The sequence below is a fragment of the Photobacterium sp. 270122K genome (genome assembly GCF_059941365.1).
Genome location: NZ_JBPOEN010000001.1, coordinates 461,371 through 576,713 on the forward strand (window position 1 = coordinate 461,371; position 115,343 = coordinate 576,713).

A 115,343-nucleotide genomic window follows, 5' to 3' on the forward strand; every position below is an offset into this window, starting at 1 on the left:
GCAGCCTGACTATTCGCATCAGCGAATACCAGCCGTACATTGCAACAGCGATCCATCATGGTCACCGCCTCCGCGGCGACCTGATGCCAAACTGTTTGCTCAATGAAGATGAGCGTTACTTCGAAGAAGATCCGTTTACCGGTGATTTCATCTCCTCGCTGCCTATCGTGCTGCAAGGGGAAGACTCGCGCTATGAGTATGATCTCAACCGCGGGCCGGATAACTGCATCTACGAAGAAGCATGGGGCAAGCCAGTATGGTCAACCCCACTGACTGACGCTGAACGCGCCGTTTCACTGGAAAAGCACAACACCTATTACCGCATTCTTGCGTGTCTTGTCGACACACTGGAAAGCCACTTTGGTCTGTGCCTGTTATACGATCTGCATTCGTACAACTACCAGCGTATTGAGCGTGACGTGCCGGTCTTCAACTTGGGCACCAAGCAGGTCAATCGCCGTCGCTGGCGCAAAGAAATCGATAGTTTGATGGATAAACTCAACCAGATTGAGCTGCCAAATATCGATGTCACTGCGCGCGTGAACGATGTATTCCAAGGTATGGGGTACCAAGCGACCTTCATCAAGGAACGCTTCAACAATACCTTGATCATGCCGCTGGAAGTCAAAAAAGTCTTTATGGACGAAGCCCGTGGGGAAAGCTACCCACTGGTTATCGAGAAAATGAAGGCGGAAATGAAGAACGTCTTGACTGAACACGCCGCAGAAACCATTTTGCGCCGTACCAAAGTCAAGAAGTTAACCAGCAGCCACATCTTGGCGTCTAAGTTGCCACGTGAAGTGATCAAGCTTGACCGTCAACTGCATGCCATTGCACGCGGTGTGAATACGCTAAGCTACATCAACCCGCTGAACATCAAGCAGGAAAAACGCCGTTTCTTGCAGCGCCCGCACGATTATCAGCCGAACTTTACGTATCGTCAGCTTGATCTGGATCCGTACAAGTTCCGTGAGCAGCTTTACCGTTTGCCGGTTGAAGACATTCGCGATGCCGACATCCAAAAGATGTACCGCAAAGTGATTGATCAGCTTGCTGTACGTATCGATTTGCTGACCAGTATTGGTACCGATGAATTCTTGTATAACTCGCTGCGCTACTACGGCCAGCCGGATCAACAAGACATCGCCAATGCGAACTTCATTTTGCATGCGTGCGAATATGATGAGCCTGAAGCGGAAACCATTACCGCACAACAAGCGATTCAAGCGTTTAAAGACGCTGCGGACGATTACGGCATTAAGTGCAAAATCGCCGGCTCTAAACAACTGATCGCGCGTGCTATGGTGAGCGGCCGCAATATCAAGGTGAACATGGGGGCAAAATTCAATCCTAAAGATTTGAATGCCCTTATCCACCATGAGTTGGGTGTACACTTGGTGACCAGTGCCAATGCTGAAATGCAGCCACTAAAAGTACTGCAGCTTGGCTTGCCGGGTAACACCCACACCCAAGAAGGCTTGGCAATTCTTTGTGAGCACCTGTCTGGCAGTTTCCCACTGCACCGCCTGAAAACATTGGCGTTGCGTGTAATTGCGGTTGATATGATGGTACGTGGTGAGACTTTTAACGAGACTTACCATGTACTGAATCATGACTACAAGCTCAGCAAAGATGATGCATTCACGATTACAGCCCGTGCGTACCGTGGTGGTGGTTTCACGAAAGACTACCTCTACCTAAAAGGGCTGAAGGATGCGTTGCATGCCTATGCAAACGAAGATCTGACATCGCTGTTTGTCGGTAAAACCGGTTTTGAGTTCAAGCCATTATTGGATGAACTGATCACCCGTGAAATTCTGAACAAGCCTGCTTTCATGCCGAAAGCGCTTGAACTGAAAGACAACCACGATCCAATCATCGATTACATGTTGCGCTGCATCAAGTAACACGGTCTTGATTGCAAAAACGCCGGTGAGGTTCTCCTCTCCGGCGTTTTTTTATCCCCAAAGAAAACATCAGAGACCCCTGCGTGTAAACATCCCATGATTAGTGGCACCCTACATTGCGTGTTTCTTGGGAATCAGGCATGCTGCACACAGGCTCAGCAATGGAATCGCCACGCCATGGAATCCCTCTTTTTACAACAAGCCCTTGCGGCTTATACCAGCCCGTGCCGTACCCATTACCGCATATACGGCCAATCCATGACAAACTTGGATGCGGTCACGTTTTACCTCAAGCAAGCACTCGCCTTGGCGTCTTCGGTACAGCGCACAGAGATACTCATCACGCTGGCCAATATGGCCACGTTTAACGGTAAGTTATCGGCCGCCTTGCGTTTGTATGAACAAGCCAGTCACAGTGCCTCTGCATCGCAGCAGCAGGCTATTCTGTGTTACCAGGCGGTTTGGCATCACATCGCCGCAATGCCATCTTTGGGCACCGTGGAGGCTGACAGCCTCACCTCTGCTGAACGACAACCAAAAGCACAACAAAAAGCACAACAAAAAGCGCAACAAGCACATGCTCAGCAAAGCCGCATCGCACTGACAGCACTGCGCGCGCTATCCCCTCAACAGGCAGAGGCGGTGATAACGATGATGGACACGTTAGTCACGGTACTTCAGACAGTGATACCGGCAGGATCCGAAGAGGAGCAGGCACAAGCCGAAACTGACGACATGCACAGTAAGCATCGCGCATGGGTGATCTTAGGGCATAAACTGGAAGCCGATGGGGCGTTATCGGCAATATTGACAGAGCGGTTACAGGCCGCCTTACCGTTAGTGCAACGCTGGCCAAATAGCAGGATCATCGTGACTGGGGGCGTACAGCAAGCGGGCTACACCGAAGCCCAACGAATGACAGAGTGGCTGATTAACGCAGGGATTGATCGGGCGAGGATCATTGAAGATAACGCCGCAACAAATACGCTAGATAATACCCACAATAGCTTGGCCATTGCTCATCACTGCGGAATAAAGCGGCTGACATTAATCACGCATGCCAACCACCTGCACCGCGCGTGGATCTTATTTCTTACGATGCAGCAGCGAAGCAAGAATTCGCCATTGACGATCAATGCGATGGCCGTTGAGAAGCAACACATCGCCGCACCGACCGGTCAAACAGCATTGAATGGCGTGATTGATGCATTGCGGGGCATGGGCCTACCCGCCTTTCGGGTTGGCCCATACACACATCCATAACCCAGTGGCTGTCACCGGAATTCAAACAGGATCACTGTTGGTCTATCCAATGCGTCACCGCCGTAATCACCTTGCTCATTTCACGCAATAAATGCTGTTTAGCATGCTCAGCTTGCTGGCCACTGACCCCTTCGCAGTCCTTTGCGGCCTGTGCCAACACCGCAATATTCAGGGCATGGGCTGAGCCTTTAATGCGGTGTGCCAATGCCGAAAGATCACAATGTTCTGTCGACAACAACGCATGATCCGCCATCAGTGCGGCTTTCACTACCTGTGACATTTCAACTTGCTCTTCTTGCGCATAGTCACTCAACCAATCAAGTTGCGCACTTGCGCTTTCAGCGATTGTTGGCAAACAGTATTTACCCAATATGACCGACAGCGTATTAAGGGTATAGGGTTTATAGATTATGTCATCCATCCCGACCTGCTTCGCTTTTTCCGTGACTAAACGCGAGTCTTCTGCCGTACAGCCGATCACCGGCACATGCGCTAGTCGTTCATCAGTCTTGATTTTTACCGTCAGTTCATAACCATCCACGTTGGGCATATGGCAGTCAGTAATCACCACATCGATATGCGCATCGCATGTTTGTAACATTTGAATGGCTTCCAAGCCGTCATTCACAATCACCGTGGTTAAACCGAGTTTCGACAATTGCTTCTGAAACAGCAGCCGGTTGATTGGGTCATCATCAGCCACCAACACAGTACCGCTATACTGGGCCAATGTGGTACTAGCAGGGCGAAGTGGCATATACGCTGATAACTGCTTCAACAATACATCTGGATAAATATTGTGGTTTTCTGCCATCATCACGATGGTGTCTGTGTGTGGCGCAAACGTATCCAGAACGACCACACTCCACACGTCTAACCAGTTTGCAATACAGGGATCATCGGTATAAACCGGTTTTGCATCCCGATTATCATCACGGTAAAAGCCTGCAGGCAGCGTCACTGCCACTGTCGTCCCTTGTACAGCCTGACTGTCTACCTCTATAGTCCCACCCATCAGCACCACCAAACGCTGCACGATGGACATGCCTAATCCTGAGCCACCATAGCGACGAGTAATGGTGCGATCCCCTTGGGCAAACGGCTGAAATAAATTGGCCAATTGTTCTGAGGTCATGCCACAACCAGAGTCCTTCACCACCAGCTGTAAATTGGACTCTGTGATAACAATCGACACGGTAATATAACCATGATCGGTAAACTTAATCGCGTTATTCAATAGATTATTGATTATTTGAATCACGCGGTGCCAATCCAATTCAGCCATGCACCGTGCTGTAGGCTGCCAATCCACCACAAAATCCAGCTTTTTCAATTGCGCATGACTTTCAAACGTACGGAGCACTGGGCACAGCTCATCAAACGCATTGCTGCGGTACATATCCAGCTGTAACTGCTCGGCTTCAATTTTTGAAAAGTCGAGGATATCGTTGACCAGTAACTTAAGGCGCTCAGCAGACAGCTGAGCATTTTGCATCAGCTCTTGATTGTCTTTTTGCTTGAGTTTTGAGCTCAACAGTTCCATCAGCCCGATCATCGCCGCAAGCGGTGTTCGCAATTCATGGCTCGTCATCGCCAAAAACGCGTCACGGGCTTTCAGCGCATTAATCGCTTCCAGTTTCGATTCTTTTAGCTGTTTCTGCTGCAATTTTAACTCAGTGAAATCATCATAAACCGTGATGTTGTATTCTTCCTCATCCCGAGGGTTAATCACGGTTTCCCGTAAAATTCGGAAATAGCGATCTTCCACCGCACACCCATTTTTGGTCAGATGGAGTTCAGTTTGCTCGTTATTGGACATCGCGCCGCCTAACGAGTCGAGGAAGAAACACGGCTGCTGCATGTTGCCACACTGATTCATCTCACAGGTCTGCAAGCAGGTTTTAAACGCCTTATTAGACAAAATCGGCCTACCGGTCGCGTCGGTGATCACCACCATACCCGGAATGTTATCCAGCAATTTCATCAGCCATTCGACTTGCTGATAAGAGCGCTTCTGCGTGGCTTGCGCCGAGGTTAACGAGAGCTTCAGGCGCTTAGCATGAATCAATCCCATGATCAGGATGATGGCAACGACACCCATTCCCCACAGCGCAATATGGGTCGCTGTATCTTTATCAAACCCATACTGCGCAATAATATGATGGTGATTCAATCGCGCTAAATTGATTTCATTTTCGGTCGTCACATCAATGGCGGCATTCAGCACACTGCGCAAAAGTTGTGAGTCATCTCGGAGAATGATCCCAAGATCAGTATCGATCAATAACGGGTTTTTCGGGATAACAACATCAAACCTATCAGCTTGATTAAAATAGCGTTGTATATCAACCACACTTTGCGGCACATACGCATGCGTCACGACACCCCGTGCGACATCGGCCAACAATGGCGTAATGTGCTTATAAACTTGATGCTTTTCTTTAAGCTGAAGTTTGGTATAACCACAGCTGAACCCATTGGAGCGATCCAGCACGGCCCAGACTTTCTTATCAATATTTTTCTTGGTTTTAATCAGTGCCCATTCCACGGCATAAAATGGACGGGAATGAATAAACATCCCCTCGTCGATATCATCGAAGAATTCACCTGGCAACAATTCCACCTCCCCTCGTGCCAGCATTGCATTCGGTGTCCGCCCCGTAGGAGGAACGTACTCAAACACCAATCCGGTTTTACGGGCCAAAATTGCCATGATATCATGCACATACCCCACGACCTCACCCGACTCAGGATGTCGGTATGACAACGGGTGTACTTCATCACTGATGGTGTAACGCAGCACCTCTCGCTGATATTGGTTCTTTATTGCCGTCAAAATCAAATCATTATGTAAAAGCTGCAAATCCGCTTTATATGGTGTTAACAGACCATCCTCTTGTGCGTGGGCAATATAGCGATCGATAATCGCCATTAACTGGGAATGGCGAGGGGACATAATCATGGATGCCATGCTTGAGTTAAGTGGATCAAGCATTTGAATATCGCCCATCCACTCCCCTGGCAGTAGCGTATTGTAATAATCGTACGCTAATGCAAAATTGACGATGGCCCCGTCTGCCAAACCTAATGCCAACCGATGGATCACTTTTTCAGCAGTATCAGCACGGAGCAGTGTTCGATACCCCCCTTGTGCGATGTAATCGCACGATACCGTGCCCCGCAAGCAAACCCAATCCATTTCACTGGCTGGTTTATTTTTCAATGCCGCGTGAGATAACCACTTCACATTGTAATTTTGAAAAACCGGCACAGAAAAGAGTAGGTGCTTTTGACGTTCTTCCGTTGAAACAAATCCCAGCGACAGATCAGCACCACCTTCTTCCACAGCTTGCATTACAGCCGCGTAATTATCATAAGACCTAAAACGCAAAGGCAATCCAATCGCATCACCCATTCCCTTTAAAAAGTGATAATAGACACCACCGCCCTCTTCAGAAGAAGACATATTCCAAAATGTTGGACGTCCATGTGCAGGCTTCGCAATCACTAACTCATTGTGAAGTGCCACAACGCGCTTCTCATCAGGGGTTAATTCAAACGGTGCGCCAACAACCGCGCTGCTAAACAAGAAAAAGTAAGCAATAATAAAAACGGGATTGATCATAGACAGGGCTAAAGGGGGAAAGAAAGCGCCGCATACTAATGCAGCCCCCAGAGGCTGTAAATCGCTATCAATATTTACTTACAAATAATCTGGTTAATTGGATTTTCCAGCCCAAAACCCGCATCAAAACGAGGATAAACCCCATAAAAAAACCTCCAGTAGGAGGTTTTTTGTTAGACGTTTGTATTTTATTACCCGCGCGTATCCGCCGCTTTAAATTTTAAAGCGGCCCACTTGGGTTTGTAACTGCTCACAACGCGTTGCCAGCATCATGAATGCCTGCTCCGTGTTATGGATTTGCTCCGCCATGGCTTGGCTCTTATCCGCAATACGTTGTACGTTTTGATTAATGTCTTCACTCACCTGATTTTGCTGCGTCGCTGCCGTGGCTATCTGCAAGTTCATCTCATTGATCACCGAAATCGACTGACTGATCGCATCCAATGACGCATTGGCACTGTTCGCCTGCCCCACGGTATTAATGCCGCTTTCTCGGCTGCTCGCCATTGCGGTTACGGCTTCTTTCGCGCCATGCTGTAAACGCTCGATCATGGCTTGAATTTCACCAGTACTGAGCTGCGTTTTACTGGCCAGAGAGCGAACTTCGTCGGCAACCACCGCAAAACCTCGGCCTTGTTCACCCGCACGCGCCGCTTCAATCGCTGCATTCAATGCCAGTAAGTTAGTTTGATCGGCAATGCCACGGATCACATCCAGTATCGAGGCAATATTGCCGACATCCCGTTCCAATTCACTGATCACTTGGCTGGAGGCATCAATGTCATCGGCTAACTGATGGATTGAACTCACCGCATTGCCAAGTACGTTCCGCGCGGTATCTGAATCATCACTCGCTCGCTGACTCGCTTGCGCAGCCTCATTGGCATGCTGGCTCACGTTGTCGCTGGTCGCACTCATTTCATTCACCGCCGTCGCCACTTGTGCGCTTTCTTCATGCTGCGAAACAGCATGCATCGCCACACCTTGTGTTTCTTGCTGGATCTGGTCGGTGGCGGTTTGTACAGCGGCCAAGGTCGATGCCACTTCGCCCATGGTTTGATGAATCGTCCCGACGAACGCATTAAACGCTTCGCCCAATTGCCCGACTTCATCACGGCTGGTAATGTCGACACGCTGCGTTAGGTCACCATCCCCTTGTGCGATATCGTTCATGCTGTCAGACAAGCGGCGCAACGGCGTGACAACGACACCGGAAATGAACCACGTGGCGGCAATCGACAGTAAAATCGCCACCACGACGCCAATTTCTAACGCGCGTGTCACCCATGCAATTTCTTTATCAATGGCCACTTGTAGATCGGCTTCATTCTGTTCAATACTGCTACGTACCTGCATGAACAAATCAATCAGGGCAACAAATTCGCGCTCTATCTCTTGTCGATGAGTTTGGTAATACGTATCGGCCCCATCGGGATCTGCGACGATGTGTGCATAATAGTCAACCCACCGGACATATTGCTGTTCTAATTGATTCACGGTCATTTGCAATGACCCCGTTAATAGCCCTCCATCAATCAAACGTTGCGCCGCCAATAAGCGCCCCAATGCTTTCGACTCATCATCGGCATACAGCGCTTGATAATGTGCAACCTGCTCAGGATCGTTATTCGCCAATACGATGCCCTTGCCCGCCGTCGTCACTTGGTACAGGTCACGGTACCCGTCATCCATATCCACCAGCACAGGCTCAATATAGTCATTAAGGGTGGCATTGGTGTTGACCTGATCATTGAAGACCACCATGACCAAGGCAAACAAGCTCGAAAAAATCGTCACGACGATCAAGACAGGGACAGCAAACTTACTGCGAAAACTGAGGTTATGAAACCACGACATATACTTCCTTATAAATCATAGAGCTAGTGGTTAATTGTTATGAATGCGTGGTGATTCTTCCCTATATAGCGTTTTCTATCAAAAACCGAATTAAAAAGGGTTACCGTACACCCATTGGCACAGTGTTTTTAATTACTTTTGATGCATAAGCGACACATATACAGCCTTTTATCCTTAAATTTATCTATCAATCTCCAGTATTTACCCCTTTACTCTGTGTTATAGATCCCAACATTATTATTTGGATAATGGCACCGGTTTTGAACCGTTTTCATTCGGGCATAGGTGATCGTGACAATTTTCGCTATCATCCTTTCTTACTGGCTTCTTAACGCGACGTGTCTATGTATCTACAGAACCTGCAACACTACTTTGGCTTTGATTCTCTGCGACCAGGGCAAGATGATGTGATCCAACATGTCATCAATGGTCACTCTAGCGCGGCTATTTTCCCGACCGGCTCGGGCAAATCTCTGTGCTACCAGTTACCGGCGCTGCAATTGCCGCATTTAACCTTGGTGATTTCGCCACTGCTGGCCTTGATGAAAGATCAGTTAGATTTTCTGCACAGTAAGGGAATTGCTGCCGCCTCTATCGATTCCAGCCAAACGTGGGAAGAAAGCCAGCAGGTGATGCAAGGGGTCAGAAGTGGGCAAATCAAAATCTTGATGATTTCCGTTGAACGCCTGAACAACGAACGATTTCGTCATTTTATCGGGCAAGTGCCGATTTCCCTGCTCGTGGTGGATGAAGCCCACTGTATTTCAGAATGGGGACACAACTTCCGTCCGGATTACCTTAAACTGCCTCAATACCGCGCGATGCTGAACATTCCGCAAGTGTTGCTGCTGACCGCCACCGCGACACCGGCGGTTATCGAAGACATGCGCAATAAATTTGCCATTGCGCCAGAACATGTCGTGATCACCGGATTTTATCGCCACAATTTGGATCTCGCCATTGTGCCCACGCCGCTGGCGGAGAAACAGCAAACACTGCTTCAGCAGTTAACCCAATCCGCATCACCGAAGCCCACGATTGTGTATGTCACACTACAGAAAACCGCAGAAGACTTGGCACAATGGCTCAGCCAGCAGGGTTATGCGGCACAAGCGTATCATGCGGGAATGGACAGCGAGCAACGTCAACGCATTCAGCGCGATTTCATGGCAGGTCAGCATCATTGCATTATCGCGACCATCGCCTTTGGTATGGGGATCGACAAATCAGACATTCGCCAGGTGATCCATTTTGATCTGCCAAAATCGATCGAAAATTACAGCCAGGAAATTGGACGTGCCGGCCGTGATGGTCAACCCGCTGACTGTATTTTGTTAGGCAATAAATCCGGCCTGAATGTACTGGAAAACTTTGTCTATGGCGACACACCAGATCAATCTGCGATTGAGCACCTACTCACGCAAATCTTACAACAGGCGCACGCCCAACAAGGAGAGCAAGGCACACCACAATGGGAGGTGATCCTGCTACGCTTGTCTAAAGACACGAATATTCGCATGCTGCCGCTAAAAACCCTGCTGGTGTATCTGGAAATGGCAAACATCATCGAGCCACAGTACACCTATTTTGCTGACTACCGCTTCAAGTTAGAGCAAGATCAGGCCTTTATTCTTGGGCACTTCCAAGGTGAACGTCGCGACTTCATTCAGCATGTTTTTAACTGCTCAGCCAAAGCCCGAACCTGGTATACGGTTGATTTTGATGCGTTATGGCAAGTGGCGCATGCCGAGCGTAAACGCGTGGTAGCCGCGCTCGACTATTTCGCAGAGAAAGGCTGGATCACGCTTGAAAGTAAGCAAATGACGGATGTTTACCGTATTAGCCGTACCGACTTTGATGCCAATGTAGAAGCACAACGCCTGTACCACCTTTTTGCGACAAAAGAACAGAGTGAAGTCCACCGTTTAAACGAGATGCTGGCCTTCTTTGAAAGTGAACAATGCCTCAGCCATCGTCTGGCGCACTATTTTGCCGATCACAATGCGCCCGCGCAATGTGGGCACTGTTCAGTCTGTCGTGGTCATGTCGCGGTATTGCCCCAAGATACAGCGCCGGCCGCCATTTCCGATAACATGCTAAAAGCATGGGTAGATCCGTTCATTAGCGCCTGCCCATCATCGCCTTCTGCAGCGGCGATCACCCGCTTCTTGTGTGGCATGAACAGTCCGCTGCATACGCAAATCAAAGCCCGTCAGCTTTCTGGGTTTGGAAAAATGGAACTGTACCCTTTCCAAGCCACCCTGACACAAATTACCCAACTTTACGCGATGTAAGCACGAGCGATATTCATCACAACGCGGGGGATTTCCCCGCGTTCAGCTTTTCCCTTTTATTCCCTATCTGCTTTCTTCCTTCCCTGCCTTCCCTCCTTCCTCGTCAGACTTTTTAGCAATAAAAACCACAAAACCGTGAAAGATCTCACATAAGCACAGGTCTACTATAGCGAGATTGATAAGACTATCAGTAACCACACTATTAAACACGAGGAAGCCATAATGAAAACGCTACTTCTTTCGGTGATAATATTGAGCTGCAGTACGGCATCGTATGCCTTTACCCGTGAAAATACTCAAGCCAGTCAGTACATTAATGCCGGTGTCAGTGATTCACGCGAAGCGGCGTACCGTCAAGGGCAGACGCTGGTTAACAACCTCAACAATGAATCCCCACGTAAACTCAAACGTACACTCGGGATCTATGAGTATGGCCTCAAAACCAACTCGCTCACCGTCGACAATTCGCATATTCAAGTGGATGAATTTTCCAACGCAAAAGGGGAAGTAAAATACCGTGCCATTGTGAATGTGAACTATAGCTACGACACCTTTGAATCGGACAATCGCTAAGAAAGAGCCGTTAAACACGGCAGGTTTGAAGCGGGATGAGGTGGCATGATGAAAAGTTGCGCATTTATATCGGCTTTGCGCACTTTTCTCGATTTGTCATATGAAATCTTTATTCAACCGTAGCGATCTTGGTCACAACGTTTTAGAATGGCGCTATATCCCCAAGTAACCTCAATCATCGTGTTGATATAACTTGGCATAAACATAATGAAGATAGAGTGAAGCCATGACTACTAACAACGAGCAAGAATTCCAACCCTGCGAAGCCTGTGGCGTATCAGCTGAAATGGGCTTTATCATCAAAGAAGGTGATGATGTTGCGGAAGTACAAGTATTTGCCAACAATAAAGCAGCCCTAGAAGGTGAACTGGCGAATTACTTGGCATTGGCGAAAGAAGTCAATGCAAACTTCAAGTATGACGTAACGCCGCTAACTGACGATAGCACAGAGCTGACTGCTCGCATCCAGTTTGAGTGCAGCGCTGAAAAACTTATCTATGAGCTAAAAACACGCTCACTGATTCGCTAATCGATTCAGCCTATTGCTTGGGGCACCATGCTCCATCATTGTGCCCGTCGCGAAGCCAATACATGCTCTGTATTGGCTTTTCTTTTTTCTGCACACTTTCCTGCACTCAGCCTTGGCTTTCGCTGCCGTCATTCTTCTGCCCTCTTCCTCTGACACTCTGACACTCTGACACTCTGACACTGCATTTTTTAACAAAATAAATTAATTCAGCGCATTTTTTATGCCCATTACGCATTTACAGGTGGTAATTTCATTCTTTTTGTATAAAAATAAAGCGTAAATATGAATCACTAAGCACATGATGCCTGATTGCATCATGCATGAATAAGGATGAGTTCGATGAAGAGTAACAAAGCAAGAGTGATTTCCAACTGGAAGCCGAGCAACGAACGTGAATCGGCGGCATTACGCGAGTTTTTGATGCAAGAAATGGGCGCGACGACACCCCATCATCAAGGGGGCACAGGCAAGTTGGCACCCGATTCAGGTCGACTCATTCGCTAACGATGGCAGGTTTGCCGCACTCTGTGCAGCCACACACTGCGGTCCTTAATGTCACCTAGCACCCTCGCGTTCCACCTTCTGATGTAAGCAGCCAATCTTGTTCCCCATGATTGGCTGTTTTGTTTCCCCTTTCTTTTCTGTAACGGTTTTATCTCCCACCAGCATTTTCTCGCGTCACGCAATATGCTTTAAGGCTTCCCGTCGACTTAACGGCGATAGTACCGCGTGATGCGCCTCAACAAACCCACGCACATACGTTGGATCCGTCTTCGCGTATTCACGTAATACCCAGCCTATCGCTTTCTGAATGAAAAATTCGGACTCATGCGCCAGCATCAAAATGGTCTCTTCTAACAGCGGTACATTGGTCTGCGATTTGTGCTTTAAATGCGCCAATAACGATGCGCGGCGTAACCACATATTGTCATCTTCACGCCATGCCACCAGCACAGAGGCCAGATCGGGATGGGCTAAAACAAGTGGGCCAATCAGGCTTGAGGCCAGCTTATCCACCGTGTCCCAATGGGATGCCGTGCTGAGCATTTCTTCATAGATCACAAAGGCTTCACGGGTTCGAAACGCTTTATAGTATTCCGCTACATCCATCGCTAAATACTGTTCTTCACGGTTTTCACCTGACCACAGCCAAAGCACTAAGCGTTGATATTCAATGAATGACGTGATCTTGGTATGCGCCCTCGCCTGACGAAAAATGGTTTTTCGCTGCGGCATTTTTACCCCATAAAACGGTTGATCCGTTTTCATGTAGGCTTGCATGGTTTTTGCGGTATCGGCATCTCCGGCTTCTGCCATGCGTTGCTGCATGAATATCACCATAGGAATAACAAGTGACATCAATAACTTCCTTTTACTTATATTTTTGAGCATTGGAGCACAGTTTTATAGGCAATGCTATCGAAGAAACCGCGCACCGTCACACAACGACAGTGTCGTAATGCAGTTGACGAATACCGCCACGCTTCCTACGTTTATTGTTAATAATAAAAAATCCTATTGGTTTACGTGAGTTAGTTTACGGCGAGTCGAGCATTGGCTTTCCCTTCTCACAAGCAAGGATAGCAAGGTATGGATCCAAGAAACGTAACCACCATTGATGACGCCAAGCGCATTGTTGATGCCCGCCAACTGAGCCACGTTAAAGTCGGACTGTTTGATAACGACGGTGTAATGCGCGGAAAATACATGTCCAAAGCCAAGTTCTTCTCGTCACTCGATAAGGGTTTTTCCTTTTGTGACGTGGTCTTAGGCTGGGATGTAAAAGATCAGCTCTATGACAACGCCCGCTATACCGGCTGGCACACAGGGTATCCTGATGCCCCAGTGCGCATTGTGCCATCCAGCTGCCGTGATGTGCTCGACGAAGAAGGCATGCTGTTGTTCATCGCAGAGTTTGCTGGCGAAGCAGAAACCGTGTGCCCTCGCGGGGTATTACGGCGGGTGATCGCTAAAGCGCATCAAATGGGATTCTTGCCCCACGCCGCTTTCGAGTATGAATTTTTCCTTTTCAATGAAACCCCGCACTCGGTGCGAGAGAAAGGTTTTCGCGATCTAGAAACCGTCACGCCTGACTGGTTCGGCTATTCCATGATCCGCAATTCCACCCATGCTGCATTATACCAACGCATACTCGCCATGACCGAATCCATGGATTTCCCACTTGAGGGGATTCATTCCGAAACCGGCCCGGGCGTCATCGAAGCAGCATTGACTGTGGATAGCGCCGCGCACGCCGCCGACAAAGCGGCCTTATTTAAAACCTACATGAAAGTGCTGGCACAAAAACACGATTTAATGGCGACCTTCATGGCCAAGTGGAGCAACGCCTACCCCGGCCAAAGTGGACACATTCACTTATCCCTGCAACACAACGACGGTTCCAGTGCGTTTTTCGACCCTGACGGCCCACACGGCATGAGTGCACAGCAGCGGCACTTTCTGGCAGGTCAGCAGCGATTAATGCCGGAGTTACTGGCCATGGTCGCGCCGTCAATCAACAGTTATCGCCGCATGATACCAGGGTATTGGGCCCCTACCGATGCCACATGGGGCATTGAAAATCGCACCACCGCTTTACGCGTGATCCCCGGCAGCGCCAGCAGTCAACGGGTTGAATACCGTATCGGCGCAGCAGATGCCAACCCCTACCTCGCGCTGGCTGCCGCATTAGGATCCGGGTTGATCGGTATCGAACAAGGCTGGGAGCCCCATGCCCCTGTCGAAGGCAATGCCTACAGCCAACCGCATGCCCAAGAGATCGCCTTGCCCCGCACCCTATGGGATGCCACACAGTGCTTCAAACACTCTGAAGCCGCACACCAACTTTTCGGCACGGCCTTTGTCGAGCATTTTGCCGCGTCCCGTGAATGGGAAGAGCAAGAGTGGCGCAAACACGTCTCCGATTGGGAATTGAGTCGCTATTTTGAAATCATCTAGGGGGTCACCATGCGCAGTTCCGCCGCCTTTCATCAAAGTGCCAGTAAAACGATTCAGAATACCGTCTCACCCGTTGATGGCCGCGTTGTCGCCTCCGTCACGTTAGCCGACTTTCGGGACATGGACCGCACCTTAGACATCGCCAACCAAGCGCAACGTACATGGAAACAAATACCATTAGCCGACCGAAAACGTTATTGTTTACATGCCATTGAATCCTTACTCAGCCATACCCCCAGTATTGCGAAAGAACTGTCTTGGATGATGGGGCGCCCCATCCGCCACGCCAGCAGTGAATTGCGTGGTGTCGAAGAGCGCGCACTGGCAATGATTGAGATGAGTGAACACGCCCTCGCTTCTTACCATTTACCGGACAAGCCCGGTTTTACCCGTTTCATTACACGCGAGGCACTGGGCACCGTCTTGGTGGTCGCCCCGTGGAACTACCCGTATCTCACCGCCATCAATTCCGTGATCCCCGCGCTATTGGCCGGCAATAGCGTGATCCTTAAACCGTCATCACAGACCCCATTAACCGCCCTGCGCTTACAACACGCCTTTAATGACGCCCGTTTGCCGGCGGGCGTCTTTCAGCATTTGTATCTGAACCATAAAAACACCGCTACCTTGATTGCCAGTGAACGTCTGAATCACGTTGTTTTTACCGGTTCTGAATCCGGCGGGGTCGCCGTTGAAAAAGCCGCCGCTGGGCATTTCCACACCTTGGGGCTCGAACTCGGCGGTAAAGATCCGGCGTATGTCTGCGCCGATGCCAACCTCGATCACGCCGTCAAAACGGTGGTGGATGGTGCCCTGTATAACGCGGGACAATCTTGTTGTGGGATCGAACGGGTGTACGTCGATGCCGCCATTCATGATCAATTCGTGGATAAGGTGACCGCGATGGTCAACCGCTATCGCCTGAATAACCCATTGGACGAATACACCACCCTCGGCCCCATGGTCAGCACCCCAGCCGCCGATAAAGTCCGCCAGCAACTGCGAGAAGCCATCGCGATGGGAGCGACGGCACACATTGTTGAGTCAAACTTCCCGTTAAGCCGCGATGGCACCCCGTATTTAGCCCCGCAGGTACTGACACAGGTAAACCACAAAATGCGCATCATGCGGGAAGAAACGTTTGGCCCAGTGATCCCCATCCACAAAGTGGACTATTGCGATGAAGCCATTGCTTTAATGAACGACAGCCCTTATGGCTTAACCGCCAGCGTGTTCACCCGTGACGCCGCATTAGCCATGAAAATTGGCAACCTCATGGACTGCGGCACCTTTTTCGTCAATCGGTGTGATTATCTTGACCCCGGTTTAGCGTGGGTCGGCACCAAACGCTCAGGTAAGGGCTATGCTTTGTCACATATGGGGTTTGAAACTTTAACCCGCCCCAAATCTTTCCATATTAAACACGCATAAGGGACGGTATGAGCACTATGCATTGGCACTTCCCCACGGAGATCACCGTGGGCGAGCACATTAGCCAGCAACTGCCGGATTACTGCCAACTGGCAGGTATCCAAGCCCCTTTTTTTGTTGTTGATCCTCAGCTCTTAACGACGCCTTCGGTGCAAGCCCTGCTTGCCCCCTTTCAGCCGCCGATACACAGCGTTTTCAGTCACTTTCGCGGAGAACCCACGGACAGCCATATCACGGACGCGGTAACGGCTTGCCGTGCCCATCACCATGATGGGCTGATCGCCATCGGGGGCGGTTCCGCCATCGATATAGCCAAAACCCTTGCGCTGATCGCTCCGCAACCTTGCGCGCTACCCACCGGTTTGTGGGACTTTGAAGACGGTGCTTACGATCCCGCGCACAGTCAACTGCTCCCCCTATTGCCGACCATTGCGTTACCGACTACCGCAGGGACTGGCTCAGAGGTGGGGCGCTCGGCGGTAATCACCGATAGCCGTAACCAACAAAAACGGATCATTTTTCATCCCGATATGTTGCCCCGCTACGTTTTATTGGATCCAACCCTAACGTGTACGTTACCGCCCCACCTGACCGCCGCAACCGGCATGGATGCACTCTCGCATAACCTTGAAGCCTATTGCAGCAGTGCGTACCACCCCATGGCAGAGGCCATCGCATTAGAAGGGATCCGGCTTATCCAGCACAACTTGCCTGTCGCCTATCATGATGGTGAAGATAGGCAAGCCAGAGCACAGATGTTAATTGCCGCCAGCATGGGCGCCACTGCCTTTCAAAAAGGCTTAGGGGCCATGCACGCCTTAGCCCACGCGTTGGGCGCGACGCATCATCTGCATCATGGTCTACTCAATGCGGTACTCATGCCGTATGTGCTGTGCGCCAACCACCGCTATTTACATGAAAAGATGCAGCGCCTTGCCCGTTATCTGGATTTGCCGGAGCAAGACTTCAACGGGGTGCTGGCTTGGGTTTTGGATTTGCGGGCACAACTGGGGATCCCGCATACACTGGCAGACATCTGGCTCAGTGAGTTAGACACGGCAGCATTAGGCGAGATGGCTCACCACGATCCCGCCGCGATGGGGAACCCTCGGCATTTCACGCCCGAGCAATACCGTGACATCCTTGAACATGCCCAACGGGGCACGCTCGATCTATAGTCGCGATCTGAAAAACAAGCAGGCAAAACAGGCTGGAACAATAAGCAGATAACCGAAAGAGGCAGTATGAAACTCGGTATATTATTGTGTGATGATGTGCGAGAGGCGTTACAAGCGCGCCATGGCAATTACCCTGACATGTTCACTCGCTTGTTTGAACACGTCGACACCCGTGTTTACTTACAATTTTATCGGGTGATTGACGGGCAGTATCCCCAATCACTTGATGAATGTGATGCCTATTTGATCAGCGGCAGCCGTTACAGCGTGTATGACACGTCACGTTGGATCATAACGTTCACTGCGTTTATCCAGCGTTTGTACCAACAACACATCCCACTGGTTGGCATCTGCTTTGGCCATCAAATGCTGGCTTGGGCACTCGGCGGCGAGGTTGTCCGCGCCGACAAAGGCTGGGGCATCGGCGTCCATCAAGCCACCTTCGATCCCCAAGCACTCACCCAACATAGTTGGCTGCCTGACACGCTAGACAAGTACGCCCTGATCGTCAGCCATCAGGATCAAATTGTCTCCCTGCCGCCACACAGTACGGTATTGGCGGGCAGTCCCTTTTGTCCCACGGCTATGATGTTAGTCGGCGAGCATGGCCTCGGCCTGCAAGGACATCCTGAATACACCCCGCACTACAGCCAAGACCTGATTACCCTGCGCCACGCCCTTTTTCCTGAGAAAACCGCCAACAATGCGCTCAATTCCTTATTGGCACATACGCATCATCTGGAAATAACGGAAATAATAGTCAGCTTTATTAAATCGCGATTGATGGTGACTAAGGGCACCCCATCATGTCATCCGTGATATAGAACCACCACTTGCTGCGTTTTTTAACCACGTTGTCGATACGAGATCGGTCTAATACCGTTGTGCATCCATCAGGGTGAGACAGTGTGACATCCTTGAGGTCGCCATCCAAAGTCTCTGGCAACCATTCATGGCGGTCAAAAAACCAACCTGCACTTTTCCCCGGCGCCAAATGGAATACCCGGTGGGGGCTGTCTTCTATGTCGTAACTAAACGTCCCCGTAAACGTGACGTCTTTATTGGTTTTATTCATGACCACGACCGAATGCGTCGTGACACAGCCTGTTAGCATAAACCCAGCAATCACAAGAAACAGCCGCTTCGTCATCGCGTGTGTTTTCTTTCTCAGAGCCATGTTGTCCCTTCCTTGGCCATTACCGTTACGGGCTATCCGATAGCGTCTATATACGTAATCTATTTACAGCGCATAACATCACTGTACACGAAGTAAAGCATGAAAAAATCACCCTCATGTCATCGCCCCCCATTACAGAAAAGCCTTTGAATCGAGTTCAAAAAAAGCGCGATATCTCTATCGCGCTTTTTCGACTTTATCTCTATCACTGGGTAATCGACTTACACTGTCACCGTCACTTTTTTCGCCAATGACATCGCAAGGTTATTGTCGTAATACGCCGCTTCATTGATGAAATGCGGATAGGCCTCATAATCGCCGTCCCAAGTGATCACCGATCCATCAAACAAGGTGAAAATAGGGTCACCATGACGTAACACTGTAAAGTCAGCGTCTTGCACATTGCGGTGCACCATACCGATACGCTCACCGTTTTCATCTTCCGGTAACTTCAAAGTTTCATGGTATTTGTACGCATCAAACGTGGCGGGTAATTCAGGGACATCATTACGGTTGTGTAAATCAACAAAATCAAGAATATGGCCGGTCATTGCATCCATCCAGTCCAAGACATCCTGACGAATGACCGACTGCGGCTGTGGCCCCACTTCCACGATGACACCTTGCTCGGCAATAGAGCATAAGAAATGGTGCTCCGTCACTGACACTTCATCTTCCAATACAATCACGGCTTCCGGCATCTTGGCTTTTACGTACGCGCCTAATTGGCGGTTAAAGCGGTCTTGCTGAAGCAAGATCAATGATGGCCCCATGTTACTGGTGGTGTTGTGCAGATCGATAATGAAATCGGTTTTCGCCTCGCCTTTTGGACCAAGCTGGGCATTAATGGCTTTCGCACGGCTTTGCTCATAATTCGCCAACTCAGGATTGGCGAGATCCGCCACACCGAACTGGCGGTTCATATCGCAATCTAAATAACGCTTGTTTGCATCAAAGGCTTGCGGGTTGGCGAAAACGGTTTGGGTGGTAAAACTGCCACGTGTAATATCAGCGGTTTGCTGCTGCCATTTACGCAACAGGTAAATACCGCTGAATTCATTGCCGTGGGTGCCGCCAACAATGGCGACCTTGTCTATGCTCTTCGTCCCTGTAGTCACAGTTTAGGCTCACTCTGTCTGAAAATGAAAAAGGTGATACCCAACGAATACCAGTTTCGCACCCATTTTTCCAGCAAAAGCTACAGCGGACGCGTTTGTGCCAACTTCAGGTAAGCATGCAACTCACCATTTTTGTATTCAATCGCCGAATGAATACTGCTGTCCTGATTGGCCACAACTGCGCAATAGTACGCGTTGTCGCCTTTTTCGATGTGTAATTCAAGCATGCCATCCACCAGCTGCCACTCACCCACGGTTTTTTCACGCTTAAACAAGGTGAACTCTTCCAACGTGCCATTGGGGTAAAGCACCAGCTCTGTGATGTAACCGGCACTGCAGCTTTTGATCCAGCGTTGACTGGCAATTTCATCATGATGAAAGTTACGCTTGGTGGCTAACCAAAGGTTCAGCGCCTGCTGCTCTTCCGCTTCCGGTTGTGGTAGGGCATCCAATGCCAGCAACCTGACACGGGCAGATTCACGATAAAACAATTGCAACAGTTGCTGCGTTTTTTTTGCCATTTTTCGCTCCAAACAATCAGACAACACAGGCGAACAAACCTGCTGATAAGTGACCTGAGCGACCTCAGGTTTGTGGGTACAATGTAGAGCCAGCCTGATGACAAATCTAGTGATTGTACGATGGAGTCACGATAATGTTACACCGGTCAAAAATTCACTTTTCCGCGCATCACTTTCGTCTGGCCACGCTGTGATTTTTGATCCATACGACGACGCTGAGATGAGCGGGTCGGTTTGGTGGCATGGCGGGTACGCTGCTGTACCATCGCGGCACGAATAAATTCGGCTAAACGATTCAAAGCATCTTCACGGTTTTGCTCTTGCGTGCGGAATTGCTGCGCCTTAATAATAATGACGCCTTCTTTGGTGATGCGGCTGTCAGACAATGCCAGCAGTCGCTCTTTATAATGCGGGGGTAACGTCGAGCGATGGATATCAAAACGCAGATGTATGGCACTCGAGACTTTATTTACGTTTTGTCCGCCCGCACCTTGTGCGCGGATAGCGGTTAACTCAATTTCCCAATCGGCCAGTTGAACAGTATTTGAAATGGTAAGCATGGTGTCTCAATATAAACAAGAATATATCAAGTATACCCGCAAGCCGTGCCTAATAGCGAGTCTGAGACCGCTCTCGGCATCGCGCAGGACGACCACACCGCTAACACGGTTCATGCCTTTCTATCAGTCAAAGGTACTCGCTGTTTATGGCGACGACAACGTTCAGAGCAGTATTTCACCTGCTCCCAGCATGCCTGCCATTTCTTGCGCCAACGAAATGGCCGCTGGCACACAACGCAGTTTTTTTGCGCAAGCTGTGATTTTTTCATAACGCCACACATCACCCGCAGTGACACCGCGAAATGCCTTGTCCGTGATTCGTGTCCGTTAATACGTTAGACAAACTGCATCGGTTCAGTGACGTCACAGGGGGCATAGCGAACAACGCTCACACACCCAATTTAAAGATCTGTGCCATCAGCAAGAGCCACAGCCCTACCCCAATCATCGCATAAGCACTAAAAATCAGGCATACCTTCAGTTTGTAGAGAAAGCACGATAACAACATACGACCCCCTATTGCCTATTAGCCGTCGCCAACATGGCTCCGTCCAGGCGCAACACCACCTTAACATTGCTGACTATAGGCTGAATAAGAGGCGGATCACTGTCTGATCAAATAGGAGAAGAGAGTCGAGAATATTTGAGAATAAGGCAGCAGTTTTACCGCATATTAACGTCGGAGCAGGGATGATTCTTAGACTTACCCAACGCTTTATGCGGGAGCGCCTTCCAACGCGTCAATGTCCCTTTCTGCCGAAACCGGTGGTATTTGCAGGTTATTTTCATCCCTGGATTTCACACGAAACTGCAGCGGGGTGACGCCATATTTTCGTTTAAATACATCACAGAAATACGCGGAACTGCCAAAGCCGGCACGATGGCTGACTTGCAAAACAGAATAGTTTGAAAACGTCAAGTAATTAAGCGCAACGCCCATTCGCACATCCAGCACTAACTGACTAAACGACATGCCTTCTTTAGCGAGGTGACGTCTTAACGTAGATGGCGTGGTAAACAGACGATTAGCGACTTCTGCCATCGTCCATTTGCACTGCGGATCCTGCATGATAATGCGGGCAATGGTGCGCTCTTTGGGTTCATCGTAGTCATAACGCAGCGTGTTATACAAGTCGACACCTTGCTCTGCGATGGCTTTCAGAATGAAATACAGGCTTTGATTTAAAAAAACCTGCTCCATTGTTTTTTCTTGCAAATGGGGTAGAAGTTGTTGAATCAACAAAAATTGTTGGCACACACTGGCTGGCGTATTCAGCGCATAAATACGTTCACACTGGGACTGCGTACCGTTTTTCGCGATATACTGGATGCCGCGCAACAGTTCAGCCAACACGCCTTCGTTAATCGTAATTTTCTGCACCTTCACCGAGGCATAAGTCGATGAGACATTACACGACACATAACTGCAGTTAGGCACAATGATCAGCATATCATCACTGAGATCGATATCCATCCCGTTAATACTGACGAGACCTTCACCATTTTCCACGTGCACAAGCACGCTTTCATCAATGTAAAATTCTTTTAAAATGATGTGTTTATCTGATATCAGTTGATCATACTTCATGGGGAATCACTCAGTGAGCAATGACGCGACTTATCTATTTGACAATGTCAGGAAGCGTATTCACCCCACACTCAAATAAACCGCCATTGCATACGAAACCCCTCAAGTATATGAATATCTGGCCATAAAAGCCCTTCAAAAATGCGCATTTATGGCATTATCCGCCTATATCTGAACGTCTTGAGCAAATATCTATATCGTGATTACTCATTTGCTGACTGTATACCAAAAAAAACACCTCGCCAAAGCGAGGTGTTTTCATTATGGGCTTGCTGAGTATCGTATTAGAACGCGTACTCGGCTTCTAAGCCCCAGTTACGACCCGGCTGCGTACGGCGATCAAGGCCACTTTTGTCCTTCGCAAAGCCCGCGACATCGTTGTAGTCCCAGTACTTCACATCAAAGGCATTGAACAAGCCGGCACGCACAGTTAAATCCTTCATCGGGCGATAGTATGCTGTCATATCCGTTACGGCATAGCCCGGTGCTTTCACGTTATCAACACCGTTTGCGTTGCTCCAGTCATCGCCAGATTTACCCGCTACCGCTTTCATCGACACTTTGCCGCCGTAGGTGTCATCCTCATTGGCATAGCCCACAGCCATGTAAGCGGTTAACGGTGCAACGGTATCAATCGCATCACCGGTATCTTTGTCTTTGCCTTTGGCGTACGCCAGACTCATATCAGAGTACATGCCGACGGGTGCGCCTGCGAGCGTTGCCAGATCCACCTGTGCAGACACTTCTGCCCCGTAGATTTCGGCACGGTTGACGTTCTGTGTTGTCCACACTTCTTTGCTGGATGGGTCGTTAGGATCTTCGCCTTCAATCATGCGATCTTCAATGAAGTTTTTGTAATCGTTGTAGAAAACCGACATCGCCACACGGCCGTAAGCATTGTTAATACGAAGACCGGCTTCATAAGACGTGCTTTCTTCTGCTTCCAGATCCGGGTTAGGGATAAACGTCACACCCTGATCGTAGAAGTAGTACAAGTCTTGCAGTGTCGGCGCTTTGAAGCCCTGGCTCACCTGTGCAAACGTACTGTAGGTCTCGTTCCAGTGGTACACGGCACCCAAGCGACCGGTCAGCGCATCATTCTTGCCTTCTTCGTAATCACTGTCACCCTTAGGCTTCGAGCGGAACGAATCGTAACGCAAACCCGCATTCAGCACTAACGCTTCATCCATCAAAAACATTTGATCCTGAACGAAAATACCCCATTTTTCCGATTCCGCATTCGGTACTTCCGGTGAGGCATCCGTCGCCACACCCGTATCACGATTGATGTTGCGGTAATCCAGTGTGAATTCATTGCTGACGTAATTCACGCCATACACCACTTCGTGGTAGCTGCTTTCCAGTTCAAAGGCTTTGTTGAACTGGACATCTGCCTGCCAAGACTCATCCTCACCATTACGCTGGCGGTTACGATTTTGCGAGCTGAAAACCGAGCCATTTTTCTTGATGGTCAGATTATCCAAGTTGTCGTGATTTGATTCGGTTTTCAGATAAGCGACACGCCAATCCAATTTATCGAACGCGGCGTTATTAGCCTGCCACTCATGCTCGAAACTGTAACGTTGGCGTTTATCCGCATCTTTCGCACGTGTATCAGAATATTCATACACCGTCGGCCCCATATTGATGGTGTCGCCTTCATCCGACAAACGCGTCACGTCTTGATCTCGGCTAAAGGATTCAACAGAAATGCCGACGCGGTGTGCATCGTTGATTTGATAAAAAGCTTTCGCAAGAATGTTATTGGAATCAAAATCTAACGGATCTGCCGCACCACGATCTTCGCCGGTAATATCCGGACCACCGTAGGTTTCCGTTTCATGCCCTTGGCGGTAGGTATACATCAACAAGGTTTCCAGATCGCCAGTGCGGTTTGCCACCGTTGCTGTGCTCTTGAAGCTGTCATCGACGCTGTAGTAACCCGTCTTGATACTCGCGTGGGTATCATCCCCTTCTTTTGCCAGCAAATCAGACGGATTCTTGGTACGCATGATCACCGCACCCGCCAATGCATCACTGCCGTACAAGCTAGAAATAGGCCCTTTGTTGATTTCAATACGCTGCAGGGTATCGGTTTCAAAGGTATTGTTATATTTACGCATTACGTCGGCACCTGGGTTATAAGTGCCCGGCATTTCAACGCCATCAACGATGGTTTTTACATAGTTTTCATCACGGCCACGAATATTGAATCCGCTCAGGCCAAAACGGCCATTGCCTGACATCGACACACCGGGTTCCGCTTCCACCGCTTGTTTCAGGTTCTGGGCCAAATCATTATCAATATCTTGACTAGTGACCACATCCACAGAAGCCGCTACGTCACGTACACTTTGTTCACTTCGGGTCGCAGAAACAACTACTTCATCAAAGGTATAAACATCTTGAGCCACTGCACTGCCTGAGCACAGTAAGCCAACCAACAACGCTAGTTTATTTTTTTTGATTGTCATCATGAATTCACTCTTGTGTTTAGGCATAGACATGCCATCACGCTGAAACAGCGCTAACTTTCCTGTTATTAATTGTGTAAATGTTTTTACGAAAAATCGTTCTTACTAAAGTATCTCTTACGCACATTAGAATAATGACTAACAGCAAAAATAAGAGAACGGTAAAAATAGCTTTTGGTAAAAACGCGTTTAAAACCCTTTCGGGGAAATAAAGTTAGTCAGTAAATGTCAACTGACTTAAATAAGTATGACTCTTTGAACTGAATAATCTCTTATATCCCTCTCCTCATTTTTATTTTTATGTTCTTATTAGCAATGTTATTTTTAATCGATACCGCGCAGTATCATGCACTCACCAAGAGGTTGGCGAGTGCATATCATTTATCAAGTGACACAATACTAACGAATGTCGATTATCCGTTTTGATGGGCTTTCATATTTTGTACGTGACCTTCATCTAAGTGCACGACAGAAAGCAGATCTTCACCAGTTACATCAAAGGCTTGACCAAAGCCTTTCACATAACGGCCAATCACCGGGTTTAAGCGATACAAGTGGAAATCGCCAAGTTGGCTCAGGTTGCCAATCATCTCTCCTAGGCGAGTTTCCATCACGTCGATAGCGGTTTTCCAATGGTCAGAATCACGGTCTACAAGTTCCGCTTGCGTATCAAAAGACAAACGACGACGAGCGAAAATAGTACGCGCTTCGCTTTCATCTTCAATCATCATAATAGAAACCGCTTTACACGCTTTTAAATTACGACCGTGCTGTGCCAAGTCACTCACCAAAATATAATATTCCTGCTCAGAGAAAGCGAAAGGGGCATAACTGGTGTGAGGTTTACCGTCTTTATCAACGGTTCCTAATTGCAATGTTTTTCGTGCATCACGAAATGCTTGAATTTCTGGCCCTAAACGGTTTTGTAGACGCTCTGCCTTCTCCATCATTGTGCCTGTTCCTTTTTCATGTCGTTAAACAGTGCAATTTGCTCTGGAAACAGTTGGCGCTTTTTATCGCGGCCCAGATAAATCTTAAATACACAGTGACCGGTGTGATCATAAAAACCGATATAATGACTTTCTGTCCCACGGAATGGCTTGCTGACAAACGCAATATCCGAGACCAAATCTAAACGCAGGTGACCGTTTAATTGGCCGTCACGCCCCATCAGGTTGTAGTAACCGTGTGCCACTTTACCTTTCGGAAAGTCCGCTTTAAATTCAAATACTGAACCGCCGGAATGGACAATAGTCGTTACCTTGCCCCAAGTCGGCATGGCTTCCAAAATGGTTTGAGCCAATGCGCCTACGGCGTGAGTGACCATGGTTTCAGGCAGTGCCAGTGTGATCTCGCCTTCTGTGAGCGATAATGCCTCGGCCATGTTTGACACAGGGGTATGTTCATCTTCCGCCAGGTACGCGGCAACACGTGCCTTCGTTTCTGCGGTAACAGTAATGGTGGGTTGCATGCTCTTGCTTCTCCTAAACGGCCTTACTTTCTTCATTATTCATGAACAACGCGGGCTCACCTTATGCGGCCATCGTTGTTGTGTTGTTCTGTAATACTTCAATCAAGTTTTGTGCCAACGTGACGGCCCAAAATTGCCCCGCCAATGTCAGCGACAGGTATCCGTGCTGACCCTCCTGTTCGAGAGTCACTAACCCGTTTTTCTGCCAGACCGCAAATAACGGTGTCAGGGCCTGAAACATGCCCGCTCCTGCTACTCGGTCCAATTGACGCTGCGCTAACACACCCGCATCAAACCCAGACTTAATAACCGCTGACACAGCTTTGTTTGCCGGTGCCATCATCAACATGGTGACAGGGTGCTGCTTGGCTTTAATCGCTGCAATGTAACTGTCCATATCACGGTTTTGCATCATCTGACAGCCATTGATATTGCCGCCTGCGCCTGCGCCCAAAGGCATGATCTCTGCAGTGGTCTTTGCTAATGAATTATAGATACTGCGTTCGCGGTTATCTGATGCCCAGTGGTTCACACTCAAACGACGTTGGTGGTGTTTCGCCATAAAGGCCACACCCATTTCAAACATGCTTGCTTTCATTTGGGTGTCAGCAGGATGCGGTAACTTACCTTGCTCAACCATGCGCGCCATCGGCAAGCCCTGCATTTCAATTAATTGATACAGGTCGACACCGTGAGCGCCGGAATCTAGATAGTCATGCAAGTCTTGTTGCCAAATCTCTAATGTTTGATGCGGCAAGCCGTACAGTAAATCCAGCACAATCGGCGCAGCGTTGTATGAGGCCAAACGGTTGATGGTTTCCAATACCGTGTCACGATCATCAAAACGTTTAGCACTTTTACGCACGTCGGTATTAAAGCTTTGCACACCAAACGAAAAACGGTTTACACCCGCCTCTAATGCTGCTTCAAACTTATCCAAACCAAAGCGATTAACTCGACCTTCAAGGGTGATTTCGCAATCTGGCGTGAGAGGGAAATAACGGCGCACATCCGACACTAAATCGTGGATATGGCCAGCAGAGAGATCGGTAGGTGTACCGCCACCAATGTAGACCGCTTGAAACGGCGCGGCTTGTGTCCAGGCTTCGGCCGCTTTCCAGCGAATTTCTTCGCGCAGCGCCTCCATATAGGTATCAATCAGCGATTTACTGGATGCGTATTGGAAGAAGTTGCAGTACGTACAACGCACACGACAGAAAGGGATATGAATATACAAACAGCGTGGGGCATGTGTATCGCTCGGCACTAACGCATGCGCTGCTTGCAACGAAGATTGAATAGCTTCGCCCATGATAGGACGTGTCATCCCGCCGGCATGGGCACTTTTCTTACGCTGGAATGCGAAACGAAGCGGATCGGGCGTATCTCGTCCCACCAGTTCTACATCATGTAAATCAAACTTCATCGCCTGAACAACCTCTACGATCTCTACTACAGATAAACAGCCGCCGCGTTTTCCGGCCTGTTTTCAATTCGTTGCTATAATATCGATCACAAAAGAGAATGCAACTGATAATTGATCTCATTACCATTCGCGTGCATAATGCTCACACTTTTGATTACTTCACAACGCAGGAGAGAGTGTGAACACTCGGCGGTACGTAGTTTGTGGTGTCGTTTCTATTGCACTACATAGTTTGGCCATTTCAGCCCAACAACCTGTTCAAGAAATCTTTGCCGTTGAGGATACTCAAACTGGGCAACGCGTGGCTATTCAGTTAGTCGCCAGAGCGACGCAGGCTGAAGTACCAGCCCCTGAGCAGAAGCCTGAACCTAAACCAAAGGTCGTTGAACCGACGCCTCAGCCACCCGTACCGAAACCGGTTAAACCCGACATAAAACAACCAACACCCAAGAAGGTGGTGAAAGCCGTACCTAAGCCTAAGCCGACACCTAAACCAGTGCCAAGACCGGAACCAAAGCCGAAAAAGGTAAAGCCTCCGGTCACTCAAGCCGTTAAAAAAACGGAAAAAAAAGTGGTTGAACCGATCAAGAAGCCGCGCCCTCAGCGTCCTGTCAGTGAAAACCCGAATCCGGTGACACCGCAAACTACGGCTAATGCAGATATGAATCAGGCAAAGGACAGTGCACCAAAACTGATTGATCGCCCCACGTTTAAGGTGCACCCCACACAACCGACTTACCCGCGTATAGCAAGACGAAAAGGACTGGAAGGCAATGTATTGCTGGAAGTCTGGCTTGATGAAAAAGGCGAGCAAACCCGACTTGAAATCGCAAAAAGCTCCGGCCATGCCGTGCTTGATGAGGCGGCCATGAAGGCCGTGAAGAAGTGGCGTTTCAATGGTTACCAGGAAAACGGTACCCGTTTGGCGCATCGCGTGAAAATCCCTGTTCGTTTTAATTTGGACTGATCATGTTAAACCTAGAATTTTTCTCCTCTATCCACGCTCAGCTTGGCCTGATGACCTGGCCACTGACACTGCTTTCTGTACTGATGATGATGCTGATCATTGAGCGTTTGATCTTTGCTGCCCTTAACAGCAAGACGAACAGTAAAAACTTGCAACGTGAATTGGATCAACTCTCTCTCAAAGATGACAGTCAATTAGAACAGTACGTTGCGGCCCACCAGCATGACAAAAATACCCTCTCGCAAGGGTTGTGCATGTTGATCGGTCACCGTGAATTCACCAAATCCCTGCGTGAAGAAGCGGTCAGCATTTGGCTACAGAAAAAGCGCCGCCAATTCACCTCTGGCTTAAAGCTACTCAACATTATCGGTGTACTCAGCCCGTTGATCGGCTTGTTGGGTACCGTGCTAGGCCTGATTGAAATGTTTAAAGGCTTGTCTTCCACCCAAGGGGCGATTTCTCCGGCGGAATTGGCCGATGGGTTGGGTCTGGCCATGGCAACAACGGCTGCAGGCTTGCTCATTGCCCTGCCCGCCATTGCCTCTTCACAGCTCTTTTCTCTGTGGGCAGATAAAACACTGGCGAAAATCGAATACATCCTGAATCACTTCAATCTGCATTTGGCGGGCGTGTCCTTCAATGATAACGGCATTTGCCCGGTGCAAACCTGTACTACGCCATGTGCCAGCCAGCACACGACTGAAACAAAACACTGCCAAACGCATAGCGCCAATGATGCACCCCGTTTTAACCCAACGGAAAACGTCGCATGATTCAGTCTCGCCCTGCGAACGATGAATCTTCATTCGTTCCCGATTTAACCCCGTTACTCGATATTATTTTTATCGTGATGGTGTTTTTGTTGCTGACGGCCAACATCCAGATCCAAACCATGGAAGTGGCTATCCCACAAACAGAAGAAAGTAAAGTCTTGAGCCCAGCCGATGAAGATATGCTTGCCATCACCGTTCTGGCCGGCGAGGCGTCATGGGCACTGCAAGGAACGCCTTATCCCGACTGGGCAGCGTTTACCGCCGCTTTTATGAAAGATCGCCAAAGCCACCCGAATAAACCGGTTGTCATTGCGGCAGACAAACAAGCCAGTGTTGAGAACATGCTGAAGGTTTTAGCCTTCTTGCAGAGTAACAACATCAATGCCACCAATATCGTTATGGAAGAAGAATAATCATGTCACACCGTCACTCACACAAAGCCTATAAAAAAGCGTTTAAAAACACATTCACCACGGCTGCCCTGCTGGTAGCCACCTTATGCAGCCCACTATCCATGGCAGAAACACCACGCATTATCAGTGCGGGATCCACCGTGACAGAACTCTTGTTCGCTTTAGGGGCCGACAAAGAAGTGGTGGCGGTTGATCTCACCAGTCGCCATGCATTAGCCGGTCGTGAGATTCCGGTCGTTGGCTATCACCGCCAATTAACCCCTGAAGGGTTGCTCGCCCTGAACCCGACGCATTTGATCGGTTCGCCGGACATGGGACCGGATACCACGCTAAAATTACTGCAATCTAGCGGCGTGACCATCACAACCCTACCGACAGGCAATACCTTGACGGACTTCAACCAACGCGTCGATACGCTGGCGGATCTCACCGATACCGAAGCCAAAGGGGAAGCCATCAAAACCGACATCGCTCAGAAAGTCACCAAACTGAAACAAGCGGCACCAGCGCACAAACCCAAAGTCATGTTCATGATGATTTCAGATGGCCGTCCACTCACCGTTGCCGGTGATGAAACGACAGTCAATACCGTGATTGAACTGGCCGGCGGCGTAAACCCAGCGGCAGCCACTACCACCAGCTATAAGCCCCTTTCCTCCGAAGCCATTGTGGAAATGCAACCTGATTACATTTTGATTTCTCAACGCACGCTGGACCAAATTAATGGTATTGAAGGGGTACTAAAACAACAACCTTTGCTGGCGGCAACGCCTGCCATGCAGAACGGCAACATCGTACCCATTCAAGGGGCTGCGATTTTAGGGGGATTTGGACTGGCAAGCTTAGATTTAGCGACCTCACTCAATGCCGAATTTAACCATACGCACGCTGTTGCTAGCTCGAAGTAGAAATCACACCGAACATGATGAACGATATTATGACCCGCCGAGTACCAGTGCGCTTATTACTGGTCATGATGGCGATTTTGCTTTACGTCGCGGTAGTCAGTTCCATTGCCCTTGGCCCGATGGATATTGGCTTTATGGCCAGCATGAAAGCTTTAATGCCACTGGACCTTCTATCACACGTTGAACTGCCAAATTACGCGACGGTGATCATCCAGCAAGTACGCTTGCCGCGTACCCTGCTGGCCATTGCCATTGGTGGCATTCTGGCAATTTGTGGCACCGTGATGCAGGGGTTGTTCCGCAACCCACTGGCCGATCCCGGTATCATCGGTGTGTCTGCTGGTGCCTCATTAGGCGCGGCAATTGCCATCGTGGTATTTGGCGGCATGATCGAAAACACCGTTCTGTTAACACTGGGGACGGTGCCGGTATTTGCCTTTATCGGCGGTGCGTTAGCGACCTTTGCGATTTATTACTTGGGCACGAGCCAGCAAGGTACCTCTGTCACTATCATGCTGTTAGCAGGGGTGGCATTAGGCGCGATGGCGGGGGCCGCATTGGGATTGCTCAACTACTTTGCTGACGATCAAGCACTGCGTGATTTGTCCCTGTGGACAATGGGTTCACTGGCCGGCGCGTCTTGGGATGCGATTGTACTGGCGTATGTCTCACTGGCCATTTTAGCGATTTGCTACCAGCGTCAGGCAAAAGCGTTAAACGCCTTATTACTCGGTGAAGCCGAAGCGCGCCATTTGGGGATCGATGTACAACGCCTCAAACGCAACCTGATCTTACTGACTGCGGCGGGCGTGGGTATTACGGTTGCCCTGTCCGGCATGATTGGTTTTATCGGCTTGGTGATCCCACACATCGGTCGCATGCTGATTGGCCCCGATCACCGCTCGCTACTGCCCGTTTCCCTTGTATTAGGTGGGTTTGTCCTACTGGTGGCCGACATGATCGCCCGTACCGTTGTCGCGCCGCTTGAAATCCCGGTTGGGATAATCACTGCCGCCATTGGTGCGCCGTTCTTCCTCAGCTTACTACTGAAACAACGAGGTCGCTTAGCCTGATGTCTATTGAAATCAATCATGTTTCCCTCAAGCTGGGCAATAAAGTCTTACTGGATAACGTATCGACCACGTTCCATGCCGGTCAGCTGACAATTATTCTGGGGCCGAACGGCACAGGGAAAAGCAGCTTGCTAAAAATCATTACGCAGGAATGGGAAACCGATGGGAACCTGCGCTTTTTCGGCAAGACCGCCCAAGAATGGAAACCGGCTGAACTGGCAGCATCGCTAGGAGTACTGCCTCAATCCAGCTCACTGACGTTTGCGTTTACCGTAACAGAAGTGGTCGAACTCGGTGGGTTAACCTTGAGTCTGCCACAGCGACAGATCGCCGCCATTGCACAAGAGAACATGCAAAAGACCGATGTCGCGCATCTGGCGCAGCGCCTGTACCCAAGTTTATCGGGAGGCGAGAAACAGCGTGTTCATTTGGCCCGTATCCTGACTCAGCTTTCTGGTTCCCCTCGTCCACCGATTTTACTGTTGGATGAACCGACCTCTGCGTTGGATATTGGCCACCAACACAAAACGCTGCAATTGGCCAAAGCACAGGCTCAGGCAGGGGCAACCGTGGTGGCGGTGATCCATGATTTGAATCTGGCTGCGCAGTATGCCGATCGTATTCTGATCTTAAATCACGGCCATATCGTGGCAGATGGCACGCCGGCAGACGTTTTAGTAGCAGAGACCATTGAGCACGTCTATGGCTGGCCGGTACAAGTCATCCCTCATCCAACTGAAGCGTATCCGGTTGTGATGAGCTAACGCAAAAGACCCTCCCTATAAGCATAGAGAGCGGGTCTTTTTCTTCGGATGGGCTACCGGGTTTATTGGCCTTTGAAAAAGGCGACAGCAGATTGAGAAGTGGTTATGACCGCAACTTAACGCTCGCCTTGTACTTCAAACTCATCACTGACCAAGCGGGCTTTACCATCAGCCTGTACCACCCAATGTTCACGGTGTACCACACCAAACGCTTTATTCATGGTCCAAGCAGCAGACAGGAGGAAGCCATCATCTCCCTCAGGTGTCCACGTCACGTCGGTGTAATCCACCTCTGCGAACCCTTGATCCATAATATTTTGCCAAAAGCCTTCAATCTCTTCACGACCGGTAAAGGTCCCAAAAGGGCGCGCCGTCATCACACAGGCTTCGTCATACTGTGCTGCACAGCCTTTGGCATCTTGTTGGTTGAACGCCTGCTGCCACGCAGCAATAGCGGCCTGACACGCGGTAAGAATAGATGCACTCATGGTGTTGTCCTTATTCATTTTATTCAGTGGAAACAAAAACGGTATGCCATGAGTCTAGCCATTTCATTAAAAGGGAAAAACAGGCATATTAGAACGTACTGTTAAGTTTTATAGAACAATCAAATGCACCGATTACGCCAGATGTCCGTTTTTGCCCATATCGTCGAAGCCGGCTCCCTTACCGCCGCCGCCGAGCAACTCAATGTGTCCAAATCGGTGATCAGCCAGCACCTGAAAGCGCTGGAAACCGAACTGGGGGTGGCATTGCTTAAACGCACGACCCGCCGCCAATCCCTCACCAGTGCCGGTCAGGCCTTTTATCAAGAGTGCACAAAACTCAACCAACTGGCTGAATCCGCCTGGCAACACGCATTGGACAGCCAACAACAACCGCAAGGTGAGATCACCATTACCGCCTCAGATGCCATGATGGCGACCTTGGTTGTCCCCGCTATTGCCTCACTGATGCAGCAGTATCCTGCTATTCGTCCGACCTTGATCAGTGATGATCAACCGCTGAATCTCATGGCCAATCATATCGATCTGGCGATTCGCGTCGGGCCATCGACAGAAGACGCACTGAAACAACGTCGTATCGGCGCGTTTCGGGACGTGTTGTGCGGCACCGCAGCGCTGCTCACAGACACCCAACCGGAAAAACTCGGTTATATTGCCAACCAATGGCAACCCCAACACATTGCACACACATTAATGTGTCCCAATCACACCGAGCAGCACTTCATCCCCTCGGTAATCTGCCGAGCGGATTCCTTTCATACCTGTATGAGTTTAATTGATGCGGGGGTGGGCATAGGCTTAGTACCTGACTATATTTTTGCGCAGAAACAGCCCTTGCTCTCAGCGGTCTTTCCTGAGCACCAACTGCCGCTAAACCCCATTTATGCTTTGCACCCGTTTATGCAGCATACACCGCTGTCGGTACACGCTTGTATCGGGGCTATTGAACGACAATTGCAGCATATCCAAGCGTTTTCTCACCCAGACACCCGTTCATTATAGAGAGAGAAAATGAATAACGGCTAGTTGAATTTAATGCAGGTTTGCAGGAGAGGATTATAAACTTCATGCTGACGCATACAGTCTTCGAGGTGTTTGTAGTCCAAATACTGGAAAACGCACAGCATGAAAACGGCGACGATCATGCCGACAAGAGATAGCTTCATCAGCCCTCTTTTTTTGCGATTGAGGGCGTACAGCATCAACGCCACAGACGCTGGCGCAATACTCATAAAGAATGGTTGTAGATCAAAAACAGACAAGAACACAGGCAATCCATCACGCCAAAAAACACCAATGGCTCGCCATCATACGCCCAAGGCATACCCCCTGACAAAGCAAACTTCGTCTTCAGTGCAACTTTCCTTTTTTCCCACCAACATCACTACAACATTGCACCTACACGGTGAAAACATGGCACAAACAGAGTAAAAACCTGCTGAAAATACACACAACATGTTGCGCATTTTCCATTCACAAAAAGCATATTATTTCTGATGCGAATCACATTTTCCCGTGTTTTAACGTGCATGAGGAAACGTTTGCTTTTACATTTAGCGCCATCGAAACGTTTGCGTAATCGTTTCGATGGCAAAAAAGACACATTGTTAGGCATTTCCAATACACGGCAATCCTTCTTACGCATTACATAACGTGAATAGCAAAGGTTCAGGCATGAAAAAAAGCGCACTTATCAATTCAGAGCTGTCTTACTTAGTCGCCACACTTGGCCACACGGATGAAGTGACCATCTGCGACGCAGGGCTACCGATCCCTGACAATACACAGCGTATTGATCTGGCGTTGACCGCAGGCGTCCCGACCTTTATCCAAACCGTGGCGGCGGTACTGGGTGAAATGCAAATCGAAGGCGTGGTGATGGCAGAAGAGTTCAAACTCGTCAGCCCACAGCACCATGACGCGCTACTGAGCCTGATCCACCAAGAAGAAACACTATGCGGCAAAACCATTACGGTTTCTTATGTCTCGCATGAAGACTTCAAAGCACAGACCCAAAACAGTAAGGCGGTGATCCGCACTGGCGAATGTACCCCCTATGCCAATGTCATTTTTCAAGCTGGCGTCGTTTTTTAATCGCGACCAATACTAAACACTGCAAGGAAATGAGATGAAAGAGCCCATTTTAGCGCTTAAAAACATCGAAAAAGCATTCCCCGGCGTAAAAGCGTTAGACAAAGCCAGTTTGAATGTCTACCCCGGCAAGGTCATGGCCTTAATGGGCGAAAACGGGGCGGGTAAGTCTACCCTGATGAAAACCCTGACCGGCATTTATGCCATGGATGCGGGTGAGATCCATTATGAAGGCCAACCGGTGAATTTTCAGGGGCCACGCCACTCGCAAGAGGCAGGCATCGCCATTATTCACCAAGAACTGAACCTGATCCCTGAACTCACGATTGCGGAAAACATCTTCCTAGGTCGCGAGTTAACCAATGCATTTGGCGCGATCAAGTGGACGCACATGTACCGAGAAGCCGATGCTCTATTGCAGCGTCTTAACGTCAAACACAGTTCTCGCACCCTGCTTGGCGATCTGAGCTTGGGCGAACAGCAAATGGTAGAGATTGCCAAAGCGCTGTCGTTCAAATCGAAAGTCATCATCATGGATGAACCGACCGATGCACTGACAGACACCGAAACCGAATCCCTGTTCTGCGTGATCAATGAACTGCGCGACGAAGGCACGGGCATTGTTTACATTTCTCACCGCTTGAAAGAAATCTTCACCATTTGTGATGACATCACCGTGCTGCGTGATGGCAAGTTCATTGGCCAGCGTGCCGTGGCAGACATTGATGAAGATAGCATGATCGAAATGATGGTCGGCCGTCGTCTTGATGAGCAATACCCACGCATTGAAGCGAAACACGGCACCACCTGCCTTGAGGTCAAAAACCTTTCAGGTGCTGGCGTGAACAACGTGAGTTTCACGTTAGATCGCGGCGAAATATTGGGTATTTCTGGCTTGATGGGCGCAGGTCGTACGGAATTGATGAAAATCATTTTCGGCGCACTGATCCGTGACTCTGGCGACATCGTGTTAGATGGCAAAACCATCAATCCGATTAACCCACAAGATGGCTTGGCCAACGGCATCGCTTACATCTCTGAAGACCGTAAAGGCGATGGCCTGATCCTCGGTTTGTCCGTGAAAGAAAACATGTCCATCTGTGCGCTTGAGCAACTGTCTAAAGGCATTCAGCTTAACCACGCTGACGAAGTCATGGCCGTGGACGACTTCATTCGTTTGTTCAATATCAAAACCCCAAGCCGTAACCAAATCATCGGTAACTTGTCCGGCGGTAATCAACAGAAAGTGGCGATTGCCAAAGGCCTGATGACCAAGCCAAAGGTCTTGATTCTGGACGAACCTACGCGCGGCGTTGACGTAGGCGCGAAGAAAGAAATTTATCAGCTGATCAACAAATTTAAAGCCGAAGGCATGAGCATCATCTTGGTTTCTTCTGAAATGCCAGAAGTACTGGGCATGAGCGACCGCATTCTGGTGATGCATGAAGGCAAGATCAGTGGCGAATTCATGGCAGCTGATGCCGATCAAGAAAAACTCCTTGCCTGCGCGGTAGGTAAACACATCAATGAGGTAGCAGCATGAGCAATGCTATGACGAAACAACAACCGACAGGTAGCACACCGCGCTTTAGCAAAGCGTGGCTGATTGAACAAAAATCACTGATCGCATTGATTTTCCTGATTGTCGTGGTGTCTTTTTTAAACCCAAACTTCTTCACCGTTGACAACATTCTGAACATTCTGCGCCAAACCTCGATCAACGCCATTATTGCCGTGGGTATGACCCTGGTTATCCTGACGGCCGGGATTGATTTGAGTGTCGGTTCGGTACTGGCGCTATGTGGTGCCTTTGCCGCCACCCTGATTGGCATGGAAGTACCGGTCTTGGTCGCAGTACCGACAGCCCTGCTTGCGGGTGCGGTACTGGGTGCAATCAGCGGCATCATCATCGCCAAAGGAAAAGTGCAGGCTTTCATTGCCACACTGGTAACCATGACGCTATTGCGTGGTGTGACCATGGTGTACACCGAAGGGCGTCCTATTTCGACCGGTTTTACTGATGTGGCTGACAACTTTGCGTGGTTCGGTACAGGCTACGCACTGGGCATTCCAGTTCCGATCTGGTTGATGGTGATTGTCTTTGCATCGGTGTGGTACCTACTGAACCACACACGCTTCGGCCGCTATGTGTATGCCGTGGGCGGCAATGAATCAGCTGCGCGTCTGTCAGGTATCAATGTTGACCGCGTCAAAATCGGTGTCTACGCCCTGTGTGGTCTACTGGCTGCATTGGCAGGCCTTATCGTAACATCGCGCTTGTCATCAGCACAGCCAACCGCCGGTATGGGTTATGAGCTGGATGCTATCGCCGCGGTCGTTCTGGGTGGTACCAGCCTGGCTGGGGGTAAAGGTCGCATCATGGGTACGCTGATCGGTGCCTTGATCATCGGCTTCCTGAACAACGCCCTGAACCTGCTCGACGTCTCGTCTTACTACCAGATGATTGCGAAAGCCGTCGTGATTTTGCTGGCAGTCTTGGTCGACAACAAAAACAAATAAGCAGTAATACATCGCGTTCAACGCACACGTATCACGCGTTAACCCATTAATGATTTTTCATCACTCAATGAGCGCGTCGCTTATTGATGGACACAAACACGGTTGTGCGGGCAGCCTCCCCTCTGCCCGCCGCCACCGACACATGTAGAAAGGAATACAGAATGAAAAAGCTAGCCACCCTGATCTCTGCGGCAGTACTGTCTGCATCATTCAGTTCAACTGCGGCGGCGCAAGATACGCTTGCCATGGTTGTCTCTACCTTAAATAACCCCTTCTTTGTCACCATGAAAGAAGGCGCAGAAGCAAAAGCAAAAGAGTTGGGCTACGAACTGATCGTACTGGACTCGCAAAATGACCCAAGCAAAGAGCTGTCAAACATTGAAGATTTGACCGTACGTGGCGTGAAAGCCATTTTGATTAACCCAACCGATTCCGATGCGGTTTCTAATGCGATCCGCATGGCGAACCGCTCTAAGATCCCAGTCCTGACACTTGACCGTGGTGCAAGCCGTGGTGACGTGGTGAGCCACATTGCTTCAGACAACGTGGCGGGTGGCGAAATGGCCGGTAAATACATCATGGAAAAAGTGGGCGAGAAAGCGCGCGTTATCCAACTGGAAGGCATCGCGGGTACTTCTGCGGCGCGTGAACGTGGCCAAGGCTTCATGAATGCCGTGAAGACCAACGAGATGGATCTGCTTGCCAGCCAACCCGCTGACTTTGACCGCACCAAAGGCCTGAACGTCATGGAAAACATGATGGCAGCCAACCCTGATGTGCAAGCGGTTTTCGCTCAAAATGATGAAATGGCGCTGGGCGCAATGCGTGCCGTACAAGCCTCAGGCAAAGACGTCATGATCGTGGGCTTTGATGGTACCGAAGACGGTATTGCGGCAGTTAAACGTGGCAAACTGGCCGCGACTATCGCGCAGCAGCCAGAGTTGATCGGCGCATTAGGTGTAACAACGGCTGACACAATGCTAAAAGGTGGCAAGGTTGAAGCCTTCATTCCTGTCCCGCTGAAAGTGATCACGCAGTAATACTCTTCCTCCCCCCTTTTTATACTGGGAGCAAGGCATAATGGAATAATGGGCGGCGTCTGCATGCAGACGCCGCCCATGCTTTAGGAAAAACAGCACCATTTCCTGCCCCTTAACGGGTGCAGCTCAGGGAGAACCCATGGCGACAATTAAAGATGTAGCAAAAGAAGCGGGGGTATCCACTTCCACCGTCAGCCACGTCCTCAATAAAACCCGCTTTGTCAGTGACGACATTTCCGTCCGTGTATTAGCCGCAGTTGATGCCCTTAACTATGCCCCATCTGCGCTGGCACGCAGTCTGAAGGTTAACCATACCCGCACGTTTGGCATGCTGGTTACCACCTCCACCAATCCGTTTTTTGGCGAAGTCGTCAAAGGCGTGGAGCGACGTTGCTATCAGCAGGGTTACAATTTGATCCTGTGTAATACCGAGGGGGATTTAGCGCGTATGCATGCCAATCTCGATACTCTGTTACAAAAACGGGTCGACGGTTTATTGCTGATGTGCAGCGAAGTTGAAGATAACTCGCTGGATGTATTTGCCCGCCACCAGCCCGTACCGACGGTGGTAATGGACTGGGGACCGGTAGATTTTCCGTGTGATATTATCCAAGACAATTCTCACCACGGCGGCTATCTTGCCACCCGCCATCTGATTGAACTCGGCCATACCCAGATTGGATGTATCACCGGGCCACAAGATAAACTCACCGCTCAACAACGCTTGTCGGGGTTCCTTCAGGCGATGGAAGAAGCCAACCTCCCTACCCATAAACCGTGGATAGCCTCTGGCAACTTTGAATGTGAAGGGGGCGAAGAAGCGTTTACAACCCTGTATGAACGCGGGCCGTTGCCCACTGCACTGTTTGTGTGTAACGACATGATGGCGATGGGTGCCATCAATACCGCCCACAAAAAAGGCATCGTTGTGCCGGATGATCTGTCTATTGTCGGGTACGACGATGTGAAATTGGCCAAATACATCACCCCGTCGTTAACGACCATCCACCAGCCGAAATACCGTCTGGGTCAACAAGCCGTGGACATGCTGTTGGATAAAATCCACAGCAAGCGAGACACCAATTCCATTGTTCAGCTTGAGCCAACACTGATGCGACGTGACAGTGTAAAACGCCTCTACCGCTAACAATATGCTCTCCCGAGATGTTAACGCCCCCTCTCGGGAGCGCCTTTATCCCTTTCAACGCACACGCAGCAATACACACTAAATGCGCGTTCCCATCATAATGAACAATGTGGTCGCGGGTACCCCTGCATAGGCGACTTGCGTGGCATGCAAGTCAAAATATACGCCATTGGCGGTCTGGTAACCCATACCGAGCAGTGGCGCAGTCTGCTTTTCATTGAATGCGACCCCATCAGCAGTATACGCCGTGTCCGTTTGAGCAGCCCCGGCTAACACACGCCAGCCATTATCAAACTGATACCCCGTATACACCGTCATCACCGATGCTTTTAATCGTTGTTGCTTCATCACAATATGCTGATCACTGACCGTAAATTGCGCCTGATGCGTATTGATCGCGGCAGGCGAATAACTTCCACCTACAATCACACCACGTGCCATCGTATATTGAACGGCAAACGCAGCAGAAAATGTCGAGCCTGAATATTCATCCTTAATCATTCCGCCCATATCTCCACCTAAAAATGCAGTTCCAGCAGCAATCGAAAAACCACTTTTATCGATTGCCGATGCATTTACCATTGCAGGGCTACATAAAACGGCCAGCACAATAGGTGAATAACACGGCTTCATCATAAATATTGACCTAATCGTCATTATATCCAAACGCCTCTCAAAACAGCGGGGATATAGTCAGAGAAATAAGAAGCGCGGAGTTTAGGGATTCATATTTACATCACCATGTAATAATTTTTATCGCGATCATCTAAAATGCTTATCGTAAGGTGATATAAAACAAGTAAAACCACTGTAATTGTCTGTTTTAATAACAATTGTAAGCAATGTAAAGGCAGGGGGGTATCTAAATTTCTGACGTCAATCAGGATGTAAAAACGGCGATGCCCGCAGTGAAAAGTTAAAAATAAATCTTATTAATCATAACTTTGAATGATAAACGGAATGTAAGTGTATTTTTTTACTGCCTTCCATGAGAATCAATAACAAATAAGTGCTATCTCTTGCTTTTTTATATTTTAACAACATTATCAGCCATTGGTTAATGATGCTTTTCCCAATAAAGAACCATGAAATAAAAACCCATTAAAACCATAGATATCAAACAGCCAAACGATGCCATAGAAAATGAGAGAAAAAGAGCATAAAAAAACCGCCCCTCTAAGCTATGCGTGAGGCGCGGTTGGAAGAATGCACACTGTCAACTCATCAGGCACGTGTCTGGGATTCCTGTGCCTAAGAGCCTAAATCAGTATGTGACGAGTGGGAATTAAATCACCAACCCGCCGTCAATTTTCAAAATCTGCCCTGTGATAAAGGCGGAATTGTCACTGGCAAGGAACAGTGCACCGTTAGCAATGTCTTCCGGTTTCCCCATTCGTCCCAGTGGCGTTTTCTTTTTCATATGGTCGAGCACTTTCTCCGGTAAATCGACCGTCATTGGCGTTTCAATAAAACCAGGGGCAATACAGTTTGCCCGCACTTGCGCCCCTTTACGTGAGAACTCTTTCGCCCACCCTTTGGTCATGGCGATCACACCGCCTTTGGTGGCAGCATAGTTACTTTGACCAATGTTACCGTCCGTCCCGACAACCGATGACATGGTGATAATAGAGCCCATGTTGCCTTCCATCATGACAGGGGCGATGGCTTGAGTCATATTAAAGACCCCTTTCAGATTCACGTCAGAAACGAAATCCCACTCTTCTTCCGTCATTTTATCGATCAGGTTGTCACGGGTAACCCCTGCATTATTAACAAGCACATCAATATGGCCGTGCACCTCTCTAATTTTATCAATGAAGAGGCCAATCGCATCGCGATCACACACATTCAATTCCACTGCGGACACATTGGGGTATTTGGTTTCCAAATCCAACATGGCTGAGGCATTCATGTCACAGGCATACACATGTGTAGCATCCTGCTTAGCAAATGTTTCAACGATGCAGCGTCCAATACCTTGTGCACCACCAGTAACAATACAGACTTTATTATTAAGCATTTTATTTTCCCTTTTATTCAATACCAAAAATGAAAACTGTGTGAAAGTAGAAATGTGGTATTAGCGAGAGCGCCAACAGTTGTGTCGGGTATCACAACTCACTGTATATTCCTATTCTAGAAGAGTCAGCCGTATTGATTACTCACATAGATGCAAATCACTTTTGCATAAAGAGAAACGACACCGGCTATCCAAAGCCCTCATTGCCCTCAATAATCCGACGCTACCATTAACCATAGTTTAAAAGTGGTTATTGGTGATCGGTATTTTTCTTTGCTATAAATGAAAGAGATAGGTTTTTATAAATAGGTTTTTACAAGGTCGCCCATGTTAGACAAGGTAGTCTTTTTCCTCCATGTTGTGCGTACGGGTTCCATTAGTGAAGCCGCGAAGCTTAATCACATCTCCGCATCAGCGGCCAGCCGGTGGTTAAATGAGCTGGAAGCCTCAATGGGGGTGAGCCTGCTAAAGCGCACCACACGAAAAATCACATTAACCCAAGCGGGTCAGCGCTTGTTTGATCGCTTCAGCCTGATCCACACACAAATTGATGATGTGTTTAATGAAGTGCAAAACCTCAGCAGCGAAGACAAAGGCACCATCAAGATCGCTTGTACCCCTCTCTTTGCCAAACACTATTTAAGCCAAATCATCGGTGAATATCTGCAGTTTCACCCGTCGATTAACTTTGTGGTGCTTGAAACCGCCTTTGAAGTGGATCATGTGCATGACGTTGATTTTGCCATTCGTGCCAATGCCACTTACCGTGGTTTTCAGGATAAAGACAGCTTGCTGGTTAAACGGGCCTTGCTCAGAGAACCCTTGATGGCCTGTTGCTCACCCCACTATATCAAGAAGCAAGGAAAACCGGTGGTGCCTGATGATTTGAAAAACCATCAATGCCTGTATGCCACCACGCTGGTCGGCGGAAACCGATGGATTTTTGAATTAAACGGGGAATACAGCTCAGTCGAAATTGCCCAAACGGTAGAGGCTGATGACAGTGAAATTCTGAAGAACATTGCCCTAGCAGGTGGGGGGATTGCGTATTTACCCCTGAGCTTAATCAAACAGGAACTGGCACAAAAAACCTTGGTCCCCATACTGGAAAATTACGTCAGTAGCCAATTTGAGCTGAACTTGTATTTTAAACCGCGCAAATACATGCCTGCGCGCTGTGCCAATTTCAAAGATTATTTGATCAGCCGGATTCCGGAGATCAAACAACAGCAAGGACAACCTCATGCCAGCAATTCCTCTCGCACTGCAGACGTGGCTCGCTCAATTTAATTTAACCGTGGCACAATCACTGGCCATGGGTGTCGTACCGACTCCAGCCTTAGCGCGTCTCGCCCTGCAAACGATCACCCAGCAATTCGCCATGCCCGGCGACCCAATAGATACGGTTGTCGATACCTCTCTGCTGCACACATCCGTTCCATGTCGGATATACCATCCCGATCCGCACCATGCGCTGCCCGTAATTGTATTTTTCCATGGCGGTGGGCACATGTGTGGCAGCAGTCAGGTTTATCATCCTATTTGTCAGAAAATCGCAGCCACCAGCCAACACATCGTCGTCAGTGTGGATTACCGCTTAGCGCCTGAACACCCCTACCCACTCGGCCTCAATGATTGCATGGCCAGCCTGACCGCATTGCATGATACCTTAACCGCGCTGTCGTTCGCCTTTCTCCCGTCAGTCACCTTGATGGGGGACTCTGCCGGCGGCGCGCTGGCAACCACACTGGCTCAGCAATCCCATCTGCTGAACAATATCGCCCAACAAGGCATGACGGTAGATCATCTTGTGCTGATCTACCCCAGTTTGGATTACACGCTATCAAGCCCCTCCATCACCCAGTTGCAGCAAGGCTACTTACTCGAAAGCAGCAAAGTACATTGGTATTTCGACCACTATTTTCAGCACGGCGAAAATCGCCAGCAAGCCTCTCCCCTGTTTCGGCCGCTGAACGCGGATCATCCTCCGACAATGGTCATCACCGCCGGCTTTGACCCACTACGCGATGAAGGACGTCGCTACTTCGATCGGTTAACCCATCACCAGATTGCCTGTGAATACCTGCATCTGGATAACATGATCCATGCTTACTTGAATTTGGCCGCCTTAGCCCCGGAGGCCTGTGAGCAGACCTACCAAGCAATCGCTGACTATTTAGCCCCGAAAAGGGATGGGACGAAGTCAGCAGCAGAACAGACGAAAGCGGTGAAAGCGGTGAAAGCGGCAGTAAAAGCAAAAAGGGGGATAAATAAAGAAAGCGTATAAGCGTTTGGAAAGTATCAACGGGATTTAGGACGGGTCACAGCCATAAAAAAAGCCCACGTCGATGACGTTGGGCTTTTCTACACTATTGATGATCACTGGTTGTGATGAGTTTTACCACATAAGATCATCTGGGATCTGGAACGCGGCGTATGGATCATCTTCATCCATCACGTCTTCCGATACCACGTTGTTCACGATCACGCTGGTTTCATCGCGCTGGCTGATTTTATCTGCCACAACACCTGGGATAATCATGTAGCTCTCGCCATGACGGGCAATGGCTAAGCGACCATTTACCAACTGGTCTTGGGTTTGCTTGTTCACATACAGCTTTTTCACCAATGAGCCATCGGTAAAGTTATAACCGATATCGCCGTCTGTTTTCTCGACTTTGTTCATCTCAATCAGCTGCTTAACCTGAGAGGCAATCGCTTTCTTATCCGCTTCTGCCTGCTTCTGACGGTTCAGTTCCTGATCTTGCGCCAGTTGCGTTGCTTTGTTTTCCTCAACTGCAGCTTTCGCTTCTTTACGCAAAGTACGGGATTTTTTCGAGGATTTACCCGCTTTTTTTAATTTTTTCTTATCAATAAGACCAGCTTGTAATAGCTGCTCTTGAAGGGATAGCTTGGCCATGGAGACTCCGTCACGGGCACAGATTAATATCAATATGCCCCATTATACCAAAAGCTTCCCCCTCTCGGGAACTAGCGCTGAAACGGATATATCGCCCCCAGTCCCATAATCTGGGTTAAGGTATCCAATGCCGTCCGGGATTCTTCCCATAATTGCGGATCCGCCAAATCGTGTTCTGTTAAGTGATCCCGATAGTGTTTATCCACCCACGTGTTGAGCTGATGAAATAATCCCTCATTCATGATCGTCTTCGGGTTCACGGCGGCCAACTCGTCATCGGTCAAGACTACGCGCAGCCGCAAGCAAGCCGGGCCACCCCCATTGGCCATGCTCTGTTTTAAATCGAAGAACTGCACACGATCAATACCGCGTTCTTCCGCCAATAAGTACGTGACATAGTCCCACACTGTCGCGTTATCTCGGCACTCTTGCGGCAGCACCAACACCGTGTCGCCATTGGGCAACGTAAGCAACTGGGAGTTAAACAGGTAGCTAGACACTGCATCCTGCACGGGAACAACATCGACCGGTACTTCGATGATCGTAAACTCATCCCCCATGCGTTCAGTCAGCGTGGCATACACCGCTTGTGGATCTAAAAAAGCCAGTTCATGGCAAAACAACAGGTTTCTGTTGCCGACAGCAATCACATCATTATGGAATACTCCGTGATCTATGATCGCAGGATTTTGCTGCGCAAACACCACCTGATCGGCCTTTAGCTGATGTAAGCGTGCCACCGCATCACTGGCTTCAAACGTTTGGCGCGCGGGGTACACTGCAGGTGCGGGAAACCGGCTGTCAAAGGCATGTCGCCCATAGACAAAGAACTCCACCCCTTGCTCACCGTATTCATGGCAAAAACGGGTGTGATTGGCCGCCCCTTCATCACCAAAATGTTCCGACATCGGCAGTGCAGCATGATGAACAAAGTGTGCATCGTCAGCAAACGTGGCCTGCAAGATTCGGCCTGTCACGTCATGTTCAATCGAGCGGTGGAATTTATTCACCAGATTGGCCGGCGTAAAATGCACCTTGCTGTCAGCGGTATCCGCAGACGGCGACACCGTGGCCGCATTGGCCGTCCACATGCTCGATGCCGAGCAGCAGGCGGCAAAGATCTGCGGCGCGTGTTGAGCGGCTAGGGTGATCACCCGTTGATCACTCCCCGTGAAACCCAAGCGACGCAACGTCGCTATATCCGGGCGAGCCTGAGGGGCGAGCACCCCCTGCACTAGCCCCCAGTCCGACAGGGTTTTCATTTTGGCTAATCCCTGCTTTGCCGCCAATTTGGGGTTCGAAGGCTGGGCTTGATGTTTGGCAGATGCCACATTACCAAACGATAATCCGCCGTAGTTATGTGTCGGCCCCACCAACCCATCAAAATTTGCTTCACGCGCTGTCATACATCGACTCCCTGCTGCATCCGCCATAACAATTCACAACAAAATAGTTACATTTCGCGTTTGTGTCGTAAATTGTTTTTCTTTTCATTTTCACTGCGCCTTCTGCCTCACTGAGGCATACTTAGTCACAAATCGTGGTTAATGGTGATCATTTCACCATATCTATGCATAAAAAAAGCCAACCGCATCACGGTTGGCTTTTACTGATTTTGTGGTCTGGATCGCGACGACGGCACTTTGACTCTGATTCCCCCCCCCATCATGGAGGTAAACCATTACCACTCAACGATATGCCCTTCGTCGAACACACCGTCGCTGTACGCAGGAGAATAATTAATAAAGACATTGCGTTTATCAACAGGTACCTGCTCAGCCAACGTGCTGGCGATCAATTCCAGCATCGCCGCAATCTCATCCTCTGAATTGAAATTAGGGGCGAAAAAATGCACCAAAATCGGGTGAGTAAATTCTGGCTGATTTTCGACATGTTTACCGCCATGGGCATAATGATGCGGCGTGAGGTAGTCCCACGTCGCCATTACATGATGCAACTCAATCTCACTGGCTTCTGACAACGCATGTGACAGTAAATTCAGCACCCGGGGAATGTTCACTTCTTGCGCGAAAGGCAACGACTTAATTTTCACTAATGGCATCTTTCCCTCCTTGCACGTACCCATGATGGTCGCCGAGAATATTGACCGTCGGCTTATGGGGTAAAGATAGCGGGATCACTGTGCCGTTGCGTATCTCACTATTGAGAGAACAAAAAAATACCTGATTCAGCGCATGATAATCACTTTACGGCAGTCGCACGAACCGCTGAACGTTTACCCAAGCAATAACCCAATCCCAATGGAGCAAAGAAAATCACCACAATGAACAGCACAAAATAAAGGATGGTACTTTTGATCACCTCAATCAGCTTGGTGAGCGCAAGATCCACCACTTCTTGTGACGCATGATTAATATCTTGCGTAAACTGCGCGCGTTCATGACTGATTATGTGCGCAATTTCCTGTCGCTCTCGTGCCACCATGGTTTCGAGTGCCTGACGCTCAACACTCAATTGCACTAAACGCTGCGCGGTTTTGGCATCAATATCATTCACTAACGGCTGAAGTTCAATCGCCATTTGCGCCGCCAGATCACGCATGTATTCAGGATTATTATCAATAAAATCTTTAAACGCATCGGAAGAGACTTTCAAGCTGTTCAAGGCCGTATTCACCTGCTCAATGCTGGCGGTACTGTTTAAGGCCAGCAACTGCGCTTTCCACGTCATGATCTTCGGGGTTTGCTCAGAGGCCAAGCTCAGACGATCCGACACGTCACCGATCGCTTCTGGCATGGTACCTAACGTCGTCACCGCATCTTCAGCACTGATCTGATTGGCGCGTAACCACGCGCGGTATGCCGGTGTACGGATCATGCTGACATCAGCAAACGGGTACTGCGCAACAAAATCAGCCACAAACTGCTGCGTTTGGGTGAACACGCTTTTCTTCAGTATCGTTTGTGCCAGTTGTTCCACTTCTTTCGCCAAATGCGCCGACACGGTTTGCGCCTCCGTGGTCACAAACAGATCATGACCGGGCCCTGTCGCATAAAACTGAGCCATCTGCTGAGCAAAGACCCACGTATCGATCAATGACGCCATCGGTGACACTTGGTAGGCGGCAGACTGCAACCCTTCTTCCGCATTGATTTTCCACAGTAACACCGCAGATTGATTCGCGCTGTCACGCGAAGGATAACGGCTATGCAGCACATCGGCCGCTTGTTCCACTTGGGAAAAAAATTGCTGAGCATATTCGCGCGTCATGATGCGCATCGCGAGTTCTTGCTGGGTGAGTGGTACGGTCTGACTGTCAATTTTGACCTCAAGTAAGGAACAGCCGGACAGGATGGCGACAAACAATGCCGTCACGAGAAAACGAAAATGTCGAATGGACATGAAGGGACCTACAACTACAACAGAAGGGAGAAAACGAAGTGTCAATCATACGATAATGACAGGATTATCTATATCAAAAAAGTGACACAAAAAAAGCACGCCATTTTGAAACGGCGTGCTTAATCGGACCAAATCACAACGCTATCGCGTTACACGGTATTATTTACAGTGCTTGTCTTCACAGCACGGGTTAATAACACGCTCCGCGCACGTGTAGGGCTCAATGTGGATGATCACATCCACCACTTCATCCAGTTGATCCAAAATATAGCTTTTAAAATTTTCGCTAATGGTATGGGCTTTATCCACACTCATCTCAGGCTCCACCAGCAAATGGAAATCGAGCAAAATGGTGCTGCCGGTGCGACGATTACGAATGGCATGTACTTCTTTGATCTGTGGATCCTGATCCGCATAGTGCTGGATCTTCGCTTCAATATCCGTGTCCGCTTCTGCATCCGTCAGTTCTTGAATCGCAGGCCACAGAATGTCGAACGCGGCTTTCAAAATCATCGCCGTGACCAACAGTGCCGCAATTTGATCCAAATAATGCAAGCCCGGCGCCAACCAATTGGCCACAACGGCCACGGCCACAGGTAACGAACTCAATGCATCCGAGCGGTGGTGCCACGCATTAGCATGCAGTGAACGGCTATTAATGCGTTTTGCTTGTACCACCGTCCAGCGGTACAAAATTTCTTTTGCCACAATCGATGCCACTGCCGCTACAAAGGCCAGCATACCCGGCGAGTTTGTCGCTTCATGGCCAATCGCACTCAGTGAATCCCAGCCGATCCCAATCCCGACAATCGCCAACAGCACACCAATAAAGATATTGGTCAGGGTTTCAAACCGGCCATGGCCGTAAGGGTGCTCTTTGTCAGCCGGCGCCGTCCAATATCGGGAGCCAATCAAAATCGCGGTATCGGTCACCAAGTCAGACAAACTGTGAATACCATCGGCCACCAAAGCTTGGCTACCTGTGATTTTACCCACCGTGATTTTCACTGCGGCGAGTACAATGTTAATGATTGACCCGACCCACGTGGCTCGACGTATCGTTTTTATCGCTGTATCAGACATGAATGACCAACTTTATCCTTTAAAATCGTGCAAGACGTTGAGGCGCCTATCATACCCATGAATATGTGTCACCACCACTTCAACACACGCTCACTATCCACGTTTCATATGTATCGCGGCTTGCTGAATGCGCTGATGACAAGGACAGGATACTAGGTGGTCATTCACCATCCCGACGGCTTGCATAAATGCATAACAAATCGTTTCACCGACAAAACGAAAGCCTTTTTTCTTTAAAAAACGGCTCATCGCTTTTGATGCCGGTGTCGAGGTGGGTACCGACTCTCTGTCTGTCCAATAATTGGTCACAGGCTGATGATCAACAAATTGCCATAATGCCGCTGACAAACTGCCATATTCTTCGATAAGTTTATTTGCCGCTCTCGCATTACTAAATACAGATTGAATTTTACCGCGATGTTTTATGACATCAAAATTTTCTATTATTTCTTCAACTTTTTCTGCATCGTATTGCGCTAATCGTGTTAAACAATACCCCTCAAAGGCTAATTTGTACGCTTCTCGCCGTTTTAATACGGTGTACCAACTTAACCCTGCTTGCGCACCTTCTAGCGTCAAAAACTCAAATAAATACGCATCAGTATTATTAATGCGTCCCCATTCCTCATCATGGTAGATACGTTCAATGGGGTTTTTCATCGCCCATGCGCACACTGTATTTTCCATACTGACCTCACTCATTACGCTGTGTTTAATTATACTCATGATAGGGGTTACCTCGCCATAACAGGAAAACTGTAAAGCAATAGACGACTCGATCGTTCATCATTGAGTTGTGATGCAACACCAAAAAAAACTAATGGTAATGAATAAAAGTTTCAATACATAACCTTTATTTTTGGGTCACATTTCGCCGCAATCTGTCGAGTAAACGGGTTGATTACTTACGTTTGTTGCGGTTATATTACACCTATCACCCAGCTTTGCAGTTTTATGCAAAGCACTTCACACAAACAGAAGGCGGGTGTGTAAATGGAATTGAAAAATACTACCTTCCTTCCATAATAGGACGGTCAATACAGAGATATTGATTTATAAAAGGACTTTTATGAGACATATCACCGATTTTATCGAGCAGCTTGAGAATGGTAATGACTCATTTAATATTTGGGTTTACGCCAGTCAGGGTCAATATAGTCAGTTCGGTAAGCAAGGGAAAAAAATTCGCACTCCCGCTCTACAGCGTGCATTGAATCAACACCTTCAGATCGTCGTAGAAATGAATACTGATTCAAGCAATGATGCATATTTATTACTCCCAGAAGTGCATGCCGTTGTACCCGTTTTATTCCAAAACGGTCAGGTACAATCAATGACAAGACCCACTCAGTAAGGCCGTGTGACACAACGAACAATGATCAAGTATAAAACCAGGCTAGGTTTATCGTTTTCATCGTTGTCAGCACAGCACAAAAAACAGACCTGTTAAGGTCTGTTTTTTTATGCCTGTTCATCACCATACCGTCATCTGCACTCTGCCAGTCACATGCCCTCTCAGAACATGCCGTGTTGATGACGTTAGTATGTCGTTGTCGGACCATCAGCCCCAGAGTATGACGGTGCTGATGGCGCACCCGATGCGACACTGTCGGATGTTACGGTACTGGGGACAATCGGCCCGGGCACAATCCGTGATGTTGGCATCACGTTTCTGATCCCCTGCTCGCAGGCTTGCTTGCCGTCTTCCCAGCCTTGGTCATAATCGGTGTCACTGTTTTCCAGTGCGGCATCTTTCTTGTATTCCGTGTCCGTCACTCCCAATACACTCAATGCCGTTTCACAGCCCTGATTGTATCCATAGTGATAAATACTATCGAAAGGGACATTATAGGTGTAGTCATCAGGCAGCAGTTGATACCGATCCCACTCGTTTTCCCACTCAGCACTTGAGCAACCTAACAGCCCGAATACCAACCCGCCCACGCCAGCTAAATACACTGTCTTTTTCATTGTATCCCCTTTAGTATGCGTTTACTAAAGCGTAGACAACGGACGCCTTTTTGAGCGCATTACTATGAAAACACACCCGCCTGTTCCTTGCCTCACCACGCTGGAAGCGCAGTGCGCTGCTTTCCTGCAATCTTGTCCTGCCACGGATGCCGCCCATGATATTGACCATATCAAGCGGGTTGTGGCCGCCGCCAAACAGTTCGCTCAACAAGAACAGGCCGATCTGGCGGTCGTGATCCCTGCCGCATGGCTGCACGATTGTGTGACGTTAGCGAAAAATGCCCCAAACCGACATCAAGCCTCGGCACTGGCGGCACAAGCGGCCATACGTTTTCTTCGCAGCGTCGCCTATCCTGAGTACTATTTCCCCGCGATATCCCATGCCATTGAAGCGCACAGTTTCAGTGCCAATATTCCGGTCACCAGCCGTGAAGCGGCCATTGTACAAGATGCCGATCGCATTGATGCCTTAGGTGCTATTGGCATTGCCCGCTGCATTCAAGTCAGTACTGGCTTTAATTCCGCGTTGTATGCGACAAACGATCCGTTTGGGCACTCCCGCTCACGCGATGACAAAGCCTACTGTATTGACCACTTTTACACCAAGCTGTTTACCTTGGCCGACACCATGAACACCGTGGCCGCCCGTGAAGAAGCACAACGACGCACCGCGTACATGAAAGGCTTCTTACGCCAGTTAGGCCATGAGATTGGCGAGACGTTTCCTGAATAACGCATTAAATTTTTGAAAAAAAAGGCGAACACCGTGTTGCGGTGTTCGCCTTTTTTTATCGTGTGACGCTTACACCGATGTCGCCAGTGCGGCGTTTAAACGCTCAAAACCCCGTTCAAGATCGGCAATCAAATCATCCGCATTTTCTAACCCAATGTGCAGACGTAATAACGGGCCCGCATAGGATTTCTTCGTTGCTGTTCGCAGGCTGTTGATGTTCTCATTGGCAAGGATCAAGCTCTCAAACCCGCCCCATGAAAAACCCATGCTGAAATGCGACATACCGTCGAGCATCGCCGTCAATGCATCACTGCTGCCACGGTTTAACACCACCGAAAACAGGCCATTACAGCCGGTGAAATCGCGCTTGAAAAATTCATGGCCGTCACAGCTTTCAAAGGCCGGATGCAGCACACGATCCACTTCCGGACGTTGTGCGAGCCAAGCGGCCACTTTCAGGCTGTTTTCTTGGTGTTGCTTCATACGGACACCCAGCGTGCGCACACCGCGCATGGCCAAGTACACATCATCTGGCGAGGTACATTGCCCCATCAAATAACTGCTTTCACGCAACTGCGCCCAGCATTTTTCGTTCGCTACTGCGGTACCGAGCATCACATCGGAATGGCCCACAATGTATTTAGTTGCTGCCTGAATGGAGATATCGACACCGTGTTCAAACGGTTGGAAGTTAATGGGAGAGGCCCAGGTGTTATCCAGCATCACCGTGATATCATGCTCGTGCGCAATGGCCGCTAAGGTCGGTACATCCTGCACTTCCATCGTGATCGAACACGGTGATTCAAGGAATAAAATGCTGGTGTTCGGCCGGATCAGTTCGCGGATCCCTTCCCCGATCATCGGATCATAATAGGTGGTTTCAACCCCCATTTTATCGAGGATGCTGTCACAGAAGTTACGCGTCGGCTCGTAAACCCCATCCACCATCAAGATATGATCTCCCGCTTTCACGAACGCCAAAATCGCATTGGTGATGGCCGCGGTACCACACGGGTACAACGCACACCCCACGCCACCTTCCAGCTCTACCATGGCATCCTGAAACGCAAAATGCGTATTCGTGCCTCGGCGACCATAAAAGAGCGCCTTATTGGCGCGATTCGCCGTGGCATGTTTCATTTCTGCCACGGAATCAAACACGATGGTCGAGGCGCGACTCACTGGCGGATTAACCAGCGATTGCGTCCACTTCGACGAACGGCCAGCCGTCACAATTTTGGTTTCTAATGCTTTCTTACCCATGCTTACCCCAATTCCTTTTGTTTTTTATCGTCTCACGATGGAGTTCTTCCCCTGACGTTAACACAGTTACAGAAAGAATGAATACCGGCACGCAGAAAAAGCGCACATAAAAAAAGGGCCGCAATGCGGCCCTTCTCAATGGTTGAATACCGAGCTTACGGCTCGTCGGTGATCGGTTTTGGCATATAGTGCGAACTGTTCAAGCCAAACAACTCCGGTAACGATGTCCCGACGGATACGGATGACCAAGTACCCGTCATAATGCCGATAAACATCGCAATAGAGAACCCTTCCAGCGGTCCCCCGCCTAACAACCACAATGCCCCGACGGTGATCAACGTTGTACCCGATGTCACCATGGTACGAGAGAACGTGGCCGCGATAGCTTCGTTGTTCACCTCTTCAATCGACATGTTGGGTTTAGCAATCAACACTTCACGGATGCGGTCTGCAATGATAATTGAGTCATTGAGTGAGTAACCCATGATGGCCAATACCGCCGCCAACACCGTCAGGTTGAACTCCATTTGAGTCGCGGCAAAGAAACCAAGAATGAAGATCACATCGTGCGCTAGAGCAAAGACGGAGCCAGAAGCCAAACGCCATTCAAAGCGGTAGCTCAGGTATCCCAAGATACACAAGACAGAAACCAACAGTGCCAAGCCACCTTGGTCCGCAAGCTCCTGACCCACTTGTGGCCCGACAATGCTGGTGTTAAGCACTTGTAGCTGACCGTCTAAAGGTTGCAAAATATGCCCAACGTTCGGCGCTTCACCTTGCGTTGGAATCGCATAACGTAGCACCCAACGGCCGGGTTCGCCGGCAGCAATCACGCTCACATCTTGATGCAGTTCATTGTCCATCAAGCGATCAATGTCGTGGCTGGAAACACTGGCTTTCATCTGCACTTCGGTCACGATGCCGCCGGTGAAGTCCAAGCCCCAGTTCAAGCCTTTTACCGCAACCAAACCAATGGATATCACCATCAATGCAACAGACACATAACTGGTGAAGTGGCGCCACTTAGTGGCATTTTTCATCGTAATAAACATATTAAATTCGCACCTCATGACGTGCATCGCGGCCCCACACCACATTGATAATGGCGCGAGAAGCAAAAATACCGGTAAACATACTGGTCAACAGACCCAATCCCAACGTCAACGCAAAGCCCTGAATCGGACCATTACCAATCGCGTATAACACCACGGCTGTAATCATGGTGGTGAAGTTCGCATCGAAGATAGAACTAAAGGCACTGCTAAAACCACGATCGATGGCTTGCGCAAGGCTACGGCCTTCTTTTAGTTTGTCGCGAATACGTTCAAAGATCAGCACGTTGGTGTCCACCGCCATACCGACGGTCAATACCAAACCGGCGATACCCGGCAGGGTCAATACTGCACCAGGGATCATCGCCAACAAACCGAACAGCATGATCATGTTGAAAATCAACGCCACGTTAGCCACCCAACCCAAACGACGGTACCACACCGCCATAAACAGTAAGGTTAGGCCCATACCCAATGCTAACGCTGCAAATCCGTTTGTGATATTTTCCGCACCCAGTGTTGGGCCAATCGTACGTTCTTCAACAATGGTCACAGGTGCTGTTAACGAGCCGGCACGCAGTAGCAAGGCCAACTCTTGAGCATCTTCCATTGAACCCGCACCGGTAATACGGAAGCGGTTACCCAACTGGCTTTGAATGGTTGCAACACTGATGATCTTGCTTTCTTTAACCGTTTTACCTTCTGCGTTTCGGCTGTATTCACTGAACGCGGTCGCCATCGGCTTACCAATATTACGGCCAGAGAAATCAGACATGATCTTGCCGCCTGTGGTGTCCAAATTAATGTTCACCTCTGCCTGCCCCATTTCACCGAAGCTCGCACGGGCATCAATAATATGGTCACCGCCTAAAATAGGTTTACGCGCAACACGGACTGGCTGACCATTTTCATCCGGCAACACCATGGTCAGACCGATATCTTTCACCGGATAGAACGCCAGACTTGCCGTTGCACCGATCACGTTTTTCGCGGCGGCAGGATCTTGTACCCCCGGCAATTCAATACGGATACGGTTTGCGCCTTGGCGTTGCACTAAGGCTTCGGTGATACCCAATTCTTCAATACGACTACGCATGGTCTGCAAGTTTTGCTGCACCGTCATATTACGAATTTCGGTTTTCTCGGCTTCTTTCAGCACAATATTCAGACCACTGCCAGCGCCATTCGTCGCCTGCCACTGGGGATATTGTGTTTGAATGTAGTGACGGATCTGGCCGTTCGCTTCATCATTCGGCAAACGTACGTAGAGTGCATCATCCCCTTTCATTTCCACACGACCGCCACGGATCCCTTCTTTACGAAGGGCTTGGCGCAACTCGTCTTGCAACTGTGCGGTTTGTGCTTCGAAGACTTGATCCACATCGACATCAAGCAAGAACTGCACACCACCTCGTAAATCCAAACCCAGTTTGATCGGGGCAAAACCCATGTCTTGCAACCAAATCGGAGCGGCTGGCTCCATGGCTAAGGTCAGTTGCGGCTCACTTTTTGAGCCCATCAGTTTAATCAACACTGAGCGCGCTTTGGTTTGTTGCGCTTCGTCAGTAAGGATCACGACGGTTTTATGGGGCTGTTGTTCGATACGTTTCACGCCGATACCCTGATCGATCAGGGCTTTTTGCAGTGTGACTACATCCGGTGTCGCCACGCCTTTTGCTGCAATTTGTACCGCAGCATCTTCGCCGTACCAGGTTGGAATCGCGCTGAGCATCATCACAACCAGTGTGATCGCTAAGACTACGTACTTCCATGCTGAATAATGATTAAGCAGCCGATGAGGTTGTTTTTTTCTCATGATTTAACACCAAATTATGCCGGTGAGCGCAGCAAATACGACTCACGAGCGATCGAGAAACACGGTTTCCCGATATCAGAATCACACCGTCACAGCCACGATGGGCAGGGCGGTCAATGGGGTTAAAGGATCACTGGCGTACACGCACATTTTGCTGAGGCTTCAAGATAGACACAGGCATAAATACGTAGCCGCTTTGCAGCGTCACATTAACCGATAAAAATGCGATTGATACTGGAGTTAAACGCGAGAGAAGCGCGGGAGGTGCCGCTTATAGAGGAGGTTACTGTCCTTCCAACCGGCAAGGCGGTTGCTGGCAGGTTCGACATTGAGCATCCAGTCCACATTCGGATGGAAATCAATACGGAAATCTTTTTCAAAACTGGGCGCAGGGGCAATCGGCAGCTCGATGGCCAGCAAGTACAGTGGCTCACCCTCATCCGAATCATGACGGAATAAGGTCGCCATGCGCGATGCGCCAGTTAACAGCGGATCTAAACTGCGCGTTTCGGTAGAATGCTGGTTGCTTTGAGATTGTTCCTGCGAGGCATAACGCATCGATACCTGATCGCCAAAATCCCACTCTAATTCGGCGTAGTCAGATCCCTCCCACACTTGGGCGGTATCACGGTGTGCCTGAGCATAAAAACGATCAAAAGAAGCGGATTCTGCGAGGTGTAACGACACCGAGGCCGGTGACGGTAATACTGTGGCTAATGTCGCGCTGTAGGGTGCATTGGACGTCACGCCAGACACAGGTGTATTCAGGTTTGCTTGGCTAGTGCCAGCGACCCCTATACACAGTATCAGCAGAAAAACGCGTAAAAATGCAGCGAACATATCAAAACCACTTATTATGACTTCACGCAAAATAGGGCTAAGCCCCTTGAGAGTCAAGTGATTCTTTACACTCCTCCCCCCGCTCATCACTGCTTTCTGGGATGCATTTTCCCTTCCCGCCTACATATTTCGCAGGCTTGGGTATATAGTGTCCCTTTTCATAACAACAATATGCTTGTTATCTCAACGTATTACAGAGAAAAACACGCTCAACAACCGACAAGGAAGCAAACATGACAACCTACCGTATAGCATTTATTGGTCTTGGCACAATGGGCTTTCCCATGGCCGGGCATTTAGCCGCTGCTGGTCATAATGTCACCGTTTATAACCGTACCACGACTAAAACAGAGCTGTGGACGCAAACCTACTCCGGTCAATTCGCACTCACCCCTGCTGACGCCGCAAAAGACGCGGACTTTGTGTTTACGTGTGTCGGTAATGATGACGATCTTCGTCATGTGTACTGCGGTGAAAACGGGATTTTATCAAGCGTCAACGCAGGTACTGTCTTGGTGGATAACACCACAGCCTCTGCAGAAATCGCCCGTGAGCTGGCGGCATTAGCGGCCGAGCAAGGCGTGCATTTCTTGGATGCGCCAGTTTCGGGCGGTGAAGCGGGCGCGGTTAACGGCTGCCTGACCGTGATGGTGGGCGGCGATGCAACAACCTTTGAGCGCGCCAAGCCGGTAATGGATTGCTTTGCCAAAGCCACAACCCTGATGGGTGATACCGGCTTTGGTCAGATCACCAAAATGGCCAATCAACTGTGTATTGCCGGTGTGCTGCAAGGGCTGTCAGAGGCTATCTCGCTGGCGAAAGCCTCTGGCCTCGACATCGAAAAGATGACCGACGTGCTTAAACACGGTGCGGCGGGGTCTTGGCAGTTGGAAAACCGTGCTGCAACCATGGCAAATAATAGCTTTGACTTTGGTTTTGCCATTGATTGGATGCGTAAAGATCTCGGCATCTGCTTTGATGCGGCAGAGAAGCGCAATGTCGACCTGCCACTGGCAACACAAGTGGATGCGAAATACGCCGAACTTCAGCAGCGAGGCTACAGCCGTGCGGATACATCCGTGCTGATCAAACAGTTTGATGAGGAGTCTCGCTAAACCGCACCGATTTAGGGCGAGATAGCAGACACAAAAAAACCGCCGATTCGGCGGTTTTTTTTATGCTTTACGTTATCACTCACGTGATAGGTAACGTTTCAGCTTATAGGCTGATGAAGATACCCGCTAGTGCTGCACTCATCAGGTTCGCAAGGGTAGCGGCAATCACGGCTTTAAAGCCAAGAGTTGCTACGTCACCGCGACGCTCTGGTGCCATCACACCGATAGAGCCGATTTGAATCGCGATAGAACCGATGTTAGCAAAACCACACAGTGCAAACGTAATGATCACTTGGCTGTGTGCCGATAGGGTTTCTTTCACGCTAACGAAGTCTAGGAAAGCCACGAATTCGTTTAGGATCACTTTCTGACCGATGAATGCGCCCGCTTGTAGCATTTCGTTTGCTGGTACACCAATGATGAATGCCAATGGTGAGAACAAGTAACCCAGCATGCCTTGTAGGGTCAGGTTCTGGAAACCAACCAATTCACCCAACGATTCTAGGCCTGCGTTTGCCATCGCAATCACACTCACGAAGGCAATCAGCATGGTACCGATAGCAACAGCCACTTTCATGCCATTCATCGCACCTGCAGCCAACGCATCAATCGCGTTACTGTGGTCGCTCTTCGACATTTCGATGTCTGTTTGCTCAACCGCAACACTCTGCTCAGGAACCAGCAGTTTCGCCATCAACAGGCTACCCGGTGCCGCCATGAAGCTCGCTGCGATCAGGTACTTAAGATCCACACCCAGGCCAGCATAACCACCCAGCACGCTACCAGCGACCGATGCCATACCACCCACCATAACGGCGAACAGTTCAGAGCGGGTCATTTGCGCAAGGAAAGGCTTAACAAGCAATGGTGACTCACCCTGAGACAGGAAGATGTTACCGGTTGCGACCAAAGATTCCGCACGGCTTGTACCCAACGCTTTTTGGATGCCACCACCGATCACTTTGATGATCCATTGCATCACGCCAAGGTAATAAAGAAGGGAAATAAGTGCACTGATGAAGATAACGAGAGGAAGAACACGAACAGCGAAGATGAAACCTGTCGTCGCCAGATCGCCAAACAGGAATTTGATCCCTTCATCAGCAAAACCGAGAACGCTAGCAACGCCACTACTCATTGCGCCTAGCATCTTCTGTCCCAATGGGAAATAAAGCACCAAAGCAGCAAAACCGGCTTGCAATAACAACGCCCCACCCACCGTACGCCAGTTAATGGCTTTACGATTTTCAGATAGCGCGTACGCGCACAATACCAGTACCAAAATACCGGCCAAACTAATTAACAACTGCATTATTTCGTCCTGTTGCTTTGTCTATGTGTTGGGGTGTCGAAAAATGAAGGTGTTACTGCGTGCCATACAACGGGGAACATCGCTTTTGGGGAAAAAGCAAAATAGGTAGGTTCCAAACAAAGACGTTTGGAAAGTGTGGATTTGTCCGCCCAACTGTACAACATACAAGTCACCTAATTAACAAGCTAAAGTAATGCCGGTCCAACTCCGTGGGTCGTTCACATCTCCGTGGTGACAGCTTGTAACTCAGGTGGCTGAACTCTATGGTTCTGGCCGGATGCGGAGTATATAGAGACATAGGTCACATTAACAACCCCAAAATCTATTTTTTTTGTGAGGCGTCTTCAAGTGAACAAATAATCATCAAATGTAAGCAGATATTTCCAACTGTCAACTTCGTCACATTCCACCGTCCTCGCCCGAATTATTAGGGGCTTCCCTTGTGTTCAGTTTCTCATTCAGCTAGGCATAAAAAACGCAGCCCGTAGGCTGCGTGCATGTCGGTAGTATTGAGATAACTCGGCGAACGCACTGAATTATTGATTCTCTTTCCATTATTCTTTTTGCAGATCTTCAATCACATCCGCATACCCTTTCGGTGGCGGTGTCCAGCCACGCTCCGAGGAGGCTTGCTTGCTGTGCCGTTCCGCTTTCATCTCTTCACTCAAGGCTTCTTCAAGTTGAATAAACAGATCCCGGTAAGTCGCATTAAACTTGCTGTCTTCGGTATTGTCTTTCCATGCTTGGTACAGCATTTCTTTGCTGCGCGTTTCGGTTTCCACGAAGGTTTCGCGCAATTGCTCCGCACGGAAGGGATGAATACCCAAATCTTTCAACGCTTGCGTCCCTAATGTCAGCGCTGAATGGTACGTTTCGCTGATCATATAATCCGCGCCTGCGTGGCGTAGCGCATAGTGATGACCGCGATCATACGCGCGCGCCAATATACGCACCTTGGGATAGGTGTGTTTCACGTAATGCACCAACTCCACGGCCCGCTCCGGATCATCAATCGCCACCACCAACAATTTGGCGTCTTCAATACCGGCGGTATGCAGCAGATCAGGCCGCGTTGCATCGCCGAAATAGCTCTTGATACGTATCGCACGCATGTTATCGATTTGACCCGCTTCATGGTCAAGCACCACCGTTTTTACCCCATTTGCCACCAGCAAGCGGTTAACGATCTGGCCGAAACGGCCAATACCCGCGATGATCACCGAGCCGGTTTCATCAATGGTATCTGCTTCACGATCATTGGCTTGATCTTCAAAACGCGGCAACACCACTTTATCGAAGAAAATAAACAAACCAGGAGTTAAGAACATGGAGATCGCCACCACCAAGGCCAAGACTTGAGCGATATCAGCCGGTAATACATGGTTCTGAGACGAGTAACTGAGTAGCACAAAGCCAAATTCACCGGCTTGCGCCAAACTCAGAGTCAGCAAATACCGATCCGATCCTTTCACGCGGAAAATCAGGGCCAGTACGAATAACACGGTCGCTTTTACCAGCATGACACCCAGCGTCAGTCCGAGCACCAAAAACAACTGGCTGAACAGCACGGAAAAGTCGATGCCGGCACCAACCGTGATGAAAAACAACCCCAATAGTAAGCCTTTAAACGGTTCGATATTGGATTCTAGCTCATGGCGGAACTCACTGTTAGCGAGCACGACACCGGCCAAAAACGTCCCCAACGCCGGGGACAGCCCCACCAAGCTCATTAACGCAGCAATGCCGATCACTAACATTAACGCGGTCGCGGTAAAGATTTCTCGCACCCCCGATTCCGCCACAAACCGAAACAACGGCCGACTGAGGTAATGCCCGCCCACCACCACACTGGCAATGGCAGCTATCACCACAAGGGCATAGCCCCACCCCGGCAATCCTGCGACAAGGCTTAATTCATCATGGTGCTCCGCCGCTTGCTGTGCCAATTGTTGTGCTTGCTGCACCAATTCCGGCAACGCCAGTAAGGGGATCAACGCCAGCATGGGGATCACGGCGATATCTTGAAACAACAGCACGGAGAACGCATTGCGTCCCCCTTCTGTTTTCGCCAGCCCTTTTTCATTGAAGGTTTGCAAAACAATCGCGGTGGAAGACAGGGAAAAAATCAGACCGACCGCCAAGGCAATGGTCCACCCCACGCCAAAAGCAATGGCAATCCCCATCACTATCGCAGTGGTCAACCCGACCTGCAAGCCGCCCAACCCTAACAGGCGGTGGCGCATATCCCATAACATGCGCGGTTCCAGTTCGAGCCCGACCAGAAACAGCATCATGACCACACCGAATTCAGCGAAATGCTGAATAGCCAACGTTTCCGCTCCCACTAACCCCACCACAGGGCCAATCACCACACCCGCAATCAAGTAACCCAGCACAGAGCCGAGCCCTAAGCGTTTAGCAATCGGCACCGCAATCACGGCAGCACATAGATAGATAAAGGCCTGAATAAAGTAACTGGTCATTGCGCCTCCCTGATCACCGCATCGAGATCCTTGTTTAAAATAGGCATACGGCGGGCCGCTTCACGATCAATCCGGTCAGTCTTAATTGCCCGCAACAAACGCAGCCAGTCGGCCACATGCGGGGCAACCCGCTGCTCTTCTTGCGCCATGCGCGCATTAAACAAGGCAAACGGGGCCCAAAATTCCATCCCTGTCAAAATAGCCGTTTGCTCCAGCGGTTGTAACAATTCTTTCAAGGTGTAATGGTTATACCCCTCGGCACAATAGGCCGATTCTGGCCCGCCAGCGGTTAAGGCACAAAAGAAGGCTTTACCGTGCAATGCGGTCCCTTCAGAGCCATACGCAAAACCGTATTCCAGCACCAAATCTTGCCACTCTTTTAAAATAGAGGGCGTGGAATACCAATAAAGGGGAAACATAAAGATAATCACATCGTGATCACGCAGCCGTTGCTGCTCACGGTCGATATTGATCCTGAACGTGGGGTATTCATGGTACAGATCAACCACCGTGATCCCTTCAAGCTGTTGAGAGGCTTGGAGCAGTGGAAAATTAACTTCTGAGCGAGCGGGTGACGGGTGGGCAAATAGGATCAGTATTTTATTTTTTATCCCTGACATAATCTTCCTTTAGCGCAACATTGCTATCTAATTGAGGAAACAAGACGTTAGATTAAAGATTTTTATGCTGTTGTTCAAATTCACTCATGGTATTTATCGGCCTTACTCTAGGCCTGATGTATCCCAATACACATAAACAGACTCTTCTTTGAGCTTAAAGATTATGCCATCGTTCCCCAATCCGGACTGGCGATACACTGGCTGACCGTGGCTATCTCGGTAATTACCGGGGGTATTCCCGATGGGCATGAAGTCATAGTACACCCCATCAGAACGATCTAACGTGACATGCCCCTGCCGTTGAGAAAACACACAAAAATACTGACCAGCAGGCTTACTGGCACCATGAGGATAAATATCGCAGCGCACATCCATGGTATCGGCATATACCGACCACACACTACTGCATACCCCGCCGATCAAGAGATACAAACAGATTCGCAGATACTTCAAGCGACGCATGCCGCCGTGCAGACACGTTGACATTCAGCTTCTCTCCGATCACTTCAATTACATCAAGTGTAGTTGAGAAAAGCCTGAATTATTGCTCGCGCATCGGGACACATTGAGGTAGGTTGACAGCGAACTATTGATACCATTAACACTAATGATTATGTCGCATCGCTCAGCCCTCATTAAATCTCATTCTGTCATACAGCCTGTCACCTCACGGCTTTCTTTAACCGCTTCACGCATCACTGTGGGGGGGTTATCACTGTTAACGCTAGCGTTACTGTTTACCAGTCACGTATCCTACGCCGCCTGGCAACTGACAGAACATAAGCTCCTTAACTTCACGGACAGTTACGGTAACATCACGCTACGTAATATGGGAGAAATCCGCTTGCCCGATCCCCTAACGGTGACGGGTAACCTCAATCTTGAAAACAGCCGCATTACGCAACTCCCGCAATCCCTCACGGTCAAAGGGAATTTGAATTTAGCATACAGTGATATCACCGCGTTGCCCTTGATGATCCATGTTGAAGGTTACATCAATGTCGCAAACTCAAAAATTACGGCACTGAATAACGGGTTACAAGTGAAAGGGGATTTAAGTTTGATGGGAACAAAAATAACGACATTGCCGCCGTATCTTTATGTTGGGGGGAATCTCTATCTTGCCAATACCGGCATCACTGCCCTGCCCACTTATTTAGTGGTCGATGGCCATGTTTTCCTCGGCGGTGCACCGGTAACGTCCATTCCTGACAGCGTAGAAGTTCGTGGAAATATATACCGCTGACTCCGTCAAATAAAATAAACATGTAAAGTATCAAATAAAACAGGGAAACGTTTGCGTAAAGACAAAATAAAAAGAAACAACGTCATTTACGAATAAGAAAAACAGCCAGAAGATAAAACGGGATGAAAATTAAGGCGGGAAAAAGAAATATTGCCAGAAACATAGGATCACTGCATGTTTCTGGCCGACTTTGTTACAATTCACATTTTACAGCTTACAAATCATAAAGATAGCGTCATCGCTTCTTAGAAGTAAGATTACTTCGATTTGTTTTTTAGACTAGTAGTCTGCGACTGATGATAAAACCACTGTCGACGGTTACGATTAGCCATAATACACCTCTCATTTTTCCAAAACGAGTAAGGTTGATATTTCAATAATTAATACCGTTCTTACTCTTCCATACCATTCTACTTTACCCGATATGTTGTGACGTCCGTATGACAAACAGGTAAATATAAAATGTCATTACTCACTGGATAAAAACAACGACACGACGCTTTCAGAGCGATTGGGTTCGATGAACATTCAGGAGTTAAAGAACTGTGATAAGCATTGAGGGAGAAATTGAAATGACCTTAAGTTGCGAGTTAAGGGTTCCAGCAGGAAAAATTTCACCTCTATTTTTTGCAATCAACAAACTTTAATATAAAAGTCCACTGCATATATTGCAATACTCTTTTTGCCTTTTTTTTGTGATTGTCATCATTTATTTCACTCAAATACCTCATAAATTCCGGCTATCACATTGAAAGTATACCTATTTACGATAGCGGGATTTTGGTTGAAATAAACATAAAAAAATCACGCCATCACCGTTTTCACCCGGTGATAACAGGCAAAAAACACGAAAAACACGGCTTTCCGCCTCACATTGACACCCTGCCATCACCTGTTAGCCTTACAAATGAACCCATAAAAGGCCACTGTCATGGGCATGTATTCGATCACGTTAGAACAAACCGCCAATGTCCCTAAAACGGTCTTGTTCCAACTGCTCGCCGATCACGACAATTTGGATCGCTTTTTTGGCGGGCACTATACTCTGATCCGCGCGGGCAAACCGGACACCAACGGCATTGGTGCGATTCGCCAAGTCTCTGATGGCTGGTTTTCCACTCAAGAACAAGTGATCGCTTACAAAGAAAATGAACACCTGCAATACAAGATCATCCAAGGGGGGCCCGTTAAAGAACACGGCGGCTGGATCAAACTCCAGAGCCTCAGCGCAGAACACAGTCTGATCCACTACCGTATTATTTTCAGTCCCAAAGTATGCGGTACCGGCTGGCTGGTTGGTTACTTTTTTAAACGCAGAATCAAAAAAGCCCTGCTCAACCTTGCTGCCTACAGTGAGTTAACCTGGCAATCGCCTTCTCCATAGCTCTCTTGGGGCCAATCTGCCTCATCCGTCTGTTAGCCACACTGTAACGTGAATATAAAATTCGGCATGTAATTTGATCCAGTCGATAGCCAACAGGGGCTATCGCTCTTTACTATGAATCTCTATTCATTGTTTAAGGATTTACTATGATGCAACATCAGCCGTTATTGACCACCTCGCGCTTAATACTTCGCCCTTTTCAGCTTTCCGATGCGCACAAGGTGCAACAATTAGCGGGCGAAGAACAAATCGCCAATGGCACCATCAATATCCCCCACCCCTACACTGACGGTGTGGCCGGTCAATGGATTGGAAAACTGCTTGCCGATTGGCACCGTGGCCACTCTGCGATTTACGCGATTACCCTCAAATCCTCCTATCAACTCATTGGTTGCATCGGCCTGCATAACATTGCCGATGGTAAAGCTCAGCTCGGTTATTGGATTGGAGTGCCGTTTTGGGGACAAGGCTACTGCACCGAAGCGGCTGAACGTATTACTGAATTTGGCTTCAAGCGCCTTCAACTCGATACCATTTACGGTCAACACTACAGCCAAGAAACACAGCCTGGGAAAGTGATGCAAAAAATCGGCATGCGACATGTCATGACCAAAACCGATGCCCTGCGCGTTGATCGCCTGTCGGTCGATCTCGAATATTACGAAATGACGCGTCCGGAAGACATCAAACAACCCGAACCTATCCCTGCTCTGTCATGAGCAGGGGAAACCCTTTATTTTGCAATCCATTAGTCACACAGTGAGTCGCGTAGTCGCGCCATATGATACACATCGACATACGTGACACTCTTGAAGGCATACTGTTTTGCAGCCCTATTTGTCCATCGCATCGATACATTCTCAGCATCGCAAAACAAGATACCCTATTATATAACAATGCATTACATCACATCGCCTCCTGTATCAACACATTTCATCCCCCCCTTAATCAGCCAATAGCTATACTAACAATGATCACTTTAAGGGAACCTGACGTATCTTTCAGGCGCGTCGATAAAAGCGCATGACACAATGCCCATAATGACAGGGGGTAACAAGCTGCTCTTCATGACGTGTGATTGGTAAGCGCTTGAATGGAAAGCATTCAGTAAAAAAAACGTCATAACGTGAAAGATACGCATTCAAGGCTGGTCTTATGTTGTGAATATGACAGTAAGCCTTTACAACGGAAAACGATAGAAACGCTAATTAAAGCGACAAATAACAAGCAATGAGGTGTAGATTATGTTGAACTTAAAAGTATTAACAACAGCAGCCGTTATCCTGATGTCCTCTTCTGCTTTTGCAGACATCCGTGTGGCAGACACCCACAACGGGGCATGGGTAACCGTGACCAATAACGGTCAACCTGCTGCTAATGCATCTGTAAGCGTGGCCAACGTGCCACAACAACGCCAAACCTACCAAACTGACGAAAATGGCCGTGTGTTTATTCCACTTACCTTAGAGAATTCACGTTCAATCAAATACAAAGCCACCACGGAAGACGGTAAAACGTCATCTCGCTTTGCGTTCCACTCTACGAACAAATAATAAATCTAACGACGTCCATTTTTAACCGCTTGTTTAATATTGATAGATTGTTTATCACCAACAAGGCATCCAACGGGGTGCCTTGTTGATTACACCCGCGTTGATTACACATGAGACGTATAATCACGCCGATTCAAATCCCGCGCCAATACCAATGCCAATCCGATCATCTGTAAGAACAACGCCAAATTACGCATGCGGGAAATGTCTTCCATCTTCTGGGCGTGTTCAGCAATCAACTGTAAATTATCCAAATACAGCCGATCAACCTTATCCCGCAACGCACGTTGTGCCTCATCCAATTGCGCCGTTATGGTCGGTAACGTCGCCACACTGATCGTTTCTGGTGCTTGAGGGAGCCAGTCGCCTAGCGCTTTCGCCATTTCAATCTCAATCGCTGCGGGTATCTGCTGGCCTGACACCTCACTCACGGTTAAAACGGTCATGATGTGCTCTCTCTTTCGTGACAAGGTTTCGACCTGTTGCCATACCAGACGGATCAGTTTGTCGTTGCTTTGTTGCTCTTGCACCAACACATTGGCCTGTTGGGTTGCATCATCAATGTAAAAATTGGTCATCAAGGCCGAGACGATATTCAGCAATAATCCCAGCCCTACCACGACCCATGTGGGCAACCACCGACAAATCGTCCACGAACGCTGACCGGTTGGTTTTGTTTGATCATCATCCATCGCCTCCCTGCTACTCCTTCCACGTTACGCTGTACATACCCTTCAGTATGGCAAAAGCGGCCTAATATGGGTGAATAGCCTTATTTCGACACCGCAACGGGGACATTGTTTTTTGGTAGGTTGGCCCCCTTCTGTCTACCTTTATAAGTACGTTTTAAAAAGGTTATGACTTTAAAAAGGAATGCTTTTCAATGGATAACGCGATGCTTCATGCAACACGTACCGTGCTCTTGTCGGGCGATGATCCAGAACAAAAACGCCAACAACTGAAACAGGCTTTCTCCCAAACATGGGGCTTATATGAATCCCTGTTTGACGTCATCCAGTCAGATGACGGGTTTTACCTCAAAGCAGAACCGCTTCGTCACCCTCTCATCTTTTATTTCGGCCACACGGCGACCTTTTACATCAACAAACTCAAACTCGGTAAATACCTCGATCATCGTATAAACCCCCACCTGGAATCCATGTTTGCCATTGGGGTGGATGAAATGTCGTGGGATGATCTGGATGAGAACCACTATGACTGGCCAAGCGTCGAGGCCGTGAAACAATACCGCGATGCCGTACACACCTGCGTGATGACATTGATTGATACCCTACCGTTGTCACTGCCTATCACGCAAGACTCCGCAGCATGGGTGATTTTAATGGGGATCGAACATGAGCGGATCCACCTTGAAACTTCATCGGTGATCATTCGTCAACTCCCGCTGTCGTTGGTCACCCCCCATCCTCTCTGGTCTGCGTGTCACGACACCGGCACGGCACCAGACAACGCGTTACTGTCCGTTTCCGGAGGGCACATTACGCTCGGGAAAAGCACGGATTCCGAGACTTATGGCTGGGACAATGAATACGGCGAACAGCCCTGTCAGGTGGAGGATTTTCAAGCCAGCCAGTATTTGGTTTCCAATGAAGAGTTTCTCGCCTTTGTGCAGGCCGACGGTTACCGTCATCCGCGCTTTTGGAATGATGAAGGCAAAGCGTGGTTGGCCTTTACCCAAGCCACCATGCCCCGTTTTTGGCGCTATCGGGATCAACAATGGTTTCAGCGCAACCTCACGGAAGAGATCCCACTGCCACGTAACTGGCCCGTGGAAGTCAATCAACTGGAAGCCAAAGCCTTTTGTCACTGGAAAGCCGAACAACTGCAACGGCCAATACGCTTACCCACCGAAGCAGAATGGTACCTGTTACGGCAGAATATCGACCAAGACTCGCCCCACTGGGATGAACCACCAGGCAACATAGAGTTGCACTATTATGCGTCGTCCTGTCCGGTTGACCGTTTTGTGCATGAAGGATTTGGTGACATCGTCGGTAACGTCTGGCAATGGACAGAAACCGCCATGGATGGCTTTCAGGGCTTTGCCGTGCACCCGTTATATGACGACTTCTCTACCCCCACGTTTGACGGCAAACACACCCTGATCAAAGGCGGATCTTGGATTTCGACGGGCAACGAAGCAACACAGTCCTCACGCTATGCATTTCGCCGTCACTTTTATCAGCATGCGGGGTTTCGTTATGTTGAATCCCAGCAAGATCCTGAATCCATGACGCGCCTGAATATCTATGAAACCGATGAAGTGATTTCACAATATCTGGAGTTTCATTACGGGGCGGAATATTTCTCGGTACCGAATTTCAGCCTCAACGGGGTCAAACAATGTTTGCAAGAGGTGCAACTGCCTCATCACCGCAAAGCGTTAGACATCGGCTGCTCCGTCGGTCGTGCTTCGCTGGAACTGGCCAACACTTTTGATCATGTCGATGGCATCGACTTTTCCGCCCGCTTTATTCAGCAAGCCTATTCATTGATCGAACAAGGCGAAAAACGCTACACAATAAAAACGGAAGGCGATCTCGTGGAGTTCAAAAGCGTAACACTGACCGAATTGGGCTACCAAACCGTCGCCGACAAGGTGCACTTTTCGCAAGGGGATGCCTGCAACCTCAAACCGCAGTTTACCGGTTATGACTTGGTGTATGCCTCAAACCTGATTGATCGCTTGGGCGATCCGAAACGCTTCCTAACCACCATCCACCAGCGTATCCAACCCGGAGGCTATTTGGTGATCGCCTCGCCGTATACGTGGCTGGAGGAGTACACGCCCAAACAACACTGGCTGGGCGGCGTTAAAGTCAATGGGGAGAACTTCACCACGTTAGACGGGTTAACAGAAACCTTGATCCCGCAATTTGAACTGGTGGCAGTAAAAGCCATCCCATTTGTGATCCGCGAAACAAAACGTAAGTTTCAGCACACCTTGTCAGAAATGACCATTTGGCGGAAACGCTAACGGCAAAAAAAGAAGGCCACGCAATGTCATGCGTGGCCTTCTTCTTTCCTTCATCCTTTCTTCATTTCTTCATCTCACCGTCAGCCTTGAACTGCCGTGAGTTGACCGTCGGGCGCTTATTCCGTTCTGAGTACGTCATGATTGCTCGCGATTATTGATAGCTGTCATCCATCATGCCCGCATCTTCCGGCTGCCCACCCGCATTGTCATTATCATAAGACGCACTGTCATCCATCACATCCACGCCTTGGTTAGTGTTATCACCTTGCGTCCAATCCCCTTGTGCGGTGTCATCTTGCAAGCCTTGTGGTGATTCTGCCGGACGCCCGCCCGATTGCATCGCATACGCATCATCCACCTCAATCGTGATACTGCCTTGTGCGTCGTCAACCGGTGTGCCGATCTCTGTTTGCCCTTCGAGGTGAAGGGTTGTGGTGCCTTCTCCCTCTTCAGGCAAGGCCATCGTGATCGGTTGCGATAAATCCCCGCTGATGGTGTAGTTCCCTTCGCCATCCGCAATACCGGTATTTAAACTGGCCCCATCCGGTAAATTTGAAATCTCGACTTGCTGTACGTCGGCATTGTCCGTGATCTCATCCGGCAATGACAAACGCACCTCACTCCCCGGTGCCGCGGTAATATCCGCCTCAGTGGATTCCTCTTGAACACCGTCTTCAACGACGGTTTGACTATCCACATCCACTGGCGCATTGTCTGCGCCGTCTGGCTCTTCGGCACGGTTAGCGCTAAAGGCTTGCTGCTGCGCCCCCGGCTCTTGATATTCATCCACGGTCAGGCTCAGATCATGCACTGAGGATGTATCACCGTCTTGTGTCGTTACTTCCACATCCAGTTGACCGGCAAAGTCATCATCACTCCAAAATACCCACTGGTCATCGCTCTCTTCAAGCAAGGTACCGGCTTCACCGTGATAATCCACCTGCGTGATCGCCGCCGTGTCGTCTAAGCCCAACGACTCACGCATATCATCGGCGGTCAGTATCAACGCCCCCATCTCATCAAGCATAAAATCCGCACTCGGTTCGGCGTCGGCGACATCGACATTAAAGTGACTGCGAACACTCTCGTCGCCGTCTGTTGCTACAAAGGCGATTTGCGCTTCACCGCTGTATCCCTCGGCAGGCGTAAAGCTGTAACTGCCGTCCGCTTGCGTTTCAAGCACCCCTTGGCCACTGATTAGCTGTACCGATTCAATACTGAGTGTACCGCCCTCACTCTCTGAAAGCTGATTCAGCATGTCTTGCGGCGTAAACGTTAAGGTATTGCCCGCCCCAAGATCCGTCGTCACAATCTGATCCACCGTGGGTGCCTGCTTGGCATCAGGATCCGGCGCGTCATCCACTGAAATGCTGCTTTGCACATCCAGCAACGTCTCACCTTGCTGCACTTGGTAGGCAAAATCCACATCGCCAGTGAACCCTTCACTCGGCACAAATGACCAGGTACCATCGCCATTATCCGTCAGCTCACCTTGGCTGCGGTCAATCAAGTGCACACCCTGAACGCCATCCGTGTCTTGGGTATCAATACCATCAGCCATGTCGAGTAAATCATCCACGGTCAGCAACAGCGCTTCATCTTGCGCGGTACTGAAATCGGTATACCCGTCGGTCGGCTCAGTGAGTTGACTCGATGACTCTTCGCCATAATCTGCGGTGGTTGCAGACACCGTGACAAAGAAATTCCCGCTGAAATCCTCCGGCGGCGTCAGGGCTAAATCATTAAAGCTCCACTCGGTAATATCCACCACTTGGCCCGGCTCGGTGATCACCATACTGTTCACCCCATCAGAGACTTCAAAGCCCACCGGGAAGCCGGTGATCACTAAGTGGCTCAGTTGCTCTGACGCGTCAACCATATCAACGTTCAAGCCCAACAAGCCTGTGGTATCTTCATCAAACACCAAAGGGCCGTCATGATCGGTCGTGATCACCGCGCCATCCGCAACGGGACGAATAAAGACAGGCATTTCAAGCAAGGTGGTCGCCCCGCTCGGATCACTAACCTCAACGTGTAACTCCGCGGTGCCCGCATAGTTTTCAGCCGGTGTGAACGTCCAACTCCCGTCTTCATTTTGGGTGACTTCACCGCCTTCTTCGCCATCCGCGGTGATCACTTTCGATACCACGAGATCATCACCGTCAATATCGCCGAACAAATCCAGCATATCGTCGGCTTTAAAAGTAAAAGCGCCATCTTCATGGGTCGTTAAGTGTGCGTTACCACCATGGAAAGGCGCATCATTGACAGGCATCACATCCACTTTCATGCTGCCATCAACCATGTTATCGCCATCCGAGACTTGATAATCCAGTTCAATCAAGCCATTAAAGTCCGGCGGTGTGATCAGGTGATACATACCATCTTGTTGCAGTTGTAACTGGCCCGTCGCGGGCTGTTTCAGTGATAAACTTTCAAGGCTGAGTTGATCGCCGTCGGCATCAGAGGCTTGCTTGAGGATATAAGCGGGATCAATAACCAGTACTTGATCTTCATCACCGCTCATCATCACGGTTGGCGCCACCGGTTCATCATCCACGGGGGTCACATCGACCGTCACGGTCGCGGTATCCGTAGAGCCATTGCCATCAGATACCGTGTAAGTAAACGATGCCGGCCCGTTGTAATCGGCATCTGGCGTGAAGACAACATTCCCGTCATCGTCCAGTGACACCTCGCCATGGGTATCTTCCGTCGCCTCAACACCGACAATCGTTAGCAGATCGCCGTCTGCATCCGTATCATTTTTCAGTAAGTCTGCGGGGTTAATGATCAGCTGTCCGTCTTCTTCCACCTCAATCGGGCGAGAGGTAATGCTGTCATTCACATCCACCAGTTGCTCTGTCACATCAATCGGATCATTGGCACCGCTGTGGTTCAAATCCAACGACACGGCATTCAGCACTTCGCTACCATCCGGTTGAATGGTTGTCATCTGAATCTCATCAGACATCGTCCGTGACACTGTCATGTTTTGCACGACATAGGTGCCATTGCTGCCCGTGGTACCCAGCGTAAAGTGGTGTACCGGTACATCCGTTGTGAACACATAGCTATCTTGATATTCACCGGACTCGCGATACCCGCCCTGCGCATCAATCAAGTTGCCATCTTCGTCATAGGCCGTGATCAACACTTCCGTCGCATTGCGGCTGGTTTCATCAAAATACCCACCCAAGCCATCTAATTGGAAGGTGATCTGATTAACGTCTTCCCCTTCGACCGTCACCGTGAGCATTTCATTGGTATCTAAACCGTGACGGCTTTCATTACCGATCCCCGCCCCTACATGGCTGCCCGCGCCATTCCATGCCGCCAACTCACCGGTATTGACTTCGGTGGTGATCGTCACGCCATCTTCTTTATACACGGCGGTATTGCCATCTACCTCGCCCCAGTCTTCGACCTTGGCGGTACCATCAAATATTTGGGTTGAGGTATCACTGTCAAAACTGCCTACGCGAATATCGCGCGTTCCCGCTTGCACGTCTTCCGCATCCGGGACAAATTGCACTTGAGTATCCGCAGGATATTCAACACCGACCTGCATATCGGTCCATTCCCCGTCCTGATCGAGGCATTGTACTGAGCCGTGCGTTGGTACCGCCTCCAAACGGATCATCGGGTCATTACCGTCAAGGCGACTATCATCTGCGGCAACGACTTCATCATTCACAGAAGCAAGATCAAGGTTGCCAGACGCTGGCGTGATCGCCCCATCGTTGTCGTTCACATCAAACGTGAATGGCACATCACCGTTGTAATCTGCCGTTGGCGTGAAGGTGAACGTGCCGTCGCCGTTATCCACTACATCACCGTATTCCGGCGCGATAGTGAGGTTTTCAGCGGTCAGGTTGTCGCTGTCGATGTCCGTAGCGTGCTCAAGCAGCATGTCCTGCGTGAAAATGACATCGGTATCTTCGCTGCCAGTAACGTCGGTATCTTGGGCTACGACCGCCGCATCGTTTACTGCCGCCAGTTCCAAGTTGCCAGACGCTGGCGTGATCGCCCCATCGTTATCGTTCACATCAAACGTGAACGGCACATCGCCGTTGAAGTCTTGAGCAGGCGTGAAGGTGAACGTACCGTCACCGTTATCCACTACATCACCGTATTCCGGCGCGATAGTGAGGTTTTCAGCGGTCAAGTTATCGCTGTCGATATCCGTGGCGTGCTCAAGCAGCATGTCCTGCGTGAAGACCACATCGGCGTCTTCGCTGCCAGTAACGTCGGTATCTTGGGCTACGACCGCCGCATCGTTTACCGCCGCCAGTTCCAAGTTGCCAGACGCTGGCGTGATCGCCCCATCGTTATCGTTCACATCAAACGTGAACGGCACATCGCCGTTATAATCTGCCGCTGGCGTGAAGGTGAACGTACCGTCACCGTTATCCACCACCTCGCCGTATTCTGGCGCGATAGTGAGGTTTTCAGCGGTCAGGTTGTCACTGTCGATATCCGTGGCGTGCTCAAGCAGCATGTCCTGCGTGAAAATGACATCGGTGTCTTCGCTGCCAGTAACGTCAGTGTCTTGCGCGACCACGGCGGCATCATTCGCAGCCCCCAGTTCCAAGTTGCCAGACGCTGGTGTGATTGCCCCATCGTTGTCGTTCACATCAAACGTGAACGGCACATCGCCGTTGAAGTCTTGAGCGGGCGTGAAGGTGAACGTGCCGTCGCCGTTATCCACCACCTCGCCGTATTCTGGCGCGATAGTGAGGTTTTCCGCGGTCAGGTTGTCGCTGTCGATGTCCGTAGCGTGCTCAAGCAGCATGTCCTGTGTGAAAATGACATCAGTATCTTCGCTGCCAGTAACGTCGGTATCTTGCGCGACCACTGCGGCATCGTTTACCGCCGCCAGTTCCAAATTGCCAGACGCTGGCGTAATAGCCCCATTGTTATCGTTCACATCGAAGGTGAACGGCACATCGCCGTTATAATCTGCCGTTGGCGTGAAGGTAAACGTACCGTCGCCGTTATCCACTACATCACCGTATTCTGGCGCGATAGTGAGGTTTTCAGCGGTCAGGTTGTCACTGTCGATATCCGTAGCGTGTTCAAGCAGCATGTCCTGCGTGAAAATGACATCAGTATCTTCGCTGCCGGCAACGTCGGTGTCTTGGGCTACGACCGCCGCATCGTTTACCGCCGCCAGTTCCAAATTGCCAGACGCTGGGGTGATCGCTCCATCGTTGTCGTTCACATCGAAGGTGAACGGCACATCGCCGTTGAAGTCTTGAGCGGGCGTGAAGGTGAACGTACCGTCACCGTTATCCACTACATCACCGTATTCCGGCGCGATAGTGAGGTTTTCAGCGGTCAGGTTGTCACTGTCAATATCCGTAGCGTGCTCAAGCAGCATGTCCTGCGTGAAAATGACATCGGTATCTTCGCTGCCAGTAACGTCGGTATCTTGGGCTACGACCGCCGCATCGTTTACCACCGCCAGTTCCAAGTTGCCAGACGCGGGGGTGATCGCCCCATCGTTGTCGTTCACATCAAACGTGAACGGCACATCGCCGTTGAAGTCTTGAGCGGGCGTGAAGGTGAACGTGCCGTCGCCGTTATCCACCACCTCGCCGTATTCTGGCGCGATAGTGAGGTTTTCCGCGGTCAGGTTGTCGCTGTCGATGTCCGTAGCGTGCTCAAGCAGCATGTCCTGCGTGAAAATGACATCAGTATCTTCGCTGCCAGTAACGTCGGTATCTTGCGCGACCACTGCGGCATCGTTTACCGCCGCCAGTTCCAAATTGCCAGACGCTGGCGTAATAGCCCCATTGTTATCGTTCACATCGAAGGTGAACGGCACATCGCCGTTGTAATCTGCCGTTGGCGTGAAGGTAAACGTACCGTCGCCGTTATCCACTACATCACCGTATTCTGGCGCGATAGTGAGGTTTTCGGCGGTCAAGTTATCGCTGTCGATATCCGTGGCGTGTTCAAGCAGCATGTCCTGCGTGAAAATGACATCGGTGTCTTCGCTGCCAGTAACGTCAGTGTCTTGCGCGACCACGGCGGCATCATTCTCTGGCGAAACAGCCAGTTGTGCGTTTGACGCAACCACGCTGCCATTGCCGTCCGACACATCAAAATGCAAGGTAAAATCACCATGCACATCCTGATTCGGCGTGATAACAAAAGACCGCTCACCGCTGTCCGGATCCACCACTAACTGGACACTGCCATTGTCCATCGTCACGTTCGAGGCCATCAAACTGTCACCGTCGGCATCACTGGCATTAGCCAGTAATTCGGCTTCGGCGATCACCATCGCAGTGTCTTCTTGGGTGGCAAAATCGAGACTTTCATCGTCATCAATCACCACGTCATCATTCACGGGAACGATGTCAAAATCGATGGTAGTGGTCGTTGAAGCGACCTCGGGAGAGTCATCGGATAGGGTGCTGTCTTCTTGTGACGTCGCTGTTAGCGACAGTGACACTGAACCGTGGAAATTTTCCGCGCCCTGGAAGGTAAGCTGTGCTACATCCCAATCGGTAATATCTACGCTATTACTGCCCTCTTCAGCGGTAAACGTGTGCGTACCATCGGTTAACGTCGCGCCATCCGGCAGATCATCAAGCACCAATGACTGCATGGACTCCGACCCATCGGTATCCGTAACCGCGGCGGTAATATTGAGCGGTACTGGCGTATCTTCATCAAAGGTATTCGCCGGTGATGCGGGCTGGACTTGCTGACTCACATTGAAAATCTGGATCGTCGGCTGACCACCGCCTGCATCCGGGGAGGTATCTGTCAGTGATACCGTTAATGACGGCACATCCGCATCTGGCGTAACGGTCACAGGGGCAGTGAAATCCGTATGCGCCGTGCCATCAAACACGGTGATCGTCAGTTCCGCCTCACCGCTGTAATCTTCATTAGGGGTGTAAACCCACTCACCCTGATCGTTTTGCGTGACAGAGCCATTGGCATCAGAAGTGATATTGGAAATAGACAGCACATCACCATCAATGTCAGTGGCATTTTCCAACAGCGCAGCAGGATCTATGGTGATAGCACCATCTTCATTGAGCGTGAATGATGTCTCCGCCAATACAGGGGCATCGTTGGCAGCCGCTAAATCGACATTGCCAGACGCTGGCGTCACCGCCCCATCGTTATCATTCACATCAAAGGTGAACGGCACATCGCCGTTATAATCCGCGATTGGCGTGAAGGTGAACGTACCGTCACCGTTATCGACCACTTCACCGTATTCTGGCGCGATAGTGAGGTTTTCCGCGGTCAGGTTGTCACTGTCGATATCGGTGGCGTGTTCTAAGAGCATTTCCTGCGTGAAGATCACGTCGGTATCTTCGGAGCCAGCAACGTCAGTGTCTTGCGCGACCACGGCTGCATCGTTCACCGCGGCCAAATCTAACGTGGCGGTAGATGCAACTTCACTGCCTTGCTGATCAGACACCGTAAACTGTATCTCCAATGCACCATTCACATCGGCATCGGGCGTGACCACAAATGTCTTGTCACCGGTTTCCGGATCAACCCGCGTTTCGACGCTGGCATTGTCTATTGTCAGCTCAGAAACCGTTAACTCATCGCCATCCACATCGCTGGCATTGGCAAGTAATTCTGCCTCGGTGATCACCACCTGATTGTCTTCAACACCGCTGATTGAAATCGTCGGGGCGTCCGTATCAATCACAACATCATCATTCACACTGTCGATTTGAATTTCAAACGTTTCAGATAGGGTCGCAGTGTCAACGTCGTCTTCGATCGCCTCTTTGGTTACCGCATTTGCGACATCAACTTCAAACGTTTCAGTCGTGGAGGCCGTATCAACGGCGTCACTCTGTTGCCCTGATGCAACACCACCGGAGGTTCCCGCGCTCGCCGAACCGGAGTCACCCGATAATACGGTATTATCACCACGTCCATTATCATCTGTATCCTGAGAAGCCGATCGCGCGGGTGCATTACCGCCCACCGCCTGCCCTCCCACGGGGCCGCCGTCTTCTGCCTCGTCACGGCCATTATTGACTGGCTGCGTCTCATCGACGTCTGATGCTCGATGGCTCTGCGATGCACCTTGGGGGGCGGTGCTTTCCTCGACCTGACGTTGCTCCCCTTGTTGCGTTGGATCTTCAGGGGCGGAGGCTGAATCACTCGCACGGTTGGCATGGGTATTTTGGTCAGCGGATTCCGCTCCCGTCGCCGTCGTCGCCGCTAAAGTGCTTTGCTGATTATCCCTTTCAGCGGCACGGTGTTCGTCAGTTCCTTTATCCGGCGTGGCTTGATGTTCCACCGCATTATTCAGCGTACTATCTTGTTCATTTTCTCGCCCTTGATGCGTATTACTCGCCATTATCGCCTCCGTACGTTGTCAGCTTTCGCATACAAAAAATTTCTCTTCATATAGAAAAGTTCAGCGCTCAGCAATTGGCAAACATATCGAAAACAATTTACGCACTAATGGAAAAAATAGAGATCTTACGCACACTTACATACAAAAAAGCAACACAAAGAACAGCTAAAAAAGCAACACATCATGCAATGAGAGATAGATCAACAAACGAAACATTGCCGCATAGGTATGCCTTGTATTCCATTCACTACTAAGCCATACCTTAGTGTTAGGGAGCTATATGTAAAAAACATATTGCTAAAGAAGTATCACGCCAGCCCACTGGCGCATTTCATCCTCTCCATGAGAGTGACTCAATGGTACTTCTGGGTCATACATGAATAACAAGGATCTAGCCGATGATTAACTTCGCCGCATTCAGTGACGCCATGGAAGGAGACAGTGACATGATCTCGATGCTTATCGAGCTCTACACGGTCGAACATGGGGATGATATTGAAAAAATGAAATCGCTCTATGCCAGCGATGCACTCGAAGACTTATTTATGACAGTGCACTCATTAAAAGGGGTACTTCTCACCTTGTGTGAAGACACTGCCACGCAACAACTGGAGCACATTGAAGTGTTATGCAAACGTGGTGAAAAACCCGTACCTGATGTAATGGCGGCCATGTATAACGAGATCCAGAACATCAACGATCAAGTGGCCACACTGCCAATCGCACATTAATACATGCACCGCCTCAAGGAGTGAATGCGATGGGCATAGAAAAGCATATTAAACAGGCATTAATTGAAGCCAAACACCCTCAAGATCCCGAACTTGAACAAGGAATTTATATACAAAGTGCCATGACCAGTGTGCACAAATCGTTGTTATTTTTATTTATTGCCCTGTTACTTTTTATTGCGCTGGCTTCACAGGCGACGATCGATATCGTCGTGTCATCCCGCGGTGAAATGCTCCTTGATTCCGATGTCGAGCGGGTACCACACCTAGAAGGCGGCATTCTCGACACCATGCTGGTCAAAGCTGGCGACTATGTGTATGCAGGCCAGGCCATTGCCCGCTTAAAATCCGTCGATAGAAACACACAATTTACCTCTGCAACGCTCGATATTACCAGTTTAGAAATGGATATCGCCCGTTACTCGGCATTAATCGATAACACGCCACCGGATTTTTCCTTATACAGCCATTATCCGGATTTAGTCGCTCAGTTCACGGATTCCTGGCAGACAGAATTTCAGAAAAACACCTCTAACATTGCGCTGATCACCCTCGATATTGAGCATAAACAGCAACTGATCCAATCCATGAAAAAACGGATCCGCAGCTCGCACAAACAACTCGGGCTCATCCGCAAACAGCTCACGATTAAACAAACGCTGTATAAAGAAGAAATGGCGTCATACATCGATGTGCTCAATATGCAGGTTCAAGAAACGAACATGCTAAGAGAAATTGAAAACCTCAACGAAGCGGTCATGAATGAGACTTTTCAATCTGCTCGGTTAGATAAACAACGAAAAGATACGATCGCAACCCGCAATGCGGGCTATCAAGCACAAATCAATCAGCTGGAAAAAGATCGCTCACTCAAACAAGCGCAACTTCCCCAACATGCTGACAAAGTGGATCGCCTCACGGTGTACTCCCCTGTCGATGGCATCGTAGACAAAGTCCATTTCAATTTTAAATCGGCCGTGATCCCCCCCAATGAAAGCCTTGTCGACATTTCGCCGGTACAAAACACCCTGCACGGTGAAGCCAAAATTGCCAAAAAAGACATGGGCTTTATTGAAGTCGGTCAGAATGTAAAACTGAAATTCGATACTTATAACTTCGCAAAATATGGCTTTATTTCAGGGAAGATCGCCTCCATTAGCCGATCTTCCTATCAAGAAGAAGAGGAAGAATTCTATATTGCCAAAATTGCCATTGAGCGTGATTTTCTGGAAAAGTCGGGCGCCCAGTACACCCTGTCACCCTATATGGAATTTACCGCAGACATTAAAACCGGTTCCCGTTATGCCATTGACTACGCACTGAAACCCGTTATGAGTGCAATGGAAGACGCCTTTGATGAGAGGTAGTACAGTGAAAAGTACAGTGAAAATATCAAGGAAGACATTCACCCGTATCACGCTCGGGTGCATCGCGTTCGCACTGGTGGTACAAGCTGGGCTTGGCGGGCAATGGCTGCGTTTGCAGGAAAACCATGAAACGGCCCTCAACGCTGATATCGTTCAACGGTCACAAGCGGTGCTGACACACACAGAGCAACTGTTACAGGCCACCCTGACCTGCCAAGCCAATGAGTGTCAGGCAACGCAAGCCCCCATGGCGCCGTTAATTTCAGCGCTTCAATTGGCCATCGCTGAATTTCAGGACAGCGCATCACAAGAAAAGTCGCGCGTCAGCTTAGTCGGCGATCCGGCCTATCCGATAATGCTTGTTGCCCTGAGTCGATTTAACGCGACCCATGAAATCGCGCCTTTTCAGCACGCTTTGTTAGCCAGCCTGTCAAACGGGCAACGCACCCACCAAGCCCTTATTCAAACCATCAATGCGCAGCATCAACACGCACAGCAGCAACTGTTAATACAAATTGTGTCGGTGTTTGTCATGTTGGGTGGCGTGTTGGCGTTCTTGTTCTGGCTGGGAAAAAAAGGGACACGTGGCACTGGCCTTAACGCGCATCACAGCCAGAACAACATCGAACAACTCGCGACACAGCTCGAACACATTGACGCCAAAAGTATTCAATCCCTATTGAATGACTTGAGTACGTCCCCTGCTGAACGCCGCATCTATGCCAATCTCGCCTCGATTTATCAGGATGTTGAGTTTCAAAAACGCCATGCCGATCTCTACCGTCAGCTGTATGCCTTAATCGGCTACGAAATTCGCGGTATGACCAACACGATTCAAGGCGGGGTGCGACTCATCGCTCAAGATGCCGGGGAAAATGGCGCGGTCATGGCGCGCGATATCACCCTTGCCACCAATACCCTGTCTGATCTGGCGGACAACTATAACCGGCTTATTTCTGGGGGGAATAACGCCCCAACCGGCAACGTCGCGTTTCTGCCGTTGTTGTCAGAATTGGTGGTACACCTGACCGCAAAGACACAGCACACACAGCGTCGCTTTGACTGTCATTTAAACGATAACCAGCCAGAGGTGATTGAAGGGAACTCCACCAGCCTTTTCTGGGTCTTGTTTTTACAGTTGTCTAACGCCATTTCCGCCCAAAATGAACAGCACACGCTATTCAATATTTACACGGAAGCGGCCGATGAAGTTGAACAGACCCGTTTGATTTTTGAAGCGATCTTCTTACCGACTAACCGCCTTGATCTGACCGCCATACAAAGGGCCAATTGGCAACGCGTTGATGAAAAAAGTGGCATCAACGATGAGTGGTCTAAAGCGATTCTGTCCCACGTTAATCGTTTTCAATCAGCATGGTCACACGCCGAACTCCACGGGACAGAGACAGAGACAACACAAGCTCCCCTTAGCCTGCAAAAACTGCATATTGAAATAGATATTACGCCGAAAAGTTTTTATCGCATCGACCGCACGCTTGAGAAAAAGCACGTGATGATCTGCACCGACTCCCCGCTGCAAATCGACCTGATGTCACGCATGCTGACACAGTACGGCGCCACCGTACAAATTGTGCGGGCGGCCAACGATATTTTCAAAGCGCTCCCGACAATGCAACGCTTCGATGCCGTTATCATCACTGACACCATCAAAGGGATTCAACTCAAATCCTTCTGTAAAACCTTGCATTCACGCCTGAAAAAAGCAGGCAAAACCAAGCTGTTCTTAGCCGCATCAGAGTCCAGCACGGTTCAGGACACCCACCAGTATGTGGACAAGGTGTTCTATACCCCGTTCATTCCTCATGAATGGATCCCCAACTTGACCGAGGCAATGCAGGAAAACGAAGAGGCCGATGTTCAAACGCAGAATGCCTTCTTGATCGTCGAAGATGATCGCGTTCAGCAGTTCTTACTCAAGCAACTTCTCAGCAAACAAGGTTATGACGCACACACCGTCAGTGATGGCTCACAAGCGGTGGACTACATGAAAGAACACGGGGCCGATATCGTCTTTATGGACTGCATTATGCCCGGTATGGGCGGGATAGAAGCCACCAAACTGATCCGCCAGCGGGAGATCGAACAGGATATTCATCAACCGGCCACCATTATTGGCGCAACCGCACTTACCAGTGCCAGTGAACACAAGTTATGTATTGAAGCAGGGATGGACTATGTCATCAGTAAGCCGTACAAAAATGATGAGATTATCAAGGTCATTAAAAAATACATGGCCATTAAAAAAATCAGTTAAGCCCGGTCAGCCCAGCAAACACGCATGCAATGGACTTATTCTTGGGATGCTGTACGGGGTAAGCGGTATGTTAGCCACCCCTGTACTGGCGGCCGATTTATTACACGTCGTCGATGCCGCTTTGGCTCAAAATCTGACCCTGAGCAGCGCTGAAACGGGGCTGCGCGCCTCACAGTACGATGTGGATGTGAACCGCGCGAAGTTTCTGCCCTCGCTGGGGATCAGTGCCAATACCAACTGGAATGACGGCCTCACTCAAAAAGATCAGGGGGGCGATGTCAGTAACCGCTATAACGATCACGGCATCAATATCACTCTGTCTCAAACCTTGTTTGATCTGGGGGATCTCTACTCTCAGGGGAATGCCCATATTGGGGTGGATATTGAAGCCCTCAAAACGGAACAAACACGTCAGCGTATTATCCGTGAAGCCTCTACCACCTACTTTGAATACCTGAAAAACGGCGCGCAGATTCGGGCGACACAAGCCGAGTTTGATTCTTCTGTTTCTCGCTTAACGCTGATCAACCGCAATATTGAACTCGGGAATGTCGCCGGCACAGAACGCTACGAAGTCCTCGCACAAAAAGAACGCACTGCCAATACGTTGCGCACGCTGAATAAAGACCGCCGTGTGATCCTCTCGCAGTTGGAAACGATTATTCAGCAACGCCTCGTGCCTGATTTCGACTTACAATCGAGTCTGCAGTTTCAGGCCATCTCCGCAGACCGGCAACGCAGCCTAAATGACATTCTTTACCGCTCCGGCTTTGACCTGCGTATTGCCCAGCAAACGGTCAATCAACGCCGACAAACATTAAAAGAAACCGGTGCCAGCTTTGCGCCGTCACTCAAAGGCAGCATCGGCTATTCCTACAACAATACCAACGAAGCCACCGCGACCATTTTCCCGGATAACGGCACCACCGAGGAAACCGTCTACACCCTCACCCTTGATATTCCGCTGGTTGATGGTGGCCGCGACTATTACCGCTATCAGCAAAACAAAGTCAACATCACCCAAAGTGAAATAGACCTGCAAGACAGCAAGCAACGCAGCCAACAGCAATTTGATACGTTCATTTATGACATCAACGATTTCTCCGCCTCATTGCAAAGCCTGACCACCATTATTCAGGCCAATTACGCGTCCTATATCGGCATTCAAAAAGCGCACAAACTCGGTACCCGCACCATCACCGATTTACTGTCGGCAGAAAGCAAACTGTTCAGCAGCATTCGGGATTACGAAAGTGCCCGTTACGACTACATCATTGCTTTGGTTCAACTCAATGAACTCATAGGTAACCTGAATAAAAACACGATTGGCAAGATTGCGGAGCAAATGTCACCCATGAGTGATAAGAACACCGACTCGCCTATCCCACTACACGTGCTCACGCAGTAACAGGGGCGAATCATGAAAAATCCTTTATTCACCAGAAAAATCAGCCGATTAGACAAAGTGTATTTGATCTTTTCTACCCTGATGACCACCTTGTTGGGCTTGGTACTGCCTTTTTCTATCTTGATCATTTTTGACCGGATTCTGCCCAATCAGTCGACCCCGTCGCTCATGCTACTGTTTGGCATCATCCTGACGGCTATCGTGTTTGACTATCAATTAAAGCGCCAGGAAGAGCACTTAGTGTCTGTCATCATGAAACGCTTTGAGAGCCAACTGACCAACAACGTGTTTCTGGCTATTTGCGCCGCCAATATCGAGCGCTTTAACCAACGCGAAATGGGGGAATATTTGGAGCGTATCGCCACCATTCCGGACATTAAGCAGTTCTTTGGCGGGGAATCGATCAAAGCCATGATCAATGCAGGTACCAGCTTTATTACGGTCTTGATCATCTTTCTGATCAACATCTGGGCCGGATTGGCGTTAATCGTCGCCTCCGGTATTTTGCTGATCACGGCCCATTTTCTGGCCCAAAAACGGGTCGACGTGTTGTCTCAACGCGCCGACATTGAAGGCTTAACCAATTCTAAAATTATCGAGATTGTCGCTAACCCGCTCGACATCAAAAGTCGCACCATGGAATACCGCATTGAAAGCGTCATGGTGGAAATGATCCGAGAAAGAGAAACCCAGAGCATTGCCTATGAACGTTTGGAATCCTCGTTCAATTTAACCCTGAGTCTTATCCAGCAATTGTCAGTCGCCGTTGTTGTCGTACTTTGCGCCCAATCAGTAATTGATTTATCCATCAGCCAAGGGGTGATGGCCGCCGTGATCCTGCTGACCAACCGATACTTTGCCCCTTACCAGCAGGTTATGCGCACCCTGAGTCGTTGGCGGGTCAATAGACTCAATATCGAGCGCATTGCTGACTTGCTGGCGCTGCAAGCTTCCTCTTCTGCGTCATCGTCTGCCTCTACATCTGCATCAGAAGAGCGCGCCGACAAACAGCCCACATCTGAACAAAGAGCACACATTAATACGCTCACCGTCACCACGCCACACGCACAATACGATCTGTCAAAAGGCCATATACACCTGCTTACCGGCCAAAGTGGCAGTGGGAAAAGCCACCTTTTGCGTTGTATTACGCGCGACAGCCATGCCGATGATCATGTTATTCACATTAATGACCAGCCTGATCACCACATTGACTACCGTACGTGGCGAAACAGCATTATCAAGGTCGATAAAAACGCCTCCCTCGTCGAAGGCAGCATCATTGATAACCTGACGTGTTTTCAACCGCACCTGAACAGTGCCGCGTTTTCGTTGTGCGAAAACTTGGCGATCAAAGATAAAATCGACGGCCTCAAAAACGGGTTTTACACCAAAATATCCAGCCACAGTCAGCTGCCTTTTTCCCGCCAAGTGTTATTTGCCCTGCTTATCGTCCGTGCGCTGTTAAGCAATAAATCGGTATTGATGATCGATGATATTGACCGGGTGTATGACGCGCAATTTGGCCGACTCTTACTGGCGTGTATTGCCCCCAAAGCCAATAACTTTATCTGCATCATCGTCAGTAATAAGCTCGGGCAATTAGATAACCGATTGATGAACCACAAATTTGAGAAGAAGGTAGCCGCATGAGTGTATTGATTGATTTTAGCAATACCGAAGAAAGGCTAGGCGACTTCGGTTCCGCGACCTTTAAGCAACGCTATCAGGACTCCCCGAGCTTGCTGGGGATCGCGTACACCTTGATCACCCTGCAATGGGAAGGGACGCCCGCCATCTTATCCGATGCCTTCATGCCCCAAGCGCACGACATTGACAGCTTTGCCAGTACCCTGACACGGCTCGACTATACGTGTAAGAAGCACACGCTCACCAGCATGCATCAACTCCGTACCATCAGCGTCCCCGCGTTTGTTGAATTTGATAATGTCTGTACCATCTTTTTAGGCATCAACAACGGCAACGCCAAGCTGTTTGATTACCGCAACAATGTACTGGTTGAGCACCCACTCAGTGACGATACCTGTTACGTGTGTGAGATCTCGGAATATTCCAAAATTTTCCGCGAACCGCCGCCGGAATCCCAAGACAAGTCGAATTGGATCAAATACGCCTTTTATCGCTATAACAACGAAATCAAAAGTCTGATGATCCTCAGCTTCATCATCAACCTGCTGGGGGCCATGCAGCCGTTTTTCATTATGGGGGTCTACAGTTTCGCCCTGACATCCGGCTCTGAAACCACCCTGTTCTGGCTAACCAGTTTTGCCCTTTTTCTCGCGGCCGCCGAGTATGGATTTAAACGCCTGCGCATGAACATACTCGCCACATCCGGTAAAGATTTAGCCACCCATATTTCCCAAAATGTGATCAGTAAACTGCTATGGCTGCCCTACGCCATGACCTCATCAGCAGGGGTATCCTCACAGCTCGCGCGCCTGAAAGACATTGACCAACTGCGCAAATTGGTCACGGCAGAATCGACGCTCAGCTACTTTGATATGCCGTTTATCGTGATCTTTATTGTCGCCATCACCCTCATATCCGGCACGGCAGCGCTGACCGTGTTAGGCGGCATCGTGCTGATGCTCGTGTTCTGTGTGTATTCCCGTTACATCTACACCCAAGCCACCGCAAAAAGCTCACGCGCGAATGCCATGGTGTCTTACCAATGGAATGAGTTATTGCGCAGTATCAGCAGCATTCAAGGCTTGCCATTGCTACGGGTGATCCGCTCGCGTTTTCATGCCGCGCATGATCAAAGCCTTGAGGACGCCCAAGAGGTGTCGATGACCAACGGAAAAATTCAAGCCATGGGGCAAGGACTGATCCAAGCCATCGGCACCGCCAGTATCGTCACGGCCGTGCTTGGCGTTATGGCAGGCACCACCGACGCAGGTGCCATGCTTGCGATCATTATTTTGGTGTGGAAAGCCTTAGGGCCGATCATGGGGATTTATAACGCCATCACGAAATTTAAAACCATTAAAGCGGCCAGCGCACAGATCAATGCCTTGATGTCACTCAACGACGATCGCCACAGCATTGAAAGCAGCCCACCGATTCGCCAATTTAACGGCAAAGTCGCCGTCAGTGGCATCACACACCGCTACCAAGGCTCGCCTGTCGGGCTCACTAACTTGGCGTTTTCTGCCCAAGCTGGCGATAAAGTCTCGATCTCGGGGGGATCAGGTTCAGGCAAAACCACCTTGTTGAGTATTCTGGCGGGGTTAGAAGAGCGCTATCAAGGTAACGTGCTGTTTGATGGGTACAACATTAAGCAGTTTAATAACTACCGCTTCCGCAAAGCCATTAATTACATTCCGTTTGAATTGCATATTTTTGAAGGCTCGCTCGCGTCGAATTTTATTATTCATGACGGTGTGATTGCCCCTGCGCAAATGGAAGAACTCATCGATTTCTTCGACCTTCACCCATGGCTACCAGAGGGACTACAAACCACCATGTCGAATGACTTTGTGTCGCAACTGCCCAATGGGGTACAACAGCGCCTGCGCATCGCTTTGGGGTTAGGCTGCCATGATCAGGACATCATCATTATTGATGAACCGTTTGTCGGCTGTGAAAAAGAACACGTAAAATACATCAACAAACTGTTTACGGAAAAGCTCGCCAAGGCCACCGTGATATTTACCACCAACGATACGTCCTACATTGCGGCATCGAGCAATTGCTTGCTGCTCGACCCAGATGGCAATCAGAAATACTTTGGCTTCCCCGATAAAGTGATTCAAACCCTTACCCGCTAACGTCAAGACAGCATGACACGACTGTGGTACTGTACGGTTTTTTTACCGTGCCGTACCTGTCGTGCGGCATCTATTGTTCCAATCTGGAGCCCGTCGTGAAAACCCCTTGCGTTGGAAAATGTAAAAATAACAACGGCATTTGTAGCGGATGCCACCGTACCCTGCATGAGCTCAGCACCTGGTCAGCGATGTCTGACGATCAGCAGCAACAGCGTATTGATGAGATTCGTGGCCAGACGTCAACCCACACATGCACCCAATGCGGTCAACCGGCCTTTTGCGAGATCAGTGCCGGGCGCAGCACCTGCTGGTGCTTTGAATTAGACAAGCGCGATACGTCAGGCTTGGCCGCGGGCTCGTGCCTCTGCCGCCAGTGTTTGGAAAAACTGCCTTTGTGCTAACCCTTATGTTATCTATTCCGTTTTATCCATTCATTCGTTCACGTTTTTACCCAAAGTAGTGATTGTTACATGTTAATTCGTCCTTCGCGTTGCGTGCTTTTCCGTTTCATGCCGTTGTGGCTTGCGTGCTTTATCCCGGTCGCAAGTGCTACCACGGCGGTCGCGGATGAAAATAAATGCATGAAGGACATGGAAGTCCTCCTGAGTCAGCAACAAATTATTTTTAGTGATAGCCAAACCAAACCGGAAGTGCGCCGTCTTGCCGAGCGTGCCATTGATGTAAGCCGCCGCGCCTTCAATAAAAACAGCAGTTATTGTGAAGCGCGTACCGCCTTGCTATCGATGGATCCGAATGAAGAAAATGTTCGTCAGCTAAAGAAAGGCGAAATTAACTATTTTGGGCGCAGTATGCTGTAACGGCCGCACTGTGGCCGTATAACCGCCCCCAAAAACAAGTTAAGGTTATGATAATACCTACAAAGTGCTACTATTATAGCCAAGAAACCAGCCTCGATAAGGCTGATATATTGAACAATGCCCAACCGGTTTAAGGTGACATTCATGAAAAAGTGGCTTATTGCATTATCCACCGCAACCCTCTTATTGACCGGCTGTGAGGCCGAGACAAACACTGGGTTTTCAGCCAAAAGTATTCAGCAGAGCTGGGTATTAACCAAAGTCGACGGTAAAGACATTTCCATCAGCGAACCGCGCACCGTACCGGGCATGGCGATTGATGCCAACCTGAAAGTCTCCGGGTTTGGCGGTTGTAACCGTTTCTTTGGCCAAGCCGAAGTCGCAGACAAGAACAAGTTCCGCGTCACTAACATGGGCTCGACCAAAATGGCCTGTATTCAGGACGATCAAGCGACCGTGGAATCAGTGATGACGCAATCGCTGCAAGTGTGGAACAACGCAGCGTTAGAAAACAACATTTTAACCTTGACCTCTGAGCAACACATTCTGACCTTTGTGCCAGAAGCGATTGCCGAAGACACACCGAAACAGCCTTAATCAGGCAAAGATGCTCTCCCAATACGCAGCCTCTGGCTGCGTATTTTGTTTAAGAAAGATGCCGCCATGAAAATCACCAAACGCCAAGCCAAAACCATCTATCACGCCATTGATGACTGGGAGAAAGACCAATTACTCAACCATGAAAACGCCCAATCCCTGCGCGACAGTGTCGTGGTTGTCGGGTTTGATTGGAAATTGCTGGCGGTCTACTCCTTCTGGATTGCCATTACTTGCTGCGTGATCTCTGTCGGCGTGCTGCTGGCTGATGATTACTTGATGCAACTGCTGGCCAAGCTGATTGATACCCCAGCCAGCGTCTTGGCGGTGATCAGCGCGGGCATTGCCGCCCTCGCCTATTATTTCGGGGCTAAACGCCGGCTTAAACACCCCGAAAAACGCTTTAGCAATGAAGCCGTGTATTTTTTCGGCGTGCTCATGAGTGCGGTCTCCATCGGCTTTCTGCGTGAAACCGCGTGGTTTGATGGCTTCCATCTCTCCTTCTTTTTAGGCTTGCTGATGCTCATCTACGGGGCGGTTGGCTTACGCTTAAATAGCTTACTGATCTGGTTATTTGCCCTGCTCAGTCTGGCTGGTTGGGGCATTGAGCTGACCGATTTCTGGGCCGATCCCAACGGGTACTTCTTGGGCCTGAACATGGCTTGGCGCTTAGCGATTATCGGTGCAGCTGTCTTAGGGGCCACCACGCTTCATGCGCTGCCGGTTTACTTAAAAGATGCCACCCGCTTTATGGGTTGGTTATACCTATTAAGTGCGCTATGGTTAATTTCCATCGTCGGCAACTACACCAGCGCCGCAGCGTGGGCGAACGTTTCGCAGATCCACTTTATTCATTGGGCGATACTGTCAGGCGTGATCTGCCTCGGCGCGATTGGCTACGGTATTCGCCAAGATGATACGGTCACCCGCAGCTTTGGTATGATCTTTTTACTGCTGAACTTGTACACGCGCTTTTTTGAATACTTCTGGGACAGCCTGCATAAAACGGTATTTTTTGCTCTGCTGGCCCTCAGTTTCTGGTTCATTGGATCGCGGGCCGAACAGTTATGGCAACTCACGCAGCAACAGGCAAACAAAAACAGCACGGAAAAAGCCTCGACGAACAAGAGTACAGAAAAAGACAATGATTAACGGACCCCATCAGGCACGATAACCCCACTACCTCAATATGTAGGATTACTGTTATCATGATGGAAAATCAGGGAGAAAAAGAATGAAATCAACGTTATTACTGGCCGGCGTACTCGCCGCTTCCACCCTGCTCACCGGGTGTTCAGACAACGAAGTGGGCGATGTAAGCCTTGGCATGTTTACGCTTAAAGACATCAAAATTTCATCGCTGCAAGATGAAGAAGTCACCGGCGTGACCTGTCACATTGCGTCGATTGAAGCGAACTTGAGCCTGTCTGATCCCAGCGACAGCTCGATTTCTTGTCGTCAAACGGGTGACATCACCCCCGAAATGATCGCGCAAATCGACAAAAGTGCCTCAGGGGAAGTGGTCTTCAAGCAATCGAAAAGCATCTTCTTCAAAAGCATGAAGGTAAGACGTATTTACGATCCAAAGAACCAGACGTTGCTCTATTTGTCGTACACCACCAAAGAAACCGAAGGCAGCTTCAAGCACAGCTTGTCGACCGTGCCATTGTGGGGCACCAAGGCGTACACTATGCCTGCGCCTGAGCAGAAATAATCCCCCTCTCGCTGGCGAATAACGCGAGCGGAAATATGGCGATTAACGTCGTAATCAACTAGATCGCTAACAAAACGCGCCATCAGGTTTCTGCCTGATGGCGCGTTGTTTTATACGGTCTTGGGCTGGCGAATCGTCTGTCTCGCCATGAGCCAATACGCGATCACACCGTAGGCCACCGCTTGCAGCCAAAGCAAACCCACATAGTCCATCACTTGCGACAAATCGGCCCCCATCTGATTCAAACGCAAAAAGGCGTTAATCGCAGGGGTCGACGGTGCCAGTTGCGACAGCGCATAAATCGGTGTTGGTAGCGCTTCCACCGGCCAGATAAAACCGACAGAAAACACCAACGGCAACGAGCTAAGCAACACCACCACGGTCGCTAGTTCACGGCGTGTGATCAGCAGACCCAGAATCATCCCCAAGCCAATCACCGCTAACAGAAACGGCACCGTGACAAACAACAAATCGGGGATCGTCGCTAACCGGCTGATCTGGTAATACGTAAAGCTAAAGCCAAAGTAATACATCACCAACGGTACGTACATCAGGGCAAAAATCGTGGTGCGTACCAGCAATACACGCCATGCGGGTTGCTGCAACCAATAACCGGTTTCTCCCGCCAAGCGGCTGGCATTTTGCCCGCCCCCCAGCAGCGCCACCGCAATCAACAAGGTTTGATGCAAGATCAGCACAAACACCGCCGGTACCACGTAGTTCACGTAACCCATAGTCGGGTTGAACACCGGCTGCGCATTCAGCTTTATCGGCGTGTATTGATCCGCCGCCAGCACCATGCTGTCACCGGACATCACCATCCGCGCCACTTTGATCTGTGCGCCCAAGGTACCGCCGGCACTCGCCAAACCTTCCACAATGGTGCCGTAGACCAAGAAATACGCCCCGTCACCGGCATAGGCCAAGGTCGGGCTTTTACCCAACAACACATCACGGTTGAAATGTTCAGGGATCAACAACAGCCCTTCCACCTGCCCGGCGGTGATCATGGCTTTGGCCGCCGTCAAACTGCCCGCCTGTTGGGCCACGCGCACTTGCGGTGTCGCATCCACCATGCGCACCAAATCACGGCTCAATGTGGAATGATCCAGATTGACCACCACAATAGCTTGCTCACGCGGCAATTGATGCAAGTACGGCATGGGGTAAAGAAAGGAGTAAATCAGGACCCCACCAAACACGGTAAATAACAGCGAGGTGTTGGTGAAAATCGCGCGTAATTCATCACGCCACAAGGTTCCCCATGTCATGCATTATTCTCCTTCGGGGTTGGGCTGCTCTTTTGTGCTTGTGTCTGACCTTTTGCAAGGCCTTGTGCTGGCCCGTTATCGTGTGCCAATTGCTTCACGCGTAGCATCGCAATGATCCAAGTAACGCCAAATACCAACAAAGCGGCCAATTGTGGCAAGGCTTGAGACCAATCCTGACCATGGTTCACCTGATGGAGTTGCACATCCACATAGTGCGTTGCGGGTAACAAAGCACGCCAGAACAGCGCAAAGTCCGGCATATCCGTCGCAGGGAACGTCACCCCGACAAACGCAAACGCCGGCGCGGTTAAGCCAGCCGCAAAGCTCATGGCTTTGGTCGCATCCAGCGGGATCAGGAACAGCAAACACGCCACGCCCTGACACGCCAGTACCATCAAACACTGCGCCAGTAACAAAATGCCCCAGTGCCCGTGCATCGGCCACCCCTGCCACACATACAGCGCCCACAAAAAGAGCACGCCTTGCAGTATGAACAGGCAGGTATAGGGCAACAGTTTCCCTAATAACGCACAGATCGGCGAACGGCCTAGCCATTCCGTGATGCCCTTGCTTCCATGATTGCCCGTATTCGGGCCTGCACGACGTTGTTCTGCCGAAAGTGCCAAGATGGTGGTGATCACAATGGCAATTTGCCAAATGGCCGGAATCGCCACCGGCACCAAAAACTGGCCGTAATGGCTGTTACTGTTATACAGCGGGGTAATTTGCGATTGTATCGGCACCGCTTGGCCAAGGGCTTGCAGCGGCACATCCACACCGGATGCCATGTTTTGCAGGGTATTGATCTTCGCGTTAAGCGTGCCTTGCGCTTGCTGCACCGCGGAATTGATCAGTTTCCCAACCAACACAAACTGGCTGTTATAAAACGCCGTCACCGTCGGGGCTACACCGCGCAACGTCTGCTGCTCTAGCTGTGTCGGGATCACCACCAGCGCGTAAATGTCCCCGCCACGCAGTGCGTCACTGCCCTGTGCCACCGAGGTGTATGACGCGGTCACCGCCAACGTCGGACTGGCGTCATAATCACGCGCTAGCTGTCGTGACAAGGCGCTGTGATCCAAATCGACCACCCCAATCGGCAAGTCTCGCGCAATACCCGCCGAGAAAATGCCCCACATCAGGACAAACAACAGGATCGGCAACCACGACACCATGGCGGCGATCCAGCGATCTCGCCACAGTAACCGCCATTCCCGCCATGCGTTGCCCCACACACCCCGCGTCAGCGCGGCGTGTGAAGCGGCAGGGCTTGAGTCCGGCTCAGGCAATGACTCTCGTATGGGCGTCTGACTCATTGTGCAGACTCAACCAACACACTCATGCCCACACGCAAACCGGCAATCGGTTCAACTGGGTGCGCTTCCACTTCAAAGGTACGCATGTCAAACCCTTGCGCCGGATCGGTCGTGCGCCACGTAGCAAAGTCGCCCATCACGGCCACATGGGTCACGGTAAAGGCATGTTCCGCCTCACCCAACGCCGGGATCACGGCATTAAACGTGGTGCCCACTGAGTAGCTTTTCAGCGCATCTTCACGCACATTGAACACCGCCCACGCGTCATTCATGTCCATCACGCTCACCACCGGGAAGCCTTGCGGTGCTAATTCGCCCACATGCAACAACACCTGTGACACTTCACCCTCAAACCAGCTCACAATTTTAGTATCCGCGGCGTACGCTTCCACTTCTGCCACGGCACCGGCCGCCATACGGGCTTTCTCTTGCGCGGCACGTTTGGTTTCTACCCGTGCCCCTTCTTTAGCCATCGCATACATCTGATACGCCGCTTGTTCGGTGTACTGTGCCGCTTGCCACTGGGTAAAGGCTTCATCGCGTTTTTGCTCAGCCATCACACCGTCTTTATACAGGTTATCGACGCGCTTATAGGTTTTATTCATTAAACGTGCCGCCGCCTTGGCTTTTTGCCACTGATCATGTGCCGCCGCAATTTCCTGACTGCGCGCGCCTTTCTCAGCTTGTTCCGCTAACGCATCCGCCGCTTGTTCACCGGCTTTAGCCTGCTCTAACTTGGCATCAATTTCCGGGCTCAGTAGCGAGAAAATCAAATCGCCTTTTTCAACCTGATCGCCTTTACGTACCCATACCTGATCAATCCGTCCCGACACTTTCGACGACACGCTGTATTGCTGCGCGTCAATTTGTCCCTGCAAACGCACGGGCTCTGGCTGGTACGCCTGCCAGAAGTGATAACCCAACCACCCCACCACGGCGACAGGCACAATAACGGCTAACTTAGCGGCTTTTGACGTTAACTGACTCATGACTGTACCTCTATACCTTGGAATTGCTGATAGTGATGGAACTGATTAATTTCGCCACTGATGGCCAACAAGCGCGTCAGGGAGATCACATATTGATAAGCGGCAACCACGCGTTGTGTTTTCACGCTCGCCAGATACAGCTCGGCATCGACCACATCTAACGAGGTCGACAAGCCTTGGTTGAACGCTTTTTCGCGCAATAAAACATTTTCACTGGCCAACGACAAGCTCGACGCCAGACCGTTGTACTCTTCCAGTGCCTGCATCGCTTCACGGTAGGTTTTTTCCACCAATACCGTCAGATCTTGCTCCGCCTGTGCACGCAAATAATCGACCTGCTTCATCGCACTGTGCGCGGCTTTTACCTTGCCCGAACGGCCCGAGTTATCCAATAGTGGAATGTTCACCCCCACGCCCACCGCCCAATCTGGCGCAGTTTTCGCCGCTAAGGTGTCATCTTCGTGCAGGCTATAGTTACCGTACAGGTACACCTCTGGGTAATATTTGCCTTTCTCGGCCGTCATCATGCCGGAGGCTTGTTTCTTCTTGGCATCAAGAATGTGCAAGCCCGGATAATCCACCAGCGTCTTGTCAATAAACGCATTCATTGGCGGCAACGACGGGTTAATGAATAACGCGGTTGACGGCACGGCTGGGGTATCCAGCTGCAACAGCTTGGTCAGTGCAACTTGGGCAATTTCCATTTCACGCTGGGCTTTTTGGCGTTCAACGCGGGCTTTGTCGTAAGCGACTTGCGCTTGCAAGCGTTCCACTTTGGCAATTTGCCCTTGCTGCTCTAATTGCTGCGCATGGTGGAAATGTTTCTTCAAGCCTTGCTCCACCTCAATACGGGTATCAAGCACTTTCTGGGTTAACGCCACACCGAAATAAAATTTAGCGAGATCTTCAAAGGTGCCCTGCTGCTTCATGGCGAGCTGGTACTGGGCTTCTTCGGTTTGGCCTTGCGCAATATCTTGCACCGCATTAATACGGCCACCGGTAAAAATCGGCCAAATAGCACGAATAGAACTGGTGAACACATCGCGGTCGGTCAGTTGCGAGGTAAACAGCGCATCAAGGTTGGAGCCATTAACCCCTAATGCGGCCGCCAAATTGGCAATAGCATCGCCAGCGGGCATGCTCTCAATCAAATCGGTCGGTTTCACTTCCACCGCTTGATCAAAACGGGTGTATTTGGCGGTGGCGCTGATGTTCGGCAGGTAGAGATCGCTGGCGGCATCTTGCATATGGCGGTAACGATCCACATTGGCACGATCTGCGGCGAGGCCATCGTTACCGGTCACCACGGCTTGCCAGGCATCAACAAAACTCACGGGATGGCTGGCCGCGGTCACCGCAGCATCAGCGCTCAATACAGGGGAAGGCGCAGGATCATGCACAGGGGAAGACACAGACATTGTCGCCGCGTGGCTGACGAGCGGCGCCCATATCATCATGCAGCCTATGAGTGCTGCGACTGGTTTTATTTTCATTATGAACCCTTTAAGCCATGAGGTATTGGCCAGATAGCCCAATTCTAGAGTATTAACTCTAAAACTCAACATACAAGCTAAAATAATCCTAACTCATGAAATAAAAAACTGTGAGTGCGAAAGGATTTATGGGCATTTTACGGGGAAATCTGTGGACAGTATGGAGACGGATATAAAAACGAAAAAAAAACGGGCAAATCTGCCCGCAGCTAAGAAAGTAAAGGAAAGAAAAGGAAAGAAAAGAAAAGTAGTGCGATTTCCGTATCGCTGAGAATCATTACGCGAGCAAGGTTAACAACTGCACCTATACAGAACAAGTGACTGTATAATAAGTGTGAGATAGATCGCACAAAAACCACACAGATGCATCGTACACGAAACGTTTTAAGCGCATCATCGCTTCCTCTGGTGCTTTCACGCCTATGAACTTATCCCAATAAGTTACATTTTACTGATTGTGTGATGAATAAGAGTGAAATAGCATAGCGACTATTCGCGGTACGGCATGATAATGCCACCGCAACCGGTGGGGTGAGCCAAACGAGGGTGATACAGACATTGCTCACGTAGTGACCTGCCCCGCCATTCCTTATCGGCTGTAAAAAAGAAGAATGATGAAAAAGACCCTCTCATTACTGATGCTGGTAGCAGCATTGACCGGTTGTGAAGAAGCCAACCAAGCGATTGATAAAGCACAAGATGCCGCGAACAGCGCGGTAGACACGATGCAAGAAAAAATGGATTCGGTCGATTTAAGCGAACTGAAACTGGATACACTGGGCGATGCATCAAAATCAGCACAAGCACTGGTGGAAGCGGTTGATGAGGCCCTGAATGCAGATTTCAGCGATCCTGACATGTTGATTGACGCGCAAGACCACATTGCCAACGCGTACAAGTGTTTGGTGGATGTGTCGTCTGAATCGACCGCAGAAAAGATGATGGCGAAAGTAATGGAAGCCATCGGTAACCCAGAAACCAAAACCTTGATCGAACAGGGCGTTGAAAAGGCACAAGCCGCTAAAGAATGTGTGATGTAAGCGCACGCTGACACACTGTCTTTGGATTGCACTAATGCTGACGCTCACGGTGTGAGCGTCATGTTGAGATAACTCCACATCTAGATAGTTTTACGAACGCTATTTAATATAATCTCAATGATAGCATTGATACTTTGGGATGCATCGACGATGAGCCACTACCCTACGGGTTTCCCATCGCACATACCGATATATAGACTGCGCAATTCATCATTTGCCTGCTCAGTTAATGTCTGTTTATCTTCAAGCGTACAATGGCTTCTATTTTTAATTCTCGCAATGCGCTCATCAACGGACAAATCAAGGTAGACTGTAAGATCTGGCCTCAGGAGTTCACTTTCTACCTCACTAAGTCTGTAATGCTGCCCGTTGTTCATCCAGCAATGATAGGCTTGCGTCGACAACCAATATCGGTCTACCACAACGTTCAGCCCAGCAGAAATCAAAGCGCTAACTTCATCAGCTACATTGTGTACTGTAGCCATGTAGAACAATTGCCTCGCTTTGTGATTATTTTTAAATACAGAATCAAGTTGTTTGCGAATATCTTTAAAGCCCGCCCCTGGTGTCGTTAATAATTTCGCATTTAACTTTTTTGCTAAATGTTTTGATACTGTAGATTTACCCGCACCATCAAGACCTTCAATTACGACAAACATACTGAATCCTCAAAATTGGTTAGTTTCATGGCTAACGCTCTCATTGATTTCCATGCGTCATTTGTGAAACTGTCGCTTTCGATAACATGCGGGATCCCCGAGTCGTCGATATAATCTTCCTTGATACCGAATAATTCTTTATCTTCGGATAATCGCGTACCTTCTAACAGCATCAACGGAAAAGCCTTTATCTCTGACACTCCCCTACGTTTAAGGAAATAAACGCTCTCGAAAAAGCTCTCTAGCGTTTGCGTCGGTAGCCCATAAATTAGACTGACCTCAAAAGACATATTCTTTTCCTGAAGCATAGAGATGGCCGAAGATACCTTCTCAATATTATTGCGACGATTGATTACTATTGATTCAGACTTGATTGCAGTCTGTAAACCAAATTCAAGATGAGTATTCAGCTTTGAAAATAACGCCAACAAGCGCTCATTTATGTCCTCAAAACGCACTTGAAAAACGAGTTCTGCTTCTAAGCCAATCCCAATTGCGTACTCCAATATCTCGTATGATCTGCGTCCTTTTCGAAAGATTGGGTCTAGAACATTAATTCGCTGAACGTTTTTCTCTTTAAACAAGTCAAGTTCCTTTTTAATTGTTTCCATGGAGAAATCATGTACTTTATTGCCGACCACATCGCGATGGGCACAAAATGAACAAGCATAATAGCAACCACGTTGAGTTTCCCAATGCACCATTGATTGGAATTCAGCAAGCTCTATCGAACCATTTAAGTAAGGGGAATGACGTGAAGCAAACTCAAACTTGTTGTTTAAAATGAGTTTACGGAGCAATTTTTCCTGCATAAATGCTTCTGGTAAGGACGCTTCAGCATAGCTCGGTAGATAAATATCTCCGCTTGGATAGAGTACTTCACAGCTCGACTCGTGAATTTGGTAACCCCCAAGAATAATGTTTCCCTTAAAGCCTTTATCCTTAAGTTGCGTGATCAAGGGTTCAATTAGTTCGGTGTTCCATACGTAACAACCTAACGCTAACCCATCAATCTCTTCCAGCTTATATTGGACATTAATTCTATTTACTATCTCTTCTGCTGATAGGTTTAATGCCTTATTTTTATTCATGTCAATTGATAAATGCTCAGCTGTGAACTTCTTACCGTAGTCTTGGTGTTGCTTGCACTCGGATAGCAGCACCCCTGCTGCAAAACTGGTTGCACTTTTACCTTTTTGGGTGAAATCAAACGTAATCAGCAGACATTTTTTATTCTTGCTCATAACTAAATCCATAGTCCTATCTATGTACCAACCACAAAGCTGTAAAACTTACTTATTCAAGCTTCGTACTCTCATAACCAATTAAGAACACTATTAAAAATGCTTAAAATTTTGTTCATAGCCTTGTCGTCGACAAAGCTTGAAAGTAAGTCGGTTGTTCCCTTTAGATAGGATTAAGCGAAAGCTGCGCCCGATTCTGAATCGAATCAGGGATGGATTAGATTTAATGTTTTTTCCGCCAAGCACTGTAAATGGAGTACCGTCAGCAATTGAGTTCACTACACTCAGTGTTTTTTGACGATACGAGTTTGGGAGATCACGCCAGATCTTTTTATCAACATGACAGACACAGTCAGAAGCTGAGCTGGCTAAATTTTTACCGTGGAGTTGATATTTGAATATGATGTTTTGCATATAGACGCACCTTGTTTTGTATTGGTACATCTATACGCATGGAGAATTGATTTTTTTCGCCTTTTATTTAAACGAAGGCAGGAGAACCACGTAACCAACTGATTTTGAAGAATTTAAACATTCATAAAGTTCATGGCTTTTTACATCACCATCTATAAAAGTGAGCATAACTGCTCCTTCATTAGGGGTGAACTCCCACTTGTCATTAGAAGTTATCCAGCCGTCTGAATCCATATACCTATAATGTATTTGCACCTGTGTTTCGGTGTTGAACAAAACTACTTGTTCACCCTGGATCTCAATAAACTGTTGACTACCCCACTCGACATTAACCAGAGAAGGAACCACTGAACTGTCACTCTCACTTAGCGCCAATGACAAGTCACCTAGTATATTCTGCTCATTCATTACGAAGACTTGTGGAGAATTGGTCGATTGTTTGACGAATTGCTTTACTTGTTGGTAATAGCTAACAAATTGTGGCCATTTGGCAGCAAAATGGCAAAACCGATCAAGATTCTCTCTACGTTTAACGGCTTCACTCCAGACTCGTTCACGTTCTAGGTCCTTGATTAGTTCTTTCCAGTTTTCTGTATTAGTGTTTCTGCCTTGAACCATCGCGTCCAACGAAAGTTTATCTAACGTCATACGAGACCTCCTCTTTAAAAGGGGATTTTAACGAAGTAAGCTTATCTCTTAGCTCCTCAATGTCCGTACAATCGCCACTCTTGATTTTATATTGATCCAATAGAGTCTTACTTCCTACAGATTTAAACAATGCCAGACATAAAGGGCTTGGTTCATCACTGTGTACTCTACAAAAGTAGTCAATGATTTTTGTCACAACAGATCTAACTTCACTAGTTGTATGATGAGATTCCCCTTCGTTTTTCTTCGCAGTGTACTGCGGTTTGTTTTCCCCTTTTGTTAAGTATTTGCCCCTATACAAGTGAAAACCTGGGATGTGCGACTCGATATCTAGAAAAACGCACAGATACCTAAATGATGAGTCAACTTTGTATCTAGTCTGACTCTTTTTAATGTAAACTGACTTGTCGTACTTAAGAGGATGAACTACATTGCCTAACTCGTCCAATAGCTTCTTGTTAGCCTGCAACCAAAAATAAACCATGTTTGCAGCTACCAAATCACTATAAATGGCTAAGCAATGTGAGAGTTTAATCAAATCAGCTTCAAAAGTATCGGCCTCAGACTGACCATCAATGAGTTCGACCTCTTCATCTATGAGTCGCTGTACTCCAGAAAATGACTTTCCTGATTTAAGCTTGCACCAGAAATCGATTTGGCTGAACAACTTTATATCATGGGGGATTCCTCTAGGTAACTTCCCGTAGTTAAAGCTATCGGACAAAAACATACTGATTATGTAATCTTTAGCATTATCCTGACTTTTAAAGGCAAGAGATACTCTTCGCTCATCGAAAACCTCGAGACTCTCATATAGTATCAACTCAACAACCATTTGGTTCTGTTCTAGATACTTTCTGCGACCTTCTACGCTCCAGTCCGTAATTGGCAATGATTCTTCAAGGCAATCATGCATAATTTATAAACCCTGATTTCAATTGTTGTTTGACTAATAGACTCTTTAGTTGACTGGTTTCATCAGCTGTTAGGTCTATTTCCTCTTTACAAACTGCTTCTTTGATTTTTTCTGAAATACCACAAAACCTTAAACCAGCCCATGAAGATGGATGTAGAAATAGCTTCTTGGCACGTTCTAGCTCATCTTCACTCCGTGCTTCTTTTGTTTTCATTGGCCCCAAAAGTCCATCCAAAGTTTCATTACAACCTAAGGTATTAAGATAAGGGGAAAGTCCTAACTCTCTCATTTTGTCGAGTTCGGCATTAGCTCCTTGTGTAACCCACCAACGTTGAGCTGCAAGTAGAGCTTTTGATGGTGAAGTACCAGTATTTACAAGTTGGTCATAATGAGATTTGATATGTGCTGTAACTATATCAGGCAACGCCCACAATGAACCGATTGAGCTAACAGCACCCCACTCTATCATCCGCATATCAAAACCGAATGCTTCATTTACAGGGATAGAAAAGACACTTAAAGGGATATTACTGCCACTCTGGCAAGCCCAGAATTCAACACGCTTCATACCCGCAACCTTATTAACCAACTCCAAGTCATGCAAGTCGAAAAGATCCGTTTTTAGAGATGGCCTGTTAGGGAGTTCATGGGCGCAATGGCCATAATAGGAAAATACCTCGCTACTTCGAACTGCATCAACAAAGTCACTTTTTGAAACGTTATTCTTCAAATCGGGAACATGCTGATTCGCTACATTATGAAAACGGGTTTCCCCACCATTGATGCATTTAGCACCACTACGCTTATTGAAGTGAGTTACATGATTACAAAGATAAAGAACTGTGGGGAGCCAGTTTACCTCATCAACCAATGTATAGAGCTCTTCACCTTCAATTCCAGTGGCAGCCCAAGGTATCTGTGATGCAAAAAAAGACGTCAGCAACCCAATGCGTTTGCAATTACTCGGTAAGATTTCATGCCAATTGATAAAGTCTAGAGTCCAAGGCATAAGACCATCAGCATTTCCCCTCACAAATTCACCAAGATCGTTAACTAAGTTTCGTGGTAAGCCGACACTATGACCCGTTACCGCAAGTTTTCCGTCAACTATTGTAGCAACCAAAATGAGAGCATCATCGTAGCTCGACTCAATGTCAATTCTGACCAAAGTTAAATTGGGGTTCTTACGTAACGCTTCTTCAAAGTGCGAAAATTGAACTGAGTAGTCACTGTTTCTTCGTTTCAAAAATGCAGGATCTAGCCTGTCAATTAAACTTTCAATCTTAAGAAAGTCAGCTAAACAGTCATCGGATTTGTGTCTTAGAAATGCAATCGCATCTTTGGAATCTAACGCACATTTAAGTAACGTAGTATACCGTTCAGGCTCGTAGAAATACGTAACATCTCGCTCTTCTTCTATGATTGACGCTTTTTGTGCTCTTTCTAAAACCTCTGTGAGTGCTGCCTCAACATTAACTTCATTTAAATGCTCTAACATCAACGCAAGTTCGTTGAGGTTAAAATGAATAGACCCCAACTGAAGCAAATCACTACGTAAAGGCATACAGATTTTCTCTGTTGGAACTTGCCAATGTTTATTTGCGCTTTCACAAAAACGCAGAGCACTACAGTTTTCTAGTAACTTGAATGAAGTCGTTAAATCGTTCTGTTCCATTAGTATACGAGCAAGCCCTGAACATACTCTTTGAACTAGAGATGCTAATACATCGGCTTCTGCATCACTCTTGCAAGTTCTCCGAATTTCCATCAGTTCATATTGCTTTTTAAATAGCTGCTTTAAGTTTTCTGGCAACGGTTTGGCTTTTGCAGTCCGCACCAAATAATCAATTTGTTGCTCAGGTATAGCTATATCAACCCCAGGGTTAATTGTCATAATTTTTAGAGGGTCGATCCCGAAATGAGGTGCGATATCTAAAATAGTCTCACATAGATCTTTGTGTTTTGGAGAGTCTGAGAAATGCATCAACCTAGCAAAACTCAGCCCAAGAGCTTGCTCTGGATCCATGACATTCATAAACGGTGGTAAGTTGTAATTCTGGTAGTCTAGGTACAGTTTCACAGAAAGCGCTTGTGATTGACATGCCTTCTGATTAAGTCCTTGATCGAAAAGTACGCTCGCTAAATTGAAGTGGATAATTGAAAGCTGACCATCTTTAATCACCTGAGGCACTTCACTATTCCTTAATAAATCAATCGCTTGAACATGAAGTAATTTGGCTTTGTCTAAGCAATCAACGTCTTTAACAGGCCAAAGATAGTCATATGCGGCCCTACGATAAGTTGCTGCTAATTGCGAGAGACTGGAAGCGTGCTTCTCAGGAATAAGTCGCCTTTGAGGTGTATCTATCGCACGGTTAAAGTATTGAATCGCTTTATGTAGGTTATGCTTGGTTCCACCTGGTAATTCAGTGTGATATGAAAAGTGCAATACTCCTAAGTCGTGACAGGTTGAAGCTCTCGCCAATGGATCCTTACGAGCGATCTTCAAAGCTTTAGATAACAACTTTTCTGCTTTCAGAATATAATTATCATCTTTTGTCTTTAAGAGTTGCTTAGCCGATTCAGTATGGTCAAACCATTTTTGTGTAATATGTCTACGAAGCAGTAAATCTTGCATAATGCTGTACTCCATAGCATGTTCGGCTTGTATTGAAAAACAATCCATTTGCTATCCTTATTTATATTTTTTGCTGTAGTCAGCCATTATTGCGACTGTGTGGCCGTACCAATTTAAATAGTCCATCAAATAATAGCTGATTTCCTTTGATGCCTCAGTCATATATCCGATCGCTGAAAACCACTCCGTTTTCAGGCTTCTGAATAAGCGCTTTGATCGATAGAGTTTCACAACATTCCATATTTAACAGGCTAACCAACCCATCAGCGAAGAACATTTTGACTCACATCCAGTAAGCAGCAAGCCTCTGAAAAAGTACAGCCTTCAACAGAATAAAACAGGCAACTTCAGTTTAAATTCAGCAAAAAAGTACGTCGTTGTTTTGTCATGAAACACCTATAAAACGAGGCGGAAACTTTACCACCTAAAATGATGTCTGGACATGATTACAAAACCACCTCAAGAACACAACAAATGTAATCTTATAATTTACGGAAATTCTAATGTATCAGGCATTTAAAGAACATCACAAACAAGGGTGATACTACTCCCACAGCCTCCTTCCTTGTAAGTTCACCTACAGCGAGGCTTTGTTATTAAGTTTCGTAATGAGTTTTAACAATGGTAGAAACTCACTTCGAGGCAAATCTGAGTAACACTATCACCCGGCGAAAAAGTGAAGAACATGATTGGCTCGAGCCCCATCAGCGAGTCAGCCAGATCTGGCTCCAACCACCAAACACAAAAAAGGCGCTGTTCGTGAAAACAGCGCCTTCATTCAATCTGCTATTGCGATTACTCGCCGCAGTCTGTGCAGCTTTGTAGGGCGATTTCGTGTTCAAACACAAGGTTGCCCGCTAGCTCTGCAATTTCGTCTGCAACAGCTTGCTCGTCGTCTGCTTCTACTTCGTTGTTCGCTAGTTCTTCTTCAGAGTAGCCGTAGTAGTTCAGTAGCAAGTATTCACGCACATCGTCTTCTGTGCAGGTTACGTTCACAGCAAAATCAGACGCAACGTCACCTTCCGCCATCATCGCTGTCACTTGCACAACGATTTCTTCTTTCATCGCAGCCGTTAACCAGCCAAGATCGGTATCAACTTGCGTTTTTTTACAATCAAAGCAAGGCAGTTTGTGGAAGTAGTATTGAAAAGTTGCCATCGTCATTTTTCCTTCTAGCAATATGACCCCAGATTATGCTGATTTTATGGGTAAATACTAGGGTGTATCCCTTAATTATTTGCACCATCGTTATAGGTCCAAAATTCGTGAAAGCATAGCGTGCTCTTCCCCCACCGTCCCAGCTTCCTCTCACGCCCTTACCGCTGTTACACGCATTACAAAAAGCTTCGAGCAACACGATGCTTTACTGATCATAGGCTTGTCCACCCATGCCTCAATAAAGATACTGAATCGCCATTTATAAAAGGCACAATATACAACCTTGATAGGATTAACTGCGTGAAAATTGGAATCGTCCAAATGCCGATGGCGTGGACTCTGGAAGATAACCTCGCCACCCTGCATCGCTACCTTGCGGCCTATCACCTCACGGTCGATACCCTGATTTTTCCGGAGCTGAGCCTCAGCGGTTTTCATCGTCATGTCCGCACACAGTCCGATCCAGAGCGTATTGGAGCAGCCTTACGCCACCTGTCACACTGGGCGCAGCATTATCAGGTGAATGTGTGTGTCGGCCTGCCTTATCCCAGCCGCGGACGGGTGTATAACCGCTACCTCTGCATTGACCGTTACGGCGACATCGCTGGCCAATGGGATAAAATCGGCTTAACGGACAGTGAACGCACCTACTTTACCGCCGGTACCGCGCGCCCCATCATCACCCTTGATAATGTCACTATCAGTGCTTTTCTGTGTCGTGAAGCAGACGACGTGGATGACATTGTTGCCTCCCTGCATCATCAATCGGTAGATGTGATGCTTTGGCCCAGTTACATCCTACGCGCCAATGAGGCATCGCAAGATACCGGCTTCTACGCAGGAGCCGCAGCCATGGCCAAAGCCCTCCATTGTGTCGTGATTCAATGCAACTGGCCGTCGGCGTTAAATGACACGGCAATTCAGGGCATGGGAAATAGCGTGGTGATTGGAGCGAACGGCCAGCGGATCGCCCAGCTGCCGCAAGATGCTGTCGCCGTGGGGATCGTTGATACGCAACAGGGCACATTTTCACTGACATAGCGAATCATGCACATGAATAGGTAATCCCTCTATTGTGAGCCACACTTAACACTGGCCCTGACGGACGTAGTACGGCTGCTATGCACAGTGAGTTAGCTCCTTTAATCTTTGAGTTGTGCGCCATCATCATCAGTGCCGCCTTGCTGGGCACGGTGTTTCTTTATGCCCGTCAGCCCATCATTCTGGCCTATATCGCCGCGGGTATGCTGATAGGGCCGCACGGCATCAATTTGGTCACCAGTGCAGAAAACATCACCCAAATCGGCAACCTTGGGGTGATCTTATTGCTGTTTTTGATTGGCCTGAACCTGCAACCCAAAAAGCTGCTTTCCTTGTTTCAAGAAAGTGCGCTGATCACCCTCGGCACCTGCGCCGCCTTCTTTGTGTTTAGCACCCTGTTCTGCCTTGCCATTGCGTTTTCACTGCGAGATGCCGCTATCATCGGGGCGGCACTGATGTTTTCTAGTACCGTCATTGGCTTGAAGCTCATCCCCACCACCACCTTGCATCACAAACGGTTGGGGGAAATCATCACCAGTATTTTGTTGGTGCAAGATATTCTCGCCATCAGTGTGATCATTTTTCTCAATATGGGCGATGGCATGGGGAACGGCAATGTCATGCTGTTGAGCTTTTTGCTCATGCTGGGGAAATTTGCCTTGGTCTGCCTGTTAGCCTTCATGGGTGTGCGGTACGTTATCTTGCCGCTGTTTCGCCGCTTTGATGTGATCCAAGAATACAGTTTCGTGACGACGCTGGCGTGGTGCTTTCTGTGGGCGGAACTCAGCCACCAAGTGGGATTGTCTTACGAAAGCGGGGCGTTCATTGCGGGGATTTCCATAGCGGTCAGCCAAGTATCACAGGCGATTTCTGTCCACTTAAAGCCGCTGCGCGAGTTCTTTTTGATCTTGTTTTTCTTTGCCATCGGCGCGCGGATGGATATCAGCCAAGCCAACCTGTATAGCTTGCTCGGGGTGCTTTTAGGGTTCTTATTGATCGCGGTGAAATACGGGGGCTTTGCCTTGGCGCTCAAATGGGCGAAAGAGAAACCCACCGTGCGGCACGAGCTCAGTGCGCGACTGAGCCAAGCCAGTGAGTTTTCTTTTCTGGTAACGTATGCGGCCATGCAGGCCCAATTGCTGTCGCAACAGGCCGTGCTGTTTATTCAGATCACCACTATCACGACGTTTATTGTGTCGACCTATTGGGTGGTGAAGCGCTTCCCCACCCCCATTTCCATCGAGAAAAAACTGCGGCAGGATTAACGTTGGTGAACCGGAAAGTGCATGGTTACACTGAGCATGTCTTCATGTGCCACTACCGTCACCCACGGCGCGTTGACCGCGTGCAACCAAGAGATTGTCTCTGTCACCGTCTGCTGTGTCGCGAGGGAAAATGTCGGGCGATCCACAAAATAATAAGTCCGTGCCGTCCGAAAATCCCCGCGATTGGCCAAGGTAAACATGCGTTGATCCAACTGATCCCGCGCAGATGGCGTGGTTAACAACGGCAAGCTGGCCAACACATCGAGTGTGTGACCTACCGCGTCATCCATGACCGTCATGTGGGCATAGGTGTAACCGTCTTTACGCAGGCTATGCAGTACCGCTGTAACATGCGCTTGGGTTGACGGTAATTGCCATTCCACCTGCTGCACGCGTCCGGCATGAAGGTGCACGACCTGCAAATTCGCCGCTATGCCATACAGGGTTTGCTTATCACGGCAATATGTCAGCGCCTCGTCATACATAGCAGAGCAATCAAAGGTATCCGGGAGGGAAGCAACGTGTTGCGCCGTATCACCCAGCTGGATCTCAGTACGTGCATCCCCTAGCGGCTGCGCATTGACGGTAAATGCCGCCATACACAGCGCGAGTGCGGCTCGTTGTGCGCCTCGGCTTGCCTTGATGACTTTCGATTGATTATCCGTTTTCATCTGCTCACTGTTCACACTAATCCTTTCTCAGGCCATATTTATATCAGTAATCTGCAGATAAAAAAAACTGCAACTCCAACAATTGAAATTGCAGCACTACGGTCAGCATTAACGTAGTAAAACTTGGAGGTGGTGACACGGTGCCAGTCACCTCCAGAGCGGCAGGGAAATCGGTATCGTAATTATTCTTATGGTGACGCTGTTTAATATCCTGTGTTGATATCTGCCTTACATCGACCAGATGTAGTAGATCTGGGATTTCATACGGATGATGATACCGCGAATGACATCCAAAAATTGCAGGAAGCCAATCGGTTTTTCAGCGCTGATCCATGCAAGACCTACAGAGCCGACCGGAATGTCATACCCCGCAGATTCATCCAGTTTCAGGCGGACAAAGTGGTGTTTGTTCATCACATTCTGCCCCGTGGTTTGGCGAATATTGTCATCACGCCCCAGCAAGTTACCTTGCGATTCACCGGTCGCTTCCACAATGCCTTCCACTTGGGCATTGAAAATCTTGCCTGGGTACACCGCCGAGGTAAATTCCGCACGCTGACCCACTTTCACATTGCGGATCGCCTGATGATTCACACGCATCAGCACGTATTTTTCGTTGGTGTACATCTGCATACGCGGCACCATGCCCACGTACTGCCCTTCTCGCATAATGAAGTTGGTCACGTAACCATCAGCAGGGGCATACACCTTGGTGTTGTCCATATTCCATTGTGCCTGCGCGACGTTTTCATGCTCGGTGTCCACATCCACTTCACGGCTCTTCACATTCAGAGCGGATTTTTCCGCATCTAACGTGGCACGATTGGCGGACAATTTGGCTTTTTCAAGCTGCGAGGCCAGTGTCACCACCTCGGCATTGGCAAGCGTAACGGCCGTGCGTTGCTGATCCATCTGCGTTTCCGTAATGGTGTGTTTCACCACGCGGTTTTGTTCGCTGTAACGCTTCAAGGTCGTTTGTTTGAACGCTAAATCTTCTTTCGCGGCCGCTAACTGATTGGTCGAGATCTCAATGTCTTTCAATGAGGCTTGCTGGTTTTCTGCCGCAATGCGCACGTCTTCTTTGGCGATAGACAAGGCCACCTGTGCCGAATGCAGCACGGCGTTGGCTTTGTTGAAGGCGATTTGATACGGCGCGTCATCCAAGGTGTATACCAACTGCCCTTTGGTTACCGCTTGGTTCGGGCGCACCAAAATCTCATCCACATGGCCTTTAATTTGGGTCGAGCCTGGGCGCAATTGAATATGCGGGGATTGCACCACGGAACCGCCCGACAAATCCATCGGTGCATAGGTGATCAAACCTACCCACACGAACAGCAGCCAACTGCCACCGCCAATGTAAGCAAAGGCTTGGGTAAACTTATTCCACGGCATGCCCACCATGCGCAGCAAGTAGATAAACAGTGCCCATACGGCTAATCCCTCAAGCATGATCTGCCTCCTTGTCTGCCATTACAGCCGCTGGATGTGCAGAGGCGGCAGGCTCACTCGCAGGGGACGCCATCACAGGGTTGTCATTGCCTTTCCAAATATCACGAATACGGCGCAAAGCTTGCTCGCCATCGACAAAAGCAATAATCACGGCCACGACCCATACCCAGTGCCAGATAAACCCTATCCAGGTTAACGCGGTGATCAAACCGATCTGATGGTGTTCTTTGGTGTGGGCTTTTTGAATCGGTAATTCATGGATGCGCCAAAATCCGTACGCAGCGGCAGCGACAGATCCAATCAAGATCACGGCGGCCACAATGTGTAGTGCGGTGTCGACTCCGCTGTCGACAAAAGGCATGCTGATGAGGCTCATTCGCCCTCTCCTTTTATTTTAAATACTGCACGTTATGCGTTGTAGTTATGAGGGAGAGTGTGCAAAAAAAAGTGATCTCTGTGATTTTTAGTGCCCAGATAAATCAAATTAACGGTAATTTTGATACAATTGAACCATAACCAGCCTGTAAAACACGATAGACGGTGTACAAGATGCCCTTACCCAATACCTTGTTTGATGTTGCATTTATCCGCACACTGTTCATTCATCCAATCATCAAAGCCGTCCACAAACATTACGGGTTACCTGTCGAGCGCCTCTCTGTGCCCCAGACTTTGTTTAATGGCCGCATGACCTTGATCCCATTCATTGATATCAATGCGTTGCTGGAAGAAATAGAAACTTTGGTGGATGATCCGGCCTATATGGCGACACTGGCACCTGATCTCACCTTTGAAGATGTCGAAGGCGGGCTTGGCCAATGGTTTTTGTCGACGCCGGATCTGGCGTTATCATTTCGGCGGATCAATTACGGTACGTCCTGCTTGCAGTCAGGTGCTACGTTTCATGGCGAGCAATCCGGTAAGTTAGTCAAATGGTGTTATGACAATCACTTTTCTCAAGGCCGGGGACGACTGCACGACAGCTTGCGCATGGCGATCATGTTCACCAATACCCTGCGCTATTTTATGGGCAAAGACTATGTGCCCCTGAAGGTAGAGATCAGCGGCCCACCTTGTGGCTATGATCAACCCGGGGAGACTGGCCAGTTTGATGCATTCTTTGGCTGCAATGTGACGTGGAACGCCCCGAAAACCAAAGTGTGGCTGGATATTTCGCTGTTAGAGCATGCCAATACCCACCCGTTTCAATACAACCGCCCTATGATGCTGTCCAACTTAGAGATGGATGAATTCCTGAACATGCCGCAACCCCACGACACCGCCAAAGTGTTTTATGAATTGATTAACTACTCGCGCTATTACGGCCTCCCTAATATTGACTTTTTGGCCGCACGTTTACAGCTTTCACGCCAACAGCTACAGCGGCGACTGCACCAATTTGGCTGGAGCTTCACCGCGATTTCCAGCTATGTGCTGTGTAATCAGGCCATCAAATACATGCAGGTAGACATGCCGATTAAAGACATTGCCACCGCGCTGGGCTATGCCAACAGCCAGAGCTTCAGTAAAGCCTTTCAACGCCAACGCGGACAGACGCCAGCACAATATAAAGAGAACTTACTAGAACGTAGTCGGGGGTAGCAAAACAGGAACGAAGGGAAAAGAAGGGGCTGGGAACGAGTTGCGAGTTGCGAGTTGCGGAAATAAAACACCTAAATAAAAAGGGAAAGCCGATGCTTTCCCTTTTTAGTTGTTCTTACTGACAGTTCTCAATGACGATGTCGTCCAGACACATCAGCCATTAGAAATGGTAGTCAACAGACCATACTACTTGCTGTGAGTAATCAATCTTGGTGCTGTTTTCGCTGTAGTCTTGATCAAGGTAACGGTACGTCAAATCAGTGCTCCAGCTCTCGTTGATGTCGTACATTGCACCCACTTGGCCACCCCATACGAAGTCAGTCGCGCTTTCGCCGCTGATTTTGCTGTCTGCCACACCCGCAGACACACCCGCGAACAGGTTAACATTCTGGTATACCGGCATCAGGTAATCGTACGATGCTAAGAACATGTTTTGACGAGATTTGTCCATGAAGCTGTACGTCCCCATCACACGGTGATGATCGTTAATAATGGCACCACCACGCACTTGGTACGTCGCGTCTTCGCCATTTTGATCATGTGCGCCTTTTACGTTATCGGCTTGATAACCGACACCGCCACCCACAAACCAGTCGGTGTCTGCGGCTAACGCCGGTGACGCCGCAAAAATAGAAAGTGCCAATGCTGAAACTACGGTGATCTTTTTCATTATTTTATTCCTTGTTTCATCACGTGCTCCCTGTGGTCAACACACTGAGCCGTGAAGAAGAGTAAGATTCTGTGTGGTTCGGTATTTACCATACAGGAGTTAGCTGAACAGAAACTTAAAATAGAAAACAACGTTTTTAATCTGAACGACAGCTGAACTTCCAATAGATTATGGAATGAAAGTCCCCCATCACTATATTGCTTTGTCAGCAAAACACTGCCTGCAGGCAATATAACGTCCCCTAGGATAGATATAAAAAATAAACGGGGTGATAAAAAAAAGAGAGCATCCTTACTCTCTAAAAACGGACAACGTAGAACTCATGATGAAACATTAATTAAAAGGCGAAACTAGAAACTAGAAACTAGAAACTAGAAACTAGAAACTAGAAACGATAATCCACTGACCACACCACTTGCTGGGTATAATCCACTTCGCTGCCGAATTTATCGTAATCTTGGTCTAAAATGCGGTAAGTGAGGTCTGTCGACCAGTTCTGATCAATCTTATACTGCGCGCCCACTTGGCCACCCCAAACAAAATCCGTCGAATCCACCTCTACGCCACTGGTTTTGTTCTTTATGGTGTTATCGGCAAAACCGGCAGACACACCCGCAAACAGGTTAATGTGTTGATGCACAGGGATAAGGTAATCGTAAGACGCTAGGAACATGTTCTGGGTCATCTTCCGCTCGCCCAGTAACCCATTCACATCATCGCTGAAATAGCTGTATGTCCCCATTAATCGGTGCTGATCCTGTAAAATAACACCACCGCGCAATTGGTACGTCATGTCTTCGGCATTTTTCGAGGAGTCAGCCACACCGAAGTCTTGTTTCACGGCATCATTTTGATAACCAATACCACCACCGATGAACCAATCGGCATTATTTGCAAGAGCAGGCGTAGCAGAAAGGGCGGAAATAATAACGGTTGATACTACAGCGTACTTTTTCATAAATGCATCCTCACTATTGTGATGTAATTTATATTTATCCCCACGTTGCCGTGGCTGTTTGATGGAATAAACTTAACATGTTGAAACTGAATGAGACCTGAAAATATAAAACAGTGTTTTATATGTAAATTTTTATTAATGAAGGTAAATAAATGTGTTTGGTGAGAGCGGGGTATTATTTTGCAATGGGGATGAAGATATATACCCAAGTTACCTCAAGATGCTTAGGGATATCATCTATAAAAAAGTGCGCCTCCCATTGGGAGGCGCACTTTTATCAATTAGTCTTCGATAAACAAATTATCAAAAGGTTGCCCTTGTGGGTTTTGACCGCTGTACATCGTCTTCAAAACACGCTCAGCGTTTTTACCCCATGCACCATCAAATCCGAACCCACTAAAGTGGTTTTGCATGCCTAGTGCGTGAGCGAACTCGTGGGTGGCAACATCTTGCGGTGCCGTTCCATTACAAGTGATTTTCCCATCATTGGCGCCCTGTAGACTATCCAGATTCACCCATGTGAATTTACCATCACGACCCCATTCCTTAGCTGGATATTTGATGCCGTAGTCTGTAGAAACGATATAGGATCCTGGAGTCGTGACATACGGTCCGATAGCCACATTGCCCAGACTACAATATCCACTGCCACTCATGTCTCCTGCTGATGTGCCTTGACTGAGGATCAGACCCCACTTGGTATCTAGGTGCGCAAGATCGATATTACTTGGATCAGACATATCAATCGTCACAACGCCTTTACGGTCAAACATCGTATAACCAACCAGACTCTCAATGTGGTTCATTGAGTTAATGAAGCGCTGGTCTTCCTTTTCTCGAAAATAAACCGGGATCAGATGTCCTTCCGGGAATCGAGTTAATGCAGGGGTTTCAGGTACATCATGGCCGTCTTCAAAACAGTAAATGCCAAAACTGCACTCTTCTGTAGAGTCAGCGACATCCCACGTTTCTCCCTGCATATTATTTTCACATAATCCACCTTCGGCTTGGTTCGTACATTTTACTGCACTCGCCACCTGCTCGTTCGTGTAGCCACTGCTTTTTTCATCATCGCCGTCACTACCACCACACCCAGCAAGCACCGCCATCGACAGAGCAACAAGTATCTTTTTAAAATTATCTACATTCAGCATCTTACAATCCATTTAAGAAAAATCGGCTGATTGTAAATAGAACGCTGTATTGGAACAATTGCTCTTTATGCTCGCCGCACTTTTTATGTAACATATTGTAAATATGTACTTTGTTAGTAAATGGGTAGCATTTCTATTGATTGTTTATCTATCGGTAACAAGTGCACCTCACACATACCCAATTTCTGCCGCTTTGCTTGGGGGTAACCCGAAGTAACGCTTAAATTCACGGCTAAACTGGGTCGGGCTTTCATAGCCAACTTTTACCGCAGCTACACTGGCGGGTAGCCCTTCTTGAGACATCAAGGTTTTGGCTTTGTTGAGGCGGATCTTTTTGATGTATTGCAAAGGCGGATCGGTCACCACATGCTTAAAGGCACGGTGGAAAGCTGACACACTCATGCCAGCCATGTCAGCCAGTTCGTTGATTGTCAGTTTATCGGCAAAGTTCACCTGCACGTGATTAATCACTTTTGCTACCCGCGCCAGTGCGCTGTCCTGTTTACAATATTGTGCCAACACATGACCTTGTTCGCTTTTAAGTAACTGGTAGTAAAACTCGCGCATGCGCTGAGTGCCCAACACGTTGGCATCCAATGGATCCAACATGCAGGCTAACAAGCGGCAGATCCCTTCCGCAATCGACGGGGTGATTGCCGTGACGGCCACACCACGGTGTGAATCTTGTGACCAAGGCAAATCGGCCACACCGTGTTGCTCTACCGCATCCACCAGCTCTTGGATAATGGTCAAATCAAAGTCGATATCCAACCCAATCAGCGGGGCTTCTTTCGAGGCAAACGTCTCACAAGCAATGGGGTATGGCGTTGCCACGATTAGGCAATGTTCTTCATCATAACGAAATTGGTATTCGTTCAAATGTCCAATCTTATTGCCTTGTAAAATCACCACCACACCTTGCTGGTACATTTGTGGCGTCATCTTATGGTATTGCTCGATACGAAACAGACGCACACCGGGTAAGTCAGTGTCGACAATGCCGGATCCGTGTTGCAACCCGTAATATTCACACAATGTTTCACCGTACGCCTGACGAGATAATGCCATCCACTTTTCCCCTGTCTTACCGTTTTGTGATCAAATCACCTGTCTGATTGGGACAATACGAAATCATCTGTTCAGATGCAATCGTCAGTGCATCCCGCATCCACCACATAGTGTTAAATAGAACAATTAAGTAGAAATAGGCAAGCAATAGAGAGAAATGAGCATGCCCTTTTTCCGCACACTGGCTTACACTGCTTAACAGAGATAACAATAAGGCTGTCGATACTATTGGCATGCCCTTTTCACTGGAGATGTTTCATGGACACGTTTACTTACCACAACCCAACACGCATTCATTTCGGCGAAGGTCAAATCGCTGCGATTGCCAACGACATCCCGAAAGAGAAAAAAGTACTGGTGCTGTACGGCGGCGGCTCGATCAAGAGTAACGGTGTGTACGAACAAGTCGCACAAGCACTAAGCGGTCATAACTGGGGTGAGTTTGCTGGCATTGAACCAAACCCACAGTACGATACCCTGATGAAAGCGGTAGAAATGATTAAAGCAGAAGGCTTTGATTACCTGCTGGCGGTCGGTGGCGGCTCAGTGGTTGACGGCACCAAGTTCATTGCGGCAGCGGCAGCTTATGAAGGCGACGATCCGTGGCACATTCTGTCTCAGCAAAAAACAGTTACTCGTGCGCTACCATTGGCCTGTGTACTGACGCTGCCAGCAACGGGCTCAGAAAGCAACATGGG

At 48.9% G+C, this 115,343-nt stretch carries 99 protein-coding genes and 4 pseudogenes (2 of these 103 only partly in view); 48 read left to right on the top strand and 55 right to left on the bottom strand.

The features are described from left to right. Positions 1-1,907: the 3' portion of a flavohemoglobin expression-modulating QEGLA motif protein gene (locus tag ACSF8W_RS02080; protein WP_500844606.1), read on the top strand. 76 nt of this gene lie to the left of the window's left edge; the window shows 1,907 of its 1,983 coding nt (coding positions 77-1,983); its start codon lies beyond the left edge, outside the window; the stop codon is at positions 1,905-1,907. Positions 1,908-2,084: 177 nt separating this feature from the next. Further along, positions 2,085-3,170, top strand: a complete 1,086-nt coding sequence (locus ACSF8W_RS02085; protein WP_500844608.1) for a YdcF family protein — start codon at positions 2,085-2,087, stop codon at positions 3,168-3,170. Positions 3,171-3,201: 31 nt separating this feature from the next. On the opposite strand, the gene ACSF8W_RS02090 is transcribed toward ACSF8W_RS02085, so the two are convergent. Then, positions 3,202-6,795, bottom strand: coding sequence for an ATP-binding protein (locus ACSF8W_RS02090; protein ID WP_500844609.1), 3,594 nt, complete (start codon positions 6,793-6,795; stop codon positions 3,202-3,204). Between the two features lie 213 nt (positions 6,796-7,008). Further along, on the bottom strand, positions 7,009-8,652 hold the full coding sequence (locus ACSF8W_RS02095) for a methyl-accepting chemotaxis protein (protein WP_500844610.1): 1,644 nt from the start codon (positions 8,650-8,652) through the stop codon (positions 7,009-7,011). Between the two features lie 344 nt (positions 8,653-8,996). Here ACSF8W_RS02095 and ACSF8W_RS02100 point away from each other — a divergent pair, with 344 nt between their 5' ends. The 4 genes from ACSF8W_RS02100 (at position 8,997) to ACSF8W_RS02115 (ending at position 12,552) form a co-directional block, all read left to right on the top strand. After that, complete coding sequence (locus tag ACSF8W_RS02100; RefSeq protein ID WP_500844612.1) at positions 8,997-10,946, top strand: RecQ family ATP-dependent DNA helicase; 1,950 nt, start codon at positions 8,997-8,999, stop codon at positions 10,944-10,946. A gap of 222 nt (positions 10,947-11,168) precedes the next feature. Next, positions 11,169-11,519 (top strand): DUF3316 domain-containing protein, encoded by a 351-nt coding sequence (locus ACSF8W_RS02105; RefSeq protein ID WP_500844614.1) that lies wholly within the window; start codon positions 11,169-11,171, stop codon positions 11,517-11,519. A 226-nt stretch (positions 11,520-11,745) separates the two neighbouring features. Next, positions 11,746-12,048, top strand: coding sequence for a YfcZ/YiiS family protein (locus ACSF8W_RS02110; protein WP_428479845.1), 303 nt, complete (start codon positions 11,746-11,748; stop codon positions 12,046-12,048). Between the two features lie 339 nt (positions 12,049-12,387). Next, a complete protein-coding gene (locus tag ACSF8W_RS02115) occupies positions 12,388-12,552 on the top strand; it encodes a hypothetical protein (protein WP_428479846.1) in 165 nt (54 codons plus the stop codon). A 174-nt stretch (positions 12,553-12,726) separates the two neighbouring features. On the opposite strand, the gene ACSF8W_RS02120 is transcribed toward ACSF8W_RS02115, so the two are convergent. Continuing rightward, positions 12,727-13,407 (bottom strand): DNA alkylation repair protein, encoded by a 681-nt coding sequence (locus tag ACSF8W_RS02120; protein WP_500844616.1) that lies wholly within the window; start codon positions 13,405-13,407, stop codon positions 12,727-12,729. 231 nt (positions 13,408-13,638) lie between these two features. On the opposite strand from ACSF8W_RS02120, the gene ACSF8W_RS02125 reads away from it, so the two are divergent. The 4 genes from ACSF8W_RS02125 (at position 13,639) to ACSF8W_RS02140 (ending at position 18,434) form a co-directional block, all read left to right on the top strand. Beyond that, on the top strand, positions 13,639-15,006 hold the full coding sequence (locus tag ACSF8W_RS02125) for a glutamine synthetase family protein (RefSeq protein WP_500844618.1): 1,368 nt from the start codon (positions 13,639-13,641) through the stop codon (positions 15,004-15,006). 9 nt (positions 15,007-15,015) lie between these two features. After that, positions 15,016-16,437, top strand: coding sequence for an aldehyde dehydrogenase family protein (locus ACSF8W_RS02130; RefSeq protein ID WP_500844619.1), 1,422 nt, complete (start codon positions 15,016-15,018; stop codon positions 16,435-16,437). 8 nt (positions 16,438-16,445) lie between these two features. Continuing rightward, entirely contained in the window at positions 16,446-17,615 is a 1,170-nt protein-coding gene (locus ACSF8W_RS02135) for an iron-containing alcohol dehydrogenase (protein WP_500844621.1), read from the top strand. 66 nt (positions 17,616-17,681) lie between these two features. Further along, complete coding sequence (locus ACSF8W_RS02140; RefSeq protein ID WP_500844622.1) at positions 17,682-18,434, top strand: glutamine amidotransferase-related protein; 753 nt, start codon at positions 17,682-17,684, stop codon at positions 18,432-18,434. On the opposite strand, the gene ACSF8W_RS02145 is transcribed toward ACSF8W_RS02140, so the two are convergent. From ACSF8W_RS02145 to hutW, 10 genes are all read right to left on the bottom strand, one after another. After that, a complete protein-coding gene (locus tag ACSF8W_RS02145; protein ID WP_500844624.1) occupies positions 18,406-18,792 on the bottom strand; it encodes a hypothetical protein in 387 nt (128 codons plus the stop codon). The two genes, ACSF8W_RS02140 and ACSF8W_RS02145, sit on opposite strands and share 29 nt — an antisense overlap. Before the next feature lie 221 nt (positions 18,793-19,013). After that, complete coding sequence (locus tag ACSF8W_RS02150; protein WP_500844626.1) at positions 19,014-19,910, bottom strand: aspartoacylase; 897 nt, start codon at positions 19,908-19,910, stop codon at positions 19,014-19,016. 80 nt (positions 19,911-19,990) lie between these two features. After that, the gene (locus ACSF8W_RS02155; protein WP_500844628.1) at positions 19,991-20,431 is read right to left on the bottom strand and encodes a hypothetical protein; all 441 of its coding nucleotides are present in this window, start codon (positions 20,429-20,431) and stop codon (positions 19,991-19,993) included. A 146-nt stretch (positions 20,432-20,577) separates the two neighbouring features. Continuing rightward, complete coding sequence (arfB, locus tag ACSF8W_RS02160; protein WP_500844629.1) at positions 20,578-20,991, bottom strand: alternative ribosome rescue aminoacyl-tRNA hydrolase ArfB; 414 nt, start codon at positions 20,989-20,991, stop codon at positions 20,578-20,580. Between the two features lie 110 nt (positions 20,992-21,101). Continuing rightward, positions 21,102-21,260 carry a DUF2256 domain-containing protein gene (locus tag ACSF8W_RS02165; protein WP_500844631.1) on the bottom strand — a complete coding sequence of 53 codons (159 nt, stop codon included), beginning with the start codon at positions 21,258-21,260 and terminating at the stop codon, positions 21,102-21,104. Between the two features lie 446 nt (positions 21,261-21,706). After that, positions 21,707-22,579 (bottom strand): helix-turn-helix transcriptional regulator, encoded by an 873-nt coding sequence (locus tag ACSF8W_RS02170; RefSeq protein WP_500844632.1) that lies wholly within the window; start codon positions 22,577-22,579, stop codon positions 21,707-21,709. A 284-nt stretch (positions 22,580-22,863) separates the two neighbouring features. Further along, the gene (locus tag ACSF8W_RS02175; RefSeq protein ID WP_500844990.1) at positions 22,864-25,053 is read right to left on the bottom strand and encodes a TonB-dependent hemoglobin/transferrin/lactoferrin family receptor; all 2,190 of its coding nucleotides are present in this window, start codon (positions 25,051-25,053) and stop codon (positions 22,864-22,866) included. Between the two features lie 413 nt (positions 25,054-25,466). Beyond that, a complete protein-coding gene (gene hutZ, locus ACSF8W_RS02180; RefSeq protein WP_500844634.1) occupies positions 25,467-26,003 on the bottom strand; it encodes a heme utilization protein HutZ in 537 nt (178 codons plus the stop codon). Continuing rightward, complete coding sequence (hutX, locus tag ACSF8W_RS02185) at positions 26,000-26,524, bottom strand: heme utilization cystosolic carrier protein HutX (RefSeq protein ID WP_500844636.1); 525 nt, start codon at positions 26,522-26,524, stop codon at positions 26,000-26,002. Before hutX ends, hutZ begins: the two co-directional genes overlap by 4 nt. Before the next feature lie 61 nt (positions 26,525-26,585). Beyond that, a complete protein-coding gene (gene hutW / locus ACSF8W_RS02190) occupies positions 26,586-27,950 on the bottom strand; it encodes a heme anaerobic degradation radical SAM methyltransferase ChuW/HutW (RefSeq protein WP_500844638.1) in 1,365 nt (454 codons plus the stop codon). Positions 27,951-28,128: 178 nt separating this feature from the next. Here hutW and ACSF8W_RS02195 point away from each other — a divergent pair, with 178 nt between their 5' ends. Genes ACSF8W_RS02195 through ACSF8W_RS02220 form a run of 6 tightly spaced genes read left to right on the top strand, consistent with a single transcriptional unit; the run spans position 28,129 to position 32,848 of the window. Beyond that, the gene (locus ACSF8W_RS02195; RefSeq protein ID WP_500844640.1) at positions 28,129-28,917 is read left to right on the top strand and encodes an energy transducer TonB; all 789 of its coding nucleotides are present in this window, start codon (positions 28,129-28,131) and stop codon (positions 28,915-28,917) included. Between the two features lie 2 nt (positions 28,918-28,919). Beyond that, complete coding sequence (locus ACSF8W_RS02200) at positions 28,920-29,690, top strand: MotA/TolQ/ExbB proton channel family protein (RefSeq protein ID WP_500844642.1); 771 nt, start codon at positions 28,920-28,922, stop codon at positions 29,688-29,690. Continuing rightward, entirely contained in the window at positions 29,687-30,103 is a 417-nt protein-coding gene (locus ACSF8W_RS02205) for an ExbD/TolR family protein (RefSeq protein ID WP_500844644.1), read from the top strand. Before ACSF8W_RS02200 ends, ACSF8W_RS02205 begins: the two co-directional genes overlap by 4 nt. A gap of 2 nt (positions 30,104-30,105) precedes the next feature. Beyond that, on the top strand, positions 30,106-31,011 hold the full coding sequence (locus tag ACSF8W_RS02210) for a heme/hemin ABC transporter substrate-binding protein (protein ID WP_500844645.1): 906 nt from the start codon (positions 30,106-30,108) through the stop codon (positions 31,009-31,011). 17 nt (positions 31,012-31,028) lie between these two features. Next, positions 31,029-32,084 (top strand): FecCD family ABC transporter permease, encoded by a 1,056-nt coding sequence (locus tag ACSF8W_RS02215; RefSeq protein WP_428477917.1) that lies wholly within the window; start codon positions 31,029-31,031, stop codon positions 32,082-32,084. Continuing rightward, positions 32,084-32,848, top strand: coding sequence for a heme ABC transporter ATP-binding protein (locus ACSF8W_RS02220; protein ID WP_500844647.1), 765 nt, complete (start codon positions 32,084-32,086; stop codon positions 32,846-32,848). Before ACSF8W_RS02215 ends, ACSF8W_RS02220 begins: the two co-directional genes overlap by 1 nt. A gap of 116 nt (positions 32,849-32,964) precedes the next feature. Here the strand turns inward: ACSF8W_RS02220 and ACSF8W_RS02225 are convergent, their stop codons facing one another. After that, entirely contained in the window at positions 32,965-33,336 is a 372-nt protein-coding gene (locus tag ACSF8W_RS02225; RefSeq protein WP_500844649.1) for a nuclear transport factor 2 family protein, read from the bottom strand. A gap of 123 nt (positions 33,337-33,459) precedes the next feature. Between ACSF8W_RS02225 and ACSF8W_RS02230 the strand changes: the two genes are divergently transcribed. Further along, on the top strand, positions 33,460-34,356 hold the full coding sequence (locus ACSF8W_RS02230; RefSeq protein WP_500844651.1) for a LysR family transcriptional regulator: 897 nt from the start codon (positions 33,460-33,462) through the stop codon (positions 34,354-34,356). 20 nt (positions 34,357-34,376) lie between these two features. On the opposite strand, the gene ACSF8W_RS02235 is transcribed toward ACSF8W_RS02230, so the two are convergent. Further along, a complete protein-coding gene (locus ACSF8W_RS02235) occupies positions 34,377-34,520 on the bottom strand; it encodes a hypothetical protein (RefSeq protein WP_500844652.1) in 144 nt (47 codons plus the stop codon). Positions 34,521-35,028: 508 nt separating this feature from the next. Here ACSF8W_RS02235 and rbsD point away from each other — a divergent pair. From rbsD to ACSF8W_RS02260, 5 genes are all read left to right on the top strand, one after another. Then, complete coding sequence (rbsD, locus tag ACSF8W_RS02240) at positions 35,029-35,448, top strand: D-ribose pyranase (RefSeq protein WP_500844654.1); 420 nt, start codon at positions 35,029-35,031, stop codon at positions 35,446-35,448. A 34-nt stretch (positions 35,449-35,482) separates the two neighbouring features. Beyond that, the gene (gene rbsA / locus ACSF8W_RS02245; protein ID WP_500844656.1) at positions 35,483-36,988 is read left to right on the top strand and encodes a ribose ABC transporter ATP-binding protein RbsA; all 1,506 of its coding nucleotides are present in this window, start codon (positions 35,483-35,485) and stop codon (positions 36,986-36,988) included. 8 nt (positions 36,989-36,996) lie between these two features. Then, complete coding sequence (rbsC, locus tag ACSF8W_RS02250) at positions 36,997-37,965, top strand: ribose ABC transporter permease (protein ID WP_500844658.1); 969 nt, start codon at positions 36,997-36,999, stop codon at positions 37,963-37,965. A gap of 161 nt (positions 37,966-38,126) precedes the next feature. After that, the gene (gene rbsB / locus ACSF8W_RS02255) at positions 38,127-39,005 is read left to right on the top strand and encodes a ribose ABC transporter substrate-binding protein RbsB (protein ID WP_500844660.1); all 879 of its coding nucleotides are present in this window, start codon (positions 38,127-38,129) and stop codon (positions 39,003-39,005) included. A 139-nt stretch (positions 39,006-39,144) separates the two neighbouring features. After that, complete coding sequence (locus ACSF8W_RS02260) at positions 39,145-40,152, top strand: substrate-binding domain-containing protein (RefSeq protein WP_500844662.1); 1,008 nt, start codon at positions 39,145-39,147, stop codon at positions 40,150-40,152. A gap of 78 nt (positions 40,153-40,230) precedes the next feature. On the opposite strand, the gene ACSF8W_RS02265 is transcribed toward ACSF8W_RS02260, so the two are convergent. Both ACSF8W_RS02265 and fabG read right to left on the bottom strand, forming a co-directional pair. After that, on the bottom strand, positions 40,231-40,788 hold the full coding sequence (locus ACSF8W_RS02265) for a hypothetical protein (protein ID WP_500844664.1): 558 nt from the start codon (positions 40,786-40,788) through the stop codon (positions 40,231-40,233). Between the two features lie 649 nt (positions 40,789-41,437). After that, positions 41,438-42,172, bottom strand: coding sequence for a 3-oxoacyl-ACP reductase FabG (fabG, locus tag ACSF8W_RS02270; protein ID WP_500844666.1), 735 nt, complete (start codon positions 42,170-42,172; stop codon positions 41,438-41,440). Positions 42,173-42,499: 327 nt separating this feature from the next. On the opposite strand from fabG, the gene ACSF8W_RS02275 reads away from it, so the two are divergent. Then, positions 42,500-43,462 (top strand): LysR family transcriptional regulator, encoded by a 963-nt coding sequence (locus ACSF8W_RS02275; RefSeq protein ID WP_500844668.1) that lies wholly within the window; start codon positions 42,500-42,502, stop codon positions 43,460-43,462. Continuing rightward, positions 43,416-44,459, top strand: a complete 1,044-nt coding sequence (locus ACSF8W_RS02280) for an alpha/beta hydrolase (protein ID WP_500844670.1) — start codon at positions 43,416-43,418, stop codon at positions 44,457-44,459. The genes ACSF8W_RS02275 and ACSF8W_RS02280 overlap by 47 nt, the downstream gene beginning before the upstream one ends. Positions 44,460-44,570: 111 nt before the next feature. On the opposite strand, the gene ACSF8W_RS02285 is transcribed toward ACSF8W_RS02280, so the two are convergent. The 6 genes from ACSF8W_RS02285 to ACSF8W_RS02310 form a co-directional block, all read right to left on the bottom strand. Continuing rightward, the gene (locus ACSF8W_RS02285; RefSeq protein WP_500844671.1) at positions 44,571-45,092 is read right to left on the bottom strand and encodes a DUF2058 domain-containing protein; all 522 of its coding nucleotides are present in this window, start codon (positions 45,090-45,092) and stop codon (positions 44,571-44,573) included. 71 nt (positions 45,093-45,163) lie between these two features. Continuing rightward, a complete protein-coding gene (gene astB, locus ACSF8W_RS02290) occupies positions 45,164-46,498 on the bottom strand; it encodes an N-succinylarginine dihydrolase (RefSeq protein WP_500844672.1) in 1,335 nt (444 codons plus the stop codon). Positions 46,499-46,773: 275 nt separating this feature from the next. Further along, the gene (locus ACSF8W_RS02295; RefSeq protein ID WP_500844674.1) at positions 46,774-47,154 is read right to left on the bottom strand and encodes a hypothetical protein; all 381 of its coding nucleotides are present in this window, start codon (positions 47,152-47,154) and stop codon (positions 46,774-46,776) included. Between the two features lie 140 nt (positions 47,155-47,294). Beyond that, the gene (locus tag ACSF8W_RS02300; RefSeq protein WP_500844675.1) at positions 47,295-48,455 is read right to left on the bottom strand and encodes a chemotaxis protein; all 1,161 of its coding nucleotides are present in this window, start codon (positions 48,453-48,455) and stop codon (positions 47,295-47,297) included. 159 nt (positions 48,456-48,614) lie between these two features. After that, positions 48,615-49,538, bottom strand: coding sequence for a cation diffusion facilitator family transporter (locus ACSF8W_RS02305; protein WP_500844677.1), 924 nt, complete (start codon positions 49,536-49,538; stop codon positions 48,615-48,617). A 93-nt stretch (positions 49,539-49,631) separates the two neighbouring features. Next, positions 49,632-50,225: a DNA-3-methyladenine glycosylase I gene (locus ACSF8W_RS02310; RefSeq protein ID WP_500844679.1), complete on the bottom strand. Its 594-nt coding sequence runs from the start codon at positions 50,223-50,225 to the stop codon at positions 49,632-49,634. A 382-nt stretch (positions 50,226-50,607) separates the two neighbouring features. Between ACSF8W_RS02310 and ACSF8W_RS02315 the strand changes: the two genes are divergently transcribed. Continuing rightward, a complete protein-coding gene (locus ACSF8W_RS02315) occupies positions 50,608-50,892 on the top strand; it encodes a hypothetical protein (protein WP_500844680.1) in 285 nt (94 codons plus the stop codon). A gap of 185 nt (positions 50,893-51,077) precedes the next feature. Here the strand turns inward: ACSF8W_RS02315 and ACSF8W_RS02320 are convergent, their stop codons facing one another. Next, positions 51,078-51,509: a hypothetical protein gene (locus ACSF8W_RS02320; protein ID WP_500844682.1), complete on the bottom strand. Its 432-nt coding sequence runs from the start codon at positions 51,507-51,509 to the stop codon at positions 51,078-51,080. Positions 51,510-51,573: 64 nt separating this feature from the next. Here ACSF8W_RS02320 and ACSF8W_RS02325 point away from each other — a divergent pair, with 64 nt between their 5' ends. Beyond that, positions 51,574-52,242, top strand: coding sequence for an HD domain-containing protein (locus tag ACSF8W_RS02325; protein ID WP_500844684.1), 669 nt, complete (start codon positions 51,574-51,576; stop codon positions 52,240-52,242). A 69-nt stretch (positions 52,243-52,311) separates the two neighbouring features. On the opposite strand, the gene ACSF8W_RS02330 is transcribed toward ACSF8W_RS02325, so the two are convergent. From ACSF8W_RS02330 to ACSF8W_RS02345, 4 genes are all read right to left on the bottom strand, one after another. Continuing rightward, positions 52,312-53,505 carry a cystathionine beta-lyase gene (locus tag ACSF8W_RS02330; protein WP_500844686.1) on the bottom strand — a complete coding sequence of 398 codons (1,194 nt, stop codon included), beginning with the start codon at positions 53,503-53,505 and terminating at the stop codon, positions 52,312-52,314. Between the two features lie 155 nt (positions 53,506-53,660). Next, complete coding sequence (gene secF, locus ACSF8W_RS02335) at positions 53,661-54,557, bottom strand: protein translocase subunit SecF (RefSeq protein ID WP_500844688.1); 897 nt, start codon at positions 54,555-54,557, stop codon at positions 53,661-53,663. A gap of 1 nt (position 54,558) precedes the next feature. After that, positions 54,559-56,373, bottom strand: a complete 1,815-nt coding sequence (secD, locus tag ACSF8W_RS02340) for a protein translocase subunit SecD (RefSeq protein WP_500844690.1) — start codon at positions 56,371-56,373, stop codon at positions 54,559-54,561. 240 nt (positions 56,374-56,613) lie between these two features. Then, positions 56,614-57,213, bottom strand: coding sequence for a hypothetical protein (locus ACSF8W_RS02345; RefSeq protein ID WP_500844692.1), 600 nt, complete (start codon positions 57,211-57,213; stop codon positions 56,614-56,616). A gap of 173 nt (positions 57,214-57,386) precedes the next feature. Between ACSF8W_RS02345 and ACSF8W_RS02350 the strand changes: the two are divergent. Beyond that, positions 57,387-58,328, top strand: a pseudogene (locus ACSF8W_RS02350) (NAD(P)-dependent oxidoreductase); the annotation flags it as partial. A gap of 103 nt (positions 58,329-58,431) precedes the next feature. Here ACSF8W_RS02350 and ACSF8W_RS02355 read toward each other — a convergent pair. The 4 genes from ACSF8W_RS02355 to ACSF8W_RS02370 all read right to left on the bottom strand — a co-directional run bounded on the left by ACSF8W_RS02355 (position 58,432) and on the right by ACSF8W_RS02370 (position 63,229). Continuing rightward, the gene (locus ACSF8W_RS02355) at positions 58,432-59,640 is read right to left on the bottom strand and encodes a NupC/NupG family nucleoside CNT transporter (RefSeq protein ID WP_500844694.1); all 1,209 of its coding nucleotides are present in this window, start codon (positions 59,638-59,640) and stop codon (positions 58,432-58,434) included. A gap of 554 nt (positions 59,641-60,194) precedes the next feature. After that, positions 60,195-62,123: a monovalent cation:proton antiporter-2 (CPA2) family protein gene (locus ACSF8W_RS02360; protein ID WP_500844695.1), complete on the bottom strand. Its 1,929-nt coding sequence runs from the start codon at positions 62,121-62,123 to the stop codon at positions 60,195-60,197. After that, the gene (locus tag ACSF8W_RS02365) at positions 62,120-62,743 is read right to left on the bottom strand and encodes an NAD(P)H-dependent oxidoreductase (protein WP_500844697.1); all 624 of its coding nucleotides are present in this window, start codon (positions 62,741-62,743) and stop codon (positions 62,120-62,122) included. The genes ACSF8W_RS02360 and ACSF8W_RS02365 overlap by 4 nt, the downstream gene beginning before the upstream one ends. Positions 62,744-62,845: 102 nt before the next feature. Beyond that, positions 62,846-63,229 (bottom strand): hypothetical protein, encoded by a 384-nt coding sequence (locus ACSF8W_RS02370; RefSeq protein WP_500844699.1) that lies wholly within the window; start codon positions 63,227-63,229, stop codon positions 62,846-62,848. Between the two features lie 214 nt (positions 63,230-63,443). Between ACSF8W_RS02370 and ACSF8W_RS02375 the strand changes: the two genes are divergently transcribed. The 4 genes from ACSF8W_RS02375 (at position 63,444) to ACSF8W_RS02390 (ending at position 66,926) form a co-directional block, all read left to right on the top strand. Next, positions 63,444-63,989 carry a hypothetical protein gene (locus ACSF8W_RS02375; protein WP_500844701.1) on the top strand — a complete coding sequence of 182 codons (546 nt, stop codon included), beginning with the start codon at positions 63,444-63,446 and terminating at the stop codon, positions 63,987-63,989. Between the two features lie 931 nt (positions 63,990-64,920). Then, positions 64,921-65,373, top strand: a complete 453-nt coding sequence (locus tag ACSF8W_RS02380) for an SRPBCC family protein (protein ID WP_500844702.1) — start codon at positions 64,921-64,923, stop codon at positions 65,371-65,373. 146 nt (positions 65,374-65,519) lie between these two features. After that, positions 65,520-66,092, top strand: a complete 573-nt coding sequence (locus ACSF8W_RS02385; protein WP_500844704.1) for a GNAT family N-acetyltransferase — start codon at positions 65,520-65,522, stop codon at positions 66,090-66,092. Positions 66,093-66,617: 525 nt separating this feature from the next. Further along, positions 66,618-66,926 carry a hypothetical protein gene (locus tag ACSF8W_RS02390; protein ID WP_500844706.1) on the top strand — a complete coding sequence of 103 codons (309 nt, stop codon included), beginning with the start codon at positions 66,618-66,620 and terminating at the stop codon, positions 66,924-66,926. A 104-nt stretch (positions 66,927-67,030) separates the two neighbouring features. Here the strand turns inward: ACSF8W_RS02390 and ACSF8W_RS02395 are convergent, their stop codons facing one another. Next, positions 67,031-67,618 carry a hypothetical protein gene (locus tag ACSF8W_RS02395; protein ID WP_500844707.1) on the bottom strand — a complete coding sequence of 196 codons (588 nt, stop codon included), beginning with the start codon at positions 67,616-67,618 and terminating at the stop codon, positions 67,031-67,033. A gap of 191 nt (positions 67,619-67,809) precedes the next feature. On the opposite strand from ACSF8W_RS02395, the gene ovoA reads away from it, so the two are divergent. Next, positions 67,810-69,924: a 5-histidylcysteine sulfoxide synthase gene (gene ovoA / locus ACSF8W_RS02400; protein ID WP_500844709.1), complete on the top strand. Its 2,115-nt coding sequence runs from the start codon at positions 67,810-67,812 to the stop codon at positions 69,922-69,924. A gap of 151 nt (positions 69,925-70,075) precedes the next feature. Here ovoA and ACSF8W_RS02405 read toward each other — a convergent pair whose 3' ends face one another. The 3 genes and pseudogenes from ACSF8W_RS02405 to ACSF8W_RS02415 form a co-directional block, all read right to left on the bottom strand. Then, positions 70,076-71,305, bottom strand: coding sequence for a cadherin-like domain-containing protein (locus tag ACSF8W_RS02405; protein WP_500844992.1), 1,230 nt, complete (start codon positions 71,303-71,305; stop codon positions 70,076-70,078). Next, positions 71,291-73,567, bottom strand: a pseudogene (locus ACSF8W_RS02410) (tandem-95 repeat protein); the annotation flags it as partial. The pseudogene ACSF8W_RS02410 and the gene ACSF8W_RS02405, both read right to left, overlap by 15 nt. Positions 73,568-73,603: 36 nt before the next feature. After that, positions 73,604-78,277: pseudogene (locus tag ACSF8W_RS02415) on the bottom strand (tandem-95 repeat protein); the annotation flags it as partial. Between the two features lie 398 nt (positions 78,278-78,675). On the opposite strand from ACSF8W_RS02415, the gene ACSF8W_RS02420 reads away from it, so the two are divergent. The 11 genes from ACSF8W_RS02420 (at position 78,676) to ACSF8W_RS02470 (ending at position 90,978) form a co-directional block, all read left to right on the top strand. Then, a complete protein-coding gene (locus ACSF8W_RS02420; protein WP_500844711.1) occupies positions 78,676-79,008 on the top strand; it encodes an Hpt domain-containing protein in 333 nt (110 codons plus the stop codon). A 29-nt stretch (positions 79,009-79,037) separates the two neighbouring features. Continuing rightward, positions 79,038-80,375: an HlyD family type I secretion periplasmic adaptor subunit gene (locus tag ACSF8W_RS02425; protein ID WP_500844713.1), complete on the top strand. Its 1,338-nt coding sequence runs from the start codon at positions 79,038-79,040 to the stop codon at positions 80,373-80,375. 16 nt (positions 80,376-80,391) lie between these two features. Then, positions 80,392-82,650, top strand: a complete 2,259-nt coding sequence (locus ACSF8W_RS02430; protein WP_500844715.1) for an ATP-binding response regulator — start codon at positions 80,392-80,394, stop codon at positions 82,648-82,650. 67 nt (positions 82,651-82,717) lie between these two features. Beyond that, complete coding sequence (locus ACSF8W_RS02435) at positions 82,718-84,058, top strand: TolC family protein (RefSeq protein WP_500844717.1); 1,341 nt, start codon at positions 82,718-82,720, stop codon at positions 84,056-84,058. Between the two features lie 12 nt (positions 84,059-84,070). Further along, positions 84,071-85,711: an ATP-binding cassette domain-containing protein gene (locus tag ACSF8W_RS02440; protein WP_500844719.1), complete on the top strand. Its 1,641-nt coding sequence runs from the start codon at positions 84,071-84,073 to the stop codon at positions 85,709-85,711. Next, complete coding sequence (locus tag ACSF8W_RS02445; protein WP_500844721.1) at positions 85,708-87,849, top strand: ATP-binding cassette domain-containing protein; 2,142 nt, start codon at positions 85,708-85,710, stop codon at positions 87,847-87,849. Before ACSF8W_RS02440 ends, ACSF8W_RS02445 begins: the two co-directional genes overlap by 4 nt. A 95-nt stretch (positions 87,850-87,944) precedes the next feature. After that, complete coding sequence (locus ACSF8W_RS02450; protein ID WP_500844723.1) at positions 87,945-88,250, top strand: DUF1289 domain-containing protein; 306 nt, start codon at positions 87,945-87,947, stop codon at positions 88,248-88,250. A 69-nt stretch (positions 88,251-88,319) separates the two neighbouring features. Then, positions 88,320-88,667 (top strand): hypothetical protein, encoded by a 348-nt coding sequence (locus ACSF8W_RS02455; RefSeq protein WP_500844725.1) that lies wholly within the window; start codon positions 88,320-88,322, stop codon positions 88,665-88,667. A gap of 144 nt (positions 88,668-88,811) precedes the next feature. Further along, positions 88,812-89,264 carry an META domain-containing protein gene (locus ACSF8W_RS02460; RefSeq protein WP_500844727.1) on the top strand — a complete coding sequence of 151 codons (453 nt, stop codon included), beginning with the start codon at positions 88,812-88,814 and terminating at the stop codon, positions 89,262-89,264. A 66-nt stretch (positions 89,265-89,330) separates the two neighbouring features. Next, the gene (locus ACSF8W_RS02465) at positions 89,331-90,416 is read left to right on the top strand and encodes a hypothetical protein (protein ID WP_500844729.1); all 1,086 of its coding nucleotides are present in this window, start codon (positions 89,331-89,333) and stop codon (positions 90,414-90,416) included. Positions 90,417-90,498: 82 nt separating this feature from the next. Next, positions 90,499-90,978 (top strand): CreA family protein, encoded by a 480-nt coding sequence (locus ACSF8W_RS02470; RefSeq protein ID WP_500844731.1) that lies wholly within the window; start codon positions 90,499-90,501, stop codon positions 90,976-90,978. 110 nt (positions 90,979-91,088) lie between these two features. Here ACSF8W_RS02470 and ACSF8W_RS02475 read toward each other — a convergent pair whose 3' ends face one another. From ACSF8W_RS02475 to ACSF8W_RS02490, 4 genes are read right to left on the bottom strand one after another with little or no spacing between them, the layout of a single operon-like run. Further along, a complete protein-coding gene (locus tag ACSF8W_RS02475) occupies positions 91,089-92,249 on the bottom strand; it encodes an ABC transporter permease (RefSeq protein WP_500844733.1) in 1,161 nt (386 codons plus the stop codon). After that, on the bottom strand, positions 92,246-93,565 hold the full coding sequence (locus ACSF8W_RS02480) for an ABC transporter permease (RefSeq protein WP_500844735.1): 1,320 nt from the start codon (positions 93,563-93,565) through the stop codon (positions 92,246-92,248). Before ACSF8W_RS02480 ends, ACSF8W_RS02475 begins: the two co-directional genes overlap by 4 nt. Then, positions 93,562-94,554 carry an HlyD family secretion protein gene (locus ACSF8W_RS02485; RefSeq protein ID WP_500844737.1) on the bottom strand — a complete coding sequence of 331 codons (993 nt, stop codon included), beginning with the start codon at positions 94,552-94,554 and terminating at the stop codon, positions 93,562-93,564. Before ACSF8W_RS02485 ends, ACSF8W_RS02480 begins: the two co-directional genes overlap by 4 nt. Continuing rightward, complete coding sequence (locus ACSF8W_RS02490) at positions 94,551-96,047, bottom strand: TolC family protein (protein ID WP_500844739.1); 1,497 nt, start codon at positions 96,045-96,047, stop codon at positions 94,551-94,553. Before ACSF8W_RS02490 ends, ACSF8W_RS02485 begins: the two co-directional genes overlap by 4 nt. Positions 96,048-96,661: 614 nt before the next feature. Here ACSF8W_RS02490 and ACSF8W_RS02495 point away from each other — a divergent pair. Continuing rightward, positions 96,662-97,087, top strand: coding sequence for a hypothetical protein (locus ACSF8W_RS02495; protein WP_428477845.1), 426 nt, complete (start codon positions 96,662-96,664; stop codon positions 97,085-97,087). A 158-nt stretch (positions 97,088-97,245) separates the two neighbouring features. Here the strand turns inward: ACSF8W_RS02495 and tmk are convergent, their stop codons facing one another. From tmk to ACSF8W_RS02535, 8 genes and pseudogenes are all read right to left on the bottom strand, one after another. Next, positions 97,246-97,746, bottom strand: a complete 501-nt coding sequence (tmk, locus tag ACSF8W_RS02500) for a dTMP kinase (RefSeq protein ID WP_500844740.1) — start codon at positions 97,744-97,746, stop codon at positions 97,246-97,248. After that, a complete protein-coding gene (locus tag ACSF8W_RS02505) occupies positions 97,734-98,990 on the bottom strand; it encodes a B12-binding domain-containing radical SAM protein (RefSeq protein ID WP_500844741.1) in 1,257 nt (418 codons plus the stop codon). Before ACSF8W_RS02505 ends, tmk begins: the two co-directional genes overlap by 13 nt. A 93-nt stretch (positions 98,991-99,083) precedes the next feature. Next, complete coding sequence (locus tag ACSF8W_RS02510) at positions 99,084-99,434, bottom strand: ParE family toxin-like protein (RefSeq protein ID WP_500844743.1); 351 nt, start codon at positions 99,432-99,434, stop codon at positions 99,084-99,086. Positions 99,435-99,467: 33 nt separating this feature from the next. Then, positions 99,468-100,052, bottom strand: a complete 585-nt coding sequence (locus ACSF8W_RS02515) for a hypothetical protein (protein WP_500844745.1) — start codon at positions 100,050-100,052, stop codon at positions 99,468-99,470. After that, on the bottom strand, positions 100,039-100,968 hold the full coding sequence (locus ACSF8W_RS02520; protein WP_500844747.1) for a hypothetical protein: 930 nt from the start codon (positions 100,966-100,968) through the stop codon (positions 100,039-100,041). Before ACSF8W_RS02520 ends, ACSF8W_RS02515 begins: the two co-directional genes overlap by 14 nt. Beyond that, positions 100,961-103,654, bottom strand: coding sequence for a CHAT domain-containing protein (locus ACSF8W_RS02525; RefSeq protein WP_500844749.1), 2,694 nt, complete (start codon positions 103,652-103,654; stop codon positions 100,961-100,963). Before ACSF8W_RS02525 ends, ACSF8W_RS02520 begins: the two co-directional genes overlap by 8 nt. Before the next feature lie 31 nt (positions 103,655-103,685). Next, a pseudogene (locus ACSF8W_RS02530) lies at positions 103,686-103,819 on the bottom strand (IS3 family transposase); the annotation flags it as partial. Between the two features lie 582 nt (positions 103,820-104,401). Beyond that, positions 104,402-104,764 carry a hypothetical protein gene (locus ACSF8W_RS02535; protein ID WP_428479915.1) on the bottom strand — a complete coding sequence of 121 codons (363 nt, stop codon included), beginning with the start codon at positions 104,762-104,764 and terminating at the stop codon, positions 104,402-104,404. A 300-nt stretch (positions 104,765-105,064) separates the two neighbouring features. On the opposite strand from ACSF8W_RS02535, the gene ACSF8W_RS02540 reads away from it, so the two are divergent. After that, complete coding sequence (locus tag ACSF8W_RS02540) at positions 105,065-105,805, top strand: carbon-nitrogen hydrolase family protein (RefSeq protein ID WP_500844751.1); 741 nt, start codon at positions 105,065-105,067, stop codon at positions 105,803-105,805. Between the two features lie 80 nt (positions 105,806-105,885). Further along, complete coding sequence (locus ACSF8W_RS02545) at positions 105,886-107,070, top strand: cation:proton antiporter domain-containing protein (protein WP_500844753.1); 1,185 nt, start codon at positions 105,886-105,888, stop codon at positions 107,068-107,070. Here the strand turns inward: ACSF8W_RS02545 and ACSF8W_RS02550 are convergent. From ACSF8W_RS02550 to ACSF8W_RS02560, 3 genes are all read right to left on the bottom strand, one after another. Then, positions 107,067-107,756: a hypothetical protein gene (locus tag ACSF8W_RS02550; RefSeq protein WP_500844755.1), complete on the bottom strand. Its 690-nt coding sequence runs from the start codon at positions 107,754-107,756 to the stop codon at positions 107,067-107,069. The two genes, ACSF8W_RS02545 and ACSF8W_RS02550, sit on opposite strands and share 4 nt — an antisense overlap. Before the next feature lie 213 nt (positions 107,757-107,969). After that, a complete protein-coding gene (locus ACSF8W_RS02555; protein ID WP_500844756.1) occupies positions 107,970-109,193 on the bottom strand; it encodes an HlyD family secretion protein in 1,224 nt (407 codons plus the stop codon). Next, complete coding sequence (locus tag ACSF8W_RS02560) at positions 109,186-109,569, bottom strand: MFS transporter (protein WP_500844758.1); 384 nt, start codon at positions 109,567-109,569, stop codon at positions 109,186-109,188. The genes ACSF8W_RS02555 and ACSF8W_RS02560 overlap by 8 nt, the downstream gene beginning before the upstream one ends. Before the next feature lie 173 nt (positions 109,570-109,742). Between ACSF8W_RS02560 and ACSF8W_RS02565 the strand changes: the two genes are divergently transcribed. After that, entirely contained in the window at positions 109,743-110,795 is a 1,053-nt protein-coding gene (locus tag ACSF8W_RS02565) for an AraC family transcriptional regulator (RefSeq protein ID WP_500844759.1), read from the top strand. A 160-nt stretch (positions 110,796-110,955) separates the two neighbouring features. Here ACSF8W_RS02565 and ACSF8W_RS02570 read toward each other — a convergent pair whose 3' ends face one another. From ACSF8W_RS02570 to ACSF8W_RS02585, 4 genes are all read right to left on the bottom strand, one after another. After that, on the bottom strand, positions 110,956-111,465 hold the full coding sequence (locus tag ACSF8W_RS02570) for an outer membrane beta-barrel protein (protein ID WP_500844761.1): 510 nt from the start codon (positions 111,463-111,465) through the stop codon (positions 110,956-110,958). A gap of 385 nt (positions 111,466-111,850) precedes the next feature. Beyond that, positions 111,851-112,423, bottom strand: a complete 573-nt coding sequence (locus ACSF8W_RS02575; RefSeq protein ID WP_500844763.1) for an outer membrane beta-barrel protein — start codon at positions 112,421-112,423, stop codon at positions 111,851-111,853. Between the two features lie 281 nt (positions 112,424-112,704). Beyond that, positions 112,705-113,577, bottom strand: coding sequence for a hypothetical protein (locus ACSF8W_RS02580; RefSeq protein WP_500844765.1), 873 nt, complete (start codon positions 113,575-113,577; stop codon positions 112,705-112,707). 168 nt (positions 113,578-113,745) lie between these two features. Beyond that, complete coding sequence (locus ACSF8W_RS02585; protein WP_500844767.1) at positions 113,746-114,645, bottom strand: AraC family transcriptional regulator; 900 nt, start codon at positions 114,643-114,645, stop codon at positions 113,746-113,748. 258 nt (positions 114,646-114,903) lie between these two features. Here ACSF8W_RS02585 and ACSF8W_RS02590 point away from each other — a divergent pair, with 258 nt between their 5' ends. After that, positions 114,904-115,343, top strand: the 5' end (the start) of a protein-coding gene (locus tag ACSF8W_RS02590) for an iron-containing alcohol dehydrogenase (RefSeq protein ID WP_500844768.1). Its footprint extends 712 nt past the window's final position; only the first 440 of its 1,152 coding nucleotides appear in the window; the start codon lies at positions 114,904-114,906; its stop codon lies beyond the right edge, outside the window.

What these genes read in the sequence shown, in the direction of transcription:
- ACSF8W_RS02085 (WP_500844608.1), top strand. Translation starts at nt 2,085, where the DNA reads ATGGAATCCCTCTTTTTACAACAAGCCCTTGCGGCTTATACCAGCCCG.
- ACSF8W_RS02090 (WP_500844609.1), bottom strand. Translation starts at nt 6,795, where the DNA reads ATGATCAATCCCGTTTTTATTATTGCTTACTTTTTCTTGTTTAGCAGC.
- ACSF8W_RS02095 (WP_500844610.1), bottom strand. Translation starts at nt 8,652, where the DNA reads ATGTCGTGGTTTCATAACCTCAGTTTTCGCAGTAAGTTTGCTGTCCCT.
- ACSF8W_RS02100 (WP_500844612.1), top strand. Translation starts at nt 8,997, where the DNA reads ATGTATCTACAGAACCTGCAACACTACTTTGGCTTTGATTCTCTGCGA.
- ACSF8W_RS02105 (WP_500844614.1), top strand. Translation starts at nt 11,169, where the DNA reads ATGAAAACGCTACTTCTTTCGGTGATAATATTGAGCTGCAGTACGGCA.
- ACSF8W_RS02110 (WP_428479845.1), top strand. Translation starts at nt 11,746, where the DNA reads ATGACTACTAACAACGAGCAAGAATTCCAACCCTGCGAAGCCTGTGGC.
- ACSF8W_RS02115 (WP_428479846.1), top strand. Translation starts at nt 12,388, where the DNA reads ATGAAGAGTAACAAAGCAAGAGTGATTTCCAACTGGAAGCCGAGCAAC.
- ACSF8W_RS02120 (WP_500844616.1), bottom strand. Translation starts at nt 13,407, where the DNA reads ATGTCACTTGTTATTCCTATGGTGATATTCATGCAGCAACGCATGGCA.
- ACSF8W_RS02125 (WP_500844618.1), top strand. Translation starts at nt 13,639, where the DNA reads ATGGATCCAAGAAACGTAACCACCATTGATGACGCCAAGCGCATTGTT.
- ACSF8W_RS02130 (WP_500844619.1), top strand. Translation starts at nt 15,016, where the DNA reads ATGCGCAGTTCCGCCGCCTTTCATCAAAGTGCCAGTAAAACGATTCAG.
- ACSF8W_RS02135 (WP_500844621.1), top strand. Translation starts at nt 16,446, where the DNA reads ATGAGCACTATGCATTGGCACTTCCCCACGGAGATCACCGTGGGCGAG.
- ACSF8W_RS02140 (WP_500844622.1), top strand. Translation starts at nt 17,682, where the DNA reads ATGAAACTCGGTATATTATTGTGTGATGATGTGCGAGAGGCGTTACAA.
- ACSF8W_RS02145 (WP_500844624.1), bottom strand. Translation starts at nt 18,792, where the DNA reads ATGGCTCTGAGAAAGAAAACACACGCGATGACGAAGCGGCTGTTTCTT.
- ACSF8W_RS02155 (WP_500844628.1), bottom strand. Translation starts at nt 20,431, where the DNA reads ATGGCAAAAAAAACGCAGCAACTGTTGCAATTGTTTTATCGTGAATCT.
- arfB (WP_500844629.1), bottom strand. Translation starts at nt 20,991, where the DNA reads ATGCTTACCATTTCAAATACTGTTCAACTGGCCGATTGGGAAATTGAG.
- ACSF8W_RS02165 (WP_500844631.1), bottom strand. Translation starts at nt 21,260, where the DNA reads ATGAAAAAATCACAGCTTGCGCAAAAAAACTGCGTTGTGTGCCAGCGG.
- ACSF8W_RS02170 (WP_500844632.1), bottom strand. Translation starts at nt 22,579, where the DNA reads ATGAAGTATGATCAACTGATATCAGATAAACACATCATTTTAAAAGAA.
- ACSF8W_RS02175 (WP_500844990.1), bottom strand. Translation starts at nt 25,053, where the DNA reads ATGACAATCAAAAAAAATAAACTAGCGTTGTTGGTTGGCTTACTGTGC.
- hutZ (WP_500844634.1), bottom strand. Translation starts at nt 26,003, where the DNA reads ATGATGGAGAAGGCAGAGCGTCTACAAAACCGTTTAGGGCCAGAAATT.
- hutX (WP_500844636.1), bottom strand. Translation starts at nt 26,524, where the DNA reads ATGCAACCCACCATTACTGTTACCGCAGAAACGAAGGCACGTGTTGCC.
- hutW (WP_500844638.1), bottom strand. Translation starts at nt 27,950, where the DNA reads ATGAAGTTTGATTTACATGATGTAGAACTGGTGGGACGAGATACGCCC.
- ACSF8W_RS02200 (WP_500844642.1), top strand. Translation starts at nt 28,920, where the DNA reads ATGTTAAACCTAGAATTTTTCTCCTCTATCCACGCTCAGCTTGGCCTG.
- ACSF8W_RS02205 (WP_500844644.1), top strand. Translation starts at nt 29,687, where the DNA reads ATGATTCAGTCTCGCCCTGCGAACGATGAATCTTCATTCGTTCCCGAT.
- ACSF8W_RS02210 (WP_500844645.1), top strand. Translation starts at nt 30,106, where the DNA reads ATGTCACACCGTCACTCACACAAAGCCTATAAAAAAGCGTTTAAAAAC.
- ACSF8W_RS02215 (WP_428477917.1), top strand. Translation starts at nt 31,029, where the DNA reads ATGAACGATATTATGACCCGCCGAGTACCAGTGCGCTTATTACTGGTC.
- ACSF8W_RS02220 (WP_500844647.1), top strand. Translation starts at nt 32,084, where the DNA reads ATGTCTATTGAAATCAATCATGTTTCCCTCAAGCTGGGCAATAAAGTC.
- ACSF8W_RS02225 (WP_500844649.1), bottom strand. Translation starts at nt 33,336, where the DNA reads ATGAGTGCATCTATTCTTACCGCGTGTCAGGCCGCTATTGCTGCGTGG.
- ACSF8W_RS02230 (WP_500844651.1), top strand. Translation starts at nt 33,460, where the DNA reads ATGCACCGATTACGCCAGATGTCCGTTTTTGCCCATATCGTCGAAGCC.
- ACSF8W_RS02235 (WP_500844652.1), bottom strand. Translation starts at nt 34,520, where the DNA reads ATGAAGCTATCTCTTGTCGGCATGATCGTCGCCGTTTTCATGCTGTGC.
- rbsD (WP_500844654.1), top strand. Translation starts at nt 35,029, where the DNA reads ATGAAAAAAAGCGCACTTATCAATTCAGAGCTGTCTTACTTAGTCGCC.
- rbsA (WP_500844656.1), top strand. Translation starts at nt 35,483, where the DNA reads ATGAAAGAGCCCATTTTAGCGCTTAAAAACATCGAAAAAGCATTCCCC.
- rbsC (WP_500844658.1), top strand. Translation starts at nt 36,997, where the DNA reads ATGACGAAACAACAACCGACAGGTAGCACACCGCGCTTTAGCAAAGCG.
- rbsB (WP_500844660.1), top strand. Translation starts at nt 38,127, where the DNA reads ATGAAAAAGCTAGCCACCCTGATCTCTGCGGCAGTACTGTCTGCATCA.
- ACSF8W_RS02260 (WP_500844662.1), top strand. Translation starts at nt 39,145, where the DNA reads ATGGCGACAATTAAAGATGTAGCAAAAGAAGCGGGGGTATCCACTTCC.
- ACSF8W_RS02265 (WP_500844664.1), bottom strand. Translation starts at nt 40,788, where the DNA reads ATGATGAAGCCGTGTTATTCACCTATTGTGCTGGCCGTTTTATGTAGC.
- fabG (WP_500844666.1), bottom strand. Translation starts at nt 42,172, where the DNA reads ATGCTTAATAATAAAGTCTGTATTGTTACTGGTGGTGCACAAGGTATT.
- ACSF8W_RS02275 (WP_500844668.1), top strand. Translation starts at nt 42,500, where the DNA reads ATGTTAGACAAGGTAGTCTTTTTCCTCCATGTTGTGCGTACGGGTTCC.
- ACSF8W_RS02280 (WP_500844670.1), top strand. Translation starts at nt 43,416, where the DNA reads ATGCCAGCAATTCCTCTCGCACTGCAGACGTGGCTCGCTCAATTTAAT.
- ACSF8W_RS02285 (WP_500844671.1), bottom strand. Translation starts at nt 45,092, where the DNA reads ATGGCCAAGCTATCCCTTCAAGAGCAGCTATTACAAGCTGGTCTTATT.
- astB (WP_500844672.1), bottom strand. Translation starts at nt 46,498, where the DNA reads ATGACAGCGCGTGAAGCAAATTTTGATGGGTTGGTGGGGCCGACACAT.
- ACSF8W_RS02295 (WP_500844674.1), bottom strand. Translation starts at nt 47,154, where the DNA reads ATGCCATTAGTGAAAATTAAGTCGTTGCCTTTCGCGCAAGAAGTGAAC.
- ACSF8W_RS02300 (WP_500844675.1), bottom strand. Translation starts at nt 48,455, where the DNA reads ATGTCCATTCGACATTTTCGTTTTCTCGTGACGGCATTGTTTGTCGCC.
- ACSF8W_RS02305 (WP_500844677.1), bottom strand. Translation starts at nt 49,538, where the DNA reads ATGTCTGATACAGCGATAAAAACGATACGTCGAGCCACGTGGGTCGGG.
- ACSF8W_RS02310 (WP_500844679.1), bottom strand. Translation starts at nt 50,225, where the DNA reads ATGGAAAATACAGTGTGCGCATGGGCGATGAAAAACCCCATTGAACGT.
- ACSF8W_RS02315 (WP_500844680.1), top strand. Translation starts at nt 50,608, where the DNA reads ATGAGACATATCACCGATTTTATCGAGCAGCTTGAGAATGGTAATGAC.
- ACSF8W_RS02320 (WP_500844682.1), bottom strand. Translation starts at nt 51,509, where the DNA reads ATGAAAAAGACAGTGTATTTAGCTGGCGTGGGCGGGTTGGTATTCGGG.
- ACSF8W_RS02325 (WP_500844684.1), top strand. Translation starts at nt 51,574, where the DNA reads ATGAAAACACACCCGCCTGTTCCTTGCCTCACCACGCTGGAAGCGCAG.
- ACSF8W_RS02330 (WP_500844686.1), bottom strand. Translation starts at nt 53,505, where the DNA reads ATGGGTAAGAAAGCATTAGAAACCAAAATTGTGACGGCTGGCCGTTCG.
- secF (WP_500844688.1), bottom strand. Translation starts at nt 54,557, where the DNA reads ATGTTTATTACGATGAAAAATGCCACTAAGTGGCGCCACTTCACCAGT.
- secD (WP_500844690.1), bottom strand. Translation starts at nt 56,373, where the DNA reads ATGAGAAAAAAACAACCTCATCGGCTGCTTAATCATTATTCAGCATGG.
- ACSF8W_RS02345 (WP_500844692.1), bottom strand. Translation starts at nt 57,213, where the DNA reads ATGTTCGCTGCATTTTTACGCGTTTTTCTGCTGATACTGTGTATAGGG.
- ACSF8W_RS02355 (WP_500844694.1), bottom strand. Translation starts at nt 59,640, where the DNA reads ATGCAGTTGTTAATTAGTTTGGCCGGTATTTTGGTACTGGTATTGTGC.
- ACSF8W_RS02360 (WP_500844695.1), bottom strand. Translation starts at nt 62,123, where the DNA reads ATGACCAGTTACTTTATTCAGGCCTTTATCTATCTATGTGCTGCCGTG.
- ACSF8W_RS02365 (WP_500844697.1), bottom strand. Translation starts at nt 62,743, where the DNA reads ATGTCAGGGATAAAAAATAAAATACTGATCCTATTTGCCCACCCGTCA.
- ACSF8W_RS02370 (WP_500844699.1), bottom strand. Translation starts at nt 63,229, where the DNA reads ATGTCAACGTGTCTGCACGGCGGCATGCGTCGCTTGAAGTATCTGCGA.
- ACSF8W_RS02380 (WP_500844702.1), top strand. Translation starts at nt 64,921, where the DNA reads ATGGGCATGTATTCGATCACGTTAGAACAAACCGCCAATGTCCCTAAA.
- ACSF8W_RS02385 (WP_500844704.1), top strand. Translation starts at nt 65,520, where the DNA reads ATGATGCAACATCAGCCGTTATTGACCACCTCGCGCTTAATACTTCGC.
- ACSF8W_RS02390 (WP_500844706.1), top strand. Translation starts at nt 66,618, where the DNA reads ATGTTGAACTTAAAAGTATTAACAACAGCAGCCGTTATCCTGATGTCC.
- ACSF8W_RS02395 (WP_500844707.1), bottom strand. Translation starts at nt 67,618, where the DNA reads ATGGATGATGATCAAACAAAACCAACCGGTCAGCGTTCGTGGACGATT.
- ovoA (WP_500844709.1), top strand. Translation starts at nt 67,810, where the DNA reads ATGGATAACGCGATGCTTCATGCAACACGTACCGTGCTCTTGTCGGGC.
- ACSF8W_RS02420 (WP_500844711.1), top strand. Translation starts at nt 78,676, where the DNA reads ATGATTAACTTCGCCGCATTCAGTGACGCCATGGAAGGAGACAGTGAC.
- ACSF8W_RS02425 (WP_500844713.1), top strand. Translation starts at nt 79,038, where the DNA reads ATGGGCATAGAAAAGCATATTAAACAGGCATTAATTGAAGCCAAACAC.
- ACSF8W_RS02435 (WP_500844717.1), top strand. Translation starts at nt 82,718, where the DNA reads ATGTTAGCCACCCCTGTACTGGCGGCCGATTTATTACACGTCGTCGAT.
- ACSF8W_RS02440 (WP_500844719.1), top strand. Translation starts at nt 84,071, where the DNA reads ATGAAAAATCCTTTATTCACCAGAAAAATCAGCCGATTAGACAAAGTG.
- ACSF8W_RS02445 (WP_500844721.1), top strand. Translation starts at nt 85,708, where the DNA reads ATGAGTGTATTGATTGATTTTAGCAATACCGAAGAAAGGCTAGGCGAC.
- ACSF8W_RS02455 (WP_500844725.1), top strand. Translation starts at nt 88,320, where the DNA reads ATGTTAATTCGTCCTTCGCGTTGCGTGCTTTTCCGTTTCATGCCGTTG.
- ACSF8W_RS02460 (WP_500844727.1), top strand. Translation starts at nt 88,812, where the DNA reads ATGAAAAAGTGGCTTATTGCATTATCCACCGCAACCCTCTTATTGACC.
- ACSF8W_RS02465 (WP_500844729.1), top strand. Translation starts at nt 89,331, where the DNA reads ATGAAAATCACCAAACGCCAAGCCAAAACCATCTATCACGCCATTGAT.
- ACSF8W_RS02470 (WP_500844731.1), top strand. Translation starts at nt 90,499, where the DNA reads ATGAAATCAACGTTATTACTGGCCGGCGTACTCGCCGCTTCCACCCTG.
- ACSF8W_RS02475 (WP_500844733.1), bottom strand. Translation starts at nt 92,249, where the DNA reads ATGACATGGGGAACCTTGTGGCGTGATGAATTACGCGCGATTTTCACC.
- ACSF8W_RS02480 (WP_500844735.1), bottom strand. Translation starts at nt 93,565, where the DNA reads ATGAGTCAGACGCCCATACGAGAGTCATTGCCTGAGCCGGACTCAAGC.
- ACSF8W_RS02485 (WP_500844737.1), bottom strand. Translation starts at nt 94,554, where the DNA reads ATGAGTCAGTTAACGTCAAAAGCCGCTAAGTTAGCCGTTATTGTGCCT.
- ACSF8W_RS02490 (WP_500844739.1), bottom strand. Translation starts at nt 96,047, where the DNA reads ATGAAAATAAAACCAGTCGCAGCACTCATAGGCTGCATGATGATATGG.
- ACSF8W_RS02495 (WP_428477845.1), top strand. Translation starts at nt 96,662, where the DNA reads ATGAAAAAGACCCTCTCATTACTGATGCTGGTAGCAGCATTGACCGGT.
- tmk (WP_500844740.1), bottom strand. Translation starts at nt 97,746, where the DNA reads ATGTTTGTCGTAATTGAAGGTCTTGATGGTGCGGGTAAATCTACAGTA.
- ACSF8W_RS02505 (WP_500844741.1), bottom strand. Translation starts at nt 98,990, where the DNA reads ATGAGCAAGAATAAAAAATGTCTGCTGATTACGTTTGATTTCACCCAA.
- ACSF8W_RS02510 (WP_500844743.1), bottom strand. Translation starts at nt 99,434, where the DNA reads ATGTACCAATACAAAACAAGGTGCGTCTATATGCAAAACATCATATTC.
- ACSF8W_RS02515 (WP_500844745.1), bottom strand. Translation starts at nt 100,052, where the DNA reads ATGACGTTAGATAAACTTTCGTTGGACGCGATGGTTCAAGGCAGAAAC.
- ACSF8W_RS02520 (WP_500844747.1), bottom strand. Translation starts at nt 100,968, where the DNA reads ATGCATGATTGCCTTGAAGAATCATTGCCAATTACGGACTGGAGCGTA.
- ACSF8W_RS02525 (WP_500844749.1), bottom strand. Translation starts at nt 103,654, where the DNA reads ATGGATTGTTTTTCAATACAAGCCGAACATGCTATGGAGTACAGCATT.
- ACSF8W_RS02535 (WP_428479915.1), bottom strand. Translation starts at nt 104,764, where the DNA reads ATGGCAACTTTTCAATACTACTTCCACAAACTGCCTTGCTTTGATTGT.
- ACSF8W_RS02545 (WP_500844753.1), top strand. Translation starts at nt 105,886, where the DNA reads ATGCACAGTGAGTTAGCTCCTTTAATCTTTGAGTTGTGCGCCATCATC.
- ACSF8W_RS02555 (WP_500844756.1), bottom strand. Translation starts at nt 109,193, where the DNA reads ATGCTTGAGGGATTAGCCGTATGGGCACTGTTTATCTACTTGCTGCGC.
- ACSF8W_RS02560 (WP_500844758.1), bottom strand. Translation starts at nt 109,569, where the DNA reads ATGAGCCTCATCAGCATGCCTTTTGTCGACAGCGGAGTCGACACCGCA.
- ACSF8W_RS02565 (WP_500844759.1), top strand. Translation starts at nt 109,743, where the DNA reads ATGCCCTTACCCAATACCTTGTTTGATGTTGCATTTATCCGCACACTG.
- ACSF8W_RS02570 (WP_500844761.1), bottom strand. Translation starts at nt 111,465, where the DNA reads ATGAAAAAGATCACCGTAGTTTCAGCATTGGCACTTTCTATTTTTGCG.
- ACSF8W_RS02575 (WP_500844763.1), bottom strand. Translation starts at nt 112,423, where the DNA reads ATGAAAAAGTACGCTGTAGTATCAACCGTTATTATTTCCGCCCTTTCT.
- ACSF8W_RS02580 (WP_500844765.1), bottom strand. Translation starts at nt 113,577, where the DNA reads ATGCTGAATGTAGATAATTTTAAAAAGATACTTGTTGCTCTGTCGATG.
- ACSF8W_RS02585 (WP_500844767.1), bottom strand. Translation starts at nt 114,645, where the DNA reads ATGGCATTATCTCGTCAGGCGTACGGTGAAACATTGTGTGAATATTAC.